The organism is Caballeronia glathei, from assembly GCF_000698595.1.
Lineage (GTDB): Bacteria > Pseudomonadota > Gammaproteobacteria > Burkholderiales > Burkholderiaceae > Caballeronia > Caballeronia glathei.
The window spans coordinates 1-111,082 of sequence record NZ_JFHC01000018.1; the positions used below are offsets into that span (position 1 = coordinate 1).

The following is a 111,082-nucleotide window of genomic DNA, read 5'->3' on the forward strand; positions in this document are numbered from 1 at the left end:
TGGCCCGACCGTGGGAGTGTCGCCCTCATGACGTCACCGCGCTTGGTACGCGGACCCACTGCGTAGTCGCGCCGTTAAAACAAGTGGTAAGGCAGTCATACCTCCATCCTCGCTACGCTCGGACGCAAGGTTTGCTGCAACCGATCGCTTCGCTTCCTGTTTGCTACGCGTACCCGAGACACTTCGCCTCGCGATGAACTTACCGTACCACCTGATTCACCCTTCGTCGGGCACGCAGTGCCCAGACGGATGAATGACTGCCTTACCACTTCGTTGAGCGGCGCGACGACGCAGTGGGTCCGCGTACCTATCCGCTCAACATACAGAGATGGACACTCCTACGGTCGGGCCACTCTGCAACACTCAAACGTGGTCACGTCCTAACACCGCTGACCTAATAGCTGCTTTCTTTGGTCACTTTCTTTGCAGCAGCAAAGAAAGTGACTGCCGCCCCGCACAGGGGCCAAGCTAATAAACCAATAACAATGCAAGTTTCATAGGAGCGCAGGCGCATCAGACGGTTCAACAAACACCAGCCCCAAGCGCGAGCGGCAATGCAATACACCACTAAACAAGCTCGGCAACGGTGCAATATCGCGCGCCCCACCCAATAGCCAGCGCTGCACAGCGCCCCACCTTGACGCGAGCGTCATCAAAATCCACCACGACGATATGATCCGCGTCGAACGGCCGCGATGCCGCCTCCCCGCTGCGTCCGTCCGTGAGCAGCCAGAGCCAGCGCTCCTGCGCGGGCCTGCGCCGCGCCGCCCTCGCGAGCACGTTCTCCGCAGTACGCACGCCGAGCGCGAGCGGCGTGCCGCCTCCGCCGCCAATCGGTTCGACCCAGCGCGCGTTCCACCAGTGTGCTGCACCCGGCTGTCGCCGCACATGCGCCTCGCCACCGCCGAAACACACCAGCGCAACCTCCGAACGGTCACGATAGGCGCGGTCGAACAGCGCAACCAGCAACCCCTTCGCCGTGGCAAGCCGCTCGCCGGCAAGCATCGACCCCGAGCAGTCCAGCACGAAGCAATGCAGCGCAACACCCTCCCCACGCTTGCGGCGAAACCGCAAATGCGCCACGTCGAGACGCGCATGGCGCTTCGCACGCAACGTCCCCGGCCAGTCGACGGAACGGCTCTCGCTTCCCTCGCGCGCCCCCGTACGTCCGGCCGACCACTGTTCGAGCCATCGAAGGCGGCCCGCCTCGGCATTCGCCTCGGGCCTTCGATGGCTCAGGATTTTTTTGGCTGGAGCGGCCTCACGTTCTTGACCGCCGCCGTCCCGACGGGCTCCGGCGGAAGATAGCCCCAGTCGGAATCGTTGGCTTCCTGCGGCGACGGCCGCGCCCTGTCCTGCTGCGTCGCGTGCGTCGCGGGCGCCCCGCGTGACGAATACTGCGCGTCCTGCTCGCGCCGCCGATGCTTCAGCACCGCGTCGGCGACGCGCTCCACATGCGCCACGTCCACCGCCCTCGCCGCATCGAATGCCGCAAGCGCACGCGCCGCGCGCAGCATCACGAGATCCGCGCGCAATCCGTCCACGTGCGCCGCGATGCACAGTTCGCTCACGCGCGCATGCACGGCGTCGTCGAATTCGAGGTGCGCCAGCGCGCCGCGCGCTTCGTGGATGCGCCGCGCGAGCGCCGCCTGCGCGCCCGCATGCCGTTCGCGAAACGCCTGCGGATCAGCGTCGAAGGCAAGGCGTGCCTTCACGATCTTCTGGCGCGCGCCCGCATCGAAGCAATTGTCGAGCTCGACCGCGAGCCCGAAGCGGTCGAGCAGTTGCGGACGCAGTTCGCCCTCTTCGGGATTCATCGTGCCGATCAGCACGAAGCGCGCCTCGTGCCGGTGCGAAATGCCGTCGCGCTCGACGATGTTCACGCCGCTCGCGGCAACGTCGAGCAACTGATCGACGAGCGGATTGGGCAGGAGATTCACCTCGTCCACGTAGAGCACGCCGCGATGCGCCTTTGCGATCAGGCCCGGAGAAAACTTCACGCCGCCGTCGCGCAGCGCGCTTTCGATATCGAGCGTGCCGATCAGCTGCTCCTCGCTCGCGCCGAGCGGCAGCGTGACGAGGTGCCCTTCGGGCAGCAGCTCGGCCAGCGCGCGCGCGGCGGTCGATTTGGCCGTGCCGCGCGGACCCGACACGAGCACGCCGCCAAGCGCGGGATCGACTGCCGCGAGCAGCAGCGCCTGCTGCAGCGGCGCCTGGCCGATGAGCGCGGTGAACGGAAACGTGGGGAATACAGGAGACATGGCGGATAGATCAGGTTCGTTGGTCTTCGAGTTGCTGTTCGGCGGCAAGCAGATGATGTTCGACTTGCGCCCGATAGTCGCCCGGCTCCTGCCACAAGCCGCGCTGCATCGCTTCGACGAGCCGCTCGCAGATCGAATGCAGCGCATGCGGATTGTGGCGCTGCATGAAGGCGCGGGTATCGGCGTCGTTCACGTAGGCATCGGTGACGAGCGCATATTGATGATCCGACACGACGCGCGCCGTCGCATCGTAACCAAAGAGGTAATCGACCGTCGCGGCCAGCTCGGACGCTCCCTTGTAGCCGTGCCGCTTCACGCCGTCGATCCATTTCGGATTCACCACGCGCGAGCGGATCACGCGCGCGATCTCCTCGTTGAGCGTGCGAATGCGCGGCGCCGCGGGATTGCTGTGATCGGCGTTGTAGGCGCGCGGCTGCCCGCCCGACAGATGCCGCACCGCCGCGACCATGCCGCCCTGGAACTGGTGATAGTCGTTGGAATCGAGCAGGTCGTGCTCGCGGTTGTCCTGGTTCTGCACGACGACGTCGATGCCCGCAAGACGCTCGCCGAAGACCTCGCGCGCATCGATGCCGTCGCCGCCCTGCGAATAGGCGTAGCCGCCCGTGCTCTGATATGCGCGCGAGAGGTCGGCGTCGTCCTGCCATTGCTTCGCGTCGATGAGTTCCTGCAGGCCCGCGCCGTACGCGCCCGGCTTCGTGCTGAAAACACGCCAGCCCGCGCGCCGCCGCGCCTCCTTCGCATCGAGCCCGCGCACGATGTGCGCATCGCGCTCACGCAGGATGCGCGCGCGGATCGGGTTCAGGTCCTCGGGTTCGTCGTCGAGTTCGGCGACGGCCTGCACGGCGGCATCGAAGAGATGCATGAGGTTCGCGAAGGCATCGCGGAAGAAGCCCGACACGCGCAGCGTCACGTCGATGCGCGGACGGTTGAAGATCGTGACCGGCAGGATCTCGAAATCGGTCACGCGATGGCTGCCCGCCGCCCACTTCGGGCGCACGCCCATCAGCGCGAGGGCCTGCGCGATGTCGTCGCCGCCGGTGCGCATCGTGGCCGTGCCCCACACCGACAGGCCCACGGCGCGCGGATAGTCGCCATGATCCTGAAGATGGCGCTCGACCAGCAGGTTGGCCGACTTGAGGCCGATCGCCCAGGCAGCCTGCGTGGGCAGCGCGCGCGTGTCGACGGAATAGAAGTTGCGCCCGGTGGGCAGCACGTCGGGCCGCCCGCGCGACGGCGATCCGCTCGGGCCCGGCGGCACGAAGCGCCCTTCCAGGCCGCGCCGAAGCTGCGTGAGTTCTTCCGGACCGCAGGCGTCGAGACGTGCGAGCAGATCGCCGCAGAGGCGCTCGAGCACCGGCGCGGCCGCGGGCCACGCGTTCGCGTCGTGCGACTGGAGCAGTGCGGCCGCGAGCAGTTCCAGCCGCTCGCGCGTGTCGCCATGATGGCGCCACGGCGCATCCGATACATCCTGCAGCGCGGCCGGACGCGGACCGGCCCACGGTGCGGCCCAGTCCGAATCGAGCGGATCGAACGCGTCACCGAGTTGCAGATCGCGGGCGAGCGCGGTGATGAGGCTCGCGTTCGCCCCGCGCGCATCGCCGACCGGAAAGCGGCCGAGCGCAAGCAGCGTGTCGCGCCGCTGCACGCCCTGCGGCGACGTGCCGAACGTATGCAGGCCGTCGCGGATCTGCGCTTCTTTCAGCTCGCACAGATAGGCGTCGGCGCGTGTGAGGAGCGCGTCCTCGCTGCCGGCGTCCTTCGGCGCGGCGACGCCCAGTTCCTCGTGCAGCCGGTGCTCGACGATGCCCGCAAGGATTGTCTTGCGCAGGAGCTTCGCGCGGCGCGGATCGACCATCAGCGCCTCGTAGTATTCGTCGACCTGCCGCTCCAGGTCCTGCAGCGGGCCGTAGTTCTCGGCGCGCGTGAGGGGCGGCATCAGGTGGTCGATGATCACCGCCTGCGCGCGCCGCTTCGCCTGGCTGCCCTCGCCCGGATCGTTGACGATGAACGGATACAGGTGCGGCATGGGCCCGAGTGTCATGTCGGGCCAGCAGGAATCGGAGAGCGCGACGCTCTTGCCCGGCAGCCATTCGAGATTGCCGTGCTTGCCGACATGAACGATCGCATCGGCGCCAAAGCGCAGGCGCAGCCAGAAGTAGAACGCGAGATACGAATGCGGCGGCACCAGTTCCGCGTCGTGATAGCTCGCATAGTCGCCGCGCTCGCGCGAGCGCGCCGGCTGAATGCCGACGAACACCTCGCCGCTGCGCCAGCCCGCGATCATGAAGCGCCCGCGCCGAACCGTGGGATCGAGTTCGGGCGGTCCCCAGCGCGCGTCGAGTTCCTGCTGCGCGCGCGCGGGCAGCTTGCGGAAGGCGTCGAGGTAATCGTCGAGTGCGAGACTTTGCAGCGCGGGGCGCAGGTCGCGCACGACCGGGTCGTTCGTCACGCCCGCGGTCAGCGCCTGCATCAGCGCGTCGCCGTCGGCGGGCACGCTGTCGACGCGATAGCCCTCGCGCTTCATCATCGACAGAATGTTGACCACCGATGCGGGCGTATCCAGTCCCACGCCGTTGCCGATGCGCCCTTCGCTCATCGGATAGTTCGCGAGGATCAGCGCAACGCGCTTCCCCGCGTTGCCGGCGGATCGCAGGCGGCACCAGCGCCGGCTCAGTTCAGCAACGAAGCGCACGCGCTCGTCATCGGGCCGATAGCGCACGACATCGACCTGCGTGTGCTCGCAGCGATACGCGAGGCCCTTGAAGCTGACCGCGCGCGTGATGATGCGGCCGTCCACTTCGGGCAGCGCCACATGCATCGCGACGTCGCGCGAATTCAGGCCGTGGTTGTCCTTCTCCCAGTCCTCGCGGTTGCCGCCGCTCAGGATGACCTGCAGCACGGGCGCGTCGCCCGCGAGCTCGAACGGCGCGGGATCGTCGATCACGCCGGCCGCGAACGCGGTCGTGTTGAGCACAAGCGAGACCGCATGGTCCGCGCACAGCTGCTGCACGACTTCGCGGCTCACGGCGTCCTTGAGCGACGACATCGCGACCGGCAGCGGATTGAGCCCCTCTTCCTCGAGCGCATCGATGAGCGCGTCGAACACCGCGGTATTGCCCGACTGCAGGTGCGCGCGATAGAACAGGATCGCGACGACGGGCGCCCCCTCCTTCCAGCGCGAGCGCCAGTCGTCGATGGTCGCGACTTCGCGCGCCGGATGATAGAGCGCGACAGCGGGCAGCGGACTCGGCGCGCGCGCCTCGCGTCCCCAGCCGAACGCGTGATGGGCGATGCACCGCAGGAATTCCTCGGCGTTCTGCGCGCCGCCTTCACGCAGGTAGCGCCACAGTTCGTGGCAGAGCGCCGGGTCCGCCGTGCTCTTTGCGATGAGGTTCGGGTCTTCCTGCAGGTCGCCGGAAAACATCACGAGCGTCTGCTTCCCGCGCCGCGCGAGCGCCACGATCTGCTCGATGCCGTAAGGCCAGTACGACTCGCCGCCGAGATGATCGACGATCACGACGCGCGCGTGGCGCAGCACGTCATCGACATAGAAGTCCACCGACGCCGGCTGCCGCAGAAACGACTGGTTCGCGAGCCGCACCGCCGGAAAGCCTGCTTCGAGCCTCGGGTACACGCTCGCGAGCAGCGAAAGCGTCGTGTCGGCGGAACTCAGCACGACGATCGGCGCGGGCGTCTGCTCGATGCGCATGACGCCCGCCGCGTCGTCGACGAAGCCACCGGGCGTCGTGCGCAGAAGATGCATGGCGCTACGCCTGCGCGGTGGACGCGGCCACGCCCGCGAGCGCGGCCGACAGCGCCTGTTGCAGCGCGGGCTGATCGAGGTCCTCGCCGATCAGCACGAAGCGGCTCGCCGCTTCCCCCGGCTGCCAGCGGCGATCGAAGTAGCTGTCGAAACGCTGCCCGACGCCCTGCACGACGAGGCGCATCGGCGCGCCCGGCAGCGCGGCGAAACCCTTCACGCGATAGATCGTGTGGCCCCGCACGAGCACCTGAAGCGCGGCGACGATCTGCTCGCGCGACTCGACCTGCGCCTCTACGACGACCGAATCGAAGTCGTCGTGATGATGGTCGACGTGGCCTTCGTCGTCGGCGGAACCATGATGGTCGTGCCGCAAATGGATCGTCTCCTCCGAGGCCGACTGCAGGCCGAGCAGCGCATGCAGGTCGAGCTGTCCGTTCTGCGCGGGCACGATCTTCACCCCGGCCGGGACTTCGGCGCGGATCAGCGCTTCGACCGCGGCCTGCTGAGCTTCATCCACCAGATCGGTCTTGTTCAGAATGACGAGGTCCGCCGACGCCAGCTGGTCTTCGAACAGCTCGTGCAGCGGCGATTCGTGATCGAGATTCGGATCGGCGCGGCGCTGCGCGTCGACGGCCTGCGGGTTCGCCGCGAACTGGCCGCTTGCGGCGGCCGGCCCGTCGACGACCGTCACGACCGCATCGACCGTGAACGCGTTCTTGATGGACGGCCAGTTGAACGCCTGCACGAGCGGCTTGGGCAGCGCGAGCCCCGACGTTTCGATCAGCACATGGTCGATCTGCCCGCGCCGCTCGACGAGCTGCTCCATCACCGGGTAGAACTCTTCCTGCACGGTGCAGCAGAGGCACCCGTTCGCGAGTTCGTACAGGTTGCGCCCGCCGGAAGCCGCCTCGTCGTCGCAGCCGATGCCGCAGCCTTTCAGGATTTCGCCGTCGATGCCGAGCTCGCCGAACTCGTTGACGATCACCGCAATGCGCAGACCGTTCGCGTTGGACAGGATGTGCCGCATCAGCGTGGTCTTGCCGCTGCCGAGGAAGCCGGTCACGACCGTCACCGGGATTTTGCGCGTGTGCATCGTTGCTCCGTGTGGTGTTGCCTGCTTTCGCCGATGCATGTGACGGGCGTCGCGCGCAATCCGGAAAGCGTATGAAGTCATGATCGCGCGCCGCATCCCCGCGACGGCGATCCCTCGATAGTCTGGCCGGTATCCGGGCTGACGAAAACGCCGCTTCACCTTCCCGCGCGCATGATGCGGCGCAGTGGAGCAATGCCCGTGCGCGTCGCACAGACACCGAAGCCGGCTTTGCCGCTCATTCGAGCGGCCTTCGCTTACCGTTGCGGGGGCAGCGCAGGTTGGCGGCGGCCCGGTCGGACCGGCCGCTTCCTGCTTCCCGTTTAACTGCGCACGGGAGACGACCGTGCGCGGGCACCAAAACTGCGAGCAAGTCTAGGCCGCGCCCGCACGAGCGTCAAGGAACGGCGCGCCTTGCCGGGCAACTTCGGGCGCCTGTCCTGTGATATCGTTGGCGCGCGTCTGGTGCTCGCGCACGCGCTTGTCCGAGCGTGCGCAGTCAAACGGGAAACAGGGAGCACGACAGTGCCAACCTGTGCTGTCCCCGCAACGGTACGCGACCGGCGGCTTTCCACGAAAGCCGCGCATTTCGTTCAGGGCCACTGCGCGGCGGGATCGGCGGGAAGGCGGACGCGGTGGGGTCGCAAGCCCGGATACCGGCCAGCGCAAGTGGCGAGCCGCGCGTGCGCTTCATGCCGGTTTCGCCGAACGCCGCGTTCTGCGAGGGACGGTTTCGCGGCGCCGCGCATCAAGCATGCGCATCACATTCGCATCACATGAATCCAATCATCCGGCGCGCTCGCCAGGCCTCTCCCGCCCGCGGGAGCGCCGCTCGCATCCGCTCTCCCGCCCGCGCGCACGTGTGCGGACCATGCGGAGCGCCCGCATGAGCGCGCAGCCGCAGGTCCACCTGATCGGCGCGGGCCCGGGCGACGTCGAGCTGATGACGCTCAAGGCCGTGCGCATCCTGTCGGAGGCGGACGTCGTGCTCGTCGACGACCTCGTCAATCCGGACGTGCTCAAGTTCGCGCGCAGCGACGCGCTCATCACCTATGTCGGCAAGCGCGGCGGCCAGCCGTCGACACCGCAGCCCGTCATCTTCGAACTCATGCTCGCGCACGTGCAGGCGGGGCGGCGCGTCGTGCGGCTAAAGGGCGGCGATCCGTTCGTGTTCGGGCGCGGCGGCGAGGAAGTGCAGGCGCTCAACGCGGAAGGCATTGCCGTCGGCGTGGTGAGCGGCATCACGGCGGGTATCGCGGCGCCGGCGGCGGTGGGCATTCCCGTCACACACCGCGACCATGCGATGGGCGTGGTGTTCGTCACCGGCCACGGCGCGAGCTGCGACACGGGCAACCGCGAGCCGGACTGGGCAGCGCTCGTCGCCACCAACATGACGATCGTCGTGTACATGGGCATGCGGCGGCTCGCCGCGATCGTCGCGGCGCTTCTCGCCGCCGGACTCGATCCAGAGACGCCCGCCGCCGCCATCGAAGCCGCGACACGCCCCGGCGAGCGGCATCTGCGCGCGCCGCTCGCCCGCTTGCCGGACGCTGTGAAGGCCGCGTCGCTCGGCGCGCCCGCGATCGTCGTGATCGGCTCGGTCGCGGCGCTCGGCGTGGCGAGTTCTCTCGATTTCGCCTTCGGCGCGCCATGACGGCGGCGTCCTTCGAGCCGTTGACGCTCGGCATCGGCTGCCGGCGCGGCGTGAGCGTCGAGGCGATCGAGGCCGCCGTGCGCGCCGCGCTCGGCACGCGCGCGCTCGCTCACGTGCGCGCGGTCGCCAGCATCGACAGCAAGTCGGACGAAGCGGCGCTCGCCGGCTTCTGCGCGCGCCACGGCCTGCCGCTTCAGTTCTACTCCGCCGCGCGCATCGCGGATGTCGCCGCCCCGCGCGACGGGCCCGTGCAGCGGCATCTCGGCGTCGGCGCGGTGTGCGAGCCGTGCGCGCTCCTCGCGTCGCATGACGGGCGCATCGTCGTGCCGAAGACGGTCGCGGGCGACGTGACCGTCGCTATCGCCGCCGACCGCCCTCCTTATTCAACCCCGACGGACCACGCATGAAAACCGATCCCGAATCCCATCTGCGCATGACGCAGCGACGCAAGGAAGGCCACGAGAAAAAGCAGGCCGCGGCCGATCACGAAAAGGGCCTCCTGATCGTCAACACCGGCAACGGCAAGGGCAAGACGACAGCCGCCTTCGGCATGGCCGTGCGCGTGCTCGGGCACGGCATGAAGCTCGGCGTCGTGCAGTTCATCAAGGGCGCGCTGCATACGTCCGAGCGCGATTTCCTGGGCGCGGTCGCCAACTGCGACTTCATCACGATGGGCGACGGCTACACCTGGAACACGCAGAACCGCGAGGCCGATATCGCCACCGCGCGCAAGGGCTGGGACGCGGCGCGCAGGATGATCGAAAGCGGCGAGTACCAGATGGTCGTGCTCGACGAACTGAACACCGTGCTCAAGTACGAGTATCTGCCGCTCGACGAAGTGCTCGCCGTGCTGAACGCGCGGCCCGCGTCGCTGCACGTGGTCGTGACCGGGCGCCACGCGCCCGATGCGCTGATCGAAGCCGCCGACCTCGTCACCGAGATGCGGCTCGTGAAACACCCGTATCGCGAGCAGGGCGTGAAGGCGCAGCGCGGCGTCGAGTTCTGAGCCGATGCGCGCCTGCCCTGCACTCTTCATCAGCGCCCCCGCCTCGCATCAGGGAAAGACGACGGTGACCGCCGCGCTCGCGCGGCATCACGCGCGGCTCGGGCGGCGCGTGCGCGTGTTCAAGACCGGGCCCGATTTTCTCGATCCGATGATTCTCGAGCGCGCGTCCGGGTCGCCGGTGTACTCGCTGCATCTGTGGATGGTGGGCGCCGACGCATGCCGCGCCCTCCTCGCCGACGCCGCGCGCGATGCCGACCTGATCCTGATCGAAGGCGTGATGGGTCTCTTCGACGGCACGCCGAGCAGCGCCGATCTCGCCGCCGCGTTCGGCGTGCCGGTGCTCGCCGTGATCGGCGCGCACGGCATGGCGCAGACGTTCGGCGCATTGGCGTTCGGGCTCGCGCACTTTCGCCCCGGGCTGCCGTTCCATGGCGTGCTGGCAAACCGCGTGGCGTCGGCGCGTCATGCGCAGATGCTCGCCGAGGCGATTCCCGAGGGGCTGCGCTATTGCGGCCACCTGCCGAAGGCGGACGATTTCGCGCTCCCCGACCGCCATCTCGGACTCACGCAGCCGGACGAGATCGCGGACCTCGACGCACGCCTGAACCGTGCCGCCGACGCGATCGGCGAAACCGCGCTGCGCGAGCTTCCGCCCGCGGTGCCGTTCGAGGACCAGCCGGTCGCGAGCCCGCCGCGCCTGCTGGAAGGCATACACATCGCGATGGCGCGCGACGCCGCGTTTTCGTTCATCTATCCGGCGAACATCGATCTGCTCGAAGCGCTGGGCGCGACGATCAGCACGTTCTCCCCGCTCGCCGACGAACCGGCCGCGCACGACGCCGATGTGCTCTACCTGCCCGGCGGCTATCCCGAACTGCACGCGGGGACGCTCGCGAACGGGGCACGGACGAACGCGTCGATCCGCGCGCACGTCGCGCGCGGGGGCGCCGTCGTCGCGGAATGCGGCGGCATGCTGTACCTGCTCGATTCGCTGACCACGACCGACGGCACGAAACACCCGATGCTCGGGCTGCTTCCCGGCGACGCCGTGATGCAGGCGCGGCTCGCGCGGCTCGCGATGCAGCGCATCGACACGTCGCACGGCATGAGCACCGGCCACACGTTCCACTATTCGACGATCACGACCCCGATGCAGCCGATCGTCACCGCGACCCACGCGACGACGGGTGCCGCGGGCGAAGCGGTCTACCGGCACGGTCCGGTCACCGCGACCTACATGCACACTTACTGGCCGTCGAATCCGGCCGCAGCCGCCGCGCTCTTTCGCGGCGAACCGCTATGACGACAACGAATACCGAAGCAGCGCCGCTAGAACTTGCGTTCACGATCGAACGTGCGAAATCGCAGGAGCCGGTCGGCTCGCCCTGCACGAACGTATGCCGCCTCGATCAGGCGACGGGATTCTGCGAGGGGTGCTTCAGGAACCGCGAGGAGATCAGGGCCTGGAAGACCATGGACGATGCCCGCAAGATCGCGCTGTTCGATGTGCTCGCGCAGAGGATGGCAGAGCGAGGCGCCTGAGCGCGGGCGCCGGGAGAGCCCGCTCAGGCGGGCTCCAGAGGGAGCGTCGAGTGACCCTTCAGGCCGCCGCCGCCCGCCGCAGCGGCACCCGCTCCAGCTCGCGCGCCGCGAGGGCGCCGAACACGAGCCCGAGCGTCGCCCAGATCAGCGCCTGAATGCCGAGCGCCGCCACGCGAAAATCCCACAGCAGCGACGCGGAGAATTCCGCGGGCACTTCGTCGACGGCAGGCAGCGCGAACTGGACCAGCGCGATCACGACCACGTAGGCCGCGCCCGCGACGAGCGTCGCGTTCCAGTTGCCGTGCCGCGGCTGAAGCCGGCGCTGAAGGCGCACGGCGAGCACCGCCGCCACGATCGACACCGCGATCATGCCGAAGAAAAGTGCCGTGCGCGGCCCGATCGTTTCGGGATCGCCGACCGCCGGCGGATTCGGCGGATATTTGATGAACGGCACGACCGCGACGCTCACGAAGCCGACGAGCGCGAGCAGCGCCGACGTCCCCCGTGCGCGCAAGGCGCCCATCCGCCCGTAGGCGAATGCGAACACGAGCGAAAAGAGGCCGCCGAGCGCCGTGCCGAACACCGCGACGCCCGTCAGCAGGCCGAGCCCCGCCTGCGTGCCGCGGCTCACGAGTTCCTCGTCGTCACCGTGGCCGTGGCTGTGGGACTGGGTGCTCGCGGCGTCGTCGTGCGGTTGTGCGGTTGCAGCGGCATGGTCGTGCGGCGCCGCCGCTTCATGCTCGTGCTGCGACTCGAACGCAATTGCGCGCGCGACGGACGGCTCGCCGAACGTCCTCGCAAAGCCAAAACCGACGAGGCCCGCGACCAGCCCCGCGATCATGCCGCGTATCAGCAGTTGACGAATCATGGCGCGCCCTCAGTGGCAGGGAAAGCCGAGCAGATGGCGGCCGTCGTGCACGAACTCGTGGACGTACATGCCCGGGAAGACCGCTGTCGCGCCCTGCTCCGCGCTCACGAAATAAATCGCGATCAGCAGTAGCAGTCCGACGAAAACGGCCCAGGGCAGCACTTCACGCACCGGAATGGGCACCGGCGCATCGTTTGCGGGCAGACTTGAAGCAGCGGCGTGGACCGGTGCGGCGTTGGCGATCATGTGAGTCTCCAGGGAAACACGCGTCCCGTTAGATGAAGGAAGGCTGCAGCGGGGGTCTGACTCGCGGATGACGACAAGGGTCGGGACACCGCTCACAGTGGCGCGACCGTGCCGGGTTTACACCGGCTTCCTCGCACTGCAAGCTTGCCATTCTAAGATGAACGCCGACAAAGTAAAGCAATCGAGGACATTCACTTGACCCGCGCCGACGTAACCCTGCTGTGCCATGCCGCCACCCGCGCAATGAAGACCGGCCGGTTTCCGTCGGCCGACGACCCGGTCGACCCCGGCGAGGCCGCCGCACTGGCGACGCTCGCCGGGCGTTTGGGGACGGCAGAACGGCGCGTCGTAACGAGTCCGGCGCGCGCGGCGCGCGAGACGGCGGCGGCGTTCGAGGCGAATCCCGCGATCGACGCGTTGTTCGATGATCTCGATTACGGACGCTGGCAAGGCCGTGCGATCCGCGACGTCTACGACGAAGACCCGGAAGGACTGCTGGCGTGGCTGGACGGCGCGGGCGGCGCGCCGCGTAACGGAGAAAGCCTCGCGGCGCTCGTCGGGCGCGTGATGGCGGGCCTCGATCGTCAGGCTCAGGCGGGCCGGTGCGTAATCGTCACGCATGCGATCGTCGTCAAGGCGGCGCTCGCGGGCGTGCTGAACGCGCCGCTCGCGTCGGTCCATGCGATGGATTTCGAACCGCTCTCCGCCCTCGTGCTCACGCGGGAAACCGGGCAGGAGCAGGCGCGCTGGCGTCTGCGCGTGCGCGCGACAGCCTGAGCGATGCGCGCGCTTTTTACCCGGCGAGTGAAAGAATCGCCGGGGTTGCGCGCAATTCGCTACGCCTTCGCGCCGCGCGCCATGCGCTGCAAGGTCGAGGAATCGATGGCGGCGGCGCAGATGCGCACCGCCTCCTTCAGCGTGCGAGGCCGGCCCGCGCCGAAATGCGACTCGAGCATCGCGACGGCGCGCAGGCGCTCGTCGTTACCGAGCTTCTCGCCCGTGGCAAGCTCGAGCACGGAAATAAAATATGCTGCGGGCGGCGTCGCGCCCTGAGCGTTGCTGCCCGGCGCGACGTCCCACGAAGGGCCCTGTTGCTGTGCCCGCTGAATGTCTTGTCGACTATTCATGATCTGGTCCGAAAAACTCACGGGCTCGAAGGGAGCAAGGACCATTCCAGGCACGGCGGCGTCATGTTCACGCCGTTTCCTCCGACAAAACCTCCCGCGCGACGCGGCACGCCGCGAGATCCCACGCAGCGCAGCCGACCGTCTTCAGCACGACCGGCCGCGTGATGCGCGCCGTCTTGCGCAGCGCGCTCGCGAGCGGCTGCACGCTGCTCCAGTCGATCCCCGCCAGAATCAGGTCGCCTGCCTCGTGGCGCGCGCCCGCCGGATCGTCGACGAATACATCGCTCGCAAGCACGGTGGGGGCGGCGATCTCCGCCGCGTCCGGCGTGAACGCGCCCACGCCGATCACGAGCCGCCCCGTCTGCGGCGCGAGCGAATAGACCGGCGTCTTGCTGGTGGTCGTGGTGATGACGACGTCGATCGAAGCGGGGATGGCGTCGTCGGGAAGCGCCGCGAGCTTCGGCGACAGCGCGCCGTGCGCCGCGCAGAACGCCTCTGCGCGCCCGGGCTTCGAGCCGAGCACGCGGATCTGCGCGCCGGGAAAGAGGCTCGCCAGCGCCTCGACGTGGCAAATGGCCTGCTTGCCCGTGCCGATCACGAGCACCTCGGCGGGCGCGAGCCCAAGCAGGCTTCGGATGCCGAGCATCGTCACGGCCGCGGTACGGCGCCCCGTGACGCTCGGGCCGTCGAGCATGAACTGCGGGACGCCCGTCGCGGCATCGAAGGCCGTGACCTGGCCGTGGATCGTCGGCAGGCCGAGCGCGCCGTTGCGCGGGCACACGTTGACGAGCTTGTGCATGGCGAGATCGGCGGCGCTCGCGGGCATCGAGAGCATCACGGCGCCCTGCGCGAGCGGCACGACCATGCGCTCGGGGCTCACGATCTTTCCGTCCGCGTAGTCGAGCATCGTCGACTCGAGCATCGCTACGAGGCGGTCATAGGGCAGGAGGCGCGCTGTGTCGCGCTCGTCGAAACTTGGGATGGCGGTGCGCCGCGGGTCGGTCATCGTTCGATCGCCTTCGTTGGTGGAGTCGAGCGCGTCATTCTACCGGCAGCCTTGCAGCACGTAGCGCCTGCCGCTACGCCTCAGGAACCGCACGACGACACTTCCGCCACCTGCAGGACTTCGCCCGTCGCCGGATTCTCCACGAACGCGACGACGCTATAGCGCCCTTTCTCCCCGGCCTGCGGCGCATAGTCGCCCGTCACCGCCGCGCGCCCTCCGACGATGCGCACCGGCCCGATCCAGCGCCGCACGACGCGGTCGTGATGCAGCAGCGCGCCCTCGTTCTCGCCCGCCTTCACCTGACTCTCGAGCCCGCTTTCGACGACTGCCGCGTAAGCCACGGCGCCTTCGGGCAGCGTCGGGTGCGCGGTGAACGCGGCGTCGAAGGCGAATTTGCCTGCCGTACCCGGGCGCGTGTCGATGCGGATATCGGCGAGCGGCGCCTGCGCATTCATCTGCTTGATGCGCTCGTCGACGCTCGCCGCATCCGACCAGCCCCGCAGCTCGCGCCCGCCGACGAACACTTCCGGCGTGTACACGACGTGCGAGCCGCCCTGCGAACTGAGCCGCTGCTGGCGCCCGGTGAACACGGGCTGCGCGAAGCGGTCCTTCCAGCCGAGGCTGTCCCAGTAGTCGACATGCAGCGCAAGCGGCACGGCCGCGTCGCTCTTGCGCGCGCGGTCGAACTGGCTCAACCACCGGTCGGCGGGCGGACAGCTGTTGCAGCCCTCGCTCGTATAGAGTTCGACGAGCGCCACGCGGTGCGGCGGGCTCGTCGCGGTGCATGCCGCGGCGAGCGCCGGCCAGGCGGTTGCGGCGGCGAACGCGCCGGCGAGACAGCGGATCAGGGCAATGTGCATCGAAACACTCCGGCAATTAAAACAGGATATGGCTTTGTCGCGCGGGCGCCGTCGAAATTACAATGGTCACGTGAAAAGAGTGTCACGTCACACTTCTGCCACCAGCGACGGGGATAATCGGCCGACCGCGCCGTACCGCGCACCATGCGCCACATCGCCAACGGAGTGCCCTCATGATTTCCCAGGACAAGCAACGCCGCTTCGAAGCGGAACTGATCGACAGCTATGACGAAGAGCTGGAGATGGAACTCGACGACCGCATGCTCGACGGGGAAGGCACGTTTACCGACGAGGACCGCGCGCTGCGCAAGATGTATTTCCGCGAGCTGTTCCGGCTGCAGGGCGAACTCGTCAAGCTCCAGGACTGGGTGGTGACGACGGGCCACCGGCTCGTCGTGATCTTCGAGGGGCGCGACGCCGCGGGCAAGGGCGGCGCGATCAAGCGCATCACGCAGCGCCTGAATCCGCGCGTGTGCCGGGTGGCGGCGCTGCCCGCGCCGAACAATCGCGAGCGCACGCAGTGGTATTTCCAGCGCTATGTGACGCATCTGCCGGCGGGCGGGGAAATCGTGCTGTTCGATCGCAGCTGGTACAACCGCGCGGGCGTCGAGCGCGTGATGAATTTCTGCACCGACGAGGAATACGAGGAGTTTTTCCGCTCGGTGCCGGAGTTCGAGAAGATGCTGGTGCGAAGCGGCATCCAGATCATCAAATACTGGTTCTCGATCACCGACGACGAACAGGAAGTGCGGTTCCAGGCGCGCATTCAGGATCCGCTCAAGCAGTGGAAGCTGAGTCCGATGGACCTGGAGAGCCGCCGCCGCTGGGAGGCCTATACGGTGGCGAAGGAAGTCATGCTGCAGCGCTCGCATATTCCGGAGGCGCCGTGGTGGGTGGTTCAGGCGGTGGACAAGAAGCGTGCGCGGCTCAATTGCATGCATCATCTGCTGAGCCAGGTGCCGTATCACGAGATCGAGCATCCGGCGATAGACTTGCCTGCGCGGGTGTACAACAAGGATTATTCGCGGCAGCCGGTGCCCGGAAGCATCATCGTGCCTGAGGTGTATTAGTTGCCGGCGCAGCAGTGGCGGCAGGCGTGTCTTGTCAGAAGATTCGCGCCCCGCTGCCGCACAACTGCCCGGAACACGTGCTGCGAGCCTTTCACGACCATCACGAACGTGACCTGCGCGAGATTGAAATCGAGCGTCACCATCAGCCGCATGAGCAGCAGCAGCGGCAGCACGACGGCTGGCTGGTAGAGTTGTCGTTCAATTAAGGCTCTCATCGCAGGCTCCCTATCCGATAGTGAAATTCTACGGAACGGAAGTCCCCCGATAAAGACGCTGCGCGCGAAGACATATGTTCTCGAACATGAATAATCGAAGCGTTTTTCGCTGGCGCTTGGGGTGGGGTTCAACCGTTTGGTACGTGCGTGCTTTTGTGAAATTTGCGGTGTTCGTGGTACAGGGTCGGTCGCTGGCGCTTGGGGTTGGTGTTTTTTGAACCGTCTGATGCGCTTCGGCTTCTGTGAAACTTGCTTTCTTATCGGTCTATTAGCTTCGCCCCTGTGCGGGGCGGCAGTCACTTTCTTTGCTGCTGCAAAGAAAGTAACCAAAGAAAGCAGCTATTAGGTCAGCGGTCTTAGGACGTGACCACGTTTGAGTGTTGCAGAGTGGCCCGACCGCCGGAGTGTCCACCTCTGTACGTTGAGCGCATAGGTACGCGGACCCACCGCGTCCTCGCACCCTCTAACGGAGTGGTAAGGCCATCATTCATCCGTCCTCGCTTCGCTCCGACGCAAGGTCCACTACAACCAATCGCTTCGCTTTTCGGCCGTGAGTAGCAAGGCGCTCCGCGCCGATTGCGCATGAGGCGCTTCGTCACGTCCCAGTGCGTGTCTTACCGCCTTGCAAACCTTACGTCGGGCACGTAGTGCCCAGACGGATGAATGACTGCCTTACCACTTCGTTGAGCGGCGCGACGACGCAGTGGGTCCGCGTACCTATCTCCTCAACATACCGAGGTGGCCACTCCCACGGTCGAGCCACTCTGAATGAACCAAACGTGGCCACGTCCTAACACCGCTTACCCCATAGCTGCTTTCTTTGGTTACTTTCTTTGCAGCAGCAAAGAAAGTGACTGCCGCCCCGCACAGGGGCGAAGCTTATAAACCAATATCAAAGCAAGTTTCACAGGAGCGCAGGCGCATCAGACGGTGTTAGCAACCCCCGAACACCCCCGCGCCCAAAAGCTAACCTATCGCTGCGCAATAGCCGGGTCCGCCACCGGCGTGGGAATGGCCTCTCCCCACCCCCCGCCGAGCGCGCGAATCAAGTTCACCGTCGATACCGCCTGCGTGCCCGCAAGCTGCACGGCCGCGCGCTGCGACTGAAGCACGGTCCGCTCGGCATCGATGACATCAAGATAATTGACCTGCCCCTCGGTGTACTGAGTGCGCGACAACTGCGCCGCGCGGCTCGATGCACTGACCGCTTCGGCCTGCGTCGCGGTCTGGGTCTCCAGAATGCGCAGGCTGGCAAGGTTGTCCTCGACTTCCCTGAACGCGACAAGCACCTGCTGCCGGTAATTCGCGACGTCTTCCTCGTAAATCGCACGAGCGTTCGCGAGATTGCCCTTGCGGCGGCCACCGTCGAAAATCGGCATCGACAGCGCCGTGCCGAGGAACGGCCCGAGCAGGAACGTACGGCTCGACCACTGGAACAGGTCGCCGAGCGTCTCCGACTCGAAACCGCCCGAGCCCGTCAGCGTGAGCGACGGGAAGAACGCCGCCTTCGCCACGCCAATGCGCGCGTTCGCGGCAGCCATCGCGCGTTCGGCGGCGGCGATGTCCGGGCGCCGCTCGAGCAGCGACGACGGCAGCCCCGGCGGAACCCGCAGCGTCACCGGCTTGAGCGGATTCGCAGCCATCGAGAACTGCGCCGGCGCCTTGCCGAGCAGCACCGCGAGACTGTGCTCGGACGAAGCGCGCAGGCGCTGCACCGTCATCGAGTCGGAACGCGCCGTGGCGAGCTCGGACTTCGCCTGCGCCACGTCAAGCTCGCTGACTTCGCCTTCGTCGAAACGCCGCTGCACCAGCTTGAGCGCCTCTTCGCGCAGCGTTACCGTGCGGTCGAACACCTGCAACTCGCCGTCGAGCTCGCGCAGGTTGAAGTAGTTCTGCGCGACGTCCGCCTGCAGCGCGAGCTGCACCGAGCGGAAGAGCGCCTCGGACTGCTGCGTGTCGGCCTGCGCGGCGTTCACGGTGTTGGCTACGCGGCCGAACAGGTCCACTTCATACGACACGCTCGCCTGCGCGCGCCACAAGGTCTGCGACGGAATGTCGGTGCCGTCCGGCTGAAACTGCGACGCAGCAGACAGCTTCTCGCGCGTCGGGCCGAAGCCCGCATCGAGGGTCGGGAAAAGACCCGCCCGCGCCGTCTGGTTGATCGCCCGCGCTTCCTTCACGCGCGCGGCCGCGGCCTTCAGGTTCTGGTTCGCGTCGGCGGCCTGTTTTTCGAGGTCGTTGAGCGCCGCGTCGTCGAAGATCGTCCACCACTCGCCGCGCATCACTTCCTCCGAAGGCTGCGCCGTCTTCCACGTGCCCGCTTCAGCGGGCGAGATCGTGTCGGCCGCGTCCGTCGTGTGCGCCGGCGTTTCCTTGAAAGCCGCCGGCGCGCCCACGTCGGGCTTCTCGTACGTCGGCGCGAGCGAGCAGCCCGCGACCACCAGCATCGAGGCCACGAGGCCCGACAAGCCCATCCATCGTTTTAATAACGACTTGTTCATCATTTCCCTCATTGTGCTTCGTACGAAGCATTGATCCCGCGCATCTGCGGATGCGTGCCGTGCTTGTCCGTGATGTGCTCCGTGCGCGCCAGCTTGCGCAGGATCACGTAGAAGACGGGCGTCAGCATCAGGCCGAAGAGCGTCACGCCGAGCATGCCGAAGAACACCGCGATACCCATCGCGTGGCGCATCTCCGAGCCCGCACCCGAAGACAGCACGAGCGGCACCACACCCATGATGAACGCGATCGACGTCATCAGGATCGGGCGCAGACGCAGGCGGCTCGCCTCGATCGCGGCCTGCACGATCGAGCGTCCCTGCATTTCCAGCTCGCGGGCGAACTCCACGATCAGGATCGCGTTCTTCGCCGAAAGCCCCACCAGCACCATCAGCCCGATCTGCGTGAAGATGTTGTTGTCGCCGCCGGTGAGCCACACGCCCACCAGCGCGGACAAGAGGCTCATCGGCACGATCATGATGATCGCGAACGGCAGCGTCAGGCTTTCGTACATGGCAGCGAGCACGAGGAACACGAGCAGCACGCTGATCGGGAAGATCCAGAGCGCCGCGTTGCCCGCGAGGATCTGCTGATACGTGAGGTCGGTCCATTCGAACTTGATCCCGCGCGGCAGCACTTCCTCGGCGATGCGCTCGGCCGCTTCCTGCGCCTGCCCCGACGAATAGCCCGGCGCCGGCCCGCCGTTGATGTCGGCGGCGGTGTAGCCGTTGTAGCGGACCACCATCTCCGGACCGTACGTCGGCGTGACCTTCACGAGCGACGACAGCGGCACCATCTCGCCGTTGGCGTTGCGCGTCTTCAACAGGCCGATGTCTTCAGCGGTCGCGCGGAACGGCGCGTCAGCCTGCACCCGCACCTGATACACGCGGCCGAACTTGTTGAAGTCGTTCACGTACAGCGAGCCGAGGTACACCTGCATCGTGTTGAACACATCCGTCACCGAGACGCCCAGTTGCTTCGCCTTCACGCGGTCCAGATCGACGTTCAGCTGCGGCACGTTGATCTGGTAGCTCGAGAACGTCGGCCCGAGTTCGGGCGTCTGCGCCGCGCGCTTGATGAACGCCTGCGTCGCGTTGTTGAGCGCCTCATAGCCGAGCGCGCCACGATCCTCCAGCTGCATCTTGAAGCCGCCGAGCGTGCCCAGGCCGAGCACCGGCGGGGGCGGGAACACGGCGATGAACGAGCCCTTGATCGCCGCATACTTCTGGTTCAGCGCGGCGGCAATCGCGCCCGCCGACGTCTCCTTGGTCTTGCGGTCGTGGAACGGCTTGAGCGTCACGAACACGATGCCCGCGCTCGACGAATTGGTGAAGCCGTTCACCGAGAGGCCCGGAAATTCCACCGCGCTCTCCACGCCCGGCTGCTTGCGCGCAATGTCCGTCATCTCGCGGATCACCTGCTCGGTGCGATCGAGCGATGCGCCGTTGGGCAACTGCGCGAAGCTGATCAGGTACTCCTTGTCCTGCGCGGGCACGAAGCCGCCCGGCACGACCTTGCCCATCAGCACCGCGCCGGCGAGCAGCACCCCGTAGAGGACCATCATCACCGCCTTGCGGCTGATCACGCCCGTCACGCCGCGGCCATACGCCTCCGAGCCGCGGTGGAACACCTTGTTGAAGCGCTTGAAGAAGCCGCCGAACACGCGGTCCATCGCACGCGTGAGCCAGTCCTTCGGCTCGTCGTGGCCCTTGAGCAGCATCGCGGCGAGCGCGGGCGACAAGGTCAGCGAGTTGAAGGCCGAGATCACGGTCGAGATGGCGATCGTCATCGCGAACTGCTTGTAGAACTGGCCGGTCAGGCCCGACATGAACGCGAGCGGCACGAACACGGCGACGAGCGTGAGCGCGATCGCGATAATTGGTCCGCTCACCTCGCGCATCGCCTGATAGGTCGCTTCACGCGCCGACAGCCCCGCCTCGATGTTGCGCTCCACGTTCTCCACCACCACGATCGCATCGTCCACCACGATCCCGATGGCGAGCACCATCCCGAACAGCGACAGCGCATTGATCGAGAAGCCGAACGCGAGCAGAAGCGAGAACGTCCCGATGATCGACACCGGCACCGCCAGAAGCGGAATGATCGACGCGCGCCAGGTCTGCAGGAACACGATCACGACGAGCACCACCAGCGCGATCGCTTCGATCAGCGTGTGGATCACCGCCTCGATACTGGAGCGCACGAACTGCGTCGGGTCGTAGACGATCTGGTACTCGACGCCCGGCGGCATGTCGGCCTTCAGCTCCTTCATGGTCTGGCGGACCTGTTCGGAGATCTGCAGCGAATTCGCGCCCGGCTGCTGGTTGATGACGATCGCGACCGCCGACTTGTTGTCGAGGAGCGAGCGCAGGCCGTATTCCGACGCGGCCAGCTCGACGCGGCCCACGTCGTGCAGATAGGTGACCGCGCCGTCGGGCGAAGTCTTCAGCACGATGTTGCGGAATTCGGACTCGGACTGCAGCCGGCCCTGCGCGTTCACGTTCAGCTGGATCGGCACGTTCGGCAGCGATGGCGACGAGCCGATCACGCCGGCTGCGACCTGCACGTTCTGCTCGCGGATCGCGTTGATGACGTCCGTCGCGGTCATGCCGCGCTCGGCGACCTTCTGCGGATCGAGCCACACGCGCATCGCGTAGTCGCCCGAGCCCCACAGCTGCACCTCGCCCACGCCGTTGATCCGCTCGAGCCGGTCCTTCACGTTGATGAGCGCGTAGTTGCGCAGATACGTCATCTCGTAGCGGCCGTTCGGCGAGTTCAGGTGGACGACCATCGTCACCGTCGGCGACGACTTGATCGTCGTCACGCCGAGCCGCGTCACGTCCTCCGGCAGACGCGGCAGCGCCTGCGACACGCGGTTCTGCACGAGCTGCTGCGCCTTGTCCGGGTCGGTGCCGAGCTTGAACGTCACGGTCAGGTTCAGGTTGCCGTCGCTGTTTGCCTGCGACTGCATGTACAGCATGTTCTCCACGCCGTTGATCTGCTCTTCCAGGGGCGAAGCCACCGTCTCGGCGATCACCTTCGGGTTCGCACCCGGATACTGCGCGTGCACGACGACCGACGGCGGCACCACTTCCGGGTACTCGGAGATCGGCAGGTTGAACATCGCGATCACGCCCGCGAGCAGCACCACCACCGATAGCACGCCCGCGAAGATCGGGCGGTCGATGAAGAATTTGGATATGTTCATATCGGGTTCTTTTTGCTGAAGCGCCGCTTACGACGCTGATTTCGGTGCGGGCGCGCTCGTCGCCATCGCAACGGCGTTCGCCTTCACGACGTCGTTCGGACGCACGCGCTGCAAGCCGTTCACGACGATGCGCTCGCCCGGCGCAAGGCCCTTCGTGATCACGCGCAGGCCGTCATGCAACGGCCCGAGCGTGACTTCGCGATACTGGGCGCGGCTGTCGCGGTCGACGACCATCACGTACTTCTTGTCCTGATCGGTGCCGATGGCCGTGTCGTCGATCATCACGGCCGGGTGCGGCGTGCCGCCGCCCACGCGGATGCGCGCATAGAGCCCCGGCACGAGCGCGCCGTCCGGATTGTTGAAGCGCGCACGCACGCGGATCGTGCCCGAGCTGGTGTCGAGGCGGTTGTCGACGGAATCCACCACGCCTTCGCGCGAATAGCCGTCTTCGTTCGCGAGCCCGAGCGACACCGGCACGGTGCCCTTCGCATCGTGGCTGAGATAGCGCAGATAGGTCTGCTCGTCGACGTCGAACGATGCGTAGATCGGCGAGACGGACACGAGCGTCGTCAGAAGCGGCGCATTGGCGCCGTTCGCGACCACGTTGCCGAGCGTCATTTCGGCACGCGACACGCGCCCCGACACCGGCGCCACGATGTTCGTGTACGTCAGGTTCACGCGCGCGGACTCGAGCGCCGCCTGCGCGGCCTTCACGTTCGCGGCGGCCTCACGGGCGGCGTTCTGTTTCTCGTCGTAGTCGCGCTTGGCGATCGCGTTGTCCGCGAGCAGGCGTTCCGCGCGCGCCGCATCCGTCGACGTGTACACGTTGCGCGCCTGCGCCGCCGCCAGTTGCGCGGCGGCGCGATCGACCTCGGCAACGTACGGGCGCGGGTCGATCGTGAACAGCTGATCGCCCTTCTTCACGAGCGCGCCGTCCTTGAAATGCACCGCGACGATCGTCCCCGGCACGAGCGGACGGATGTCCACCCGGTCGATGGCTTCGAGGCGCCCGGAGTAGCTCTGCCAGTCGGTGATGGTCTTCGAGACGACAGCCGCGACGTCCACCTCGGTGGCCGGCGGGTGCGCCGCGGCCTGCGCGGCGTTGACGGCGGCGTCGCCATGGCCGCGCCATGCCGTGTACCCGCCCACCCCGGCGATGATCAGCGTCGCGCCGAGCGCGGCATATATCCGTTTGCGTGTGAACATGTGAAAAGCTCCGATAGAGTCGTTGAAATCTATTTTTTTGTGGCGCGCGCGCCGTTACTTCACGCGCGCGAGCCGTTTCTTGAAGAACGTGACGACGTCCGCGAGCGCGGCCGGGTGCGTCGCGAGCCCCTGGTGCGACGCCTTTCCGTGACGCGTCACCTCGGTCGGAACGCCCGCGGCGATCAGTTCGCCCGCATATTTCTCCGCCTCGATATGCAGCAGGTCGTGCTCGGCGCTCGCGATCAGCGCGGCAGGCAGCCCGACTAGGCGCCGCGATTCGAGCGGCGCGGCATATGGATGCAGCCGTTGTGAAGCATTCGGCAAATAGGCGCGATAGCACTTCGCGCACTCGCTCAAGCCCAGATCCGTGCCCTTCACTTTCCGTTCGTCCGCAACCCGCGTCATGCTCGGGTCGAGCAGCGGCGCGAGCAGCGCCTGCGCCGAAACGACAATCTCTCCGCGATCGCGCGCAATTGCCGCAAGGCAGGTCGCGAGATTGCCGCCGGCGTCATGCCCCGCCACGCCGAACCGCAGCGGGTCCGCGCGCTGCCCGCGGGCATTCGCCACCGCCCACTGCGCCGCGCGATAACCGTCTTCGGGCGCGGCCGGAAACGGAAACAGCGGCGCGAGCGAATATCCGACCGACACGACCCACGCGGGGGTGTCGCGCGCGATGGTCGCAGCCGCGAAGTCCGCGTCGTCCAGCCCGCCGCGGGTAAAGCCGCCGCCGTGAAAATAAAGGACAATTGGCAGAACGGTCCCATCCGATGCGGGCCTGTAGCTGCGCAGCACGATGGGCTGCGCGTGTCCGGTAATACGTACGTCCTCGATGCAAAGGCGCGGGGTCTGTTCCAGATCCAGCATTGATGCCATGGTTATTCGCGGCGTGTTCGCGCCATCCCAGCCTGGTTACGATGTGGCGAATTCTGGAGCCCGCAGCTTTTGAAATAAATGCCTATAATCCGGCAACACAATTCGGTCGCACCGAACAATCGCGCCCGATACTGTCCTTAACGCCTCAGCAGCCTGCTTCATTCCATGCGCTGCAAAGCCTCGACGGTGAGAGAAATGGATCGGCTACAAGCAATGCAGGTGTTTACAAGGGTCGTCGACACCAACAGTTTTTCGCGCGCAGCGGATACGCTCGACCTGCCGCGCGCATCGGTCACGACGATCATCCAGAACCTCGAAGCGCATCTGAACGTGCGGCTCCTGCAGCGCACGACGCGGCGCCTGAACCTCACGCCCGACGGCGCCGCCTATTACGAACGCTGCGTGCGCATCCTCGCGGACATCGAGGAGACGGAAAGCTCGTTCGCCCATAGCGGCAAGGGTCCGCGCGGCAAGCTGCGGGTGGACATGCCGGGGTCGATCGGGCGCATGATCGTGATGCCCGCGATGTGCGAATTCCACACGCGCTACCCCGATATCGAGCTGATGGTGGGCTTCGGCGACAAGCCCGTCGACCTGATTCAGGAAGGCGTGGACTGCGTGATCCGCGTGGGCACGCTGCAGGATTCGAGTCTCGTCGCGCGGCGCATCGGCGTGTTCCAGGGCGTGACGGCGGCCAGTCCGCAATACCTCGAACGGCACGGCGTGCCGCAGACGCTCGAGGATCTGCAGCACCACACGGCGGTAAATTATTTTTCGAGCCGCACGGGCCGCATCATCGACATGGACTTCATCGTCGACGACAGGACCATCGAAGTGAAGATGAACGGCCCGATCGCAGTGAACGACGCCGAGGCGTACCTGAACTGCGGCGTGAAGGGCGTCGGCCTGGTCCAGATCGCGCGCTTCATGGCGCTGCCGTACCTGCGATCGGGCGAACTGGTCGAGGTGCTGCCGCAGTGGAAGCCCCTGCCGATGCCGATTTCGGCGGTCTATCCGCACAATCGCCATCTGTCGCCGAAGGTGCGCGTGTTCGTCGACTGGGCGGCCGAACTGTTCGAGCGCTGCCCGCTCCTGTCGGGTCAGGAAGACGCGGAAGACCGCTGCCTGCCGACCAGCACGTCGTCCTCGAAAACCGTCAAGCACGGCACGCCGGAAGTCGCTGGCACGGCCGACGTGGTTGTATAGCTAACGTTTTTCGTTGCTGCGGGCGTTCTGCAGAACGCCCGCACTTTCTTCACTCCATGCGTTTTTCCCCGCGGCAAATCCCTATCGAACCAGGGCTTATTCGTCCCGCCAGGGCGTCCCATGCATGCGCCTGTTCTCTCCCGTTCTCCGCAAACGCCCGCCCCATAAGGCTTCGCGGGATTATTCGCGATCTTCGACTAATCAATTCGCGGTTCGTGGATTTATTCACGGCGCCGCGTTGATTACATTCGGTCCTGTCGCAGTGTCGTCGAACCGTTCGAACGGCGAACTGCTTTGAAAAGCATCGACAGGAGTTTCACCGTGAAAAGCGCACTGATCGCACGTCTTTCGTTTGCCGCCGTTGCCGCCGTTGCCGCCGTTGCCGCTGCTGCCTCGACGGTTGCGTTCGCGGACGGCGGTCAGGGCATCGGGCGCGCAGGCACCTATCAGGTGCAGTCGAGCCAGGCGACGGCAGACGGTGGCCAGGTCGTGAAGACGCGTGCACAAGTGCGCGCCGAACTGGTCGCCGCGTATTCGAACGGCACGCTGCCGGCGCTGAACCGCAATACCTATCCGGACAGAAGCATGGCGGGCGACGCCGTCGCCGCTCAACACGAGCGCCGCGCACGCGACGCGGCGCTCGCCGAACAACGCAATCGCCAGATCGTGGAATATGCGAACGGCTCGACGACGCAAAGCGGCGTCGACGTTCGCTGATTCAAGAAGTTGCAGTCATCATCAGAGGTAAATCATGTACGAGAACACACCGCTTGAGCAGTTTTCCGCACTCGATGACTGGGCGCCTGCCGCGCCCATCTGGCGTCCGTTCGTGCCGCAATCGGCGAGCACGCCGCGCGCACAGCGCACGCATGAAGCAGAAACGGCCGAGGTTGCATGGGAGCGGTAATCGCCGTTGTAGCGTTTGTGGTCGCGACAATCGCGGGTCCGCATGTCATTTCCGGTACTGCCCGAGCGGATGCGCAACCCGCGGTAGAGGGAGCCGTTTCACCGGTCGCGCCCGCCGGAGCGGATGAGTCTGACAGCGAGACGCCGCGCGCCGTCCAGCAGCGAACCTAGGGCTTGATGCGAGGCGGTGCCGCACCGCCTCTCTGCTGCCAATCTCCACCGATGTGACGACGCAGGCTGATTCCGGACATAAACTCCGGAATCAGCCGCATGCGCCTATTTCGCCGCACGCCGTGCAGAAATCGCAGCCGTCCTTGCGGATGACTGCATTTGCGCCGCACGTCGAGCACTTGCGTCCGTGCATCGGCATCAGCGAATGGGGATCGCCCGATGAAGCCTCGCCGTGCACCAGTTCGGTGAAGTCGTCGCCTGAGTCGAGCGCGGGCTGCCAGTCCGTGTGACCGTTCGAGCGTCGCTGCGAGAGCACCCGCGACGGCACCTGATTGCCCTCGCGATCGAGGAAGCCCCGTCGATACAGAATCTGCTGAATCGCATACGCGAGCGCCGCGACCTCCGAGTCGTGCCAGCGCGGACTGCGGTGTCCGTCGAGCCGTTCGACGTCGCCCAGGCGCACCTGCCCGCGGTCCCACGACACCTTGCGCATGTCCTGCAGATTGCGCGCGACGAAACCGCCTCGCGCCGCGAGCGAGAGCGAGCGCATGGTGGCCGTGATCCACTGCTGCGATTCGTCACGCTGCCCGGTCGGGATGAAGAACTCGATCGGGCGCTCGATCGTCACGTCCTCGCCGCCAAGCCGCCCCGTCACTTCGATGAACGACACGGCCACGTAGAGCGACTTCTTGCCCGCCTGCGTCAGATATTCGACCTTCTCGATGATCGCGGGCAATTCTCCGCGCGGCCGATGGTCGATGGCGATGCGCAGCGGATCGAGTTCGAGCTCCGAATCCGGCGAATCGCTCGGCGTCTGCTCGGGCGCCACCGAGAGCACCGCGCCGAGCGTCTCGTTCGGCCGATACGTGGCGAGTCCCTTGAGACCGCGCCGCCACGCCTCGAAGTAAAGATCCTGGAAGGCGTCGAACGGATAGTCGGCAGGCACATTGACCGTCTTGGAGATGGACGTGTCGACGAACGGCTGCACCGCCGCCATCATTTCGAGGTGATCGTGCGCCGACATTTCAAGCGCGTTCACGAAGTAATCGGGCAGCGCCTTCACGTCGCCGCCGAGCTCCCGATACAGCCGGTACGCGTGATCCTCCACGGCGAAGGTCTGACGCCCGCCGTCGGCCATGCGCTTCGTGCGCTGATAGGTCCACGAAAACGCGGGCTCGATGCCGTTCGACGCGTTGTCGGCGAACGCGAGGCTGACGGTGCCCGTGGGCGCGATGGACAGCAGGTGGCTGTTGCGAATGCCGGTGCCGCGGATCTCCGTCTTGATGTCCTCCGGCAGCCGCGAAGCGAACGTGCCCTCTTCCAGATACTGTGCTGCGTTGAAGAGCGGGAACGCGCCCCGCTCGCGCGCCAGTTCCACCGACGCGCGATAGGCCTCGTCGCGCATCGTGCGCGCGACGCGCCTGGCGAATTCGCGGCCCTCGGGCGAGTCGTAGCGGATGCCGAGCATCACGAGCGTATCGCCCAGGCCGGTGAAGCCCACGCCGATCCGCCGCTTCGCCTGCGCCTCGCTCGCCTGCTCCGGCAGCGGCCACAGCGTGACGTCGAGCACGTCGTCGAGAAAGCGCACCTGAATGCGCGTGGTCTTCGCGAGCGCTTCCCAGTCGAATGAAGGCGTGCCTGCGTGCCGCTGCGCAAATGCGTTGCGCACGAAGCGCGAGAGATTGAGCGGGCCGAGATTGCAGCAGCCGTAAGCGGGCAGCGGCTGTTCGCCGCACGGGTTGGTCGCGCGGATCGTTTCGACGGCGCGCAGGTTGTTGTCGTCGTTCATGCGCGACATGAACACCACGCCCGGCTCGGCCACGTCGTAGGTCGAGCGCATGATCGTGTCCCACACTTCCTTCGCCTGCACCTCGCGATAGACCCACATGCCGTCTTCGCGCTGGCGCAGGTCGCCCGATGCGCGCAACGCCGGCGACGGCTCCGCGCGGTGCACGAGTTGCCACGTGGCGTCGTCGGCGACGGCCTGCATGAACTCGTCCGACACCGCCACCGATACGTTGAAGTTGTTCCAGCGTCCCTTCGTCTGCTTCGCCACGATGAATTCGAGCAGGTCGGGATGCGTGCAGTCGAGAATGCCCATCTGCGCGCCGCGCCGCGAGCCCGCGCTCTCCACGGTGCGGCACGAGGCGTCGAACACGTCCATGTAGCTGCATGGCCCCGATGCCGACGATCCCGTGGAATGCACGCGCGCGCCCTTCGGGCGGATCGCGGAGAAGTTATAGCCGACGCCGCCGCCGCGCCGCATCGTCTCGGCCGCCTGCAGAAGCGCCACGTAGATGCCCGGCAGGCCGTTGTCATCCACGCCCTGGATCGCGTCGCCGACCGGCTGCACGAAACAGTTGATGAGCGTCGCCTCGATGCCCGTGCCCGCCGCGCTCATGATGCGGCCCGCGCCGAGCGCGCCGCGGCGGAAGTTGTCGAAGAATTCTGCCTCCACTTGTTTGCGGAGCGCCTCCGGCTCCGCGCGCGCCACGCCGCGCGCCACGCGCCGGTAGATGTCGTCGATGCGCGATTCGTCGCCCTTCGCATACTTTTCGAGCATCACGTCGGTTGAAAACTGCTGCGGTGCAACGGGTGTGTTGAGATTGTCTTCGGCCATGTCCGGTCCTCGAAACGCGCAGGTGCTGCATGTGCAGCATGCGTGACAGCAAACCCGCAAGGGCGATTCACGACGATAGCGCGATTGCCGCGCGCACGCCAAGTCCCTCCTCCCAAAGATCCCCCTTTTACACCTTTCGGACTAGCTCCGCTGAGCGAGCGACACGGTGTCGCGTCGTCCGTTTGGCGAATGTTCAGCCGATATCGCGTGCGGCAAGCTGGCCCCGGGCCTCGCCTACATATCACGCACGATCACGCACGACCTTCTGACCAGCATCAGGACCAGCAAGATGACCGCGGCACGCAACTCCCGGACCAGCCCTCCCGTTTCCGACCCTCGCGCCTGGCGCGTGCTGTGGTCGAGCACCTTTGCCTTCACCATCTGCTTCGCGATCTGGATGATGTTCGCGATTCTCGGCATTCCGCTTACGCAGCAGCTCGGCCTCACCGACACCGAATTCGGCATGATCGCGGCCACGCCCGTGCTGTCCGGGTCGCTGGCCCGCGTGCCGCTCGGCATGTGCACCGACCGGTTCGGCGGGCGCGTCGTGTTCCTCCTCACGATGCTCGCCACCGTCGTGCCGCTGTGGCTGATCTCCCATGCCACCGCGTTCTGGCAATTCATCGTGCTCGGCCTTCTCGTCGGGCTCGCGGGCGCCTGCTTCTCCATCGGCACGCCGTACGTGGCCCGCTGGTTCCCGAAGTCGCGCCAGGGCTTCGCGATGGGCATCTTCGGCGCGGGCAATTCCGGTGCCGCGCTCACCAAGTTCGTCGCGCCCGTGCTGATCGTCGCGGCGGGCACGTGGACGGTCGTGCCCAAGGTCTACTCGGTCGCCATGCTCGTCACCGCGCTCGCGTTCTGGCTCACCTCCGCGAGCGATCCACGCCATCGCATGCCGAAGGCGGCGGGCGCGGGCCGCAGCCCGGGCGTACTCACGGACCCGCGCGCGTGGCGCTACTCGCAGTACTACTCCGTCGTGTTCGGCGGCTATGTCGGGCTCGCGTTGTGGATGCCGCATTACTACGTGAACCACTACGGCTTTTCCATCGAACGGGCCGCGCTCCTTGCCGCGTGCTTCTCGCTCCCCGGCGGCGTGCTGCGCGCGCTCGGCGGATGGCTCTCGGACCGCTTCGGCGCCTACCGCACGACGTGGGCCGTGATGTGGATCGTGTTCGCGTGCTTCTTCGTGCTGAGCTACCCCGAAACCGAGCTCGCCGTCAGTTCCGCGAACGGTCCGCTGCGTTTCGGCATCGCCCTTTCGCCCGGGGTCTTCACGGTGCTGATGTTCGTCGTCGGCATCGCAATGGCGATCGGCAAGGCATCGGTCTTCAAGTTCATCTCCGACGACTACACCGACAACATCGGCGCGGTGTCGGGCGTCGTGGGACTGTCGGGCGGCCTCGCGGGCTTCGCACTGCCCATTCTGTTCGGCGCGCTCGTGGACCTGACCGGCGTGCACAGCACGTGTTTCATGCTCCTTTTCGGGGCCACCGCCATCAGTCTCGTCTGGATGCACTTCTCCTTCCGCTCGATCGGCGTTGCCCACGCGAGCAGCAAGCTCGCGTCGCGTCACGGCGCGGTCTGACACCTTCGTTATCAAAGTTAGCAACCACCATGTCCAACCAGGTCCTCACCATCTGGCGGCCGGAAGATCCATCGTTCTGGAACGCGGGCGGCTCGACGGTCGCCAATCGCAATCTCTGGATCTCGATTCCCGCGCTCATGCTAGCGTTTGCCGTGTGGTCGCTGTGGAGCGTCACGGTCGTCAACCTCGACAAGGGCGGATTCCATTTCAGCAAGAACCAGCTGTTCTGGCTCACCGCGCTACCCGCGCTGTCGGGCGCGACGCTGCGCATCTTCTACTCGTTTCTCGTGCCGATCTTCGGCGGACGGCGCTTCACCGCATTCTCCACCGCGACGCTGCTGATTCCAGCTCTCGGCATCGGCTTCGCGCTGCGCGATCCGTCGACGAGCTACCCCACCCTCCTCGTCCTCGCCCTGCTGTGCGGGCTGGGCGGAGCGAACTTCAGCTCGTCGATGGCGAACATCAGCTTCTTCTTCCCGAAGGCGAAAAAGGGGCTTGCCACCGGGCTCAACGCGGGCCTCGGCAACCTCGGGGTGTCGCTCGTGCAGTTCGTCACGCCACTCGTGATCGCGTCGGCCGTGTTCGGTTCGCTTGCGGGCGACGGCGGCACGTATCCGGCCGACGGGGCCGAGCGCGGCATCTGGCTGCAGAACGCGGGCTTCATCTGGGTGCCGTTCATCGTGGTGGCGTCGCTCGCGGCCTGGTTCGGCATGAACGATATCGCGGACGCCAAGGCGTCGTTCGCCGAGCAGGCCGTCATCTTCCGGCGCAAGCACAACTGGCTCATGTGCTGGCTCTACGTCGGCACGTTCGGATCGTTCATCGGTTTCTCCGCGGGCTTTGCGCTGCTCACGAAGTCCCAGTTCCCGGCCGTCGACCCCACCGCCTACGCGTTCCTCGGCCCGCTCGCCGGTGCGGTGACGCGGCCGGTCGGCGGATGGATCTCCGACAAGCTCGGCGGCGCGCGCGTCACGCTCTACACCTTCGTCGCGATGACCGCCGCGGTGTTCGCCGTGATCCACTTTCTGCCGGAAGGCGGCGCGGGCGGAAATTTCAACGGCTTCCTCGCGACCTTCATCGTGCTTTTCGCGCTGACCGGCATCGGCAACGGATCGACGTTCCGCATGATTCCCGTGATCTTCATGACCGAGCACCAGCGCAAGGCCCGGGCAGACGACAGCGCCGCACAGCGCCGGGCGCAGCAGGAAGCCGGCAAGGAGTCCGCGGCGGTGCTCGGGTTCGCCGGCGCCGTCGGCGCGTATGGCGGCTTCTTCATTCCGCGAACGTTCGGCACCGCGATCGACATGACCGGCTCGGCGGTTCCCGCACTGTATGCGTTTGTCGCCTTCTACGTGAGTTGCGTCGCGATGACGTGGTTCTGCTATGCGCGCCGCAACGCCGACATGCCCTGCTGATCCGCACGGAACTACACCCAAGGACGTAAGCACCTTCCACCCAACGAGGGATAGGCGAACCACACGCTCCCGCCTATTCTCAACCGGTCCGTTTCCGCACGCCGCACGGCTGAGAAACGCCGCATGGAGATTTACGATGAGTCACTTTCTGGACCGGCTGAAGTTCGTCACGCGCACTCGGTCGACATTTTCGGACGGCCACGGCGCGGTCGTCGACGAGGACCGGCAGTGGGAAAACGCCTACCGCAACCGGTGGCAGCACGACAAGATCGTGCGCTCGACACACGGCGTCAACTGCACGGGCTCGTGTTCCTGGAAGGTCTATGTCAAGAACGGCCTGATCACCTGGGAGACCCAGCAGACCGATTATCCACGTACCCGCGCCGACCTGCCGAATCACGAACCGCGTGGCTGCCCGCGCGGCGCATCGTATAGCTGGTATGTGTACTCGGCGCAGCGCGTGAAGTACCCGATGATCCGCGGCCGCCTGATGGAAATGTGGCGCGAGGCGCGCAGCACGCTCGACCCGATCGCCGCATGGGAGTCGATCAGCCAGGACCCGAAGAAGGCGGCGCGCTACAAGCGCGTACGCGGCCTGGGCGGCTTCGTGCGCGCCGACTGGGACACCGCGACCGAAATGATCGCCGCGGCCAACGCGTACACGATCAGGAAATACGGCCCTGACCGCGTGGTCGGCTTCTCGCCCATTCCGGCGATGTCGATGGTTTCCTACGCGGCCGGCGCGCGCTATCTGAGCCTGATCGGCGGCGCGTGCCTGTCGTTCTACGACTGGTACTGCGACCTTCCGCCCGCCTCACCGCAGGTCTGGGGCGAGCAGACCGACGTGCCCGAATCGGCCGACTGGTACAACTCCACTTACCTGATGGTGTGGGGCTCGAACGTTCCGCAGACCCGCACGCCCGATGCGCATTTCTACACCGAAGTGCGCTACAAGGGCACGAAGACCGTCGCGGTTTCGTCGGACTTCGGCGAGATGGTCAAGTTCGGCGACATCTGGCTCGCGCCCCGGCAAGGCACCGACGCCGCCCTCGCGATGGCGATGGGACACGTCGTCCTGAAGGAATTCCACGCCGTGGAGGCGCCGCGCAAGTCGTCGTACTTCCGCGACTACATCAAGCAATACACCGACATGCCGATGCTCGTGCTGCTGCGCGACAACGGCGGCACGCTCGTTCCCGACCACTTCCTGCGCGCGTCGCACCTCGCCGGCGACCACGGCGAGGCGAACAACCCGCAGTGGAAAACGCTCGTCATCGACGACGCCACCGGCCACATCGTCGCGCCGAACGGAACGGTCGGCTTTCGCTGGAACGAAGCCGCGTACAACGACGGCGAAAAGGTAGGCCGCTGGAACCTGGAACTGAAGGACGGCGGCAGCGGACGAGCGATCGATCCGCGGCTGTCGATGGTGCGCAGCGGCACGCACGACGAAGTGGTCGAAGTCGGCTTCCCCTATTTCGGCGGCGAACACAATGCGCTCCTGAAGCGCCGCGTTCCGGCGCGGCGCATTGCGCTTGCAGACGGCTCGCACGCGCTCGCCGCCACGGTGTTCGATCTGCAGATGGCGAACTACGGCGTCGATCAGGGGCTGGGCGGCCCGAACGTCGCGAGCTCCTTCGACGACGACGTGCCCTGCACGCCCGCGTGGCAGGAAAAGCACACCACCGTGCCGCGCAAGCTCGTGATCCAGGTGGCGCGCGAGTTCGCCGAAAACGCGGAGAAGACGCACGGCAAGAGCATGGTGATCGTCGGGGCAGCGCTGAACCACTGGTATCACAACGACATGATCTATCGCGGCATCATCAATCTGCTGATGATGTGCGGCTGTGTCGGGCAAAGCGGCGGCGGCTGGGCGCACTATGTCGGCCAGGAGAAGCTGCGGCCGCAGTTCGGCTGGGCGCCGCTCGCGTTCGGGCTCGACTGGAGCCGCCCGCCGCGCCAGATGAACGGCACGTCGTTCTTCTACAACCACACGAGCCAGTGGCGCCACGAGAAGGTGCCGCTCGACGAAATCCTCGCGCCCACCGCCGATCAGGCGAAGTACGCGAAGCTCTCCATGCTGGACCTGAACGCGAAGTCCGAGCGCATGGGATGGCTGCCGAGCGCGCCGCAACTCGGCGCGAACCCGCTCGATCTCGCCGACGCCGCCGCGCGCGCGGGAAAGAAGCCGGTGGATTACGTGGTCGAACAGCTGAAATCAGGCTCGCTCCAGTTCGCCTGCGACGATCCCGACAATCCGGCGAACTTCCCGCGCAACATGTTCGTGTGGCGCTCGAACATCCTTGGCAGTTCCGGCAAGGGACACGAATATTTCCTGAAGTATCTGCTCGGCACGCAGAACGCGCTCTTTGGCGACGAACGCGACGCCATCAAGCCCGGCGAAGTGAACGTGCGCGAAGCGGCCGAAGGCAAGCTCGATCTCCTGACCGTGCTCGATTTCCGCATGAGCACGACCTGCCTCTACGGCGACATCGTGCTGCCGACGGCAACGTGGTATGAAAAGGACGACCTCAACACGTCCGACATGCACCCGTTCATCCATCCGCTCTCGGAGGCGGTGCAGCCGCTGTGGGAAAGCAAGAGCGACTGGGAAATCTACAAGGCGATCGCGAAGAAATTCTCGGAGATCGGCGGTCCGGCGCTCGGCACGCGGCAGGACATCGTGTGCACGCCGCTCATGCACGACACGCCCGGCGAACTCGGCCAGCCGTTCGAGCCGAAGGACTGGCGCGCGGGCGAATGCGACCTGATGCCGGGCAAGACGGCGCCGTCGATGACCGTCGTCGAGCGCAACTACAACGACATTTACAAGAAATTCACCTCGGTCGGCCCCCTGCTCGACAAGCTGGGCAACGGCGGCAAGGGCATCAACTGGGACACCGGACATGAAGTGGGCGAACTCGGCGAGCTGACGCGCACCGTCGCCGAGCCGGGGGTGAGCAAGGGGCGTCCGCGACTCGACACGGCTATCGACGCCGCCGAAATGATCCTGACCTTCGCGCCGGAGACCAACGGGCACGTCGCGGTGAAGGCGTGGGAGGCGCTCTCGAAGATCACCGGCCGCGACCACACGCATCTCGCCATCGGTCGCGAGCACGACAAGATCCGCTTCCGCGACGTTCAGGCCCAGCCGCGCAAGATCATCTCCGCGCCGACCTGGTCCGGTCTCGAATCGGAGGAAGTCAGCTACAACGCCGGCTACACGAACGTGCACGAACTGATCCCCTGGCGCACGCTGACGGGCCGCCAGCAGTTCTATCAGGATCATCGATGGATGCTCGACTTCGGCGAAGGCTCGTGCGTGTACCGCCCGGCAATCAATACGAGGACCATCGCGCCGCTTCTCGGGACGAAGCCCAACGGCGAGCACGAACTGGTGCTGAACTGGATCACGCCGCATCAGAAATGGGGCATCCACTCCACCTACACCGACAACCTGCGCATGCTCACGCTCTCGCGCGGCGGCCCGCACGTGTGGGTGTCGGAAGTCGAAGCGAGCGAAGCCGGGCTCGTCGACAACGACTGGGTGGAAGTCTTCAACGTGAACGGCACGCTGACGGCGCGCGTGGTCGTAAGCCAGCGCGTGCCGCGCGGCATGTGCCTGATGTATCACGCACAGGAAAAGATCGTGAACGTGCCGGGCGCCGAAACGAGCGGCATGCGCGGCGGCATTCACAACTCCGTCACCCGCACCGTGCTCAAGCCGACGCACATGATCGGCGGCTATGCGCAGCAGGCGTACGGTTTCAACTACTACGGGACCGTCGGGTCGAATCGCGACGAATTCGTGATCGTCCGCAAGATGAAGAAGGTCGACTGGCTGGAAGGCCCGCTGAACGAAGGAGCAGCAGCATGAAGATCCGCGCGCAGGTAGCGATGGTCCTGAACCTCGACAAGTGCATCGGGTGCCACACGTGCTCGATCACCTGCAAGAACGTGTGGACCTCGCGCGACGGGGTGGAATACGCGTGGTTCAACAACGTCGAGACGAAGCCGGGCATCGGCTATCCGAAGGAGTGGGAGAACCAGGACAAGTGGCAAGGCGGCTGGAAGCGCAACGCGAGCGGCCGGATCGAGCCGCGGCAGGGCGGCAAGCTGAAGGTGCTCGCGAACCTGTTCGCGAACCCCAACCTGCCCGCCATCGACGAATACTACGAGCCGTTCACGTTCGACTACGAGCATCTCCAGAAGGCGCCGCTGTCGCAGACGCCGCCCACCGCCCGCCCCGTTTCGGTGTTGACGGGCAAGAAGATGGACAAGATCCACTGGGGCCCGAACTGGGAAGACGACCTCGGCGGTGAATTCTCTTCGCGCGGCCGCGACAAGCTCTTCGACGACGTGCAGAAGGAGATGTACTCGACGTTCGAGAACACCTTCATGATGTACCTCCCGCGTCTTTGCGAGCACTGTCTCAACCCGGCATGCGTAGCCTCCTGCCCTTCCGGCTCGGTGTACAAGCGCGAAGACGACGGCGTGGTGCTCGTCGATCAGGACAAGTGCCGCGGCTGGCGCATGTGTGTCTCGGGCTGTCCGTACAAGAAGATCTACTTCAACTGGAAGAGCGGGAAGGCCGAGAAGTGCATCTTCTGCTATCCGCGCCTCGAGGCGGGCCAGCCGACCGTCTGCTCGGAAACCTGCGTCGGACGGATCCGCTATCTCGGCGTGATGCTCTACGACGCCGACCGGATCGGCGAGGCGGCGTCGGTGCAGCACGAGCAGGATCTGTATCAGTCGCAACTCGACATATTCCTCGATCCGCACGATCCGGACGTGCAGGCCGAAGCGCTGAGGCAAGGCATATCGCAAAGCTGGCTGGACGCGGCGCGCAAGTCCCCCGTCTACAAGATGGCCGTTGAATGGAAGGTCGCGTTCCCGCTGCATCCGGAATACCGCACGCTGCCGATGGTGTGGTATATCCCGCCGCTCTCGCCCATCCAGTCGGCCGCCGACGCCGGCCATATCGGCATGGACGGCATCATCCCGGACGTGAAGAGCCTGCGCATTCCCGTGCGCTATCTCGCGAACCTGCTGACCGCGGGCGACGAGCAGCCGGTCGTGTCCGCACTCGAACGGATGCTCGCGATGCGCGCGTTCAAGCGGGCCCAGGTGGTCCATGGGCGGGCGGAGCCCGAACTGCTCGAAGGCACGGGCCTCACGGCCGCGCACATCGAAGACATGTACCGCACGATGGCGATCGCCAACTACGAGGACCGTTTCGTCGTGCCGTCTTCCCACAGGGAAATGGTCGAAGACAGTTTCAACGACAAGGCCAGTTGCGGCTTCACTTTCGGCAACGGCTGCTCCGGCGGAACCTCGGAAGGCTCGCTCTTTGGCAAGAAGCCGGAAGGCAGCGTGGTCTTCGCCGACATGCCGAAATCACGCAAGAAGGCGGCCACACCGTCATGAAGGAACGCACAACGATGCCGCTCTACCGAATTCTTGCCAGGCTGCTCGAGTACCCGGAAGCCGAATTGCTCGGCGCCATGCCGGACATCGAGGACGCGCTCCGCGCCTACCCCGAGGCCGGGCAGGAACTGCGCCCGCTCGTCGCGACGTTGAACTGTCATTCGCTGATCGAGTTGCAGGAGGCCTACGTCGCGACCTTCGACCGCAATCCGGCTCACTCGCTGCATCTCTTCGAGCATGTGCATGGCGAAAGCCGCGATCGCGGGCAGGCCATGGTCGATTTGCTCGCCGAGTACCGCAGTCACGGCCTCGACCTCGCGACCAATGAATTGCCGGACTACGTGCCGCTCCTCCTGGAAGTGCTGGGGCTGATCGATCCGGTGCACGCTCAGGCACTCCTTGGCGAGGCAATCCACGTGCTCGCCGCGCTCAGCGAGCGGCTCGCCCGCGACAAGAGCGCCTATGCGGCGGTTTTCAACGTGCTGCGCACGCTGACGGATGTCGTCCCCGAGGCGCGCGTCGAGCCGCCCGTTCGCGACATGGACGAGGCGCTCGAAATGTTCGGCCCGGGCGCGGACGGTGTCGAGCCGCTGCTCGCATCGAAGATGACGGCACCACTCACCCAGCCCGTGCATTTCCATCCGCGTGCCGCGAAGGCTGGCAACTGACAAGGAACCATGGTGAACACGCTCAATCAATTCGTTTTCGGGATCTACCCGTATATCGCGGCGGCGATCTTTCTGTTCGGAAGTCTCGCGCGCTTCGAGCGCGAGCAGTACACGTGGAAGACCGACAGCTCGCAGATGCTCCATCGGGGCGCGCTGCGGCTCGGCAACATCCTCTTTCACACCGGCATTCTCGGGCTGTTCTTCGGGCATCTCTTCGGGCTGCTCACGCCGGTGGCCGTGTGGGACTGGCTCGGCGTGCCGCATGGCGTGAAGCAGATCGCCGCAATGGTCGCGGGCGGCGTGATGGGCACCCTGTGTCTCGCCGGACTGCTGATCCTGATTCACCGTCGGCTGACGAACGCGCGCGTGTCGGCGGTGACGCGGCGCGGCGACAAGCTGCTGCTGCTCTGGCTGCTGACCACCCTCCTCCTCGGCCTGTCGACGATCGGCGTTTCCTCGCACCACACGGACGGTCACATGATGGTGGAACTGATGACCTGGGCGCAGCACATCGTGACGCTGCAGGGCGACGCCGCGAGCCATCTCGCCGGTGCGCCGCTGCTGTTCAAGGTGCATCTCTTCATGGGCATCACGCTGTTCGTCATCTTTCCGTTCACGCGGCTCGTGCATGTGTGGAGCGGCTTCGCGTCCGTGACGTATCTCGGCCGCGCCTGGCAGCTCGTGCGTCCGCGATGAATCGACCCGCAACAATCCGCCCCGGAGCAATCACATGCCAGTCACCGTGAACGGTGTCGAACTGACCGATGCCGACATCGAGCGCGAGATGCCCGCCCACGCGGGCGCCGGCAACGCGACGCAACTTGCGCTGAACGCGGCCGTGCTGCGCCGCGTTCTGCTCGACGAGGCGAAGCGGTTGAACGTGGGCGCCGGCATGGAGGACCATGCCGCCATCGAAGCGCTCCTGGCACGCGAAGCCGCGGCGCCGGAGCCGACTCAGGAGGAATGCGGGCGGCAGTACCGCGCGAATCCCGAACGATGGCGAGTCGGCGAACGCGCGCACGTCAGCCATATCCTGTTCCAGGTGACCGGGCGCGTCGATCTGGAGCGCTTGCGCGAACGGGCGCAGGAGACGCTCGACGACGTGCTGCGAGCCGACGATCCGGACGCGCACTTCGCGTCATGCGCGCGCACGCTGTCGAATTGTCCGTCGGGTGCGGCAGGTGGAAGCCTCGGCGAGATCGGGCGCGGCGACACCGGGCCGGAGTTCGAGCGCGCGGTGTTTGCGACACCGGCGAACAGCTTCTGCCCGACGCTCGTAGAAACGCGCTTCGGCTTGCACATCGTGCGCGTCTTCGCAAAGCAGCCGGGAGACATCCTCCCGTTCGAGCGGGTCGAGGCCACGGTCCGCAGCGCGATGTCGCGCGCGTCGGCTGACCGGGCGCGGCGGCAATATCTGATCGACATCGTGGCGCGCTCGCAGATCGAAGGCTGGGCGCACGGCCGGCCGGTTTGAGGGCTAAAGCGGAGGCGGCTGCCGATCGGACCGGCGAGCGCTACAATGCGCCACCGTGCCGCGCTCCCCGCCGCCACCGCCGTGCGGCGGTATGCCGCGGCAGCGCAGCGGCCTCGCCACAGCTCACGCAGGCAAACGCCATTCACGAGCCGGACGGGGCGCCGGCAAGCCAGGGAAGATCAACTCAACCGGAACACCGCATGAAGTCACGCAAGCCGCCGATCTTTGGCATCTCCGGCCGCTCGGGCCAGGGCAAGACGACGCTCATCGAAGCACTGATACCTTGGTTCGGTGCGCACGGCGTTCGCGTGAATGTCGTCAAGCACAGCCATCACTCGATCGAGCTCGAACCCGGACACAAGGACAGTGCGCGCTTTCGTCGCGCGGGCGCAGGCGAGGTGCTGATCGCGTCGCCCTATCGTTACGCGATCGTGCGCGAGCTGCACGACGAGGCCGAGCCGCCGCTCGCCGAACTCGTCGCGCGGCTGTCGCCGGCCGATCTGACCATCGTCGAGGGTTTCACGCGCGAAAGCTTGCCGCGCCTCGAAGTCGTGCGCGCCGCGCTCAGCGCCGAGCCGCTCTACAAGACGGACGTGGCGATTCTCGCGATCGCCGCGGACAATCCCGCCGCGCTCGATACGGCGCTCCCGATCCTGCCCCTCGACGATATCGGCATCATCGGCGAGTTCATCTGCAAAACAGTCGGGATTAATTTCAAGACGTCCGGCTGACCCGATAATCGGGTTTTCACTTACCCGGTCGTCCGGCTTGCCGCGCGGCCGGCAGTCCATGTCTTCTCCCGCACAGCGCCCCCCCGTATTTCAACCGCCAGTTGTCCACGCGCATCGTCGTACTCTCCGGCGTCGCGCTGGCGTTCGTGCTTACGATGATCGTCGTCACGTTGTTGCTCTCGTGGCAGCTCGAAGGCGCGGGCGCGGCGATCAACGATGCGGGCAGCCTGCGCATGCGCGCGGGCAACGTCGCCATTGCACTTGGCGAAGCGCGTGCGGGCCGCGCTTCTGCGATCGATACCCAGGTCGCGCTGCTCGACAGGACGATCGCGAACCTGAAGCGCGGCGAGCCGGCCCGGCCGCTGTTCCTTCCCGATACCGGCGCCATCCGCGAGCAATTCGACGTCGTGTCGATCACGTGGCGCGAGCTGCTGAAGCCGACCATCGAATACGACGAGAGCCGTCCCGCCGCAGAACCGCTCGCCTACCTGACTTACCTGCCCTCGTTCGTGGAACAGGCCGACGGGCTCGTCAGGCTGATCGAACAGGAGAACGCGCGCAAGACGGCCTGGCTGCGGCGCTCGCAGATGGCGCTCGCCGCGATGGCATGCGTGGGCGCGATTGCGATCGTCTATTTGCTGTATCTGTGGTTCGTCCTGCCGGTGCAGCGCCTGGAAGACGGGCTTGCGCGCATCAAGCGGCGCGAGTTCGGCGCGCGCCTGCCTGTCGATACGCGCGACGAGTTCGGCCACCTCGCGCACGGCTTCAACAGGATGGCAAAGGAACTGCAGAGCCTCTATCAGGATCTCGAGCAGCGCGTGACGTACAAGACCGCGCAGCTCGCGACGCAGAACCGCGAATTGAGCGCGCTCTACGAAATGACGGCGTTCCTGCACGAGCCGCACGACGTCGAGACGCTGTGCCGCGGCTTCCTGACGCGGATCATGCGACAGTTCGACGCGCAAGGCGGCACGGTCCGCGCGCTCGGCAACGACGACGACACGCTGCACCTCGTCGCGTCGGAAGGACTGTCGGCCGAACTGGTCGACGCCGAACGCTGCATGCCCGCCAACGACTGCGTCTGCAGCAGCGCCGCGCAAGCGGGTCTTCCTGTCATCCGCGACATGCGCCGGCACGCGCCGAAGCAGCCGGCAGAGCTCGCGACGCACTGCGGGAAGGCGGGCTATGCGGCTGTCGCGGCATTCGGCATCGTGTCGCAGGACACGACACTCGGTTCGTTCTCGCTGCACTTTCGCCACGAAACGGCGATGCCCGGCTCGGAAGTGCAACTGCTGGAAACCCTCGGCAGGCATCTGGGAACGGCGCTGCAAAACCATCGGCTCGCGGGCGCCGCACGGCAGTTCGCCGTGGCACAGGAGCGGCATCTCGTCGCGCAAGGGCTGCACGACAGCATCGCGCAGAGCCTCAATTTCCTGAAGATCCAGGTGCATATGCTCGACACGGCCGCGCAGCAAGGCGACCTCGGCGAAGTGCGCGAGATCGTGCCGCTCCTGCGCGGCGGCCTGGAAGAAAGCTACGACGACGTGCGCGAACTGCTGGTCAATTTCCGCACGAAGCTTGGGAGCGGCGATCTGAGGCGCGTCGTCGAGGACACGGTGACACGCTTCGAACGGCAGTCGGATGCCCGTGTCGCGTGGCGTTTCGACGAAGCCGGCGGGCCGCCGCTGCCGCCCGAGCAGCAATTGCAGGTGCTCTTCATCCTTCAGGAAGCGCTCTCGAATGTCCGCAAGCACGCGCAGGCGTCGGAGGTGCGCGTCGAGATCGAGAACGCGCGCGACTTCCGGATGCTGATCGAAGACGACGGCCAGGGCTACGAGAACGCCGACATCGCCGGGCGCGGTGAGGCACACGTCGGGTTTCACATCATGCGCGAGCGCGCGGCGCGGCTCGGCGCGCAACTGACGCTCGAAGGCGAGCCCGGCCGGGGCGCGCGCGTCGCACTCTGGCTTTGTGCGAGCGAGCGCCAGGCGGCCTGACCATGCAACCGGAAACCCGCGCCGTCGAACCCGCTACGGAATCGACCGGACAATCAACCAGAGAACCTCGAGCCATGACGATCCGCATCCTCCTGATCGACGATCACACGCTGTTCCGCTCGGGCGTGCGCGCGCTGCTGCAGCGGCAGCCGGATTTCGAGGTCGTCGACGACGCCGCCGACGGCATCGAAGGCATCAAGCGCGCGAAGCAGCACCGGCCGGACGTCGTCCTGCTCGATCTCCACATGCCCGGCCTGTCCGGCATCGAAACGCTGCAGCTTCTGAAGCAGGACCTGCCCGACACGGCGGTCATCATGCTGACGGTGTCCGAAAATGTCGACGAACTGACGCGCTCGCTCGGCGAAGGCGCGTGCGGTTACCTGCTGAAGAACATCGAGGCCGACACGCTGTCGTCGGCGATCCGGCGCGCGTTGCGCGGCGAGGCCGTGGTCGCGGACGACATGACCGCAAAGCTCGTCGCGAACCTGCGTGCGCCCATGCGCGGCGCGCCCGAGCATGCCCCAGACACGGCAGGCGCGCCCCGCGACACGCCCCCGCTCACGCCGCGCGAACGCGACATCGTGCGCAGCCTGTCGCGCGGCGCGAGCAACAAGGACATTGCCCGCGAACTCGACCTGGCCGAGAGCACCGTCAAGATTCACGTGCGCAACGTGCTGCGCAAGCTCGGGCTGACGAGCCGCGTCCAGATCGCGATTTACGCGCTCGAACGGGATACGCTCGAATCGCGCTAGGGAAGCGGGCTGGAAAATCCGCGAGCGCCGTCTGTCCGCGTCAGGCTCGCATCTTCACGATATCGGGAATCGACTTCGTCCTGTCCTGATCGCTGTAGAGCGTGATCGCGCCCTCCTTCATGTCGCCGCGCGCGTCGCACGCAATGTGGCGATCACGCCGTGGTAATCCGTCGCGGGCATCGCGGAATTGGCGTTCTTCATCGCATCGAGAGCACGGGCACGGCTTTTGCGCACGAGCCAGCCCGCGCGTAATCGCGCAAGGCCGCGTACTGCACACGCACAAAAAAATTATGCATTTGCGAGCCCGATGTAAACCTGATTGGGTGTCTTGTCGTTAACGAGATGGTACAAAGACGGCCGCTGAGCGGCCATCCGCGGGCATCGGAACGGCGCAACGACGTAAAGCTTTTGTCCAACCCCGGGTCGCTGATTGAATCGGCAAATTGAACGGCTATCGCCACTCTCTTCGCCCAATTCAATAAAAATGCCACTGATAGTCTTTCTACTGGCGAAAAGAAACATGTTGAAGTACCTTCGGGCGTGCGAAAGCGCATTGAAAAGCGATCGCATTTAATGGTTGCCAGTAAGCAATCGTAAGTTTTCCGGATGATGGGTAAGAACGACCGATAAATGACCGTTCGAAGCCCACCCTTTTTCAAGCCGATATGGTCGCCATTTTTGATTACCTTCTGGAACGCCGGATTTCCACGCAATGGCGCGGTGTGCTCGCCGCATTGGCGGACGAATTCGAAGCGCAGATCGGCCGCAATGAATTGCGCCAGTTGATGAATCGCGTCGGCAACCGGTTTGCAGCCGCGCATCCGCTTCCCGCATGCGAATCGACGCACGAGCTCGCCGCTGCGCTCAACGCGCTCTGGCGCGAGACCGACTGGGGTTTCGTCGAACTCGCGGACGACGCCGATTACCTGAGCATCGTCCACTATTGCGCGCCGTTGCCGGCCTTCGGCGAGCGCGCGCTCGCGTGGACGCCCGCATTTCTTGAAGGCGCCTATCAATATTGGCTCGGCGCGCTCGGCGCGGATGGGCTCGCGGTGAAACAGGCGGGCGAATTCGATCAGAACGCGACAATCGAGTTTCGACTCGCGCGCGCCGCCGCATAAGCAAAAAGAAATTTGCGAATGTTGCGCACTCCCGTGCGTTTTTATCGGGCCAGCGACGCCGTTCGCATTAAAGAATTAGCAGCAAACAGTCAAGGAAATACGAGGAAGGCGGCATCATGAATACTTCGCGCGATATCGAGAAATTATTCGAGCACTTTGGCGGCAACGCAGGCGACTATCAGGAAATCGGCCGTGAGAACGAGGCTCGCTCGGCGCGCACCCGCTGGCCGCTCCTTGCCACACTCGATTTCACTCAGCCGGCGATCCCCGCGGTCGCGCAACGCCGCGATGTCCAGTTGCCGCACGCGCGCCCGGACCCGAGCGACAGCGGCGCCGGGCACACGTTCGCGCCGACGCCGATCAACCGGGGCAAGCCGCCCCTTTTCGCCCGGGCGCACCGCAGGACGATCCCGCCGGTCGGCAAGGCCACGGTGCCCACGGCATCGCGTTTCGCGGAATTCGCGGCAAGCGAAGACGCAACGCAGGTCCAGCCGGGCGCACCGGAACCCGCCACAGCCGTATACACACCGGCTCAGGCGCTGAATCAGCCGCCCCTTCGCGCCGCCACGTCGGGCGCGTCCCTTCAGGCGACATTTCGCCCGGCAACACCGACAGAACCGGCAACCCCCGCTCCGGCGCAGGCCTCGCTGCGCGTGGCGCTGCCGCGGGTGTCCGCCGCCCCGATGAACACCGCTCCGGTCACGCAACCCAAGCCGTCCGCTCCGCCCGCGCGCGAAGCCGCCAGCGCGCCAGCCTCGATTCTCGGCAAGCTCTTCGCCTCGCCCGCGCCGCATCCCGCGTACGTGGCCGTCCCTGCTCCCGAAGCGCCTTGCGCCTCGCTCGCCTCGGTCTTCGACCGCCTGCGAACCACGCCTCAAACGGCGGACACGGCAGCCACGGCAACGCCCGCGGGCAACCGCCCGGCCGCCGCCTCCGGCGCGCCGCCCGCCGGCCGCGCGTGGGCCGCCAGCCGGGTGTCGCGCTCATGAAAGTGATCACCGTAGTGTCCGCGAAAGGCGGTGTCGGCAAAACGACGCTCGCCGCGAACCTCGCATCGGTGCTCGCGGCGCGCGGGCGTCGCGTGATCGTGCTCGACCTCGATCCGCAAAACGCGCTGCGCCTGCATTTCGGCATTCCGCTCGACAGCATCGACGGCATTTCCCGCGCGACGCTCGCGGGCGACCCGTGGCAGACCGTGATGTTCGACGGCGTCGACGGCGTGACGGTGCTGCCGTACGGAGCCGTGCTCGAGGACGACCGGCGCCGGTTCGAGGCGCTCATCGACCGGGAGCCGGCCTGGCTCGCGCATTCGCTCGCCACGCTGCCGCTCGATGCGCAGGACATCGTGATCGTCGACACGCCGCCGGGCTCGTCGGTCTACACGCGCACCGCGCTCACGGCGGCGCATTTCGCGCTGAACGTCGTGCTCGCCGACGCCGCCTCGTACGCGGCGATCCCGCTGATGGAGCGGATGATCGAGAACTACGCGGCGCCGCGCCAGGACTTCGGCGGGCAGGGCTACGTGGTGAACCAGGTGGACCAGTCGCGCCAGCTGAGCAAGGACGTGCTGAAGGTGCTGCGCAACATGCTCGGGCCGAAGGTGTTCCCGGGCGTGATCCATCAGGACGAGGGCGTAAGCGAATCGCTTGCCTGCGACACCACCCTCATCCACTACGACCCGCTCAGCCAGGCCGCCGCCGATCTGCGCGCGTGCGGCGAGTGGCTCCTGTCGGCGGCCGGTTCGATGCAGGCCTCGCCGAGGAACGTCGCATGAGCACGACCGACGCCACGCGCGGCACATCGGGCGCCGAAGCGCCTTCGCGGCTGGAGCGCATCGTCGATTCGCGCATCTGGAGCAGCACGCCGTTCACCGTGCTGATCACGCTGTTCGCCGCGGTCACGCTCTATTTCGTGATCACGGTGCCGCTCGCGTTCGGCCAGCAGCTTGCGTTCGCGACCCTCTGTTTTCTCTTCGCGCTCGGCTTTCGCCGCCTGAAGGGCCAGTACGCGACGCTCGTGATGATCATGCTGTCGGTGGTCGCGTCGGGCCGCTACATGTTCTGGCGCCTCACGGAGACCACCTACTGGGAGCGGCCTCTCGACGCCGCCTGGGGCCTCCTGCTCGTCGCCGCCGAGGTCTATTCGACGGTCGTGCTGATGCTCGGCTACTTCCAGACCGCGTGGCCGCTCAGGCGCAAGCCGATGCCGCTGCCCGCCTCGCGCGACGCGTGGCCGACCGTCGACATCTTCATCCCGACCTACAACGAGCCGCTTTCGGTCGTGAAGCCGACCATCTACGCGGCGCTCGCGCTCGACTATCCGGCCGACAAGCTGTCGATCCACGTGCTCGACGACGGCCGCCGTCCGGAATTCAAGGCGTTCTGCGAGGAAATCGGCGTCAACTGGACGATCCGCACGCACAACCGGCACGCGAAGGCGGGCAATATCAACGAGGCGCTGAAGGTCACGAAGGGCGAATATCTCGCGATCTTCGACTGCGATCACATTCCGACGCGCTCGTTCCTGCAGATCGGCCTCGGCTGGTTCCTGCGCGACAAGCTGCTCTCGATGCTGCAGACGCCGCACCACTTCTTCTCGCCCGATCCGTTCGAGCGCAACCTCGGCACGTTCCGCAAGGTGCCCAACGAGGGCGAGCTGTTCTACGGCCTCGTGCAGGACGGCAACGACCTGTGGAACGCCACGTTCTTCTGCGGCTCGTGCGCGCTCTTGCGCCGCTCGATGGTGGAGGAGATCGGCGGCATCGCCGTGGAAACCGTGACCGAGGACGCCCATACGGCGCTCAAGCTGCACCGGCTCGGCTACACCACCGCCTATCTCGCGATCCCGCAGGCGGCGGGCCTCGCGACCGAAAGCCTCTCCGGCCACATCGGCCAGCGCATCCGCTGGGCGCGCGGCATGACGCAGATCTTTCGCATCGACAACCCGCTCACGGGACGCGGCCTCAGGATCGGGCAGCGCCTGTGCTACCTGAACGCGATGCTGCACTTCTTCTACGGCATCCCGCGGCTCGTGTTCCTCACCGCGCCGCTGTCGTTCCTGTTCTTCGGCGCCCACGTGATCGAGGCGGCCGCGAGCACCATCGCGATCTTCGCGCTGCCGCACATGATGCACGCGAGCATCACCAACTCGCGGATGCAGCGCTCGTTTCGCCATTCGTTCTGGGCGGAAGTGTACGAATCCGTGCTGGCGTCCTACATCACGGCCCCGACGCTGCTCGCGGTGATCAACCCGAAGCTCGGCAAGTTCAACGTGACGGCCAAGGGGGGGCAGATCGCGAAAGACTACTTCGACTGGTCGATCTCGCGCCCGTACCTGTTCCTGCTGCTCCTGAACCTGATCGGCTTCGGCGCGGGCATCGCGCACATCTACGTCTACTCGGACGTGCGCAGCGAAGTCCAGACGACGATCCTCAACCTCTGCTGGACCGTCTACAACATGCTGATCCTCGGCGCGAGCGTCGCCGCGGCGAGCGAGCGGCGCCAGGTGCGCACCACGCACCGCGTGCACATGAAGATGCCGGTGATGCTCAAGTTCTCGACGGGCAGAACGCTCGCCTGCGAGACGATCGACTATTCGGAAGGCGGCGTCGGCGTGAAGCTGCCGAACGACATCGAAGTGCCGATGCACGAACGCGTGAGCGTTTCGCTCTTTCGCGGCGACGAGGAATACGCGTTCCCCGCGACCGTCGGCTTCACCGCGCCGGGGCGCGTGGGGCTGCGCTTTTCCACGCTCACGCGCGAGCAGGAGTTCGAGTTCGTCAAGACGACGTTCGCCCGCGCCGACGCCTGGACCGGCTGGTCGGAGGGGCGCCGCGCGGACACGCCGCTGCGCGGGCTGTCGCACGTGCTGCTCGTGGGCACGCGCGGCATCGCCGGGCTGTTCGAGCATCTCTACAGCGACCTTCGGACCTGGATGGGAAAGCGCCCAATCGATGCCAAGAAGCTGAAAACCAAAGACTGAGAACATGGGCAAAGGTATGTCGAAGTTGCGCGTTGATGGCGTATCGGGCGAGCGCACGCCACGTTTCTGCGAAAGACCCGCCGGGCGCTTCATCGCGGTCTGGATCGGACTGCAGACCGCGTTCGCGGCGCCGCTCGCGGCGGCCGCCACGGCGGCGAGCGCCCCCGCCGCTGCCAGGGACCTCCCCCAGACGGCCCCGTCCGCCACCGGCGCGGGCGCCGTGCCCGCGCCCGGACCGGCCACCTTGCTGAATCCGAACGCGATCGCCCAGCCTGCGCTCGCGATGCCCGTGCCCGCCTTCTCCGGCACGCCGGCCAAGGCGCTCGCCGCGAGAACGCCGACCACGGCCGAGCCCGGCACGCTCGTGCCGGGCGGCCGCCGCCAGACGCTCACGTTCGCGGACCTCGGCGCGCTCGATCCGCTGCAACTGCGCGGCACCGACGGCCAGAACGGCGTGCCCTTCTCCGTGCGCGGCGACGAAGTGGTCACCGCCGCCACGCTGCACCTGATCTACAGCTATTCGCCCGCGCTCCTGCCGCCAATCTCGCAATTGAAGGTGCTGATCAACGGCGAGGTCGCCGCCACGCTGCCCGTGCCGCGCGACCAGGCGGGCATGCTCGTCGCGCGCGACGTGTCGATCGATCCGCGCTTCATCACCGAATTCAACCACCTGAACGTGCAACTGATCGGGCACTACACGCAGCAATGCGAGGACCCGTCGAATTCGTCGCTGTGGGCAACCGTGAGCAACGCAAGCTCACTCGACCTCACTTACGCGTTTCTCGCGAGCAAGCCCGATCTCGCCGCGCTGCCCGCGCCGTTCTTCGACCGCCGCGACGTGCGCCGTCTCGAATTGCCGTTCGTGTTCGCGCAAAAGCCGAGCGCGCAGACGCTGGAGGCGGCGGGCGCGGTGGCGTCGTGGTTCGGCGCGCTCGCGGGCTATCGCGGCGCGCTCTTTCCGGCGCAGATCGACAACGCGCCGCTCTCGGGCAACGCGGTCGTGTTCGCGACGCCGGATTCACGCCCCGCCGGCGTGAACATTCCGGAGGTGTCCGGGCCGACGATCGCCGTCGTCGAGCGCGAGGCCCCGGCACGCGGGCGCCTCCTGCTGGTGCTCGGGCGCAACGACGCCGAACTGGAAACCGCCGCGCGGGCGCTCGGCATGGGCCAGAACGCGTTCTCGGGCGAAAGCGCGACGGTCACGCAACTGACCGACCTGCAGCCGCGCCGCCCCTACGACGCCCCCAACTGGCTCCCGACCGACCGGCCGGTGCGCTTCGGCGAACTCGCGGAAGCGCGCGACCTGACGGTGTCCGGCTACGACGCCGACTCCGTGCGCGTGAACCTGCGCGTGCCGCCCGATCTCTTCATGTGGCAGACGAAGGGCGTGCCGATCGACCTCGGCTATCGCTACACGGTGCGTCCGGCGCCGGACCGCTCGTCGCTCAATATCAGCGTGAACAACGGCTTCGTGCAGTCGCTGCGCATTCCGGCGGTGTCGTCGTCGACATTCGATCTCGGCCAGTACTTCACGCGCGTGATGCCCGACAGGACCGCCGCCGCGCGCCGCGAGATCTACGTGCCGCCGCTCCTTCTCACGCCGCGCGCCCAGTTGCGCCTGCACTTCTACTACGACATCCCGAAAACCGGCGAATGCCAGGGCCGCGTGCTCGACAACGTCGTCGGCGCGATCGATCCGAACTCGACCATCGATCTGTCCGGCTTCCCGCACTACATGGCGCTGCCCGATCTCGCCGCGTTCGCCAACGGCGGCTTCCCGTTCACGCGCATGGCGGATCTGTCGCAGACAGCCGTGATCCTGCCGAACGAGGCCGGCTCCGCCGACTACAGCCTCTATCTGCTGGAAATGGGCCGCATGGGCGCATCGACCGGATACCCGGCGACCGGCGTGACGGTAACCACGGCGGCCGACGTGGACAGGTTCGCCGACAAGGACCTGCTGATCCTCGGCTCGCCGGGGCGCCAGCCGCTCCTGCAGCGCTGGGCGAAGTCGATGCCGTTCTCCGGCGACGCCGACACGCGCAGCTTCCAGCTCACCGATGTCGGCTTCAAGCTCGTCGACTGGTGGCACGGGCCGCACGGCGTCGAGCGCTCGCCTGCGCGGGCGGACCTGTCGCTCGTCAGCTCGAACGGCGACGCGCTCATCACCGGCTTCGAGTCGCCGCTCAGAAAGGACCGCAGCGCGGTCGCGCTGGTGAGCGCGGCGGGCCAGTCGGATGCCGACCTGAGCGCCGCGCTCCTCGACAACGACCTGCTGCCCGACATTCAGGGCGCGATGGCGGTGATCCACGGGCGCAACGTCACGGTGACGTCCAACGGCGAGGCGTACTACGTCGGCCATCTGTCGCCGCTGCACTACATGCGCTGGGCGCTGTCGTCGCATCCGCTGCTGCTCGTGCTGGGCGGCCTTGCCGCCGCGCTCGTGATCGCCGCGCTGTTCTACCGCGCGCTGCGCTCGATCGCCGCACGCCGGCTGAGGGACTGACATGCAGGCCCGAATCAGTGTGATGACGCTCGCCGCCGCGTTTACCCTGGCAGGCGGCGCGGCCGATGCAGCCAATGCAGCCAATGCGGCCCAGTGCGGGGACTGGAGCGCGTACCGCACGTTCGTCGAGCGTTTCGTGCAGGCCGACGGCCGGGTGATCGACCATTCGACGGCCACGCAGCAGACCACCTCCGAGGGACAGTCCTACGCGATGTTCTTCGCACTCGTCGCGAACGACCGGGCGACGTTCGAGCGGCTCCTCGCCTGGACGCGCGCCAATCTCGCGGCGGGCCAGTTCGACGCGCAGAACGTGCGCCTGCCCGCGTGGCAATGGGGCAGAAAGCCGGACGGCTCGTTCGGTGTGCTCGATCCGAATTCGGCGTCGGACTCGGACTTGTGGATCGCCTACGATCTGCTGCAGGCGGGGCGCCTGTGGAAAGAGCCTGCCTATACGAAGCTCGGCCAGGCGCTCGCCGCGCAGATCGTGAAGCAGGAAGTCGTCGACCTGCCCGGTCTCGGCCCGATGCTGCTGCCCGGCCCGCAAGGTTTCAGGAACGGCGGCGTCACGCGGCTCAACCCGAGCTATCTTCCGCTTCCGGTACTGCGCGCGCTCGCGCGCGAGGCACACGATGGGCACGACGGACGCGACGTCTCCGGTGCCCCGTGGACGAGGCTCGCCGAGAACGCCTACAAGCTCGTGAAGACCACCTCGCCGCGGGGCTACGCGCCCGACTGGGCGGCGTTCAAGGACGGCCAGTTCGTCGTCGATCCGAAGAACGGCGACACCGGCAGCTATGACGCGATCCGTGTCTACCTGTGGGCGGGGCTCGCGTCGCCGGCCGATCCGCTCGCGAAGCCGTGGCTCGGCGCGCTGGACGGCATGCGCCAGAGCGTCGCGCAGACGGGCTTTCCGCCGGAGCGCGTCGACGCGACGACGGGCGCCGAGGCCGGCGAAGGCCCGCAGAGCTACTGGGGCGCGCTCGCGCCCTACTTCAAGGCGACGGGCGACGAGCGGGCGCTCGGCCTCGCGCGCCAGCATCTCGCCGCGCTCGATGCGCCCCCGCAGGGCGCGGGGCGCGAGCCCGTCTATTACGATCGCGTGCTGGGCTTGTTCGGCACCGGATTCATCGACGGCCGCTATCGTTTCGACGAAGCCGGCCGTCTCGTGCCAAGCTGGAGAAGCGCATGCTGAGTCGCGCAAAAAAGCGTGCGGTCGCGCTCGGCATCGCCGCGGGATTCGCCGCGAACGCTCCCGTCGCCGTGTACGCGCAGGCCGCCACCGACCCGCTCAACGTGCTGATCGACCAGGGCAAGTACTGGCAGGCGCACAAGCGCGGCGACCTCGCGGAACAGGCGTGGCAGAAAGTGCTGCGCATCGATCCGAAGCAGCCCGACGCGCTGTTCGGCATGGGCATGGTGCTCGCCGACCGCCGCGACGGCAGCGGCGCGCAGCAGTATCTCGCGCGGCTGCGGCAGGTCGCGCCGAACTATCCGAACATCGACGAACTCGGCCGCCGCCTCGGCGAAACCAGCCCGCGCGACCAGACCGTGAACGACGCGCGGCGCCTCGCGCAAAGCGGCCAGAGCGCGTCGGCGGTAGAGGAGTACAAGCGCGCGCTGGAGGGCAAGCCGGCGACGCCCGCGCTCTCGCTCGAGTACTACCAGGCGCTCGCGGCCACGCCGCAGGGCTGGGACGAGGCGCGGCGCGGGCTCGAGCAGCTCGCGCGCCAGAACCCCGACGACCCGCGCTACGCGCTCGCCTACGCCCAGCATCTCACTTACCGCGACGCCACGCGGCGCGACGGCATCGCGCGGCTCGCGCAGCTGTCGAACGACAACACGGTCGGCGCCGAGGCGAAGAAAAGCTGGCGCCAGGCGCTGCTGTGGCTCGGCGCGCGCGCGTCCGACGCCCCGCTCTATCAGGCGTACCTGCAAGGCTCACCGGACGATGCCGCGGTGAAAGCCCGCTTCGATTCGATGGTGCAGCAGGACAAGGCCGCCCGCGAGCGGGCGCAGGCCGGCGCGGCCGTCGATGCGCGCGGGCGCACCGTCGCCGAGGGCTTCGCCGCGCTCGACCGTGGCGATCTCGTGACGGCGCGGGCGAAGTTCTCGTCGGTGCTGGTATCGAGTCCGAACGACGCCGACGCGCTCGGCGGCATGGGCATCGCCGCGCTCAAGCAGGAGCGTTTTGCCGAGGCGCGCAACTATCTGGAACGCGCGTCGCGCTCGGGCAACCCCGCGCGCTGGAAGGACGCGCTCACGAGCGCCACCTACTGGACCTACACGAGCGAGGCGATCGGCGCGCGCAGCAACGGCGAGACCGCGAAGGCGAAGTCGCTGTTCGAGCGCGCGATCGCGCTGAATCCGTCCGACGTCACCGCGCAGACATTGCTCGGCGACATGCTGCTCGCAAGCGGCGACGCGCGCGGCGCGGAAGCCGCGTTCCGCATGGCGCTGCGCCGCCAGGCCGACAATCCCGACGCGATCCGCGGGCTGGTCGGCGCGCTTGCCGCGCAGGGCCGCGGCGAGGAGGCGCTCGAATTCGCGAACCGGCTGAACGCCGAGCAGCAGGCGAAGGCGGGCGGCATCAGCAAGCTGCGCGGCGAGGCGCAGGCCGCGCAGGCGCGCGCGGCGGAAGCGCGCGGCGACCTGGGGACGGCGCGGAGCCTTTTCGAGGACGCGCTCCTCAACAATCCCGACGACCCGTGGCTGCGGCTCGACCTCGCGCGCATCTACGTGCGCCAGGGCGCGGTCGCGAACGCGCGCAGCATGATGGACGGCCTGCTCGCGTCCCACCCCGAGATGACCGACGCGCTTTACGCGAGCGCGCTGCTTTCGGCGGAGACGCAGGACTGGTCGGCGGGGCTCGCGCAACTCGAGAAAATTCCGGCCGCGCAGCGCACCACCGCCATGACCGTGTTGCAGCACCGGCTGTGGGTGCACCAGCAGGCGGACATCGCCGTGCGGCTCGCGAAGAGCGGCCAGCGCCAGCAGGCGTTCGCCACGCTGCAGGCGGCCGAGCCGGTCGCGAACGGCAGTCCCGAGCTGATCGGCGCGGTGGCGTCCGCGTATCTGCAGGCGGGCGACCCGGGCCGGGCGCTCGCGCTCGTGCGCGGCGCGATGGCCGCCGCGCCCAACGACACCGGCTTGCTGCTGCAATACGCGGGCATCCTCGCCGCGACGCAGCAGGAGGCCGAGCTCGGCTCGGTGATGCGCAGGCTTTCCTCGATGCAGCTGACGCCGCAGCAGCGCATCGACTTCGGCAACCTGAATCTCGCGATCGTTATCCGGCAGGCCGACGCCGTGCGCCAGCGCGGCGATCTCGCGAGCGCCTACGACGTGATCGCGCCGTGGCTCGCCGCGATGCCCGACAATCCCGACCTGCAGGCGGCGCTCGCGCGTCTCTATGCATCGGCGGGCGACGACCGCAGCGCGCTCGCGAGCTATCGCGTGGCGCTCGGCCGCCGTCCCGACGACCTCGACCTGCAACTCGCCGCGATCCCCGCCGCGACGGGCGCGAAGGAGTACCGGTACGCCGAGTCGCTCGCGAATCAGGCGCTGCAGGCCGCGCCCGGCGACCCGCGCGTGCTCGCGACGGTCGGGCGCATGTATCGGGCCGAGGGCAAGCTGAGCCTCGCCGCCCAGTATCTGCAGCGCTCGCTCGTCGCGGCCAATACGCCGCTTGCGCCGTCGGCGGCGTCCGCGCGAGGCGCGCAGACCAATGTGCCGCGCGGCTGGGAAACGGCGATGAAGCGCATCGGCGCGACGCCGCTGCCCGGCACCAATCCGTTCGAAGGCAAAACGGCCATCGACACCGCCGCCCCGCCCTTCCAGCCGTCCACCTATCCGACACAGCCCGTGCCGAACTACCTGCCGCCCGCTCAGCCCGCGCCTTATGCTGCGCCCTACGTTGCGCCTTCCGCCGCGCCCTCCGCCGCGCCTTATGTGACGCCGTCGGTCGCTCCGTCGAACGCGCCGCGTCCGGCTGCGGCCCGCAACGGCGGATATGGCGCCGACATGTACGGTTCGGCGCAGTCGGGCGGGCCGGCCGCGGGGCCGTCGAACGCATCGGCCCCGGCAGCGGCAGACGATGGCGGCTACGGCCCGGATGCGTATGGCGCGTCGCAATCCGGCGCGCCGGCCGCCGCGCCGTTGCAGCCGTATCCCGGCCAGGCGCAGGACGCCTATGCGCCGGCGTATCAGCAGGCGCCGGTGTACCAGCAGGCGCCCGCGCCCTATCCCGCGCAGGACGTGTACGTGAGCGCGCCCTGGCCGATGTCGCCGGCCGCGCGCGAAGCGCAGGCGAATGCCGCGGGGATGCCGTCGCCCGCTTCAGCCGCGAAGCGCCCCACAAACAGGAAGCAGGCGTCGGGACGCGCTGCGCAGACGGCGAACCCTTACGGAGCGCAGCAGCAGCCGTATGCGCAAGCGCCGTACGGAGCGCAGGGCTATCCGCAGCAGCAAGCGTATGCACAGCCACAGGGTTACCCGCCGCAGCAGGCTTACCCGCCGCAGCAGGGTTACGCGCAGCGGCAGGGTTATTCGCCGCAACAGGCTTACGCGCAGCAGCAGGGCTATGCCCAGCAGCAGGCGTACGCGCAGCCACAGGGTTATCCGCAGCCACAGGCTTACTCGCAGCCGCAGGGCTATCCCCGGCAGCAGGCTTACGCGCAGCCGCAGGGTTATCCGCAGCCACAGCCCTACGCCCAGCAGCCGTACATCCCGCAACCGCCGTACGCGCCGCAGCCCGCCTACGCCCAGCAGCCCTACATTCCGCAGCCGCCCGCCGGCTACGCGCAACCGTACTACTCGCCGCAGGCGCAGCCCGCCGGGCAGCCCTACGCCTCGGCGCCGCCTTCGGCCGCGGCGGTCGCGAGCGCGCAGACGCTCGGCGTCGCGGAGGAACTGGCGCAAATCAATCGCGAGCAGTCGAGCACGATCTCGGGCGGCGTCGTGTTTCGCAGCCGCGACGGCGAGGACGGATTGTCCAACCTCACCGACATCGAAGCGCCCATCGAAGGCCGCATCAGGGCGGGCAACGGCCACGTGGTCGTGCGCGCGACGCCCGTCACGCTCGACGCCGGCACCGCAAGCAGCGAGCCGCAGACGCTCGCGCGCTTCGGCTCCGGCCTCGGCGCCGCCGCGAAGCCGCCGACCAACAACTACGGCTCGCAGACGGCGAACGGCGTCGGGTTGTCGGTGGGATACGAGAGCAACCGCGGCCTGAAGGGCGACATCGGCGTGACGCCGATCGGCTTTCGCGAGACCAACGTCGTCGGCGGGGTGCAATACCAGGGCGGCATCACCGACAAGGTCTCCTACTCGGTCGCCGTCGCGCGGCGCGCCGTCACCGACAGCCTGCTCTCGTACGCCGGCGCGCGGGATCAGGGCGCAGGCCTCCAGTGGGGCGGCGTCACGTCGACCGGCGTGCGCGGCGACCTCGGCTGGGACGACGGCACGAGCGGTGTCTACCTGAACGCGGCATTCCAGTTTCTGGACGGCGACAACGTGGCGACCAACAATGCGGTCAAGGGTGGTGGCGGCGTCTACACGCGCGTGATCAAGGACGCCGACCAGACGCTGACCATCGGCGCGAACACCACGCTGATGCACTACGACAAGAACCTGTCGTATTTCACGTTCGGCCAGGGCGGCTATTTCAGCCCGCAGCAGTACGTGATTCTGAATTTCCCTGTCGAGTATATGGGCCGCGTGGGGCTTTTCACGTATGACCTGAAGGGCTCGATCGGCGTGCAGCACTACCGGGAGGACAGCTCCGACTACTTCCCGACGAACAGCGGCTTCCAGCAGCGCGCGGCGAATTCGGGGCTCACGCCCGATGCCGGCGCCGTCTATCCGGGGCAGAGCAAGACGGGCGTCTCGTATTCGCTCAACGCGACGGGCGAATACCAGCTGGCGCCGCAGCTCGCGTTCGGCGCGACGGCGGCGTTCGGCAACGCGTACCAGTATCGCGAGTGGCTCGCGGCGGTGTACGTGCGCTACAGCTTCACGAAGCAGTCGGGCCTCGCGCCGATCCCGCCGACGCCGCTCATGTCGCCGTATCTGTCGCTGTCGAACTGACCGATGGCGCGAAGCCGGGCGATGCCCGGCTTTTTTGTACCTTGGGACGTGTCTGATGGACAGCCCGAGCAACTAGCCGATAAAAGTCCTCGCTCAAACAATCGATAACAAGAAAGGAGCGAGCCTGTGAGACGGCATTACATCTTGGTAGGTGACAAGAGGACAAGCGGCGCGCGAGTTACCGAAGGCATGGAATACATGACTCATCGCGGAACCATGTTGTCCTTCCTCGGCGCGAGGATCTATTGCCCTGCATGCGAATCCGAGGGCTGCATCGTCGGCACTGGCCCGCGCTGGCCGGACAATGTGATGGGAAAGCACGCGGCGTTAGACAACGACCTCGGCATGTGCAAATGCCAACCGGCGCCGCGCTTGATCGCGTCACAAGATGACATGTTCCAGACGCTCGAGGCGCATGAGTTGGCCGAGATGGGCTTTGCGCCAACCGGCACACGACTGCCGGAGCCGCCAATCGGAACTTTTCACGAGCGTATTCGAATTGTCGATGCGCAAGGCAAGCCTGTTTCCGGTGTGCCATATCACATCAAGGACCCGTCAGGCCGCACATACAAGGGATTGACCGATGCCAGCGGATATTGTCCGCGTGTATTTACAGAGAACCGACAAGACCTCTTGGTGAGCGTTGGCATCAAGGCGTTGGAGCAATGGAAACAATGAGCGGCTATCAGTATCAAGTTTCAACGAACGAACAGCCAAGTTCGCATACGGACGTGCTCGGGTATTTGATGCCCGCGCGTCCGTTCTTCTTTGTGATCGTGGAAGAACCGCGAAACGACGGCTTTCTCGTGCGAAAAATCTATGCTGCTCCGGATAATCTGTATTTACACAAGATGGATTTGTCACCAGCGCAGCAAATGCGCGAACTATTCCCTGAGCGGTATGGCTTGTCGCCGAAGGACTTCGAGTCCGTAACAAGCATCGCCGAACATGTTATGGGAAACAACAAGTCCGCATTCATATCCACCAGCGCGCTTTTTCCCGGAGGCTCGCCTCGCTTTGTCGGGAAAAGCATTTACATTGATATTGCAAAGGCAAAGCGATCCGGCGCGACGCTGATCGATACCGACGAGATTCTCCGCGCGCTCGAACAATATCGCGCCCAGAATCTACATCTTGATAAGCGGATAACGAAAATTTCAAGCTACGTGCGCGATATCGACAAGGAAATTCTCGTTAAAGGAAAGCGGATTCCGGCCAGCGCAGTTTTCACTGATGGTTCGCTGAAAGCATCGATGAGGTTTGCAAAGTATGCTCGCGTCGTTCAGGTCGTCGGCATTGTGTTCACCGCTTATGATTTGGGCGTCGCAGCCGACGCGTCATTTCAGACCAAACGCGTGCAGCCGATAGCCAAAGAAGTCATTCGGCAGACAGGCGGCTGGGCGGGAGGAATTGCAGGCTTCAGAATCGGCGCCGCAGCGGGGGCGCTGGTCGGCGTCGAAACGGGACCCGGTGTCCTGGTTACCGGGCTGATCGGGGGCATCGTGTTCGGTGCGATCGGATATATCGGCACTGAGGCAGTGGCCGAACAGATTCCGAACTAACGGGACACCAAAGACACCATGTTCAGCATAAGGAAGCTACTCGATATCCGCATCAACCGGGAGCGCACCCGGGCGCTCGAACGCATCTTCAACACATCGCACAAAGAATTGCGGCACACGTATTCCGTCGCCCCGGATGGTTTCCTGAACGCGAAACCGCCAATGTTTCCAGGCACGCAATACCTTGGAGACATCGATATCAAAGCTTCGGTCACAACGCTTCAGGTTGAGCAGCAGCAGAAAGCCATCGTCGAAAGCGCTATCGAAGCATGCGGTTTCGTGTCCGTGAGGCCGGGGAATTATGTCGGCAATAATGCTCGGTACGATATACGCAAGGTACGTCTGGCAGTAGCGAACTCGTTCGGCGGAGTTGTCGTCTCGCTTCTCTCGAATGACGTGGATGTGTTCTGGAAGTTGCGCGACGCACGGCTTAACCCACCTCCGCCCTGGATTGCGTTTCCTGACATCGACCCCGATAGCCTTGGCTCGTTGCAAGGCGATATCGAGTATTGGTGGGCCTCCTTCTGGACTCCGTTTTGGGATGCGCTGGATTCAGCACAAAAGGACAAGTTTTTGCACGACCATGACGCAACCTTCGCGTGGCGTGAGTGTATTTTCGCTCACTCATCGGCGAGATCCGTCGAATAGCGGTTTCCGCCGTAGTGCGTGAGCAATGCGGCGATGCGTTATCCGAGGCAAATATTTGCCCCGCCCGCCCGACCACAACCGCGCAACCGGACGCCCCAGCGTCCGCCCGACCGCTTCGCACGACCGCGCGTTCGCCGCCTCCCGACCACTATCTGGAGCGATACCAAAAACGATATCGGCATGGCGATTTAACTGATTGGACCGTCATGCGCGGCGGCGCTACTCTCCAATCCGGTACGTGCCACAACGACCGCGCCCTTTTGATCGCGGCGGTACCGGACAAACATAACGGAGACAACCATGAGACATTCACGACGCGTCGCGCTCGCCGCACTGCTGGGTTCCGCGCTCACGCTTGCGATCGGGACCGGCGCGCACGCCGAGGACAAGAAGATCACGCTCGGCTTCGCGCAGGTCGGCGCCGAGAGCGCCTGGCGCACCGCCAATACCGTGTCCGTCAAGAGCGCCGCCGCGGATGCCGGCATCAACCTGAAATTCTCCGACGCGCAGCAGAAGCAGGAAAACCAGATCAAGGCGATCCGCTCGTACATCGCGCAGAAAGTGGATGTGATCGCGTTTTCGCCGGTGGTGGAATCGGGCTGGGAGCCGGTGCTGATCGAGGCGAAGAACGCGAAGATCCCGGTCATCCTCACGGACCGCAACATCGACGTGAAGGACAAGTCGCTCTACGTGACGATGATCGGCTCGGACTTCCTGGAAGAAGGCCGCCGCGCGGGCAAGTGGCTCGAAGAGCGCTACAAGAACGAGCCGGGCCCGATCAACATCGCCGAGCTGCAGGGCACGGTCGGCTCCGCCCCCGCCAACGACCGCCGCGCGGGCCTGCTCGAAGTGATCAAGAACGATCCGAAGTTCAAGGTGATCGCGTCGCAAAGCGGCGACTTCACGCTCGCGGGCGGCAAGCAGGTGATGGAAGCGTTCGTGAAGACCTACGGCAAGAAGATCAACGTGGTCTACGCGCACAACGACGACATGGCGCTCGGCGCGATCCAGGCGATGGAGGAAGCAGGCTGGAAGCCGGGCAAGGACGTGAGCGTCGTCTCGTTCGACGCGACGAAGGGCGGCTTCCAGGCGATGGTCGCGGGCAAGATCAACGTGGACGTGGAATGCAGCCCGCTGCTCGGGCCCCAGCTCATGACGGCGGTAAAGGACATCGTCGCGGGCAAGCAGTTGCCCAAGCGGATCGTGACGGAGGAAACGGTGTTCCCGATGAGCGTCGCCGCAGAGGTCCTGCCGACACGCAAGTACTGAGCGCGCGGCACTTCCCTGTCCGGATCAGGACCGCCGCGCGACGGCGGTCCTGAAAGCACACGAGCGCATCCGAGCACCCACGAGTGCACCCGAGCGCACCCGACGCGCTGGAGGAACATGACCGCATCCCCGATCCTCGAAACCATCGGCCTCGAAAAGACCTTTCCGGGCGTGAAGGCGCTCCGCAAGGTCGACTTCCGTCTCTTTGCTGGCGAAATCCACACGCTGATGGGCCAGAACGGCGCCGGCAAGTCGACGCTCATCAACGTGCTGACCGGCGTGCACGCCCCGGACGCGGGCGAAATCCTGCTCGGCGGCAAGCCGGTGGAGTTCTCGACGCCGCTCGAAGCCGAGGCCGCCGGCATCCGCACGCTGTATCAGGAAGTGAACCTGTGCCCGAACCTGTCGGTGGCGGAGAACGTGTTCGCGGGGCGGCAGCCCAAGCGGCGCGGCGCGATCGACTGGCGCCTGATTCACGCGCGCGCGGAGGCTGCGCTCGCCGAGCTGAACGTGTCGCTCGACGTCACCAAGTCGCTCGACACCTACCCCATCGCCGTGCAGCAGATGGTCGCGATCGCGCGGGCGCTCTCGGTGGACGCGCGCGTGCTGATCCTCGACGAGCCGACCTCCAGCCTCGACGACGGCGAAGTCACGCGCCTCTTCGACGTGCTGCGCAAGCTCAAGCAATCGGGCATCGGGATCCTGTTCGTCACGCACTTTCTGGAACAGACCTACGCCGTCTCCGACCGCATCACGGTCATGCGCAACGGCGAGCGCGAAGGCGAATATCTCGCGCAGGACCTGCCGGTCGAACTGCTCGTCTCGAAAATGGTCGGCCACGAGCGGATGACCGAGCGCTTGAAGCGCGCCGCCACCGAGCCGCCCGCGCAGAAGGCCGCGGTCCCGCCGTTCGTCGAGTTGCGCGGAGTCGGGCGGCGCGGGCTGATGAATCCCGTCGACATCGACGTCCAGCCCGGCCAGATTCTCGGCCTCGCGGGCCTGCTCGGCTCGGGGCGCACGGAAACCGCGCGGCTCATGTTCGGCGCGGAGCGCGCGGACGCGGGCACGGTGACGATCGGCGGCCGGCCCGCGAAGCTGCACTCGCCGCGCGACGCGGTGCGCCACGGCGTCGGCTATTGCCCGGAGGACCGCAAGAAGGAAGGCATCGTGGCGGACCTGTCGATCCGCGAGAACATCATCCTGGCGCTGCAGGCGCGCCGCGGCTGGTGGCGCCCGCTCGGGCGCGCGCGCGAGCGCCAGATCGCCGACGACTACATCGCGCGCCTCGGCATCAAGGCGCGCGACGCCGAGCAGCCGATCGGGCTGCTCTCCGGCGGCAACCAGCAGAAGGTCCTGCTCGCGCGCTGGCTCGCGACCGAGCCGAAAATGCTGATCCTCGACGAACCGACGCGCGGCATCGACGTCGCCGCGAAGTTCGAGATCATGGACCGCGTGCTCGCGCTGTGCGCGAAGGGGCTCGGCATCCTGTTCATTTCGTCCGAAGTAAGCGAGGTCGTGCGCGTGAGCCACCGGATCGCGGTGCTGCGCGACCGCCGCAAGGTGGCCGAGGTCGCGGGCAACGCGGCTTCGGAGGATCAGGTATTCCGGCTCATCGCGGGAGGCAGCGAATGACGAGAATAAGAACCGCCCTGCAGCATTCCCTCTTGTGGCCGTGCGTGACGCTCGTCGCGCTCGTCCTGCTCGATCTCGCGCATAACCCGGCATTCCTGTCCGTCACGATGCTCGACGGCCACCTGTTCGGCGCGCCCATCGACATCCTGAACCGCGCGGCGCCGCTCGTGCTGGTGTCGCTCGGCATGACGCTCGTCATCGCGACGCGCGGCATCGACATTTCGGTGGGTGCGGTCGTCGCAATCGCGGGCGCGGCCGCCGCGACCATTCTCGCCGACGACCCGTCGCGCGTCGGCCTGGCGCTCATGGCGGCGCTCGCGGTCGGCGTGCTGGCGGGCATGTGGAACGGGCTGCTCGTCGCGTTCGTCGGCATGCAGCCGATCATCGCGACGCTGATCCTGATGGTCGCCGGGCGCGGCGTCGCGCAACTGCTGACGGGGGGCCAGATCATCCCGATCGGCGCACGCGGGTATCTGATGGTCGGCGGCGGCTATCTGGCGAGCATCCCCTGCTCGGTGTGGGTCGCGACCGGCGCGCTCGCGCTCACCGCGCTCCTGATGAACCGCACGGCGCTCGGGCTCTTCATCCGCGCGATCGGCGTGAACCCGGTGGCGACGCGGCTCGTGGGCTTGCGCTCGAACGCGCTCGTGTTCGGCGTCTACACGTTCTCGGGCCTGACGGCGGCGCTTGCGGGCGTCCTGATCAGCTCGAACGTGCGCAGCGCCGACGGCAACAACGCGGGCCTCCTGCTGGAACTCGACGCGATCCTCGCCGTGACGCTCGGCGGCACGTCGCTGCTCGGCGGGCGCTTCAGCCTCGCGGGCACGGTGGTCGGCGCGCTCATCATCCAGACGCTCACCTACACGACCTACTCCATCGGCGTGCCGCCCGAGGCGACGCTCGTCGTCAAGGCGGCGGTCGTGCTGGTGGTGAGCGTGATCCAGTCCGCGACGGCGCGCGCCTGGCTCATGCGGCAACTGCGGCGCGGCTTGCCGTTCGCCGCGAAGAAAACCGTCAGCGAGGCTGCACGATGAGAAATCTCCTTGACCGTCTCGTCGACCCGCGCACGCTGCCGATCGTCGTCACCGTCGTCCTGTTCGCGGCGCTGTTCGGCTTCGGCTCCGTGATGTACACAGGCTTCTTCTCGCTGCAGGTGCTGCTCGGGCTCATCGTCGACAACGCGTTCCTGCTGATCGTCGCGATCGGCATGACGTTCGTGATCGTGTCGGGCGGAATCGATCTGTCCGTCGGCTCGGTCGTCGCGCTGACGACGATCCTCGCCGCCGTGTTCGCCGAGCGCTTTCACTGGCCGGTCTGGGTGATCGTGCCGCTCGTGCTCGCGGCGGGCACGCTGTACGGCGCGGCGATGGGCGCCCTGATCCATTTCTTCAGGCTCCAGCCGTTCATCGTCACGCTCGCGGGCATGTTCCTCGCGCGCGGCGCGTGCTTCCTCATCACGACGCAGTCGATCACGATCAACGACCCCGCCTTCCACGCGATCTCCGGCTATCACCTCGACATCGGCAGCGGTTCGCTCACGGCAGGCGCGCTGATCGCCCTCGCGACGCTCGCGGTCGCGATCTTCATCGCGCATTTCACGCGCTTCGGGCGCAATGTCTACGCGATCGGCGGCAACGAACGCTCAGCGCTCCTGATGGGCCTGCCGGTCGCGCGCACGAAGGTCGGCGTGTATGCGCTCTCCGGCTTCTGCTCGGCGCTCGGCGGGCTGGTGTTCACGCTCTACGTGCTCTCGGGATACGGACTGCAGGGCCAGGGCATGGAACTCGACGCAATCGCCGCGACGGTGATCGGCGGCACGCTGCTGACGGGCGGCGTCGGCTATGTGATCGGCTCGGTGTTCGGCGTCGGCATTCTCGGCACGATCCAGACGCTCATCACGTTCGACGGCACGCTCAGCTCGTGGTGGACGCGCATCGTGATCGGCGCGCTGCTCTGTGCGTTCTGCCTGCTGCAGCGGGTGATCGAGCGGCACGCGGCAAGGCGCAAGTCGAACGGCACGGGCATGCAGCAGCGCGCGAGTTCGCGCGAGCGGCGCCGGCCCGCCGAGCCGGAGAGCGGCCCGCGCACGGATTCCGTCGCAATGACGCCCAGAAGCTAGCCGCCCGGCCGCTCCTTTTTCTTGTCGTTTCCTTCCCGTGTCCATGCGCTTTCGCGGCGGCCGCCTTGCGCGGCCGGCCTCGTTGCGGCTAGATTACCGTTCACTGCCGCACGAATAATCGGTCGCAATGAAAACCCTTAATGCGCTCATAGCGAATAATGACCAGTTTGTTCGCGACCTTCAGCTGTTCTGCATGGTCGCGCGCCGCTCGAGCTTCATCGCGGCCGCCACCGAAATGGGCATCTCGCCCGCCCACGTGAGCAAGCGCATCGCGATGCTGGAAACGAGCCTCGGCGTGAAGCTCTTTTTGCGGACCACGCGGCGCGTGAGCATCACGAGCGACGGCGAGGCGGCGTTTCAGTGGTCGCAGAAGATTCTCGAAGACGTGCAGGGCATGGTCGATGCATTCGCCGGCCTCACGAGCGACCCGCGCGGCCTCCTGCGCATCAGCACGAGCCTGCGTCTCGGGCGCGATCACGTGTCGCCCGCGCTGTCGCTCCTGCGCCAGCGCTACGGCGGCCTCGAAATCTGGCTGGAACTGCTCGATCGCCGCGTCGATCTGGTCGGCGAGAACTTCGACATCGACATCCGCGTCGGCGAGATCCAGGAGCCGCATCTGATCGCGCACAGGATCGTCGAAAGCTCGCGCATCCTCGCGTGCGCGCCGTCGTATCTGGACCGCAAGGGCATGCCGAAAACGCTGTCCGATCTCGCGCATCACGACTGCCTGCTGTTTCGCGGGCGCGACCAGCGCTTCGGCGTGTGGCGGCTCACCGGGCCGAACGGCGAGGAAAGCGTGAAGGTGACGGGGCCAGTGGCATCCAATCACAGCGACATCGTGCGGCAATGGGCGCACGACGGATACGGCGTCATCATGGCGTCGGTGTGGGATGTCGCCTCGAGTCTCCAGAGCGGCGAACTCGTGCGCGTGCTGCCGGGGCATCGGCAGCACGCGGATGTCTGGGCGGTGACGTCGGCGCGCTCGTCGGCGTCGGCGAAGATCCGTGTGTGCGTCGAGTTCCTGAAGGAGCAACTCACGAACGGCCCGTTCGCACTCGTGACGCGGGGCGTCGGCGGGCTTTAGGCTTTGGCCGGGCTCGCACGTTCTACGGCCCGCGCGCCGCGCGCCCGCTCAAGCCAGATAGCCGAGGTGCCCGGCAAGAATCCACGAACCGATCCCAATCAGGATCAGCCCGCCGCCGATCTCCGCCCGCTTGCCCGCAACCGCGCCCAGAAAGCGTCCGACCATCACGCCGAACGTGACCATGACCATCGTCGCGAGGCCGATCGTCGCGGCGGTCGAAAGAATGTTCACGTCGATGAACGCAAGCCCCGCGCCGACCGCCATGGCGTCGATGCTGGTGGCAAAACCCGTCACGGCGAGCAGCCACAGGGAATGGCGGCCCGGTTTGCCGGCGCCGGGCTCGTCATCCGCTGAATGCGTCAGACCCGCATGGATCATGTGCGCGCCGAGCAGCGCGAGCAGGCCGAACGCGATCCAGTGATCCCACGACTCGACATATGGCGCGGCCGCACGTCCGAGCGCCCAGCCGATGAGCGGCGTGGCCGCCTCGATGACACCGAAGATGAGACCCGTCCTGAGCGCCTCGCGGATGCGCGGGCGGTGTAGCGTCGCGCCCTTGCCGACGGCGGCGGCGAACGCGTCCGTCGACATGGCGAAGGCGATGAGCAGAGTGGAAGCGAAATTCATGAAGTAGCGTGCGAGCCGGGCGTGGACGTACGACATGCCGCGCGCCCGGCGGGCCGCGCTGACATGTCGATGGTCTTGCCAACCCGAAGGCGGTTCATGCCACGGTCTACGACCGAGCGTGTTGACATGAACGCTTCCGCTGTCGCGAAAGCCGGCTACTCCCCAAAGACAGCCGGAAGATTATCACGGACAGAAAGCTTAATGTAATTATTTACTCGATTCCAGGGCGCTGACGGAAAGCTGTCCTTTTCAGTGCTCACTTGAAAACAATTATTACTCGTGTAATGATATTGATTCGCATTAACTATCGTCAGCTTCCGTCGTTGGGCCCGGCATGCGGGGCTGGCCTTTCAATTTCCGGGCAGGTGTAGGCGAAGCAGTCCCAAAGCGCTGCAGCGCCGACACATTTGGCACGAAGACCATCTCGCCTGCCAGCCACTTTCTTTCAGTATCGGGGATACACATGTTGAGGAAGACGCCGCTTGCTGCGGCATTGATGACTATCGTCGCGGCGCCTATCGCGTCGCCACTTTATGCTCAAACCGCACCGCAAGCCGCAGAGTCCGCCGCGCCCGCCAGCGCCGCCAGTCCCGCACCGGCCGCGCCCGCCGAGGCCGCGACGCTGCCCGCCGTCCGCGTATCGGGCCAGTCAGACACGAGCGGCGACTTCCAGCCGGAAATGTCCAGCGTCGGCGCCAAGGTGCCGGCCGCACTGCGCGACATTCCGCAGGCGGTCGTCGTGGTGCCGAAAGCGGTGATGCAGTCGCAGGCCGCGACGTCCTTCTCCGACGCATTGCGCAACGTCCCCGGCATTACGATCGGCGCGGCAGAAGGGGGCCAGATCGGCAACAACATCAACCTGCGCGGCTTCACCGCCCGCACCGACATCTACCTCGACGGCTTTCGCGACCGCGGCCAGTACTATCGCGATACGTTCAATCTCGATTCGATCGACGTGCTGTACGGCCCGTCGTCGCTCTACTTCGGACGCGGCTCAACGGGCGGCGTCATCAACCAGGTCAGCAAGCAGCCGACGCTCAAGAAGCGCGCCGACGTGTCGGTGATGGCCGGCACGCACGACCGTTACCGCACGACGGTCGACCTTGACCAGCCGATCTCCGACACCGCCGCGTTCCGCATCAACGCGTTCGGCCAGGATCTCGGCTCGTCGCGCGATGTGATGAAGAGCAAGGACTACGGCGTCGCGCCGCAGGTGAAGTTCGGCATCGGCACACCGACGCAGATCACGCTCTCCGCGCTCATCCAGCACAACCGAGACCAGCCCGACTACGGCATTCCGCCGCTGAACGGCCACCCGGCGCCCGTCGACACCAAGACCTTCTACGGATTCACCAACGACCGCACGATCCAGGACGTCCAGACGCTGTCCGCGCGCATCGAGCATCGCGTCAACGACAACCTGACGCTGCGCAACCAGACGCAGTTCAGCCACTACAGCACCGAGGCCCGCGCGACCAACGCGGCCGCCGTGCTGACCGGTCCGCTCGGCAGCTCGCCGGCGCTCTCGAACGGCAACTTCACGACGCTGCCGCTCTCGCAGCTTTTCGTGCGGCTGCAGGGCAAGGACCGCAACATCAACGATCACTCGATCTACAACACCACGGACGTCGAGGCCAAGTTCGCCACCGGCTTCGTCAAGCACGACGTCATCGCGGGCGTCGACCTGAGCCACGAAACGTACAGCAACCAGAGCTTCACCTCGACGGCGCCGGGGCTGCCGAGCAACACCATCGCGATCGTGCCGCTCGTCGATCCGCCGTACACGCCGCGCCCGTCTAACATCCGCACGGTCGCGACCAACCTCGCGGAATCGAGCGCGAACGGCATCGGCATCTACGCGAACGACACGATCTCGATCGGACCGTACTGGAAGCTGGTCGGCGGCGTGCGCTGGGACCGCTACGAGGCGTCGATCCACAACTCGATCAACGCGCCCTCCTACGCGACGCAGACCAACTTCTACACGAGCGTGCGCGGCGGCATCATCTTCCAGCCGACCGAGACGCAGTCCTACTACGCGTCGTATGGCACGTCGTTCAACCCGTCGCTCGAAGCGCTGACGCTCACGAACACGCAGCAGAACATCCCGCCCGAAACGAACCGCTCGTATGAAATCGGTTCGAAGTGGGACCTGCTGAACGGCGGCCTCTCGATCACGCAGTCGCTCTTCACGATCGAGAAGACCAATGCCCGCACGCAAACCTCGACGGGCGAGTACACGCTCGACGGCGACGTGCGCGTGCGCGGCTACCAGCTCGGCGTGGCGGGCCACATCACGAACAAGTGGCAGGTGTTCGGCGGCTACACGTACATGAACGGCACGGTGCAGAAGGCGGCCGACGGCACCGCCGGCCACACGCTCGCGAACACGCCGCGCAACATGCTCACGATCTGGACGACCTACGCGTTCACGCCGAACTGGGAGATCGGCGGCGGGCCGGTGTACACGTCCTCGCGCTATGCGGCGAACAACAATTTCGTCGAGGTGGGCGGCTACACGCGCTGGGATGCGATGGCGGCGTATCACCAGAAAAAGTACGACATCCAGTTCAACGTCTTGAACGTGACGGACAAGAAGTATTACGATGCGCTGATTCCGTCCGATGGCGGTCGCGCGGTGCCTGGCCTCGGCCGGACCTTCCTCGCGACGCTGAACTACCGCTTCTTCTGATCGCGTGCCCGCGAAGGGCCCGCGAGCGTCGAAGCCCGCGCGCTCCCGCATCAGGGGAGCGCGCGGCCACGCAGGAAACACCACGCAATGATTCTTTCGATACCCGGCGTTCTCGCCCCCGAGGACGCCGCCGCGATGCGGGCCAGGCTCGAAGCCGCCGCCGACTCCTGGGTCGATGGCCGCGCCACCGCCGGCTACCAGGGCGCGCCCGTCAAGAAGAACCAGCAGATCGCGGAAGGCTCGCCGATCGCGCGGGAGATGGGCGACGTCATCATCGGCGCGCTGGAGCGCCACCCGCTCTTCATCAGCGCGGTGCTGCCGAACCGCGTCTACCCCCCGCTCTTCAACCGCTACGAGGGCGGCATGCATTTCGGCAGCCATGTCGACGGCGCGATCCGCATCATTCCCGGCCACGGCGCGCGCGTTCGCACCGACGTCTCGATCACGCTCTTTCTCTCGCGGCCCGAGGACTACGACGACGGCGAGCTCGTCATCGAGGACACGTACGGCGTGCAGGAAGTGAAGCTGCCGGCCGGGCACGCGGTCGTCTATCCGGCGACGAGCCTGCATCAGGTGCGGCCCGTCACGCGTGGGGCGCGCGTATCCAGCTTTTTCTGGGTGCAGAGCCTCGTGCGCGACGACACGCGCCGCACCCTGCTCTTCGACATGGACACCGCGATCCAGCGCCTGAACGCCGAAAACGCCGATGATGCGGCGCGCCGCAGTCTCGTCGGCTGCTATCACAACCTGCTGCGCATCTGGAGCGACACGTAGCCGTTGCGCAACGGCAACGCGGCGCTACATGCCCCAGCGCAGCCCCGGCGCATGCACGGGGCTGTCCCAGTGCGCGGTCATCTCGTCGTCGAGCACGCAGAGCGTGATGGACGCACCCGCCATTTCGAGCGACGTCGTGAGCGAGCCCACCAGCGGGCGCGCCACATGCAGGTCGCGCTGCTGAAGCCACAGGCGCGTCGAGTTGAAGAGCAGGTAGAGTTCGCCGAGCGGCGTGCCGCCCAGCCCGTTCACGAGCACGAGCAGTTGCGCGCCGGCCTGCGGCTTGAGGTCGTCGACGATCGCCGTGAGCAGTTCGCCCGCGATCGCGTCCGCCGCCGCCATGCGCGCGCGGCGCCGCCCCGGCTCGCCGTGAATGCCCACGCCCACTTCGATCTCGTCGTCGCCGATCTTGAACGTGCTGGTGCCCGCCGCAGGCACCGTGCAGCTCGTGAACGCCACGCCCATCGACGCCGTGCGCTTGTTGATGCGCTCGCCGAACGCCTTGCACGCGTCGAGATTCGCGCCGCTCTCCGCCATGCTGCCGACGAGCTTCTCCACGATCAGCGTGCCCGCCACGCCGCGCCGCCCTGTCGTGTAGCTCGAATTCTCGACGGCGACGTCGTCGTTGATCAGCACCATCGCGTTCTGCACCTCGGACATCTCCGACGCCATTTCGAAGTTCATCACGTCGCCGGAATAATTCTTCACGATGAAGAGCACGCCCTGCCCCGTATCGACGGCCTTCGCCGCCGCCATCATCTGGTCCGGCGTGGGCGACGTGAAAACCTGCCCGGGACACGCGGCATCGAGCATGCCGTAGCCGACGAAGCCGCTGTGCAGCGGCTCGTGCCCCGAGCCGCCGCCCGACACGAGCGCGACTTTGCCCGGCTTCAGGTCGCGCCGCCGCACGAACACGGGGTCGCTGTTGAGCACGACGAGATCGCCATGCGCGGCGGCGAATCCGGCGAGGCTCTCGGTGAGGAAATCGTCGACGCGGTTGATGAATTTCTTCATGGCCTCCACTCCTTTCTAACTGGATTGAGCGAGCCGCGCGCAGACGGCCGCGATCATGAGCTGGCTCGAGCGCGCCCCGGGATCGATGTGCCCGCGCGAGCGTTCGCCGAGAAACGACGCACGGCCTTTGGTCGCGATCATGTCGCGGGTCGCGAGCATCGATTCCTCGGCGAGCGGCGGCAGCGCGTCGAGCACCGCGGCCGCGGGCGCGCCCGCGGCGGCAAGTTCCTCGAAGCGCCGCGCGACCGGAATCAGCACGTCCATCATCGTCTTGCTGCCGACGCCCGTCTTGCCCCGCTGCCCGACCGCGTCGACGCCCGCCGCAAAGATCCGGGCGAACCCGGCGACGTCCATGCCGTTCGACGCCGCCGCCTTCGCCATGCCGTTCAGCAGCGAGAAGAAGAGCGGCCCCGACGAGCCGCCCACGGTCGACAGCACCTTCGAGCCCGCCAGTTCCAGTGCGGGGCCGAACGCTTCCGCTTCGATCTGCGCGCGCACCGCGAGAAGCGCCTCCATGCCGCGCAGCATGTTGAAGATGTGATCGCCGTCGCCGATCTGCTGATCGAGCAGCGCGATCTCGTCCGTGTGCGCGGTGAGCGAACCGTGCGCGGCGTCGATGCAGGCCATGATCGTCTTGCCGTTCATGTCGGTATTCTCCTTCCGTCGGCGCGGAAATATAAGAGGCTTCGCGCGGGCAGCGAGACGCCGACAGACTGCCCCGGACTGAAGTTGCGCTCGATCGACGTCGTCGCGACCACGGGGGTGCCGTCGCGATCGAGGATCAGCAGATGGCGCAGCGGCGAGTATTCGAGCACCTTCAGGCTGAGCGGACTCTTTCTGTCCGCCGCGTCGAGCACGACGTCCTCCGGGCGGATCGCGACGACGGCCGTGTCCGCGGGCACGGCGGACGCGTCGAAGAACGCCGGGGGCAGCAGGTTGATCGGCGGCGAGCCGAGACGCCGCGCCGCGGAGAGGCACGCGGGGTTGCCGTAGACCTCGCGCGGCGTGCCGATCTGCACGAGCCGGCCGTGTTCGAGAATCGCGATGCGGTCCGCGAGCGTGGTGGCCTCGACCTGGTCGTGCGTCACGTAGACGATCGTCGCACCGATCGTGCGATGCAGCCGCTTCAGTTCGACGCGCAGCTCTTCGCGCAGCTTGGCGTCGAGCGAGGAAAGCGGCTCGTCCATCAGGAACACGCGCGGCTCGCGCACGAGCGCGCGGCCGATCGCGACACGCTGCATCTCGCCGCCCGACAGGTGCGTCGCCATGTTGGCGAGCTTGGCCTCCATGTGCAGCATCGCAGCGACCGCCTCGACGCGCGCGCGCACGTGGGCCTCGCTCTGGCGGCGGCGCGGCGAACGCAGCGGAAACGCGAGATTGTCGAACACGCTCAGGTGCGGATACAGCGAATACTGCTGAAAGATGAACGCGACGTCGCGCTCGGACGGATGCACGCGCGTCGCGATCTCGCCGTCGATCAGCACGTCGCCGCTATCGGGGCCTTCGAGCCCCGCGATCAGGCGCAGCGTCGTGGTCTTGCCCGCACCGCTCGGGCCGAGCACGACCACGAACTCGCCGTCCTTCACGTCGAGCGAAAGATCGTCCACCGCGACGATCGCGCCAAAGCGCTTCGATACGTTGCGCAATTCGATTTCAGCCATGAACGGCTCCGGTGTGCGCGCCGGGCATGAGGCGCCCGGTCGCAGCGTCGTACAGCAAGGTGCGGTCCTGCCGGAACGACAGCCCGACCGGCGCACCCGCCGCGAGCCCCGCGTCCTTGCTCGCGCGGGCGCGCACGACGCCCGCGGACGTCTCGATCGTGAACACCTGATGCGAGCCGAGATATTCGTCGGCGATCACGCGGCCGCGCAGCGGGCCGTGCTCGTCGATCACGACATGCTCGGGCCGGATGCCGAGCAGCACGCGTTCGGCCGCGCTCGCGCAGCGCGCCACGGCGACCGGCGCGCCATGCAGGTGCACGCGCTCGTCGCCCGCGGCCACCGCGCCGTCCACCGGCAGAAAATTCATCGGCGGGCTGCCGATGAAGTTGCCGACGAACACCGTCGCGGGGAAGTGATAGATCTCGTGGGGCGGGCCGGACTGCAGCACGTCGCCCTGATTCATCACGACGAGATCGTCGGCCATCGCCATCGCTTCGCTCTGGTCGTGCGTCACATAAACGGTGGTCGCCGACAGCGCGTTGTGCAGCTTGCGCAATTCGAGGCACATCAGCTCGCGGAAATCCGCATCGAGCGTGCCGAGCGGCTCGTCCATCAGGAACGCCTTCGGCTGGCGCACGATCGCGCGGCCGAGCGCCACGCGCTGCCGGTCGCCGCCGGACAGGCCGCCCGTCTTGCGGTCGAGCAGCTGTTCGATGCGCAGCATGCGCGCGGCCGCATCCACGCGCGAGGCGATCTCGTGGCGCGGCACATGTTCGTTCTTCAGCGGAAACGCGATGTTGTTGCGCACCGTCATGTGCGGATAGAGCGCGAACATCTGGAACACGAAGGCGATGTCGCGCTGGCGCGCGCGCAATTCGGTGACGTCCTCGCCGTCGATCAGGATGCGCCCGGAGGTAGGCAGCTCGAGGCCCGCGATCATCCTGAGCGTCGTGGTCTTGCCGCAGCCCGAGGGGCCGAGCAGCACGACGAAGCGGCCGGCACCGACGGTCAGGTCGGTGTTGCGCACCGCGATGAAATCGCCGAAGCGCTTGTGCAGGCCGGCGAGCACGATCGTCGACATGGATCAGTCCGGAAAGTGGCTGGTGACGAGAAACGCGAACGCTCCCAGCAGAATGACGGGAAACGACCACGTGAAGAGTGCGAGCGAGAACGGCTGCACCAGCATCGCGATGCCGGCGGCGATCACGATGGTCGAGAGCGCCTCGCCCGGGCCGCGGCGCAGCAGCCGCACGCGCGGCAATGTCAGGTCGCGTTTCATTTGCGCACCGCTCCGAAAGTGATGCCGCGCAGCAGATGCTTGCGCAGCACGACGGTGAAGAAGAGGATCGGCAGCACGAAGAGCGTCGTCGCCGCCGCGACCGCCGGCCAGTCCTGCCCGCCCTCGCCGATGATGAACGGGATGAACGGCGGCATCGTCTGCGCGTCGCCGCTCGTGAGCAGCGACGCGAACGCGTACTCGTTCCACGCGAAGATCAGGCAGAAGATGGCGGTCGCGGCGATGCCGGTGATGGCCTGCGGCAGGACCACCTTCACGAACGCGTGCAGCCGCGTGTAGCCGTCGACGAGCGCCGCCTCTTCGTACTCGCGCGGTATCTCGTCCATGAAGCCCTTGAGCAGCCACACCGCGAGCGACACGTTGACCGCCGTATAGAGCACGATCATGCCGAAGTAGCTGTCGCTCATGCCGAGCGCGCGATACATCAGGTAGATCGGGATCGCCACCGCGATCGGGGGCATCATGCGGGTCGAGAGGATGAAGAACAGCAGGTCGTCGGCGAGCGGCACCTTGAAGCGCGAGAACGCATACGCCGCGAGCGTGCCGAGGAACACTGCGAGAAACGTCGAGCCGAAGCCGATGACGAGCGAGTTGACGAAGCGCGGCAGCACCTTCGACGGCCCCGCGATCACCATGCTGCGCTTGCGCACGTCGCGTTCGTACCAGGTGTCGGCGGGCGGCAGGCTCGCGATGAACTCGGGCGTCTGGCGCGAACGGATCGTGAAGAGATTGACGTACCCTTCGAGCGACGGCTTGAACACCACCACCGGCGGATACGCGATCGCATCCTCCTGCGACTTGAAGCTCGTCATGAAGATCCACGCGATCGGCAGGGTCGTCACGAGCGCGTAGGCGATCACGACGATCGCCGCAAAGCTCTTGCCGCGCGTCGACGCGGCCACGACGGAATGGGCGTTGCCAGGCTGTCTCATCGCTGTTTGATCCGGTTGAGGGCCTTGATGTAGATGTTCGCCGCGCCGAACACCGTGACGAACAGGATGATCGCGAGCGCCGACGAATAGCCCGTCTGCCACTTCTCGAACGCCGCGCGCTTGAGCGTGATCGAGACCGTCTCCGTGACCGAGCCCGGTCCGCCCGATGTCAGCAGGTTCACCATGTCGAACATCTTGAAGTTCTCGATGCCCCGAAAGAGCACGGCAAGCATCAGGAACGGCAGGGTCATCGGCAGCGTGATCGACCAGAACTGGCGCCACGGGCTCGCGCGGTCCACCTCGGCGGCCTCGTAGATATAGTCGGGAATCGAGCGCAGTCCCGCGAGGCAGATCAGCATCACGTAGGGCGTCCACATCCACATGTCGACCATCACGATGGTCCACGGCGCGAGCGGCACGTCGCCGATCATCTGGAACGAGCCGGGCGGGATGCCGGTGAGAAAGCTCACGATGTCGTTGAAGAGGCCCGTTTGCGGCTGCAGCAGGAACGTCCAGAAGTTGCCGACCACCGCGGGCGACAGCATCATCGGCAGCAGGATCAGCGTGGTCCAGAAACTGTGGCCGCGAAAGCGCTTGTTGATGAGGAGCGCGAGGCCGAAGCCGAGCAGCACCTCGAGCCCCACCGACCAGAAGACGAAGCGCGCGGTGACCTGCATCGCGTACCAGATGTCCTCGTCGGTAAGGATGTCGACGTAGTTGTCGATGCCGACGAAACGCACCGGCATGCTCGGCATGTTCGACTTGAAATTGGTGAACGAAAGGCGCAGCGCCCAGACGAGCGGAAAGATGTTGATCGCGAGAAGCAGGAGGATGGTCGGAAGAATGAAGAGCCACGCGATGGTCCGGTCCGACAGTCCGCGCAATTTCCCGGCCGCGCGCAACGCCTGCCGCGATTCCGGCGCCTGCGAAACGAAAGGCTTGTCTGCCAGCATCCCTGTCTCCTTGTCACGCAGCGACCGGATGACGGCGGCGCGCGCGCGATTGCGCGGCCGCCGCCATGCCGGCGGGCATCAGTTCTTGCCCGCTGCCTTGAACACCTTGTTCCAGTCCTTCACCAGCAGGTCGAGCGCTTCCTTCGCCGTGCCCTTGTCGGCCACGACGTAGTCATGCACGCGCTTCTGCATGTCGAGGAGGAGCTCAGCATAGGTCGGCTCGGCCCAGAAGTCCTTCACGATCTCCATCGACTTCAGGAACGCCGGCGCAAACGGCGCACTGCCCGGAAAGCTCGGGTCCTGCACGACCGATTTCGCCGCCGAATAGCCGCCCAGCTGCCACCATTTCTTCTGCACGTCGGGCTGCGCGAACCACTTGATGTATTCGAGCGCATCGGCCTTGTGGTCCGAGTACGACACGACCGAAATCCCCTGCCCGCCCAGTTGCGTGAACTGCTTCTTCTCGCGCGGATTCACGAAGAAGCCGATCTTCTCCCCGCCGACGTTCGGGTCCTTGTAGAGCCCCGGAAAGAACGCGAACCAGTTCATCTGCATCGCGACCTGGCCGGACTTGAACGCGTCGAGCCCTTCCTGCATGTAGGCATTGGTCATGCCCGGCGCCGTGCAGCACTTGTAGAGCGCCTTGTAGAACTCGAGGCCCTTCACCGAATCCGGCGAGTTGACGAAGCCTTCCAGGTGGTACGGCTTCTTCGGGTCCTGATACTCGAAGCCGAAGCTGTAGAGCGCATTGGTCACGCCCATCGTGATGCCTTCCGAGCCGCGCTCGGTGAAGATGTACACGCCGTACACCGTCTTGCCGTCGATCTTGCGTCCCTGGAAGAATTCCGCGGTCTGCTTGAGTTCGTCCCAGGTCTGAGGCGGCTCCAGCTCGCGCTTGTATTTCTGCTTGAACTCCGCGCGCAGCTCGGGCCGCGCGAACCAGTCCTTCCGGTAGGTCCAGCCCACCGCGTCCGCCATCGCGGGCAGCGCCCAGTAGTTCGGCGTGTTCTTCGGCCACTCCGCGTAGCCGACGACCGTTGCCGGCATGAAGTCGTTCATCGAGATCTTGTTCTTGGCGAAGAAGTCGTTGAGCTTCACGTAGTGTCCGTTGACCGCCGCGCCGCCGATCCACTGGCTGTCGCCGATGATGAGGTCGCACAGCTTGCCGTGCGAGTTGAGTTCATTGAGGAAGCGGTCGGCGTAGCTCGTCCATGGCACGAACTCGAATTTCATCTGTATGCCGCTCTTCGCCGTGAAGTCCTTCGATAATTCGACGAGCGCATTGGCCGGGTCCCATGCCGCCCAGCAAAGCGTCAGCTGCTTGCCCTGCGCATGCGCGCCCATCGACGCGCAGAGCCCCAGCGACAGCGCGAGCGCCGCAGCCACCCTTCGTGGTGTAAGCCGTAACATGTTGTCTTCTCCTTGTTGCTCTCGTCTGCGATCCTGATGACGGTCGGCACCCATGCGCCGGGCGCCGTGCTTCGGCTCTGGCGGACCGGCACCCGGTCCGCGTGTCGCGAGCGTTACGCGTGCGCATTCTCACGAAGGTAAATCCGGGTTTCGGGCGCGGGGATCGCGAGTGCCCCGCGTACGTCGTTCAGAAAATTGATCGCAGCGAGCCCCGCCCAGTGGACGATGCCGCGCACATCCTGATCGAGGATCACGTCGATCGCGCGCTCGGCGAGCTGCGCGCGCGTCTCCGCCGTCAGGCCGTGACCGATCAGGACGATGCGCGCGCGCTCGCCTGATTCGTGCAGCGCCGACGCGATGCCGGAGATGCCGCCGCCCGTCGCATACACGCCCACGAGGTCCTCGTGACGCGCGAGCAGCCCCTGCACGGCGAGGCCGGCGCCGTCGTCGTCTTCGGTGAAATCGGGCTCGGCGGTCCAGCGCAGGTTGCGGAAGTCTTCTTCAAGCACTTGCGAAAAACCGGTGCGCCGCTCGAGCTGGTCGTGCAGGCGCGACGAGCCCGAGAGCACCGCGACCGTGCCGATGCGCGTGCACAGGAAGCGCCCCATCAGAAGGCCCGCGGTGCGCCCCGCCATCCGGTTGTCGACCCCGACATAGGCCGCGCGGCCGCTGCCCGGCAAATCGGAGAACACGGTGACGACCGGCACGCTTGCCTCGTCGAGCACCTCGATGAAGCGCTCGACCCACGGGTAGTCGAGCGGCGCCATGACGAGCGCGTCGTAGTCGATCGCCTCTTCGGAGAACGCGGCAGTCTCGCGCTGGCTCGCGAAGTCGCAACGGTAGAACGAGGGCGTGATGCGGTGCTCGCGAAAGAAGCTCGCTGACAGCGCGATGTCGCGCTCGACGTGATCGAGAAAGCGGGAGTTGATCTGGGGAAGAACGAAGGCGACGCGAAAGACGCTTGGCTTGGCCGGCCGGCCGCGGCTCGCACGTTCGTCGCGCAGGGTGGCGAGCGCGACGTGCACGCGCTCCGCGGTCTCGGGACGCACGGCCTGATCGTCACGCAGGACGCGATCGACCGTCGCGACACTCACGCCCGCGCGCCGCGCAATCATCATACGTGTAGCCGGCATGGGTCTCCTCCGGTGCCGAGCCAGAAAGCATTTTTTGTTTATTCAAGGTAGTTTTTCCGCCGCAAAATGCAAGCTTTTTTCGCGGATAAATACTGTCATACGATGATGGCCATGCAAGCGGCGAGAGCGCCGGATGTTCGGTTATCCGTATCGAAATGGAACCCGCATATGAGGATTTAGTGGAAAATGGCGTGTGCCCGCGCCTTCGACGAGCGCAACAGGAGGAGCACATGACCACGATAACCTGGGTTCTTGCCGCAGACGGCTGCCGTGCGCGCATCTTCGAGACGCACGGCCTCAAGCTGGACCTTCAGGAGATAGAAGACCTCACCAATCCCGCGCCGCGCGCCACCGAACTCAGCGAGAAGGATCGCGAGAAGTTCGCAAGGACCGTTGCGAACTATCTCGACCACGGACGGCTGCACAACCGCTTCGACCGTCTGCGGCTCGCGGTCGAGCCCAGGTTCCTCGGCCTCTTGCGGGAGCATCTGAGCGGCGAGACCCGCAAGCTCGTCTTCGAGGAAGTGAACAACGACATCTCGAAGCTCGATTCACGCGGCATCGAGCGGCATCTCGGGCGGGCCTGATCCCGCGCGTTGGCTTGCGTTTGTTTGCGCGCTTGCTTGCGCGCTTGTCCGTGCCGTTCGTGTGCGCGCTAGTCCGCGCGTTTACCCGCTCCGGCACCTCTCTGTGGCGGCTGGCCTGCACGCGTTCCCGGCGCCGGGCATGCGTGCGCATGGTCACGCCCGCCGACTCGCACACCCGATGACGAAAGATCCGCAGATGACCGAGCATGACGCGCTGCATCCGCTGCGCCCCTTCCTCAGGAACTACGTGTGGGAGCACGGCCGCGTCGGCACGCGCTATCTCGACTGCACGGATGGCGAAGTGAAGTTCGACGAAGGCAAGAAGGCGCGTTTCGCGGCAGAGCCCTATATCTACGTGCCGCTCGACCGGGATGCCGCCGACGATCCGAAGGCCGGAGGCCCCGCGATCCAGGAAGCGGGCCTCGCGCGCTTTCTGCGCGCCGCGCAGCTCGGCAAGCCGGGCGAAGCGGGGTCGGCGGCCGAGGTGCAGCGCGCGGTGCACGACTGCGTGGAACTCGCCGTGTTCAGCGCGTATCAGCGCGACGCGCGGCAAGCCCGCGACCGCTATGCACAGGAGCCGATGTTCGACGACGAGATCCGCGCGGCGCTCGTCGACGATATCCGGCGCACGTATACGGGCATGCGCGAGCAGCTCGCGCTCTTCGACTTCACGGTGCTCTACGGCCTGCCCGCGCCGCTCTTGTTCAGCGACGCGCCGTTCATCGACTGGCGCGTGTGCGCGAAGCCCGGGCTGCCGTTCGTGTCGCTGCCGCTCGGGCCTTATTGCCTGCTGGTCGGCGCGACCTCGGGCAGGACGAGCCGCGCCGCGCCCGTCGTGTGGAAGAGCGCGGCCGCGATGGGCCCGCTCAAGGACCACAACCGCTACATCGTGGAGCGCGCGCGCCTGTGGATCGTCGCCGCGACGGACGACCAGCTCGTCGCCATGCAGGGCCGCTTCGCCCCGGCGAAGCAGGAAACGGCCCCGTCGGAAGACGGCGCGAGACCATCGGAACAATGAAGGGCGTACCGGCCTCGCGGCCGATACGCCACCTGGAGCATCACGCCGACGGCGCGATGTTCTGGTTGCTGCGGAACAGGTTCTGCGGATCGTAGCGGCTCTTCACGGCGGCGAGCCGCGCGTAGTTGGGGCCATAGGCCGCTTTCACGCGATCGCCTTCGTCGCCGGTGAGAAAGTTCACGTAGACGCTTCCGAGCGCAAAGGGTGTCATCGCATTGAAGAGCTCGCGCGCCCACGCGACGCACTTATCGTCGTCGGATGCTTCGGTCCAGCGGCCGTGAACGTTCATCGTGTAGACCGAATCGCGGTTCGCATACGCCGTCGCATCCACCGCCACGCGGTTGGTCTGCCCCGCCATCGCGCCGATGAATATCTCGCAGTGCGGCGAAGGCAGCGTACTGGTGTAGCGGGTCAGCACCGCCAGCGCGTCGTCGCTCAGCTCGGCGAAGTTGTGCGATTTCCAGTAGTTGCGCGCCCCCGGCGTGAGAAGCGGATCGAAGCCCTTTTGCCACGCGGTGAACGGCATCGCGCCGAGATGCTCGCCGTAAGGCGTGCCGAAGTGCCTGAGCGGCTCGACGGCCTGCGCGCCTTGCTCGACCGGGCCGACATAGCACGACGCCAGCACGATCGCGGGCTTGCCGTGCACCTCGGGCGGCAGGAACGGCAATGGCGGCGCGAAGCGCATCACGGCCCACACGGTGAGGTCATCGGACATCGACGCAACGAAATCGCGATACTTCGGCAGCACCTCGGCGCCCTGCTCCAGCGGATAGATGACGAGCCCGCCGTAGATCTCCGGACCCACCGGATGCAGCTGGAATTCGAACAGCGTGACGACGCCGAAGTTGCCGCCGCCGCCGCGGATCGCCCAGAAGAGGTCCGGGTGTTCCTCCGCGCTCACGCGGTTCCACGTGCCGTCGGCGGTGACGATCTCCGCTGCCACGAGGTTGTCGCTCGACGTGCCGAACTTGCGGCTGATCCAGCCGAAGCCGCCACCGAGCGTGAGTCCGCCGACACCCGTCGTCGAGTTGATGCCGAGCGGCGTCGCGAGGCCGAATACCTGCGCTTCGTGATCGAAGTCCGCGAGCGTCGCGCCCGGCTCGACATAGGCACGCTTCGCCTGCGGATCGACACGCACGGATCTCATCGCCGACAGATCGATCATCAGGCCGTCGTCGCATACCGCGCTGCCCGCGATGTTGTGCGCGCCGCCGCGTATCGAGAGCAGGATGCCGTTGTCGCGCGCGAAGCCCACTGCCGCGATGACGTCGGCGGTGCCGGCGCAGCGCACGATCATCGCGGGGCGACGGTCGATCGTCGCATTCCAGACCGTGCGCGCTTCGTCATAGCCGGCATCGCCGGGCGTGAGCACCGTGCCTCTCAACTTCGACTTCAGATTCCCGATCACTTCGCTTGTCAGGCTAACCATGGCATACCTCGCTGTTGATTGCGCCGTCGCTGCGCGGGCCCGCACGCCATGCGTGCCGGTGCGCGTGACCTGTCCCGCGTCATGTCTGATTCGAGAAGAAAGAGCGGGAATCGAAGAGACTCGGGCGAAGGGGGAAGGCGCGGAGTCGCTCGCCCTGATTCATTCAAGGCTCGCTTGGCCCGAATGTAAACCATTCGTTGATCGTTTCGGCACGCGACATCTAGCATGATTCGGACATAACGCCGCCATCGTTATGGATAGCGAATGGAGCGCTTCATGCAGCCATCGGCATCGCGCGGCGAGAGCGTGAGCGTCCGCCTCGCGCTGAGAATGCCGCTGACGAATGCCTATGAAGAATGCCGATGACGAAATCATCGCGGCGCGCATCGGCGCTCGTCACGCGCGCGCTCATTGCTGCGCGCTCGCCGGCGCCTGATCGCGTGCGATGATGCCCGCCTTGTCCGAGATCCGGACCAGTTCCGCGAGCGAGTGCACCTCCATCTTCTCCATCACGCGCGCGCGATGCACCTTGATGGTCTTCTCGACCGTGCCGAGCTCGCAGGCCACCTGCTTGTTGAGCAGGCCCTTCACGATGAGCGAGAGCACCTCGCGCTCGCGCGGCGTCAGGCGTCCGAGCCTGCGATGAATCGCATCGATCTCGCTGCGGCTCGCGAGCGCCTCGTCCGAGCGCCCGAGCGCGGACTCGATCGCGCCAAGCAGATCGACGTCGCTCACCGGCTTGGCGAGAAAGTCCGCGGCGCCCGCCTTCATCGCGCTGACGGTCATCGGGATATCGCCGTAGCCCGTGATGAAGATGATCGGCAGCGTCGCGCTCGCGCCGTTCAGGCGGCGCTGCAGTTCGAGGCCGTTCAGGTCGGGCAGGCGCACGTCGAGGACGAGACACGCGGCGCAATCGGTCAGCGGCTCGCAGGCGAGGAACGCGAGCGCCGAACCGAAGTCCTTCACGCGATATCCCGCCGAGCCGATGAGGCGTACCAGTGCGCGGCGCACGGAGTCGTCGTCGTCGACGACAAAAACAACGGGCGTGTTGTCGTTCATGTCGATGTTGTCGAACGGCCGGTGGCCGCCGCGTCTCCGGTTGGCAGCGTGAAATGGAACGTGGCGCCGCAGTCTGCGTTGTTCTCGGCCCAGATGCGCCCCCCGTGCATCTCCACGATGGAGCGGCTGATCGACAGGCCGAGTCCGAGTCCGTCGCGCTTCGAGGTGTAGAACGGCTTGAATATCTGTTCGAGCCGGTCGCTCGTCAGGCCCGGTCCGCGATCGCGCACGGCGATGCGCACCATGCCCGCCGGCTCGAGGCTCGCCGATACCGCGACCTCGCGGTCCTGCCCCGTGCCGCCTTCCATCGCATCGAATGCGTTGAGCAGCAGATTGAGCACGACCTGCTGCAACTGCACCTTGTCGCCGCGCACGAGGGGCAGACCGGGATCGACGTCGAGCGACACGCGCACGGCCCGCACGATCGCGTCGCTGTGCACGAGCAGCGCGACGTCGCCGATCACGCTGGCGAGGCTGAGCGGCACGAGTTCGAGTTCGCCCTTTTTCACGAGCGCCCGGATGCGGCGGAGGATTTCGCTTGCGCGATTGTTGTCCTCGACGAGATCCTGGAGGATCTCCCGCACCTCGTCGAGATTGATGGGGTCGCTCATCATGAAACGCTGCGCAGCCTGCACGTTGCTCAGGATGGCGGTGAGCGGCTGGTTCAGTTCGTGCGCGAGCGAAGCCGCGAGTTCGCCGAGTGCCGAGACGCGCGTGAGATGCGCGAGCTCCTGCCGGTTGCGCTGCAGTTCGTACCGATCGGTCCGGTCGATCACGACCGCGAGCTTGAGCCGCGTATGCTCCGAGGATATGACGTTGAGCGCGACATCGGCGAGAAAGCGGCTGCCGTCCTTGCGCCGCGCGAAGAGTGGCAGCATCACCGACGGCGGCTCGGCAGCCGGCGCGGAAGGCCCTCCGTTCGTCAGCACGCCCCTGCCGGCATCGGCGCCGCTCATGCCCGGCACGAGCATGTCCGCGGCGAGGCCGATCATTTCGGCCCGCGCATAGCCGAAGAGTTTTTCGGTGACCGCGTTGACGAGCTCGATCCGGCCGTCCGCGTTCGCAATCAGGATCGCGAGCGGCAGGCGCTCCAGCGTGTCGCGGAACTGGTCGTCGAGCGGCATCGGTGAAGGCATGCCGTACAACGCCTCGCGCCCCTGCGCCGTTCGATCGCCGCGGCCGTTGCGAGCGCCGATGCGCCGCAGGCGGCCAACGGGCAGCATCGCGAACCGTCCGCCCAATGGTTTCCATCGATCGCGCAGCATGCCGCGGATGCCGTAGCGCGGCGCAGCGGATGATCCCGCAGCCGACGCAAGGTACGGCCCCCCCTCGTCTGCAGCCTGTTGCGCGCCCCTGCGCCGCAGGAGGAGCGCCGGCAGCAGCGCAATGAACACGGCCTCGACGACAGCGACGGCGTGAACGATAGTCATGGCCCCGTGCTCCTGTCAGTACTCGCTCGCTGCGAACCGATACCGCCGGATTCGAAGGACTTCCGGAAGTAGAGCAAGTCGATTTACGGGGGATCGCATCAAGACGATCGCCGTGTCCGGCGATCAGGCGCAGACCGTTACTGAAGTACGTGGTCTCGCGCCGCGCAGTCCCATGTGTTCTTTTTGTCGTTACTGAAATGCATCAAAGCACTTTCGATACCGTACCGATTGCATCCATCTTTGGGCGCTTCATAGGGCTTTTACGCATGATTGGCGGGCGATGCTCGCGAGGCCGCGCGAATCGGGCGGGCGTGGTGTCAAGGAATGGTAGGCGGAGCCCAGCGCTTTGTAAACAGCACTCGCGCAACACATGTGCCCGGTTCGGCAACGCGAACGGCCCGGTGCACGATCGCACCGGGCCCGCGCACGCATGCACGGTTTTTGCCGCGCGACGACACGCAGAGGCATGCACGCCTCAGTATTTCGTGCAGCAAGACAAACGCACCGATCGTTGCAGCGAATGACGTTGCCTGTTCTTCAACAGGTTCGGTCAATGAATCGCGCATGACCATCACGGCGCGACCGGATAGCCCAGCGCGATCGCCTTCACACGCAACTCGTTGAAGCGTCCGCCGGGGTCGCTCGTATTCATCGAGCCGTCCGACGCCGCTCGGGCCGCCGCCTGATCGAGCTGGCCGACGCCTGCCGCGGCCGCCCCCGCCGATACCGTGCATTTCGTGCCGAACGTGCCTTGCGCCACTGCGATCGGTGGCGCATCCGTGCGCGCCGCGTTCTGGAAGTCGAGCGCGTAGGCCATGTTGAAGGTCGCCGCATCGGTTGCACGCACGCCGAGCGGGTCGAGGCCGAAGCGCCACGCGACCAGTTGATGAATCGAAGACGGATCGAACGGATAGCGCGACACCGTGTTCGCGCGAACGCGCGGACCGATCAGCATGCACGGCACGCGAAAGCCGAGCCGCCCGTCGTTGCCGAGTGCCTGCTCCGCCGCCGATACCGGCCTGAGCGGCGGCGCGACGTGCTCCATGAACCCGCCCCATTCGTCATAGACGATGATCATGAGCGTGCTGCTCCACGCGGGGCCCGTGCGGAGCGCCTCGTAGATCTGCCCGAGCAGCACCTGGCCGTTGCGGATGTCCGCGTGCGGATGGTCGTCGTTCGAGGTGCCCTGCTGCTCTCCGGAAAAACGCGGGTCCACCATGCAGAACGAGGGCAGCGTGCCCGCGGCCGCATCGGACAGAAAATTCGCGAAGAATTTCGAGCGTCTCACATGCCGCGTGCCGTAGAGCGCCGTGAACGGCACGTCGTGAAAGTAGTATTTCGACGAGACGTTCTTCGCGTCGAGCCGGTCCCAGAGCGTCGGTAGCGCCGACGTATCGAGCGAGTTGCTCAGGCGGTCCGTCTCGCCGCTGTGCAGATAGATACGGTTCGGATACGTGTCGGCGAGAATGCCGCTCATGTAGTAGTCGCAGGCGGTGTACTGGCTCGCCGCGCCGCGGAAGAAGTCCATGTCCTCCTGGCGGAAGTAGCCGACGGGCAGCTGGTCGCCGCGCACGAGGCTCGTGCCCGGCGTCATCAGAAAGCCGTCCATCGCGCCGTTCGCGAATTGCACGCGGCCGCCTTCGTACGCATGGTTCGGGTCCGCGAACGCGCAAGCCTGAAAGCCGTAAGCCGGATTCGCCGCGAGCGCGAACGGGGTCTGCACCTGTCCGAACGCGTCGGTGAACTGGCGGTTCGGGGGCAGGCCCTCGGCATTCGGCAGCCAGCCGAGCAGGTGGTCGAAAGAGCGGTTCTCCATCGTCACGAGCACGATGTGATCGATACCCGATAAGGCCGGATCGGGCAATACGGGACGCGGCAGCCCCGCGCGATCCGGCGGGATCGTCCCGACGGGCAGAGGCGTCTTGCCGGTGCTGCCGCCAGGGCCACCCGAGCCGCCCGAATCCACGCCGCCGGTTCCGCCGCATGCGGCCAGCGCAACCGAGCCGGCGAGCGCGGTGACGACCTGGCGGCGCATGGAGTCGGGATGCTTCGATGGACGATCGCTCATGGCTGTCTCCTTATCTTCGTATCAATACGGGATGGGGCGGGCATGCGGCGTGCGTCGTCGGATGTGTTGAAGTGCCGGCGTCCCGGCTGCTCGTCCGAGCAGCGGTACGCCTGTCGCTCCCTACCCTTCTCACCTCTGGCGCAAGCCCCGAGCGACATCATGAAGAATCCGTGGACGAAGAAGAACCCCTTTATGAGCATGTGGCTGAGCGGCGCGAACGCCGTGGCCGGATCGGTGCGCGGCCGCGCGAGCGCCGCCGCCAAAAGACAGACGGCGGCGGCGGTGCGCAGCGGCAACAGGCAGATCGCCGATTTCTGGACGAGCGCCCTCACGCCGCCGAAACCGGCCAGAAGAAAGAAACGCCGCTGAAGCTGCATCAGCGACAGCGGCAGCGCGCGCCCGGCTTCGCTCAGGCGCGCTCCAGCACGGCCATTTCGCGCACCACGACGAGCAGCATCGAAAGACTCGCGCCGCCCGTCGCGCGCAGTTCGGTCACGAGCCGCGCGTAGCGTTCGAGCGCATCCTGGCGCTTCGCGCGCCAGCTTTCGACGATCACCTCGGGCGTGTCGATTCCACGCGACTCTTCGACCGCGCTCACCGTCAACGCACGCTTGAGCCGCGCCAGTTCCTCCAGCGCGCCGGCCCGCGCGAGCAGGTCCCAGTGGGTGGCGGCGGGCAGCGCCATCGCGCGCTCCGCGATCCAGCCGTAGTTCAGCAGCGTGCCGATCGCGAAGTACACGCTCGCGACGAGTTCGAGGCTGCGATCGCAGTTCGACGCCACTTCCGCGCTGTCGAGCACCGCCGTCGATATCTCGCCGCTCGCCACCCGCGCGGCCAGCCCGCTTTCGACGCCCGCATCCTCGAGTTCGCGCCGCCGTCCGTACCACGCTTCGAGGTCCGCGGCGGGCAGCAGCGCGGGCAGTTGCGGCGCGAGCCGCTGCGCCGCCTCGCGGCAGCGCGCAGGCAGCGTCGCCGTTTCGTTCAGGCGCTGCTTGAGATGCCGCAGGAACCAGAGCGTCGCGCCTTCCAGCAGCCGCACGACTTCGACGAACATGCGCGCCTGCACTTCGTCGGCGACAAGGTTGTCGAGCCGGTCGATGCTCTTCCACAGCTCGTTGAGGTCGAACACGTCGCGTGCCATGATCGCGGCGCGCACGATGTCGCTCGGCCGCGCATCGGTCTCCTCCATCAGCCGGTGCACGAACGTGCAGCCGACGCGGTTCACGAGCGCGTTCGTCAGATGCGTCGCGAGGATTTCGCGCCTGAGCGGATGGCGCTGCATCGGCTCGCTGTAGCGCTCCTGAAGCGGCAGCGGGAAGTAGTCGAGCAGCATGCCCGCGACGAGCGGGTCTTCCGGCACGTCGGATTCGAGCAGTGCGTCGTAGAGCCACATCTTGCTGTACGCGAGCAGAACGGCACGCTCCGGTGACGTGAGCCCCTGCTTCGCGGCCTGCCGCTCGGTGATCTCGTCGTCGGAAGGCAGGAACTCGATCCTGCGCTTCAGGCGGCCCGCGCGCTCCAGCGAGCGCATGAGGCGCGCCTCGGGATCGAGCATCTCGGTCACATAGCGCCTCGCGATCGACAGCGCCTGCGTCTGCGAGTAGTTGTCCTTCAGCACGAGCAGGCCGACCTCGTCGGTCATCTCCGCGAGCAGCTTGTTGCGCTGCTTCTCGGTCATCTCGCCATCGGCCACGACGAGGCCCAGCAGGATCTTGATGTTGACCTCGTGATCCGAGCAGTCGACGCCCGCCGAGTTGTCGATCGCATCCGTATTGATGCGCCCGCCCTGCTGCGCGAACTCGATGCGCCCCAGTTGCGTGAAGCCGAGGTTGCCGCCCTCGGCGACCACCTTGCAGCGCAGTTCCGCGCCGTTCACGCGCACGCCGTCGTTGGTGCGGTCGCCGACCTGCGCATGCGTCTCGTGCGCCGACTTCACGTAGGTGCCGACGCCGCCGTTGTAGAGCAGATCGACGTCCGCGAGCAGGATCGCGCGCATCAGCTCGTTCGGCGCCAGCGTCGCGGCGGTGATGCCGAGCGCCGCCTGCACCTGCGCCGGTATCGCGATCGTCTTCGCCGTGCGCGGGAACACGCCGCCGCCCGCCGAGATCAGCGAGGCGTCGTAGTCGGCCCAGCTCGAACGCGGCAGGGCAAAGAGACGCTCGCGCTCCCTGAAGCTCGCCTCGGTATCGGGGTTCGGGTCGAGAAAGATGTGCCGGTGATCGAAGGCGGCAATCAGGCGGATGTGGCGCGAGAGCAGCATGCCGTTGCCGAACACGTCGCCCGACATGTCGCCGACGCCGACCACGGTGAAGTCGGTCGTCTGCGTATCGACGCCCGTCTCGCGGAAATGGCGCTTGACCGATTCCCACGCGCCGCGCGCGGTGATACCCATCTTCTTGTGGTCGTAGCCGACCGAGCCGCCCGATGCGAACGCATCGTCGAGCCAGAAGCCATATTCGCGCGCGATCGCGTTCGCGTAGTCGGAGAACGTGGCCGTGCCCTTGTCCGCGGCGACGACGAGATACGGATCGTCCGGGTCGTGGCGCACCGCGTCGGGCGGAGGCTCGATGCCGCCCGCGACGCGATTGTCGGTCACGTCGAGCAGGCCGCGCAGGAACATCTGATAGCAGGCGACGCCTTCCTGCAGGAACGCTTCACGTTCGCTCGCGGGCGGCGGGTTCTTCACGACGAAGCCGCCTTTCGAGCCGACCGGCACGATCACCGTGTTCTTCACCATCTGCGCCTTCATGAGCCCGAGCACTTCCGTGCGGAAGTCCTCGCGCCTGTCCGACCATCGCAGGCCGCCGCGCGCGACGCGCCCGCCGCGCAGATGCACGCCTTCCACACGCGGCGCGTACACCCAGATCTCGAACATCGGCCTGGGCTCGGGCAGCCCCGGCACTTTCGACGGATCGAGCTTGAACGACAGGTACGGCCTCGGCCGCCCGTCGGCGTCCTTGCGGAAATGGTTGGTGCGCACCGTCGCGTTGATCACGCCGAGGAACTGGCGCAGGATGCGGTCTTCGTCGAGGTTCGGCACCTTGTCGAGCGCCGCTTCGATCTCGGAGAGCACGCGCTCCGCGAGCTTGTCGCGCACGTCGCGGTTCTCGTGCGCGACACCCGGCTCAGGGTCGATCGCGGGATCGAAGCGCACGAGGAACAGTTCCAGCAGCTTGCGCGCGATCGCCGGGTTGCCGGTCAGCGCGCGCTCGATGTACGCGTCGCTGAAGGTCGAGCCCACCTGCCGCAGATACTTCGCGTAGGCGCGCATGATGGTCACGTCGCGTGCGCCGAGCTGCGCGCGCAGCACGAGGCGGTTGAAGTCGTCGTTTTCGACTTCGCCCGTCCATACGCTTGCGAACGCGTTTTCGAACAGCGCCTTCACGCGGTCGATATCGAACTCGACGTCGTCCGCGAGTTCGAGGCCGAAATCGTGGATCCACGCGTGCGGCGCGCCGGTGGGCTCGATGCGGTACGGCCGCTCCTCGTCCACGCGCACGCCGAGATGCTCGAGCATCGGCAGGCTGTGCGACAGCGCGATCGGCTCGCCCACGCGATACACCTTGAAGCGAAACGCGCGCCGCCCCGCCTCGATCGGCCGGTAGAGGCTCATCGCGAGGCCGCTGGCCCTCGACTGCGTCTCCTCGATCAGTTCGATGTCGCGCACCGCCGTGCGGGCCGGATAGTCCTCGCGATAGCCCGCGGGGAACGAATCGGCATAGCGCTGCAGGAGGCGGTTGCCCGCTTCCTCGCCGTGACTGTCGATCAGCGCGTCGGCGAGATCGTCCTGCCAGCGGCGCGCCACCTGCACGACGCGTGCTTCGAGCTCGCGCGTATCGACTTCGGGCATCGCGCCCTTGTGCGCGCGCACGGTGATGTGAATGCGCGCGAGCGGCGACTCCGACAGGAGCGGCGTGAACTCGATGCTCTTGCCATTGAACGCCTCCATCAGCACCTTCGAGATGCGCCGGCGCAGGTCGGTGTTGAACTTGTCGCGCGGCACGAAGACGAGGCACGACACGAAGCGGTCGAAACGGTCGCGCCGCACGAAGAGCCGCGTGCGCTGATGCTCCTGCAGGCGCAGCACGCCGAGCGCGATATCGAAGAGCACGTCTTCGTCGGCCTGGAAGAGTTCGTCGCGCGGATACTGCTCGAGCACCGTGATGAGCGACTTGTGCAGGTGCCCCTTCGCGAGAAAGCCCGCGCGCCGCACGATGTTCGCGCACTTGCGGCGCACGATCGGAATGTCGGAGGTCGGCACGAGATACGCGGTGGACGTGTACAGGCCGAGAAAGCGCCGCTCGCCGTTCACCTTTCCGTCGGGGCCCACGCGCTTCACGCCGACGTAATCCAGATAGCCTGGCCGGTGCACCGTCGCACGGGAATTGGCCTTGGTGAGAAAGATCGCCGTCCCGCCTTCGATGATCGCGGCAGCGGCGGGCGGCAGCGGCGTCACGTCGTCGGCGCTCGGCAGGCGCAGGCCCTCGCGCAGGATGCCCGCGCCCGAGCCGGGAACGCCGCGCAGCGCGAAGCCGCCGTCCTGCCGGACGAGTTCGTAGTCGCGGTGGCCGAGGAACGTGAAGTGATCCGCGACCATCCACTCCAGGAAGGCGCGCGCCTCGATGCCGTCCGGGCTCGTGTCCTGCGCCTTCAGCTCGCCGATGGTGGCCCGCGCCACCTCGATGATCTTCGGCCAGTCCATAACCGACGCGCGCACGTCGCCGAGCACGCGCGCGATGTTCACGCGCAGCTCGTCGAGCTTCGACGCCTCGCTGCAGCGGTCCACTTCGAAATGTATGAATGATTCGAGCGCGGACTGCGGGTCGCCCGCGTCGGAATGCCCGAGGCCGATGCGCTCGATCGCGCCCGACTTGCCGCGCCATACGCGAAACACCGGGTGAATCGCCGAGTGCAGCGCGAGGCCGAGGCGGTTGACTTCCATCGTCACGGAATCGACGAGGAAGGGCATGTCGTCGTTGACGATCTCGACGACGGTGTGGTCCGAATGCCAGCCGTGCTGCTCCAGATTCGGGTTGTAGACGCGCAGGACCTCGCGCCCGGTGACGAACTTCTGCGCGGTTTGCCAGTGCGCCATCGCGGCGCCGTACAGGTCGGCGATATCGCGGCTCTGGATGTCCTCGACGTCCACGAGTTCGTAGTAGTGACGCAAAAACGGCTCGATGACCGCGAACGTGGGCTCCGGCAGGCGCCCGCGTGCAAATTCGACGACTTCGTTGAGCAGATGCTCAACGCGCTCCTCGTTCTTGACCAGCATCGTGTCCTCCCGGCTCGCACGACGGCAGGTGCCGCCCCCTTTCGGATTATGCGCCGGGTTGGGTGACGCTCAATGCGGCTCTGCACGAAATGCGTGCGGGACGTGCACCAATGCGCCCGCTTTGCCTCGGAACGGTCGCGCCCTCAGTCGGCGATGGTGCCGCTTGCGGGCTGCGCCGGGGACGCCGCGCCGGTACCGGTCGCGCCGCCCGTGCCCGCCGTGAGCTGGGCGTACACGTCGTGCGAGAGATCGAGCAGCATCTTGCGGTCGATGCCGCCCGAGACCGCGTAGCCGAAGTCGCCGTCGACCCAGTAGAAGACGTTCACGAGCCCGTCCTGATAGAGCTTGAACGCGGTCGTGTTGGAGTTGACCTTGCGGTGCGAAATGCACAGCGTCACGCGCTCGCCCTGCGCATCCCGGTACATGAACTGCGCGATCGGCCCGTCGCTGCCCGGCAGGATGCGCCCGCCCATCAGCTCGAAGCCGTTGCGCGTGAGCACGGGCGGGTGCACGTCGGTGCCGAGCCGGCTCGACACCCATTTGACGAGCTCATGCTCCCGGTCGACGCCCACTTCCACCGGGCGCATCACCTCGGGCGCATACACGACGTGCGCCATGGCGGACTGCCGCACGAACGCCATGTTCTCGTCGAAGCGGGCCGTACGCATGAACGAATTGCCGCCGCCCGGCATCATCGACGACAGCGCGCCGCCGTTGGTCGCCGCGGCGCCGATCGCCACGCCGAGCACGAGCGTCGCGGCCATGCCCGCCAGGCGCGGCCAGAAGCTGGCGGAATTGGCGGCCTGAGCACGGCGGCCGCCCGCGGCGTCCACGAGACGCTTCGGCACCGGCTCGGCGAGCACCCGATCGTAACGATCATGGAACATGTTGTTGATCGCGAAATAATCGCTGATCCGCGCGGCCAGATCCTCGTTGCGCTCCAGCAGGCGGTCGATTTCCTCGCGGCGATGCGCCGCCAGCGATCCGTCCACATACGCGTGGATTTCCTCTTCGCTCACCGGGGTCTGTTGTTGTTCGTTCATCGCACCACCTGTAGTTTCGTACCCGGCTGCGAGCCGGCCATCAGCGTGCGCAGCCGCTCGCGGCCGCGCGACAGACGCGACATCACCGTGCCGATGGGGATGTCGAGCGCAAGCGCCACTTCCGAATAGCTCATCTCCTCGAGACCCACGAGCAGCACCACTTCGCGCTGCTCGACGGGCAGGCGCTGCAGCGCATAGTCGAGATCGCGCACTTCCAGTGCCTTCGAGTGGTCGCCGTGCACGGCGAACTGGCGCTCGGCGAACTCGTCGTCGTCGACGGAAACGTGGACGGCGCGGCCGCTCGCCGTGCGGACCTGATTGACGTGCACGTTGTGCATGATCGTGAAGAGCCACGCTCGCATGTCCGTACCCGCTTTGAACAGCGCCGTGTTGCGCAGCGCGCGCTCGAGGGTGTCCTGCACCAGGTCGTCGGCGAGGTCGCGGTTCGTGATCAACGCACGCGCGTAGCGCCGCAGACGCGGCACATGCTCCATCAACTCGTCACGAACGCCCATCGCGCTTCCTTTCAGTCGGCTCTGTCGGGCGTCCAGGACGGACGCCGCCTTGTTGCAGGAGCAAACGCGATTGCGGCCGATTTATTCCACATTCCCGGGTGTTCGTCATGGGGTGTTCGTCAATGGGCGCTCAGCGAATCGGCAGCGCGCATCAGCCCGTGCGTGCGGGCGCGGCCCGCCAGCACGTAGCGCGTGCCGCGCCGGCACCACGTGAGGAGCCGCTCGTCGCCCGCCCGGCGCGCGAGCCACTGCGCCTCGCCGCGTGCCATCGGATCCGCGACGGAAAGCAGCACGGCAGTCTCGCCCGCATCGTTGCGATAGACGATTTCCGCCGCGTGCCGCATGAATCCGACCGGCACCGTGGTCGCGAGCACCGCGTGAAAGCCGAGGCTCGACAGATCGGGCACATCGGCCGGCATGCTGCCATGGCTTTCGACACCCGCCGACGCCGTCTTCAGCGCCATCAGCGCGGCATTGTCGAGACTCGCCTCCGGCACGCGCAGCACGAAGAGCGCGCCCGCGGCCACACACGCCGCGGCGAGCACGCCGGCCACGATGCGCCGCAACACGCGCAGGTCCCGGCGCGGCGGGCGCTCCGGGCGTTCCGGGCGCCGTGACTGCGGCGGATTCTTCGCGGAGGTAGCTTCGTCGTCGCGAAAAGTGTTCTGCATCTGCTGGTTCAGCCTTCCGTAAAAAGCGATCCGGCGGGCTTCCTCGGGCCGGCTCTCCATATAGCGGCGAACGTCGGCGGCCCGTTCGGGGCCGAGCAGGCCGTCGGCGAACGCCTGCACTTCTGCCTCCGAGAGCTGCGGGTCTGCGTGGGGGTCCGGGTTTGCCATGCTGCGTAGGGTCTGGTGTCGTCCCATGTGCAAACACGGCCTGAGCCGCCCTTATTCCGCCATCGATGAAGTTTTCGCATTGATCGTTTACCCGCACTTCGAAGCGCTCCGTCGCGGGATATCACATGTCGGGTCCTTCTATCCCGGCCTTCCGGAATATCCCGGCGCAGCCTGTGTTCACCCCAGTGCACGCCAGCACAAAACCAACCGGAGACGAGACAGCCATGAAGATTCCCGCCCTTGCAGGCGCGGGCGCGCGCCTGAGCGTCGCGCTTGCCGCCGGCGCGGTGTTCGCCCTGAGCGGCGGCGCCGCTTTCGCCGCCGGACCCGGCGGCCATCCCGCAGCAGCCGACGCCGAAGCGCCGTTCCTCGCCGAGAACGACCGCGCGATGACCCGCATGATGGACGACATGTCGATCGAGCCGACAGGCGATGTCGACCGCGACTTCGTCGGGATGATGGCGCCCCATCATCAGGGCGCGATCGACATGGCGCAGGCCGAGCTGCGCTACGGACACAACGAGCAGCTGCGGCGCCTCGCGCAGGAAATCATCGTCGAGCAGCAGCAGGAAATCGTCGCGATGCGGCTCGCACTGGGTGATGCGCTGCCGCCGGCCGCGCCCGCGCCCGATCAGGACGCGCCGACGACGCCCGTGCACGGCATGCCGACGCACATGCACATGAGCACGCCAATGAGCACGACCGCGAACACGAACAACGCGCCGATGCGCATGGACATGAGCAAGGAGACACCATGAAGCCCCTGTCGATACTGGCCGCCCTTCTCGTCGCCGGCGCACCCGCCGCGTTCGCGGGGCAGGTGCCCGCCTCGCTGTCGGCGCCGGACATCGCGGTAAGCCACCGCGACCGCGTCTATGCCGCCGAGCAGTTCTCGAACACCGTCTCCGTCACCGATCCCGCCGACAACCGGCTGGTCGGCGTGATCCGCCTCGGCGACCCGTCCCCGGGGAACTTCAGCCCGCTCTACCGCGGCCAGGTGCTCGTGCACGGCATGGGCTTCTCGCCGGATCACCGGACCATCGCGGTCGTGTCGATCGGCTCGAACTCGGTGTCGTTCATCGACACGCAGACCAACGCCGTGAAGCACGTGACCTACGTCGGGCGCGCGCCGCACGAGGCGTTCTTCACGCCCGACGGCAAGGAAGTGTGGGTGACGGTGCGCGGCGAGAACTACATCGCCGTCCTCGACGGGAAGACGTACGCCGAGAAGACCCGCATCGTCGTGCCCAACGGCCCGGGCATGCAGATCTTCTCGCCCGACGGCAAGTACGGCTACGTATGCTCGTCGTTCAATCCGGAGATCGACGTCGTCACGGTGGCCGATCACAGGATCGTCGGGCGCGTCAGGCAGGCGAGCCCGTTCTGCCCGAACATCGCCGCGACGCCCGACGGCCGCCAGGTGTGGTTCACGCTGAAGGACACCGGCAAGACGCAGGTCTTCGAGGCCCGGCCGCCATTCGCGCTGCTCAAGACGCTCGATACCGGGCCGATCACGAATCACGTGAACATCGTGCGCAACGCGAACGGCATGTTCGCGTACGTGACCGTGGGCGGGCTGAACCAGCTGAAGGTGTTCCGCACCGACGATTTCTCGCAGGTCGCGACCATCTCGCTCGGCAGCCTGCCGCACGGCATCTGGCCGTCGGGCGACGGCACGCGCGTCTACGTGGGTCTCGAAAACGCCGACGCGCTCGCCGCGATCGATACGCTCACCAACCGGGTGATCGCGACCGTCCCCATCGGGCAGGCGCCGCAGGCCGTCACCTACGTGCCCGACGCCGTGCCCGAGGGAGACGGCACGCAGAACCTCCAGCCGCTCGGCATCGCGGGGCAGACCGCGCATCTCGCAATGGTCAGCACCGCGAGCGCCGCTGCGGGACCGGCAGGCGCGGCAGGCGCGGGCGGATCGGGCAATCCGCCCACCACCGTCGCGCTCTTCGACCAGGGGCTGCTGCAAGTGCTGCAGGCCTCGGCGACCGGCCTCGAGCCGCGCCAGCCCTACGTGCTCGGCCTCGCCGACAACCCGGACGGCAGCGGCAGCATCGAGTCACTCGCGACGTTCATGACGAACCCGGCCGGCTCGGCCATCGTCAACGCGATCGGCCAGATCCGCCAGATCGTCGCGCCCGGCGAAGCGAACCCGAACGACCGGCGCCGCTATCTCATCATCGCGCCGCGCGTCGACGGCAAGCCGGGCGTGCCGGTGCAGGTTCAGGCGCTGTAGCGCGGCGCGGCGATAGGCGCGGGAGGCCCCGCGCCTATCGCGCGAAGGTGCCGAGCCGGTCGTGGTCGTAGTATTCGAGCGTCACGCGATCCGCCGTAAAGCTCGCCTTCGAGATCGTCCCCGGCTGGGCGTTCTCGTCGTGCAGCACGAACGTGAAGACGTCGCCGTCCCAGTGCGTGAGCGGCAGCCTGAGCGGGGTGGCTCCGATCACGAGCACGAGCGCCGTGCCCGCGAGCGTCACCTGCAGCGGCCCGTAGTACTCGTTGCGGTACGTGCCGGCGTAGTTCGCGAGCGGCTGCGGCGGCTGCGGGTTCACCGGCCGCGGCACGCCGACGAGCGAGCCCTCCGGCGCGAGCGACGGCGCGAACGCGTTGGCGAAGATGGTGGCCCAGTCTTGCCGGATCGCACCGAACTGGACGAGGTCGAAGAACTGCGCCGCGAGCGTCTCCGGCACGCCGAACGGGTAGCCGTTGGTCAGCACGACGATCGCGACTCCCGTCGACGGCACGATGGTGAAGACGGTCGCCGCGCCGACGCCGAACGCGCCCGAATGGTTGTACGAGACGCGCCCCGCTTCCGTCGTGCCGACATTGAAGCCGAAGCCGTAGTAGCCGTCCGGGCGGCCGTCGTGGGCGGGGCTCGAGAGATTCTGCCGCGAGAGCGCCGGCATGAGCGCCTTCTCGTCGACGATGCGCCGCCCCGCCACCGCGCCGTTGCCGAGGATCATGGCGAGCCACTTCGCCATGTCGTTCACCGACGAGCTGACGCCGCCCGCGGGCGACTGCGCGTCGGGCATCGTGCCCGGGCCGACCCGCCACTTGCCGTCCAGTTTCACGTGGCCCACCGCGCGGTTCGGACGCGCCACGAAATCGGCGTAGCGCGAACTGGTGCTCGTCATGCCGAGCGGCCGGTAGATCGCGGTCTCCGAGAGCGTCGCCCAGTCGACGCCGGACGCCACCGCAACCGATTCCGCCGCCGCGGTCAGCCCGAAATTCGTGTACAGATACGTCTTCCTGAACGGTTCGAGCTTCAGGTAGCGAAGCCGCTCCAGCACCTGCCGCTGGTCGTAGCCCATGTCTTCCAGCAGGTCGCCGGCGTGATCGGGCAGCCCCGAGCGGTGCGAGTACAGGTCCGCGACCGTGACCGCCTCGCTCACGGCCGGATCGGACAGCGTGAACCACGGCAGATGCGCGCGCACGGGCGTGTCCCACGACACGTTGCCCTTCTCGACCTGCGTCGCCACCACCGTCGCGCCGACGCCCTTCGATACCGATGCGAGCTGGAACACCGTGTCCGCGTCGACCGGGGCGGGCGCATTCAGCGAGCGCACGCCGAAGCCCTTCGCGTAGACCGTCTGGCTGCCGCGCACCACGGCCACGGCCATGCCGGGGACGCCCGTGCTCGCCATCAGGCGGGCGGAGAGCGTGTCGAGTTGCGCGATGGCGTCGTTGATCTGCTTGTCGGGCACCGGGGCGGGCCCGGGGTCGGTATTTGCATCGTCGCTCGAGCCGCACGCGGCGAGCACGCCCCCGCACAGCGCCGCGCCGAGAAACCGGCGGCGCCCCTGCAATGGTGTCATGAAGACTCTCCCGATGACGCCGAAGCCGCAGCCAGCACGGACGCCCGGCTTGTTGTTGTCAGCGCCGGCGCGGCGCCGCATCCGGCGGATTGTGCCGCATGCGAGCGATTTTGCGTGCGCTCTTTGGCCGGGCACGCGCAACCGGGCCGCGTGGCGGCTGCGTGTGCGCCGTGGCACCGCGCGGCCCGGTCACGCGTACCGGCATGCGGCGTACTATTCGATGACGCGCGGGAGCGCCTTTGCGGGACGCTCGCGGCAACGTTCCAGCACACGAGGAGATGCCATGCCGGAAAGCGGAAACGACACGCCGCCGTCGCTCGTGACGGTGCGCCCGGAGCGCGAAATCGCCACGCTTCAGCGCGTGCCCTACTTCGTGGGCATTTCGAAGGCGACCGCCGGAGCGAGCGGCCTCTCGATGCATCTCGTCGTCGTGCCGCCGGGCGGACACGGCGAGCCGCACGTGCACTGCGGCTACGAGACCGGAATCTACGTGCTGGAAGGGCGCGTCGAAACGCGCTACGGGCCGGGGCTGCGGGAGTCGGTCATCAACGAGGCCGGCGACTTTCTGTTCATCCCGCCGGGCGTGCCGCATCAGCCGTTCAATCTGAGCGACACGGCGCCGGCGAAGGCGATCGTCGCGCGCAACGATCCGGGCGAAGTGGAGCGCGTCGTGCCCTACGATCCGGCGCACGACGCCTGAGACGCGTTACGTCGATTCCGCGCGTCAGTTGCCGAAGCCGGCGGCGGTCGGAAGGTCGAGCGAGCCCTTGTCGGTGAAGCGGGTGCCGCCGAGCGCGCCGCCCGCGAGCCTGCCGCGCAGCGCGTACGGAATGCTCTCCAGCTGCGAGCCGCCCGCGAAGCCGAGCGCCTGGCGCGCCGCCGTGAACGCCGAAACCGTCACCGGCACGCTCAGCACGGCCTCGCCGAAACGCGGCACGCTGCCCTTCTGGTCACTCACGCCGCTTGCGAACGGCTTGCCGTTCAGGTCGAGGTCGAGCGAGACGCCGTCGTAGTCGATGGGGGCGTCGTTCGGGTTCTGCAAGCGCAGCTTCACGTTGAAGCGCATCTCCAGGCCCTGCCCTTCGAGCGGCTCGAGGCCCACCACGTTCACGCGCATCGGCTCGCGGCCGAACATGCCCGCACAGCCGCCCGCCGCGAAAAGCGTGCACAGCGCGCACAGCACGAGGACGAGCCGGATCGATTTCAGGACGGGATTCTGTTGCATGGATTTCGACCTCCGGTCGCGTGAGGCAAGCGATTGAATGTGAGCGATGAATGCGCCGCGTGCTGGACACGCATTGGGACACGTATTCGGACACGCATTGGGACACGCATTGGGACACGCATTGGGACACGCATTTGGCCGCGTATTGTACCGGCGGCGCGCAACCCGCCCGCTGCGGCCGACCCACCCCTTCTCCCGGTGATGCCGCGGCCCGCTTCGTATGCCTCGCGGGAATGAGTGTTATGCGCGGCGCGGATCTACTGCCGGCACGTCCGCCCGACGACGATGGCAAAGCGCAGACCCACCGGCACTCGACCCTCGGGCAATCGGAAATTCGCCTGAAGGAACCGGTCGCGCATCCCACATTCAAGGAGCCCCATCATGTCATTGCAGGACAAGCTCGACGCATTCAAGGCCGATTTCAAGGCGGGAAAAGCACCCTACTTCGCACCGCCGGAAATCCATCCGGTCATGGAGCGCGCCACCGCCGAACTGATCGCATCGGGGCAGGCCGAGCGCGCGCTGAAGGCCGGCGGCAAGGCGCCTGCGTTCACGCTGCCGGACCCGGACGGCAAGCCGGTTTCGTCGGCGGCGCTGCTGGAGAAGGGGCCGCTCGTCATCAGCTTCTATCGCGGCGTGTGGTGCCCGTACTGCAACCTGGAACTGCAGGCGCTTCAGGAGGCGTTGCCCGCGTTCGCCGCGCATGGCGCGAGCCTCGTCGCGATTTCGCCGCAGAACGCGGTGAACAGCCGCAAGTCGGTACGCACGAACAAGCTCGGCTTTCCGATTCTCAGCGACGCGCGCAACGATGTCGCCGACGCGTTCGGCCTGCGCTTCGCGCTGCCCGACTATCTGATCGAGCTCTACAAGACGCTGAAGAACGATCTGCCCGCCTTCAACGGCGATCCGGGCTGGACGCTGCCGATGCCCGCGCGCTACGTCGTCGGCACGGACGGGACGATTCTCTACTCGGAGGTCAATCCCGACTACACGCGTCGTCCGGAACCGTCGGACATGCTGGCCGCGCTGCGCGAGGCGCGAACGCAGGCGGTCTGATGCCGCTTTGCCCTCAGCCGATGCCGTCACCCGCCGCCGGACTGGCGGCCGGTGCGAGCGCCGCCTCGACGAACGCGACGAACGCGCGCGCCTTCGCGCTCGCCATGCGGCCGGTCGGATAGACGGCCCACAGGTCGACCGGCGGCAGCGCCCAGTCGGTCAGCACGGTGACGACCGCGCCGCTCGCCAGCTCAGGCGCGAACATCCATTGCGACGCCACCGCGACGCCCATGTCCGCGAGCACCGCCGCGCGCACGCCTTCGGCGGCCGTCACGCGCATGCGCCCCGAGACGGCCACCGCCACCTCCGTGCTGTCCCGGCGGAACGACCACGCGCTGCCGCCGCCGCTGCGCTCGTAGACGATCGCCTGATGCCGGGCCAGCTCGGCGGGCGTGGCGGGAATGCCGGCCTGCCGGAAATAGGCGGGCGTGCCGACCACGAACCGGTCGCTCTGCGCGATCTTGCGCGCGGTCATGCTCGAGTCGCCGAGTTCGCCCATGCGCAGCGCCACGTCGACGCCCGCTTCGAGCAGATCGATGTTGCGGTCGTCGAGCACGACGTCGATGGTGAGTTCCGGATGCGCCGCGAGGAAGTGCTTCATCAGCGGCACGACATGCAGCCGCGCGAACGTGACGGCGGCGCACACGCGCAGGCGCCCCGACAGGCTCGCGCCCGCGCCGCGCGCCGCGAGTTCGGCTTCGTCCGCTTCCTCGATCGCGCGCCTCGCCCGCTCGTAGAACTGCTGGCCGGCCTCGGTGGGCGTGAGACCGCGCGTCGAGCGCAGCAGGAGCCGCACGCCGAGCCGCTCCTCGAGCTGCGCGATCGACTTCGATACCGCCGGCTGCCCGACGTTCAGCCGCCGCGCGCCGCCCGAAAACGACCCGGCTTCGATCACGCTCACAAAGGTTTCCATTGCGGACAGGCGATCCATCGCGTATTCCCTCCCGGAATGGATCATATCGCCCGTAGCGGCGCCTTGCCATCGAGAGTGGCGGGTTCATGGCGGGTTCTTACGATTGCGCTCCATTCCTGCGGAGCATGACGGCTTCGGCCATGGCTGTGAGCAATCGAGAGCGACCGGCGCGAGGATGCCTTCGGCGAAGCGCGATCAAAAGGGCGTCCGGGAGAGAGTGTCGATTTGAGCGCAGAACGCGCGCGGCGCCTTCGCGCTCGCAACGGATGGCTCAGGCGGCGGCCGCGGTCTCGTCGACGGGTCCGGGCGCCGTGCCCGTGCCCATGCCCGCGTGGCTGCGCCGCCAGCCCGCGGGCGGCAGGCCGAATTCGCGCTTGAACGCGCGGTTGAACGCCGCTTCCGATTCGTAGCCGACCTGCTCCGCCACCGCCGCGAGGGACTTGCTGCCGTTGAGCATCTCCTGCGCCGCGATCTGCAGGCGCCACCGTGCGAGGTACTGCATCGGCGGCTGTCCGAGCAGATCCGTGAACCGTTGCGCGAGCGACGAGCGCGACAGGCCCGCCTTGCGCGCGAGTTCGTCGACGGTCCACGGATAGGCCGGCTGCTCATGCAGCATCGCGAGCGCACGCCCGACGAAGCGGTCGGAAAGACCCGCGAGCCAGCCCGTGCGGCCGGCGGGCAGCGCGTCGATGCAGCGGCGCACCGCTTCGACGAACAGCAGCTCCGACAGCCGGGCCAGCACGATCGCGCTGCCGACGCGAAACTCTGCCGCCTCCGCGGCCGCGAACTGCAGCGACGATTCGAGCCATGCCGAGCGCGGATCGTTGCGCATGTCGACCTTGAAGAGCCGCGGCAGCGAAGAGAGCAGCGGATTGCTGAGCGTGCCGTCGCAGGCGAGAAAGCCGCATACGAGCCGGGTCGATGCGCCACCGCCGCCGTAGCACAGCTTCATCACCTGGCCGGGCGTCGTTTCGAGCTGACTGGAGAGGAGCGTGTCGGTGGGCGCGGGCGCGAGATCCAGCGCGCTGCCCATCAGATGAGTTTCGCCTTGCGGCACGACGAGCAGTTCGCCGGCATTGACCTGAATGGCCGATGCGGGATCGTCCGCGAGTCCCGCCCAGCAGCATCCTTCGGTGATCAGATGATAGGAGACGACGCGTTCGGAGCGCGGCAGAAAGGCCTCGCAGACCGCCGCGTCGGCCTGGCCGTACAGGCACCAGGGCGCGGTGAACTCGCCGCGAAGATAGACCGCACCGCCCAGTCGCACGGAGCGAAGGACATCGGATAGGGCATCCATGAACAGAGTCCGTCAATCCCGGCGTTCCGCGCAAGAAATACGGACGCCTGGTCATTCACCAATACGACTTGTCGCGCAAATACTAGCACCCACGCAAAACCGCAACAACACGCAACGAGCGGACCATAAGCGGCATGCGCCAGCGCGGGACAATTGCGCATCAATGGAGACGCATAATGAACGATGCAAGTGCTTACAAGGGTCATTGCTTTTGCGGTACCGTCGAGTTCACCGTGCATGGCGAGCCGGCCGGCATGGGATATTGCCATTGCGAGTCGTGCCGGAAGTGGTCGGCGGGTCCCGTCAATGCATTCACGCTGTGGAAACCCGACGCGCTCGACATCACGCAGGGCGCGGACAATATCGGCACTTACAACAAGACGCCGCACAGCTATCGCAAGTGGTGCAGGACGTGCGGCGGGCATCTCTTCACGGAGCATCCCGGCCTGGGACTCATCGACGTCTATGCCGCCGTGATTCCCGATTTTCCCTACGAGGCCGGCATCCACGTGCACTATCCTGAATCAGCGCTGCCGATGAAAGACGGACTGCCCAAGATGAAGGACCTGCCGATGGAAATGGGCGGCTCGGGCATCCACGTGGCGGAATAGGCCACGCGGCGATTCACGCTCGCCCGCCACGGGCACCCTTCACGAGGCCACGGCGCCGCGCGCAGGCGGCGCATTCAGGAACCCGAAGTCAGCATCACGGATGACGCGCGCCCGTGTCGTGCCGCATCGCGCTCATGCATCGCATTCCCGTCCGCTTTGGATCATCAGGAGCATCACCATGTCCGCAGTCCCAACGAACACCCCCGCCGTCGATCTCGCCGCCGTCAAGACGCGGCAGCAGGCGGCCTGGTCCGCCGGCAACTATGCCGTCGTGGGCACCACGCTGCAGATCGTCGGCGAGAACCTCTGCGAGGCGCTCGACCTGCGCGCGGGCAGCCGCGTGCTCGATGTCGCCGCCGGCAACGGCAACGCGACGCTCGCGGCGGCGCGCCGCTGGTGCGAGGTCGTCTCCACCGACTACGTGCCGTCGCTGCTCGAATCCGGGCGCGTTCGGGCGCAGGCGGAAGGCCACACGATCGAGTTCCGCCAGGCCGACGCCGAGGACCTGCCCTTCCCCGACGCCTCCTTCCACGCCGTGATGTCCACCTTCGGCGTGATGTTCACGCCGAACCAGGAGAAGGCGGCGGGCGAAATGGCGCGCGTGTGCAGGCCGGGCGGCCGGATCGGCCTCGCGAACTGGACGCCCGCGAGCTTCATCGGGCAGCTGTTCAAGATGATCGGCACGTACGTGCCGCCCGCGCCGGGCGTGAAGTCGCCGGCGCTGTGGGGCACGAAGGAGCGGCTCGACGAACTGTTCGGCGGCGCGGCGCGGGAGATCCGCGCGACGAGCCGCGAGTTCGTGTTCCGCTACCGCTCGCCCGAGCACTGGATCGAGGTGTTCCGCACCTACTACGGCCCGATGAACAAGACCTTCGGCGCGCTCGACGCCGACAGGCAGGCCGCCTTCACCAGCGAACTGCTCGCCCTGATCGCGAGCCGCAACCGTTCGGGCGACGGCACGCTCGTGCTGCCGAGCGAATATCTGGAAGTGGTGATCGAGCGCAACGGGTGAGGTCTCGCTGCAAGACATCGTCCGCCGCGCGTTCGCCGCCTGGCGACCGCGCGGACGATGCGCGTCAGGACTCGCGCGTGAACTTGTCGAGATTGATGCCGAGCTCGCCCGCCATGTATTCCACGAGCGCCTGAAGCCGCGCCACTTCGTCGGCGAGGTGTTTGTGCTCCGCCTTGAGCAGATCGAGATCGGCCGATGCGGCCGACGCGCCGGATGCGCCGGAGTCGTCGAAAGCGGCGCCCCGCGGCGCCTCCGTCAGCGCGACTTCGCCGCACAACAGATGCATCCAGCGGCTTTCCCGCTCGCCCGGCGTGCGCGACAGCCTGACGACACGCGGCGGATCGTGCGCGGCGAGTTCGTCGAGAAACGCCTCGACCGACGACGTGTCGGCGAACCCATGCAGCCGCGCGCTGTTGAGCCGCAGTTCGGCGGCCGTCTGCGGGCCGCGCAGGAACAGCATGGTCAGAAGCGCGACGGCCTGGCTCGGAATGCGCAGCACGCGGTCCATGTTGTGCTCGAAGCGCGGCACGCGGCTGCTGCTCGCCTCGAGCACGAGACTCAGACGCTTCAGGCTGTCGATGGCGGTGAGCACATCGGCGTCCGTGACGCTCATCACCGGGGAACGGGCGGTCTTCTGGTTGCAGCCCGCGGTCAGCGCGTTGAGCGAGAGCGGATAGGTATCGGGGACGGTGCGCTCCTTTTCGACCAGTACGCCCAGCACGCGCGCCTCGAGCGGCGTGAGGGAGCGCATCGGCTGGCGTGCGGCGGCGTCGGATTCGGTGTTCATGTGTGGCCTGCAAGGAAGGTCTCGTTGTGGGCCATATGATAGCCGGACGGCTCGCGCGTCGAGCGGGCGCGTTCTGCCTGTCTGGACGGAAGTGCCGCGATGCAGGCGTTGCAGCGATGCGTATTGCGCCGACGGTAGCTTCCCGCCTTCATGCGCTGACTTGCCGCGCGGCGCGGCTCGAACTCAGCGCGTGGCGTCCCCCGAGGCATCCGCGTAATCGGCGCACGGCGCGTCGTGCGTGGCGTTGTCGCGGGCCGCGAGGCAGTCGGCGCAATGCTTCGCGGCGTCGCGGACCATGAAATGCACAAGCGTCTGCGAGACATTCAGCGCGCGCGCCGCGTCCTGCAACGTTCGCTCGCGCAGGCGCACCATCTCGAACGCGGTACGCGTGCGCGCGGGCAACTGCGCGAGGGCGTCAAACGCGTGGCGCAGCGCGTCGCGCGTCGCCAGCGCCGACTCCGGCGTCGGCGCCGGCGACGGAACGTCGAGGCCGTCGTCTTCCGCCGCGTGATAAAGGCTTTCGAGATTCTGGCGCCGGAAGTGATCGATCGACGCATTGCGCACCATCCGCGTCACATAGGCGAGCGGCTGGCGGATGCCTTCGTGATCCGGCAGCTCGGTCAGCTTGAGAAACACGTCGTGGACCACGTCCTCCGCGCGGCTTGCGCAGCCGACAACCGAACGCGCCACGCCGATCAGCATCGGCCGATGTTCGATGATCACGTCGAGCAGGCATCCCTCGCACGTTTTGCCCGACTGCAACGCAGCACGGGCCGGCGACGCCTTCAGATAGCGCATCGGCGCCGTGGCGGAACTGCTGCGTCCCGCTGCGGGCGTCGCCGGTTGTACGGATCCTCCAGCCATTCATTCGTCTCCGTTGAAGAACTCATAGTCGGATGAATGTAGCGTAAACGCGAATCATTCTCAAATCATATTTACATTAATGTAAGGATTTGTTCTGAATAAGCCTACTTTTCGGCGTTCCTCAGACGAGCGGTTCGTCCGACCACGCGACGCAAGCCGCGTAGCCCGGGGGCACGTCGAGCGCAGAAATCCGGAAATCCCCCGCGGGCAGGCTCGCGAACCGGCTGCCGGTGCGCGGCAGCACGGAAAAGCCGTTCATGCCGTAGGCCACGCCGACGCCGCGCGCCTTCAGCAACGCTTCCTTGGCGGTCCAGCAGTCGAAGAACGCTGCGGCCCGAGACGCCGCCGGCAACGCCTCGATCGCCCGAAGGTCGGCGGCGCCGAGCACGGAATCCGCGAGCGGGCGCCAGTCGAAGCCATCGGCGCACTGTTCGATGTCGACGCCCACGCGCCGCCGCCGCGAGATCGCGATGAGCCCGTGCGCGCCCGAATGCGAGACGTTGAAATCCGGCGCGCCGGGCGCGGCGAGCGCGGGCCGCCCGTGGCCGTCGCGCACGAGCGCGAGGCGCGCGGCATCGGCGCCGGTTTCGTTTGCCAGCAGCATTCGCAACGCGGCGCGCACGCTGGCGAAACGCGCGGTGTCCTCGTGACGGTGAAAGCGCCGCGCGTGCTCCAGCTCGTCGGCGGCGAGGACGGCGAGGGTCGCCTCGCGAAGCGGCGCGTCGAGCGCGACGTCGACGCGCCATACGCACACGTCCGGCGGGACGTCGCGGGGCAACGTCAAGGGCTCGATCCCGTCGACCGGATCATTCACGCGTGCCGCTCCCGGCCCCGGGCGACAGGCGCGCCGGCCATCAGGCACTCGCCGCCACGAAGAGGGCCGCCCAGCTCACGGCGGCGGGCGCGGCCATCGCGCAGGCCCGCGGCGACGCCCATCAACAGCGCAATCGGATAGACGGCCACCCACGGCTCCTCTCAGGTTCGCAAAAGTATCGCCAGGCTGCCGGCGGGCCGCTCACGGGAGCGGGCGCGCCGTGCCGCTCGCGGCGCGCCGCTCGCTCACGCTCGCGAGCAGTTCGTCGAGCAGCGCGATGTCGACGGGCTTCACGAGGTGCACGTCGAAGCCCGCCGACAGCGAGCGCTCGCGGTCCTGCTCCTGTCCGAAGCCGGTCATCGCGGCGGTCGTCGCGGAATGAAACGCGGGCTGCGCCCGCAGCTCGCGCAGCACGAAGAAGCCGTCGAAATCCGGCATCGCCAGATCGACCAATACCAGATCCGGCAGAAATTCGCGCGCGATCGCGAGCCCGTGCGCGCCGTCGTACGCGACGCGCGCCTCGTGCCCCTTCAGCCCGATCAGCATGGCGAGGCTGTCCGCCGAATCGCGGTTGTCGTCGATGACGAGCACGCGCAGCGCGCCGCCCGGCGCCGGCTGTTCGCCCGGCAGCCGGTCCGTGTCGCGCCGGCAGGCGTGCTGCCGCGCGAGCGGCAGGCGCACGGTGAACGTGCTGCCCTTGCCGCGCCCCTCGCTCGCCGCGAGGATCGCGCCGCCGTGCAGTTCGACGAGCGAGCGGCACAGCGTCAGGCCAATGCCGAGGCCGTTGTGGGTCGGATCGAGCAGCCTGTCCTCCTGCGCGAACAGCGTGAAGACGCGTTCGAGCGCATCGGCTGCGATGCCGCGGCCCTGATCGGTGACGCGCAAGAGGACCGCGCGCGCCTCGCCCTCGACCTCGATGACGATGCGGCTGCCCGCCGGCGAGAACTTCGATGCGTTGTTCAGGAGGTTCTGCAGCACCTGCACGAGCCGCGCGAGATCGCCTTCGACGACGAGCCGCTCCTGCGGCGAGCGCACCTCGATCACCTGCCCGCGCTGGTCCGCGAGCGGCCGCACCGCCTCGATGCTGTGCATCACGACGTCTTTCATGTCGACGGGCGCCACGCGCAGTTCGATCTTGCCGGTCGTGATGCGGCCCATGTCGAGCAGGTCGTCGACGAGGCGCGCGAGCTGCGCCGTCTGCCGGTCGATCATGTCGCGGCAGGACGCGAGCGTAGGCGTGAGCGCGGGTTCGAGCTGCATCACGCCCACGGCGTTGCGCAGCGGCGCGAGCGGATTGCGCAGTTCGTGCGCGAGCGTGGCGAGGAACTCGCTCACGTGCTGGCTGGAGCGCTCGAGCTCATCGATGCGCCTGCGCGCGCTCATGTCGCGCGTCACCTTCGCAAAACCGCGCAGGCGCCCGCTCGAATCGTGCATCGCCGAGATCACGACGTTCGCCCAGAAGAGCGACCCGTCCTTGCGCACGCGCCAGCCTTCGTCCTCGACGCGGCCAAATCGCACGGCAAGCTCCAGCTCGCGCCGGGGCTTGCCGGCCGCGACGTCCTCCGGGCCATAGAAGACCGAGAAATGCCGGCCGATGATCTCCTCGGGCCGGTAGCCCTTGATTTCCACGGCGCCGCTGTTCCAGCTCGCCACGTTGCCGTCCGGGTCGAGCATGAAGATCGCGTAGTCCTTGACGGCCTCGATCAGCAGGCGAAAGCGCTCCTCGCTCTGGCGCAGCCGCTCTTCTTCCTGGCGGCGCACCGTGAGGTCACGGGTGAGTTTCGCGAACCCCATGGGCTTGCCCGACGGGTCGCGCAGCAGATTGATCACGACGTTCGCCCAGAAGAGCGTCCCGTCCTTGCGCACACGCCAGCCTTCGTCCTCGAAGCGCCCGGTGGCGAGCGCCTGTTCGAGCTCGTAATCGGGCCAGCCGCGCGCGAGGGCATCCGGCGTGTAAAAACGCGAAAAGTGTTCGCCGATGATATCGTCGGCCGTGTAGCCCTTGATCTTCTGCGCACCGGCGTTCCAGGTGCGGATGCGTCCGTCGAGTCCCAGCATGAAAATCGCGCAGTCCTCGATCTCCTGGACGAGGGTGCGGTACAGCAGTTCGTCGGACGCGTCGCCGGGGCGCATGGGCACGTGGCCGTGGCCGGCAGTCGAGCCGGTCTCTGGTTTTGGCATGGTGTCGATTTCTTGTTGGCGCGTTGCCTGATCGAGCATACACCGTTCGAGGCCCGCTGTTCGGGGCTTCGCGGTATCCCGCCGATGCGCAACCGCATCGGACAACGATTCGACACCGGTTCGACCGCGATTCGCGCCCGATTCCCGTCCGAGGCCAAGACCGCTCGCGCCCCTGCCCGCGGCCAACTCGCGCCCCGCTCGCGCCCCGCTTGCCGCCAACCCGCGTGAACAGCCGGCCCCATGCGGCCAGCCGTTTCTGTCAGACCGTCGGGCTCGGGCCGCGCTCGAGATAGGTGGACAGCGCGATATAGCTCCGCGTGCCCTCGAACCCCTCGATCCCGTGAATGCGGCCGAGCAGGTCCTCGAGTGCCTGCGTGTCGCGCGTGCGGACCTTCAGGAGCATCGCGCTCTCGCCCGTCACGGTATGAATTTCCTCGACATCGGGAAGTTCGGCCAGTTGCAGCAACTGGCGCGTCACCGCCCAGCTTTTCGTGTCGACGTGGACGAACGCGAGCAACGGCCGGCCGATCTTGCTGCCGTCGATATCGGCAACCGTCGCCTTGATCACGCCGTCCTGCTTCAGCCGCTTCGCGCGCTCGTGAACGGCGGGCGCCGACAAATGCAGCATCCTGCCGAGCTCCGCATAGCTGCGCGTCGCATCCTCGGCGAGGAGGCCCAGGAGTTTCCTGTCGGTCTCGTCGAGTTTGGCGGGGCGCAGCGGCCGGCGCTGTACCGTGTTCGAATTTTCTGACATTCAGATGCCCTCCGTTATTCCGCCTAATGGCATAAGCCATAGTACCGATAACATCCGAACGCCATTGATATTCCCTTATGCATGGTCCCGCGCGTGCGGCGGCGCACGCGCGCCCCGCCGCCGGACGTCGGCGGATCATGAAGCTCAAAAGCGCCGCCGCGAGGCGGTCTTCGCGCGCCGCACCGCGGATCGCCGCGTGCACGAAGAGCGCGCCTTGTCGCCGACAGAATCGGTTCGCAGGCGCTCGGGCAGCGCCGCGCGTCGGCTCGATGCCGTCGATAATGCCGAGCCGTTCTTCAGCACCGGGCGCATGCCGCCCACGTGCACGATGCTGGTCTGCGGCGGCTCCGCCCCGATGCGCTCCACATCATTGACAGCAGTGCCAAGAACTCGCTCGAACAGTGACGAGATGCGCACGGCCATCGGGTCGGGCAGAGGCCCCGCGCAGTCCCAAAAGACGCCGATCCCCGGAACGAGTATCGGTCGGCCGCGCACCGCAAGCGGCCCGCTGATCTGAATCAGCAACGCGAGAACAACGAACGTACAAGGGCGTCTCAGGCCGACCCGAACAAGCGCCCGCATGGCGCTCCCGTGAAGAAAAAGACCCGCGGGACGGACGGCCGCCCCGAACGCCTGGCGCATGCCGCCCGCTCATCTGCGGGGCGGACACATTGAAGCGTCCGTTTATTCCACTCCATCGAGCGCGATGTGTTCGCCATCCCACCATGCCTGACCTTCCCGGATGGAATACGGACAGGCGTCGAGCGTTTTGAAATATAACGGCGTCACAACCAGGAACGCCCTTTCCGCCACCGAGTTGCCATGCCGAAACCAACAAGAATCCTGCTGTACTACGACGGCTCGCCGGAAGCCCGGTCGGCACTGCATCGCGCGGCGGATCTCGCGCTCGCCCTCGGTGCGCACGCGGACGTGCTGGCTGTCGTCGATACGGGTTCGACGATGTCGGTCGGCGAGTGGTATCTGTCCGATATCGCGTTCGGCAACGTGCGCCACGCGATGATGGGCGCGCTGAAGGAAGCGCTCGATCACATGACGGGCTTCGGTATCGCGGCGCAGGGCCACATGGCGTTCGGCACCGTGGTCGACAGCATCTCGCGGCATGCCGGCATGCTCGACGCCGACATGCTCGTCATCGGCCACCGCACGCGCGGGCGGCTCGCGCGCTGGCTGGGCGGCTCTACCCACGCGGAACTCGTCGAGCGCTGCAAGGGGCGCACCGTCGTGACCATCGCGTGCGACTGACCTTTTGCATGCTTTCGGCCGGTTGGAATAAAGAGGCGGTGCGGGTGTTCTGAAAGTGTGGACGCCAGTCGTCCCTCGCGGCTTTCGTTTCTTTCATTTTCGAACGGTGGGCGACGCGCAACGCGTGTCACGCGGCAATCGACGGAGGAATTTCATGACCGGTTCGAACTCAGGCGACCAACACGCAGGGGCGAGCGCGCCGACATGCCGCGTGGTGCGTCCCGGCGACGCCTTCGAGGGCAAGCAGGCCCTGATCTACGCGGCGGGCATCTCGGCCGCCACCGTCGGAGCCAGGGGCATTCACATGCAGCTCGCGACGATACCTCCGCTCGCGCGCGCCCGGCCGCACAAGCACGAGGCGCACGAAACCGCCATCTACGTGCTTTCCGGCGCATCGGGCGTGTGGTTCGGCGAGGACCTGAAGGAGCATCTGTTCGTCAACGCGGGAGAGTTCTTCTACATCCCGGCGAACATGCCGCACCTTCCCTACAATCCGAGCGCGACGCAGGACTGCGTCGTCGTCGTGGCCCGCACCGATCCCAACGAACAGGAAAGCGTGGTGCTGCTCGACGAACCGGACGCAGTGCATGCGTCCGAGGCAGGCTGAGCGCCACACGCGAGCCTGGCGCAAGAAGTTGCGTGCCCGGCTTTCGCCGGGCTTTCCACGAACATCGAGACGGCGCCGGGAACGCCGGTAATCACCAAGGACTTTGCATGGACCTGTACGTCAACCCTGCTTTTTTCAAGCTGCTTTCCACCAGCTACACCCGCCTTCTCGGCAAAGCGCTCACCCCCGAGGGCATGTCCGTCGAAGCCGCCGCGCGCTGGCTTTACGAAGACGCGCCGTTCGGCCTCCTCGCTCACAACACCGACGCCGACCCGCTTTTCGTCTACGGCAACAAGGCCGTGCAGCGGCGTTTCGAATACACGTGGCAGGAACTCACTGCGCTGCCCTCGCGGCTGTCGGCTGAAGCGCCGAACCGGGAAGAGCGGCAGGCGTTTCTCGACCGCGTGCAAAAGGACGGCTATGTCACCGGCTACCGGGGGCTGCGCATTGCGAAGAGCGGCAAGCGGTTCTGGATCGAAGACGCCACCGTCTGGCAACTGACCGACGAATTCGGCACCTACCGCGGCCAGGCCGCGATGCTTCCCCGCACGCTCGACGTCTGAACACCACGGCGGGCGCGCGCCCGCCGCTTCCCTTACCCGACATGTTCCAAAGGAGCCCCATGAAAGTTTTCTACGACAAGGACGC

93 protein-coding genes, 1 pseudogene and 4 riboswitches are annotated in these 111,082 nt (G+C 66.8%); of the genes and pseudogenes, 48 read left to right on the forward strand and 46 right to left on the reverse strand.

Annotation, left to right across the window (positions count from 1 at the left end):
- Positions 1–567: 567 nt before the first annotated feature.
- From BG61_RS13535 to cobW, 4 genes are all read right to left on the reverse strand, one after another.
- Positions 568–1,083 (reverse strand): vWA domain-containing protein, encoded by a 516-nt coding sequence (locus BG61_RS13535; protein WP_338152272.1) that lies wholly within the window; start codon positions 1,081–1,083, stop codon positions 568–570.
- Between the two features lie 152 nt (positions 1,084–1,235).
- A complete protein-coding gene (locus BG61_RS13540; RefSeq protein WP_035932580.1) occupies positions 1,236–2,261 on the reverse strand; it encodes a magnesium chelatase ATPase subunit I in 1,026 nt (341 codons plus the stop codon).
- Positions 2,262–2,271: 10 nt separating this feature from the next.
- Positions 2,272–6,045, reverse strand: a complete 3,774-nt coding sequence (cobN, locus tag BG61_RS13545; RefSeq protein WP_035932587.1) for a cobaltochelatase subunit CobN — start codon at positions 6,043–6,045, stop codon at positions 2,272–2,274.
- Between the two features lie 4 nt (positions 6,046–6,049).
- Positions 6,050–7,138, reverse strand: a complete 1,089-nt coding sequence (gene cobW / locus BG61_RS13550; protein WP_035932594.1) for a cobalamin biosynthesis protein CobW — start codon at positions 7,136–7,138, stop codon at positions 6,050–6,052.
- Positions 7,139–7,245: 107 nt separating this feature from the next.
- Positions 7,246–7,512: riboswitch (cobalamin riboswitch) on the reverse strand.
- Positions 7,513–7,599: 87 nt separating this feature from the next.
- A riboswitch (cobalamin riboswitch) is annotated at positions 7,600–7,814 on the forward strand.
- A gap of 207 nt (positions 7,815–8,021) precedes the next feature.
- Here cobW and cobA point away from each other — a divergent pair.
- Genes cobA through BG61_RS13575 form a run of 5 tightly spaced genes read left to right on the forward strand, consistent with a single transcriptional unit; the run spans position 8,022 to position 11,337 of the window.
- Positions 8,022–8,789: a uroporphyrinogen-III C-methyltransferase gene (gene cobA, locus BG61_RS13555; protein WP_035932598.1), complete on the forward strand. Its 768-nt coding sequence runs from the start codon at positions 8,022–8,024 to the stop codon at positions 8,787–8,789.
- Positions 8,786–9,196: a cobalamin biosynthesis protein gene (locus BG61_RS13560; protein ID WP_035932604.1), complete on the forward strand. Its 411-nt coding sequence runs from the start codon at positions 8,786–8,788 to the stop codon at positions 9,194–9,196. Before cobA ends, BG61_RS13560 begins: the two co-directional genes overlap by 4 nt.
- Positions 9,193–9,795: a cob(I)yrinic acid a,c-diamide adenosyltransferase gene (gene cobO, locus BG61_RS13565; protein WP_035932612.1), complete on the forward strand. Its 603-nt coding sequence runs from the start codon at positions 9,193–9,195 to the stop codon at positions 9,793–9,795. The genes BG61_RS13560 and cobO overlap by 4 nt, the downstream gene beginning before the upstream one ends.
- A gap of 4 nt (positions 9,796–9,799) precedes the next feature.
- Entirely contained in the window at positions 9,800–11,098 is a 1,299-nt protein-coding gene (locus tag BG61_RS13570) for a cobyrinic acid a,c-diamide synthase CobB (RefSeq protein ID WP_035932621.1), read from the forward strand.
- Positions 11,095–11,337 carry a DUF1289 domain-containing protein gene (locus BG61_RS13575; protein ID WP_075584160.1) on the forward strand — a complete coding sequence of 81 codons (243 nt, stop codon included), beginning with the start codon at positions 11,095–11,097 and terminating at the stop codon, positions 11,335–11,337. The genes BG61_RS13570 and BG61_RS13575 overlap by 4 nt, the downstream gene beginning before the upstream one ends.
- A 58-nt stretch (positions 11,338–11,395) precedes the next feature.
- Here BG61_RS13575 and BG61_RS13580 read toward each other — a convergent pair whose 3' ends face one another.
- Complete coding sequence (locus BG61_RS13580) at positions 11,396–12,205, reverse strand: CbtA family protein (RefSeq protein WP_035932632.1); 810 nt, start codon at positions 12,203–12,205, stop codon at positions 11,396–11,398.
- 9 nt (positions 12,206–12,214) lie between these two features.
- The gene (locus BG61_RS13585) at positions 12,215–12,451 is read right to left on the reverse strand and encodes a CbtB domain-containing protein (RefSeq protein ID WP_035932640.1); all 237 of its coding nucleotides are present in this window, start codon (positions 12,449–12,451) and stop codon (positions 12,215–12,217) included.
- Between the two features lie 30 nt (positions 12,452–12,481).
- Positions 12,482–12,607: riboswitch (cobalamin riboswitch) on the reverse strand.
- Between the two features lie 39 nt (positions 12,608–12,646).
- On the opposite strand from BG61_RS13585, the gene BG61_RS13590 reads away from it, so the two are divergent.
- A complete protein-coding gene (locus tag BG61_RS13590; protein ID WP_035932645.1) occupies positions 12,647–13,228 on the forward strand; it encodes a histidine phosphatase family protein in 582 nt (193 codons plus the stop codon).
- 59 nt (positions 13,229–13,287) lie between these two features.
- Here the strand turns inward: BG61_RS13590 and BG61_RS13595 are convergent, their stop codons facing one another.
- The 3 genes from BG61_RS13595 to BG61_RS13605 form a co-directional block, all read right to left on the reverse strand.
- On the reverse strand, positions 13,288–13,578 hold the full coding sequence (locus tag BG61_RS13595) for a hypothetical protein (protein ID WP_232256173.1): 291 nt from the start codon (positions 13,576–13,578) through the stop codon (positions 13,288–13,290).
- Between the two features lie 67 nt (positions 13,579–13,645).
- Positions 13,646–14,584, reverse strand: coding sequence for a bifunctional Delta(1)-pyrroline-2-carboxylate/Delta(1)-piperideine-2-carboxylate reductase (gene lhpI / locus BG61_RS13600; protein WP_035932653.1), 939 nt, complete (start codon positions 14,582–14,584; stop codon positions 13,646–13,648).
- A gap of 80 nt (positions 14,585–14,664) precedes the next feature.
- Positions 14,665–15,444: a DUF1223 domain-containing protein gene (locus BG61_RS13605; RefSeq protein ID WP_035932659.1), complete on the reverse strand. Its 780-nt coding sequence runs from the start codon at positions 15,442–15,444 to the stop codon at positions 14,665–14,667.
- 173 nt (positions 15,445–15,617) lie between these two features.
- On the opposite strand from BG61_RS13605, the gene ppk2 reads away from it, so the two are divergent.
- Entirely contained in the window at positions 15,618–16,514 is an 897-nt protein-coding gene (ppk2, locus tag BG61_RS13610; RefSeq protein WP_035932669.1) for a polyphosphate kinase 2, read from the forward strand.
- Here ppk2 and BG61_RS13615 read toward each other — a convergent pair.
- The 5 genes from BG61_RS13615 to BG61_RS13635 form a co-directional block, all read right to left on the reverse strand.
- Positions 16,511–16,729, reverse strand: coding sequence for a hypothetical protein (locus BG61_RS13615; protein WP_035932677.1), 219 nt, complete (start codon positions 16,727–16,729; stop codon positions 16,511–16,513). The two genes, ppk2 and BG61_RS13615, sit on opposite strands and share 4 nt — an antisense overlap.
- A 971-nt stretch (positions 16,730–17,700) precedes the next feature.
- The gene (locus BG61_RS13620; RefSeq protein WP_035932971.1) at positions 17,701–19,230 is read right to left on the reverse strand and encodes an efflux transporter outer membrane subunit; all 1,530 of its coding nucleotides are present in this window, start codon (positions 19,228–19,230) and stop codon (positions 17,701–17,703) included.
- Positions 19,231–19,238: 8 nt separating this feature from the next.
- Positions 19,239–22,436 carry an efflux RND transporter permease subunit gene (locus BG61_RS13625; RefSeq protein ID WP_035932686.1) on the reverse strand — a complete coding sequence of 1,066 codons (3,198 nt, stop codon included), beginning with the start codon at positions 22,434–22,436 and terminating at the stop codon, positions 19,239–19,241.
- A gap of 27 nt (positions 22,437–22,463) precedes the next feature.
- The gene (locus BG61_RS13630; RefSeq protein WP_035932696.1) at positions 22,464–23,642 is read right to left on the reverse strand and encodes an efflux RND transporter periplasmic adaptor subunit; all 1,179 of its coding nucleotides are present in this window, start codon (positions 23,640–23,642) and stop codon (positions 22,464–22,466) included.
- Between the two features lie 54 nt (positions 23,643–23,696).
- Positions 23,697–24,515 carry an alpha/beta hydrolase gene (locus BG61_RS13635; protein ID WP_035932704.1) on the reverse strand — a complete coding sequence of 273 codons (819 nt, stop codon included), beginning with the start codon at positions 24,513–24,515 and terminating at the stop codon, positions 23,697–23,699.
- Between the two features lie 195 nt (positions 24,516–24,710).
- On the opposite strand from BG61_RS13635, the gene BG61_RS13640 reads away from it, so the two are divergent.
- From BG61_RS13640 to BG61_RS42795, 3 genes are all read left to right on the forward strand, one after another.
- Positions 24,711–25,721, forward strand: coding sequence for a LysR family transcriptional regulator (locus BG61_RS13640; protein ID WP_035932713.1), 1,011 nt, complete (start codon positions 24,711–24,713; stop codon positions 25,719–25,721).
- A gap of 321 nt (positions 25,722–26,042) precedes the next feature.
- Positions 26,043–26,438 (forward strand): DUF4148 domain-containing protein, encoded by a 396-nt coding sequence (locus tag BG61_RS13645; protein WP_370818071.1) that lies wholly within the window; start codon positions 26,043–26,045, stop codon positions 26,436–26,438.
- Positions 26,439–26,472: 34 nt separating this feature from the next.
- The gene (locus tag BG61_RS42795; RefSeq protein WP_158447165.1) at positions 26,473–26,628 is read left to right on the forward strand and encodes a hypothetical protein; all 156 of its coding nucleotides are present in this window, start codon (positions 26,473–26,475) and stop codon (positions 26,626–26,628) included.
- Between the two features lie 261 nt (positions 26,629–26,889).
- Here BG61_RS42795 and BG61_RS13650 read toward each other — a convergent pair whose 3' ends face one another.
- The gene (locus BG61_RS13650; RefSeq protein WP_035932719.1) at positions 26,890–29,418 is read right to left on the reverse strand and encodes an adenosylcobalamin-dependent ribonucleoside-diphosphate reductase; all 2,529 of its coding nucleotides are present in this window, start codon (positions 29,416–29,418) and stop codon (positions 26,890–26,892) included.
- Positions 29,419–29,707: 289 nt separating this feature from the next.
- On the opposite strand from BG61_RS13650, the gene BG61_RS13655 reads away from it, so the two are divergent.
- From BG61_RS13655 to BG61_RS13700, 10 genes are all read left to right on the forward strand, one after another.
- Entirely contained in the window at positions 29,708–31,003 is a 1,296-nt protein-coding gene (locus BG61_RS13655) for an MFS transporter (protein WP_035932975.1), read from the forward strand.
- 29 nt (positions 31,004–31,032) lie between these two features.
- Positions 31,033–32,418 carry a NarK family nitrate/nitrite MFS transporter gene (locus BG61_RS13660; protein WP_035932726.1) on the forward strand — a complete coding sequence of 462 codons (1,386 nt, stop codon included), beginning with the start codon at positions 31,033–31,035 and terminating at the stop codon, positions 32,416–32,418.
- Positions 32,419–32,554: 136 nt separating this feature from the next.
- The gene (locus tag BG61_RS13665; protein WP_035932733.1) at positions 32,555–36,295 is read left to right on the forward strand and encodes a nitrate reductase subunit alpha; all 3,741 of its coding nucleotides are present in this window, start codon (positions 32,555–32,557) and stop codon (positions 36,293–36,295) included.
- Positions 36,292–37,845 carry a nitrate reductase subunit beta gene (gene narH, locus BG61_RS13670; RefSeq protein WP_035932741.1) on the forward strand — a complete coding sequence of 518 codons (1,554 nt, stop codon included), beginning with the start codon at positions 36,292–36,294 and terminating at the stop codon, positions 37,843–37,845. Before BG61_RS13665 ends, narH begins: the two co-directional genes overlap by 4 nt.
- Positions 37,842–38,513: a nitrate reductase molybdenum cofactor assembly chaperone gene (gene narJ / locus BG61_RS13675; RefSeq protein ID WP_370818072.1), complete on the forward strand. Its 672-nt coding sequence runs from the start codon at positions 37,842–37,844 to the stop codon at positions 38,511–38,513. The genes narH and narJ overlap by 4 nt, the downstream gene beginning before the upstream one ends.
- Positions 38,514–38,525: 12 nt before the next feature.
- Positions 38,526–39,209: a respiratory nitrate reductase subunit gamma gene (narI, locus tag BG61_RS13680; RefSeq protein ID WP_035932979.1), complete on the forward strand. Its 684-nt coding sequence runs from the start codon at positions 38,526–38,528 to the stop codon at positions 39,207–39,209.
- A 34-nt stretch (positions 39,210–39,243) separates the two neighbouring features.
- Positions 39,244–39,987, forward strand: coding sequence for a peptidylprolyl isomerase (locus tag BG61_RS13685; RefSeq protein WP_035932752.1), 744 nt, complete (start codon positions 39,244–39,246; stop codon positions 39,985–39,987).
- 200 nt (positions 39,988–40,187) lie between these two features.
- Complete coding sequence (mobB, locus tag BG61_RS13690) at positions 40,188–40,718, forward strand: molybdopterin-guanine dinucleotide biosynthesis protein B (RefSeq protein WP_035932761.1); 531 nt, start codon at positions 40,188–40,190, stop codon at positions 40,716–40,718.
- A gap of 155 nt (positions 40,719–40,873) precedes the next feature.
- A complete protein-coding gene (locus BG61_RS13695) occupies positions 40,874–42,715 on the forward strand; it encodes a type IV pili methyl-accepting chemotaxis transducer N-terminal domain-containing protein (protein ID WP_081868061.1) in 1,842 nt (613 codons plus the stop codon).
- A gap of 74 nt (positions 42,716–42,789) precedes the next feature.
- Entirely contained in the window at positions 42,790–43,467 is a 678-nt protein-coding gene (locus BG61_RS13700) for a response regulator (RefSeq protein ID WP_035932778.1), read from the forward strand.
- Positions 43,468–43,507: 40 nt separating this feature from the next.
- On the opposite strand, the pseudogene BG61_RS43965 reads toward BG61_RS13700, so the two are convergent.
- Positions 43,508–43,677 (reverse strand): annotated as a pseudogene (locus tag BG61_RS43965) (branched-chain amino acid ABC transporter substrate-binding protein); the annotation flags it as partial.
- A 455-nt stretch (positions 43,678–44,132) separates the two neighbouring features.
- Between BG61_RS43965 and bcsD the strand changes: the two are divergent.
- From bcsD to BG61_RS13775, 15 genes are all read left to right on the forward strand, one after another.
- Complete coding sequence (gene bcsD / locus BG61_RS13705; RefSeq protein WP_035932789.1) at positions 44,133–44,588, forward strand: cellulose biosynthesis protein BcsD; 456 nt, start codon at positions 44,133–44,135, stop codon at positions 44,586–44,588.
- 116 nt (positions 44,589–44,704) lie between these two features.
- Positions 44,705–45,577, forward strand: coding sequence for a cellulose biosynthesis protein BcsP (gene bcsP, locus BG61_RS39755; protein ID WP_063740986.1), 873 nt, complete (start codon positions 44,705–44,707; stop codon positions 45,575–45,577).
- Positions 45,574–46,362, forward strand: a complete 789-nt coding sequence (gene bcsQ / locus BG61_RS13715) for a cellulose biosynthesis protein BcsQ (RefSeq protein ID WP_035932984.1) — start codon at positions 45,574–45,576, stop codon at positions 46,360–46,362. Before bcsP ends, bcsQ begins: the two co-directional genes overlap by 4 nt.
- Entirely contained in the window at positions 46,359–48,569 is a 2,211-nt protein-coding gene (gene bcsA / locus BG61_RS13720; protein WP_035932797.1) for a UDP-forming cellulose synthase catalytic subunit, read from the forward strand. Before bcsQ ends, bcsA begins: the two co-directional genes overlap by 4 nt.
- 4 nt (positions 48,570–48,573) lie before the next feature.
- Entirely contained in the window at positions 48,574–51,075 is a 2,502-nt protein-coding gene (gene bcsB / locus BG61_RS13725; protein WP_035932808.1) for a cellulose biosynthesis cyclic di-GMP-binding regulatory protein BcsB, read from the forward strand.
- 1 nt (position 51,076) lies between these two features.
- On the forward strand, positions 51,077–52,267 hold the full coding sequence (bcsZ, locus tag BG61_RS13730; RefSeq protein WP_035932814.1) for a cellulose synthase complex periplasmic endoglucanase BcsZ: 1,191 nt from the start codon (positions 51,077–51,079) through the stop codon (positions 52,265–52,267).
- Positions 52,261–57,156 carry a cellulose synthase subunit BcsC-related outer membrane protein gene (locus tag BG61_RS13735; RefSeq protein ID WP_035932821.1) on the forward strand — a complete coding sequence of 1,632 codons (4,896 nt, stop codon included), beginning with the start codon at positions 52,261–52,263 and terminating at the stop codon, positions 57,154–57,156. The genes bcsZ and BG61_RS13735 overlap by 7 nt, the downstream gene beginning before the upstream one ends.
- 189 nt (positions 57,157–57,345) lie before the next feature.
- Positions 57,346–57,834 carry a PAAR domain-containing protein gene (locus BG61_RS13740; protein ID WP_232256174.1) on the forward strand — a complete coding sequence of 163 codons (489 nt, stop codon included), beginning with the start codon at positions 57,346–57,348 and terminating at the stop codon, positions 57,832–57,834.
- Positions 57,831–58,718, forward strand: a complete 888-nt coding sequence (locus tag BG61_RS13745; protein ID WP_035932835.1) for a hypothetical protein — start codon at positions 57,831–57,833, stop codon at positions 58,716–58,718. The genes BG61_RS13740 and BG61_RS13745 overlap by 4 nt, the downstream gene beginning before the upstream one ends.
- Positions 58,719–58,736: 18 nt before the next feature.
- Positions 58,737–59,366 carry a hypothetical protein gene (locus BG61_RS39245; protein ID WP_051672496.1) on the forward strand — a complete coding sequence of 210 codons (630 nt, stop codon included), beginning with the start codon at positions 58,737–58,739 and terminating at the stop codon, positions 59,364–59,366.
- A 300-nt stretch (positions 59,367–59,666) separates the two neighbouring features.
- Positions 59,667–60,635 (forward strand): ABC transporter substrate-binding protein, encoded by a 969-nt coding sequence (locus tag BG61_RS13755; RefSeq protein ID WP_035932839.1) that lies wholly within the window; start codon positions 59,667–59,669, stop codon positions 60,633–60,635.
- A 117-nt stretch (positions 60,636–60,752) separates the two neighbouring features.
- Positions 60,753–62,267: a sugar ABC transporter ATP-binding protein gene (locus tag BG61_RS13760; protein ID WP_035932845.1), complete on the forward strand. Its 1,515-nt coding sequence runs from the start codon at positions 60,753–60,755 to the stop codon at positions 62,265–62,267.
- Complete coding sequence (locus tag BG61_RS13765) at positions 62,264–63,301, forward strand: ABC transporter permease (RefSeq protein ID WP_035932850.1); 1,038 nt, start codon at positions 62,264–62,266, stop codon at positions 63,299–63,301. Before BG61_RS13760 ends, BG61_RS13765 begins: the two co-directional genes overlap by 4 nt.
- The gene (gene yjfF / locus BG61_RS13770; RefSeq protein WP_035932854.1) at positions 63,298–64,386 is read left to right on the forward strand and encodes a galactofuranose ABC transporter, permease protein YjfF; all 1,089 of its coding nucleotides are present in this window, start codon (positions 63,298–63,300) and stop codon (positions 64,384–64,386) included. Before BG61_RS13765 ends, yjfF begins: the two co-directional genes overlap by 4 nt.
- A gap of 127 nt (positions 64,387–64,513) precedes the next feature.
- Positions 64,514–65,470: a LysR family transcriptional regulator gene (locus BG61_RS13775; RefSeq protein ID WP_035932856.1), complete on the forward strand. Its 957-nt coding sequence runs from the start codon at positions 64,514–64,516 to the stop codon at positions 65,468–65,470.
- 48 nt (positions 65,471–65,518) lie between these two features.
- Here the strand turns inward: BG61_RS13775 and mntP are convergent, their stop codons facing one another.
- On the reverse strand, positions 65,519–66,097 hold the full coding sequence (mntP, locus tag BG61_RS13780) for a manganese efflux pump MntP (protein WP_035932988.1): 579 nt from the start codon (positions 66,095–66,097) through the stop codon (positions 65,519–65,521).
- Between the two features lie 5 nt (positions 66,098–66,102).
- A riboswitch (yybP-ykoY riboswitch) is annotated at positions 66,103–66,273 on the reverse strand.
- 287 nt (positions 66,274–66,560) lie between these two features.
- On the opposite strand from mntP, the gene BG61_RS13785 reads away from it, so the two are divergent.
- Positions 66,561–68,789, forward strand: a complete 2,229-nt coding sequence (locus BG61_RS13785) for a TonB-dependent receptor (protein WP_035932859.1) — start codon at positions 66,561–66,563, stop codon at positions 68,787–68,789.
- 87 nt (positions 68,790–68,876) lie between these two features.
- Positions 68,877–69,563 (forward strand): Fe2+-dependent dioxygenase, encoded by a 687-nt coding sequence (locus tag BG61_RS13790; protein ID WP_035932863.1) that lies wholly within the window; start codon positions 68,877–68,879, stop codon positions 69,561–69,563.
- A gap of 24 nt (positions 69,564–69,587) precedes the next feature.
- On the opposite strand, the gene dhaK is transcribed toward BG61_RS13790, so the two are convergent.
- The 9 genes from dhaK to BG61_RS13835 all read right to left on the reverse strand — a co-directional run bounded on the left by dhaK (position 69,588) and on the right by BG61_RS13835 (position 77,963).
- On the reverse strand, positions 69,588–70,577 hold the full coding sequence (dhaK, locus tag BG61_RS13795) for a dihydroxyacetone kinase subunit DhaK (protein WP_035932872.1): 990 nt from the start codon (positions 70,575–70,577) through the stop codon (positions 69,588–69,590).
- A gap of 15 nt (positions 70,578–70,592) precedes the next feature.
- Positions 70,593–71,222 (reverse strand): dihydroxyacetone kinase subunit DhaL, encoded by a 630-nt coding sequence (gene dhaL / locus BG61_RS13800; protein ID WP_035932883.1) that lies wholly within the window; start codon positions 71,220–71,222, stop codon positions 70,593–70,595.
- The gene (locus tag BG61_RS13805) at positions 71,219–72,238 is read right to left on the reverse strand and encodes an ABC transporter ATP-binding protein (RefSeq protein WP_035932887.1); all 1,020 of its coding nucleotides are present in this window, start codon (positions 72,236–72,238) and stop codon (positions 71,219–71,221) included. The genes dhaL and BG61_RS13805 overlap by 4 nt, the downstream gene beginning before the upstream one ends.
- Positions 72,231–73,319, reverse strand: a complete 1,089-nt coding sequence (locus tag BG61_RS13810) for an ABC transporter ATP-binding protein (protein ID WP_035932890.1) — start codon at positions 73,317–73,319, stop codon at positions 72,231–72,233. The genes BG61_RS13805 and BG61_RS13810 overlap by 8 nt, the downstream gene beginning before the upstream one ends.
- Positions 73,320–73,322: 3 nt before the next feature.
- Entirely contained in the window at positions 73,323–73,517 is a 195-nt protein-coding gene (locus BG61_RS13815; protein WP_035932892.1) for a hypothetical protein, read from the reverse strand.
- Entirely contained in the window at positions 73,514–74,467 is a 954-nt protein-coding gene (locus BG61_RS13820) for a carbohydrate ABC transporter permease (protein WP_035932894.1), read from the reverse strand. Before BG61_RS13820 ends, BG61_RS13815 begins: the two co-directional genes overlap by 4 nt.
- The gene (locus BG61_RS13825) at positions 74,464–75,420 is read right to left on the reverse strand and encodes a carbohydrate ABC transporter permease (protein WP_035932897.1); all 957 of its coding nucleotides are present in this window, start codon (positions 75,418–75,420) and stop codon (positions 74,464–74,466) included. Before BG61_RS13825 ends, BG61_RS13820 begins: the two co-directional genes overlap by 4 nt.
- A gap of 78 nt (positions 75,421–75,498) precedes the next feature.
- Positions 75,499–76,830 carry an ABC transporter substrate-binding protein gene (locus BG61_RS13830; protein WP_035932900.1) on the reverse strand — a complete coding sequence of 444 codons (1,332 nt, stop codon included), beginning with the start codon at positions 76,828–76,830 and terminating at the stop codon, positions 75,499–75,501.
- 113 nt (positions 76,831–76,943) lie between these two features.
- Positions 76,944–77,963 carry a LacI family DNA-binding transcriptional regulator gene (locus BG61_RS13835; RefSeq protein WP_174479723.1) on the reverse strand — a complete coding sequence of 340 codons (1,020 nt, stop codon included), beginning with the start codon at positions 77,961–77,963 and terminating at the stop codon, positions 76,944–76,946.
- Between the two features lie 230 nt (positions 77,964–78,193).
- On the opposite strand from BG61_RS13835, the gene BG61_RS13840 reads away from it, so the two are divergent.
- Complete coding sequence (locus BG61_RS13840; protein ID WP_035932906.1) at positions 78,194–78,550, forward strand: host attachment protein; 357 nt, start codon at positions 78,194–78,196, stop codon at positions 78,548–78,550.
- Positions 78,551–78,746: 196 nt separating this feature from the next.
- Complete coding sequence (locus BG61_RS13845) at positions 78,747–79,568, forward strand: hypothetical protein (protein ID WP_035932991.1); 822 nt, start codon at positions 78,747–78,749, stop codon at positions 79,566–79,568.
- Positions 79,569–79,608: 40 nt separating this feature from the next.
- On the opposite strand, the gene BG61_RS13850 is transcribed toward BG61_RS13845, so the two are convergent.
- The 9 genes from BG61_RS13850 to BG61_RS13890 form a co-directional block, all read right to left on the reverse strand.
- Complete coding sequence (locus BG61_RS13850) at positions 79,609–80,997, reverse strand: FAD-binding oxidoreductase (RefSeq protein ID WP_035932908.1); 1,389 nt, start codon at positions 80,995–80,997, stop codon at positions 79,609–79,611.
- A gap of 408 nt (positions 80,998–81,405) precedes the next feature.
- Positions 81,406–82,056 carry a response regulator transcription factor gene (locus tag BG61_RS13855; RefSeq protein WP_035932909.1) on the reverse strand — a complete coding sequence of 217 codons (651 nt, stop codon included), beginning with the start codon at positions 82,054–82,056 and terminating at the stop codon, positions 81,406–81,408.
- Positions 82,053–83,486 carry a sensor histidine kinase gene (locus BG61_RS13860; RefSeq protein ID WP_051672497.1) on the reverse strand — a complete coding sequence of 478 codons (1,434 nt, stop codon included), beginning with the start codon at positions 83,484–83,486 and terminating at the stop codon, positions 82,053–82,055. The genes BG61_RS13855 and BG61_RS13860 overlap by 4 nt, the downstream gene beginning before the upstream one ends.
- Before the next feature lie 571 nt (positions 83,487–84,057).
- A complete protein-coding gene (locus tag BG61_RS13865; protein ID WP_035932911.1) occupies positions 84,058–85,554 on the reverse strand; it encodes an alkaline phosphatase family protein in 1,497 nt (498 codons plus the stop codon).
- The gene (locus BG61_RS44815; protein ID WP_158447164.1) at positions 85,551–85,931 is read right to left on the reverse strand and encodes a hypothetical protein; all 381 of its coding nucleotides are present in this window, start codon (positions 85,929–85,931) and stop codon (positions 85,551–85,553) included. The genes BG61_RS13865 and BG61_RS44815 overlap by 4 nt, the downstream gene beginning before the upstream one ends.
- A gap of 32 nt (positions 85,932–85,963) precedes the next feature.
- On the reverse strand, positions 85,964–90,829 hold the full coding sequence (locus tag BG61_RS13875) for an NAD-glutamate dehydrogenase (RefSeq protein ID WP_035932915.1): 4,866 nt from the start codon (positions 90,827–90,829) through the stop codon (positions 85,964–85,966).
- A 143-nt stretch (positions 90,830–90,972) separates the two neighbouring features.
- Positions 90,973–91,872 carry an anti-sigma factor family protein gene (locus BG61_RS13880; RefSeq protein WP_035932917.1) on the reverse strand — a complete coding sequence of 300 codons (900 nt, stop codon included), beginning with the start codon at positions 91,870–91,872 and terminating at the stop codon, positions 90,973–90,975.
- A complete protein-coding gene (locus BG61_RS13885; RefSeq protein WP_035932919.1) occupies positions 91,869–92,387 on the reverse strand; it encodes an RNA polymerase sigma factor in 519 nt (172 codons plus the stop codon). Before BG61_RS13885 ends, BG61_RS13880 begins: the two co-directional genes overlap by 4 nt.
- 119 nt (positions 92,388–92,506) lie before the next feature.
- On the reverse strand, positions 92,507–93,226 hold the full coding sequence (locus BG61_RS13890; protein ID WP_035932922.1) for an anti-sigma factor: 720 nt from the start codon (positions 93,224–93,226) through the stop codon (positions 92,507–92,509).
- Between the two features lie 224 nt (positions 93,227–93,450).
- Between BG61_RS13890 and BG61_RS13895 the strand changes: the two genes are divergently transcribed.
- Positions 93,451–93,984, forward strand: a complete 534-nt coding sequence (locus BG61_RS13895) for a DUF305 domain-containing protein (RefSeq protein ID WP_051672499.1) — start codon at positions 93,451–93,453, stop codon at positions 93,982–93,984.
- Positions 93,981–95,471, forward strand: coding sequence for a YncE family protein (locus BG61_RS13900; protein ID WP_035932925.1), 1,491 nt, complete (start codon positions 93,981–93,983; stop codon positions 95,469–95,471). The genes BG61_RS13895 and BG61_RS13900 overlap by 4 nt, the downstream gene beginning before the upstream one ends.
- A gap of 34 nt (positions 95,472–95,505) precedes the next feature.
- On the opposite strand, the gene BG61_RS13905 is transcribed toward BG61_RS13900, so the two are convergent.
- On the reverse strand, positions 95,506–97,050 hold the full coding sequence (locus BG61_RS13905; protein ID WP_035932999.1) for a serine hydrolase: 1,545 nt from the start codon (positions 97,048–97,050) through the stop codon (positions 95,506–95,508).
- Between the two features lie 283 nt (positions 97,051–97,333).
- Here BG61_RS13905 and BG61_RS13910 point away from each other — a divergent pair, with 283 nt between their 5' ends.
- The gene (locus BG61_RS13910; protein ID WP_035933001.1) at positions 97,334–97,750 is read left to right on the forward strand and encodes a cupin domain-containing protein; all 417 of its coding nucleotides are present in this window, start codon (positions 97,334–97,336) and stop codon (positions 97,748–97,750) included.
- 24 nt (positions 97,751–97,774) lie between these two features.
- Here the strand turns inward: BG61_RS13910 and BG61_RS13915 are convergent, their stop codons facing one another.
- Positions 97,775–98,275 carry an LEA/WHy family protein gene (locus tag BG61_RS13915; RefSeq protein WP_051672500.1) on the reverse strand — a complete coding sequence of 167 codons (501 nt, stop codon included), beginning with the start codon at positions 98,273–98,275 and terminating at the stop codon, positions 97,775–97,777.
- A 381-nt stretch (positions 98,276–98,656) separates the two neighbouring features.
- On the opposite strand from BG61_RS13915, the gene BG61_RS13920 reads away from it, so the two are divergent.
- The gene (locus BG61_RS13920) at positions 98,657–99,331 is read left to right on the forward strand and encodes a peroxiredoxin-like family protein (RefSeq protein ID WP_035932928.1); all 675 of its coding nucleotides are present in this window, start codon (positions 98,657–98,659) and stop codon (positions 99,329–99,331) included.
- A gap of 13 nt (positions 99,332–99,344) precedes the next feature.
- Here BG61_RS13920 and BG61_RS13925 read toward each other — a convergent pair whose 3' ends face one another.
- Positions 99,345–100,262, reverse strand: coding sequence for a LysR family transcriptional regulator (locus BG61_RS13925; protein ID WP_035932931.1), 918 nt, complete (start codon positions 100,260–100,262; stop codon positions 99,345–99,347).
- A gap of 253 nt (positions 100,263–100,515) precedes the next feature.
- Entirely contained in the window at positions 100,516–101,541 is a 1,026-nt protein-coding gene (locus BG61_RS13930) for an AraC family transcriptional regulator (protein ID WP_035932934.1), read from the reverse strand.
- A gap of 176 nt (positions 101,542–101,717) precedes the next feature.
- Between BG61_RS13930 and BG61_RS13935 the strand changes: the two genes are divergently transcribed.
- Complete coding sequence (locus BG61_RS13935) at positions 101,718–102,152, forward strand: GFA family protein (protein ID WP_035932936.1); 435 nt, start codon at positions 101,718–101,720, stop codon at positions 102,150–102,152.
- Positions 102,153–102,330: 178 nt separating this feature from the next.
- Complete coding sequence (locus BG61_RS13940; RefSeq protein ID WP_035933007.1) at positions 102,331–103,164, forward strand: class I SAM-dependent methyltransferase; 834 nt, start codon at positions 102,331–102,333, stop codon at positions 103,162–103,164.
- Between the two features lie 64 nt (positions 103,165–103,228).
- Here the strand turns inward: BG61_RS13940 and BG61_RS13945 are convergent, their stop codons facing one another.
- From BG61_RS13945 to BG61_RS13970, 7 genes are all read right to left on the reverse strand, one after another.
- Positions 103,229–103,951, reverse strand: a complete 723-nt coding sequence (locus BG61_RS13945; protein ID WP_035932938.1) for a YceH family protein — start codon at positions 103,949–103,951, stop codon at positions 103,229–103,231.
- Positions 103,952–104,134: 183 nt separating this feature from the next.
- Entirely contained in the window at positions 104,135–104,749 is a 615-nt protein-coding gene (locus tag BG61_RS13950; RefSeq protein ID WP_370818073.1) for an RNA polymerase factor sigma-70, read from the reverse strand.
- Positions 104,750–104,936: 187 nt separating this feature from the next.
- Positions 104,937–105,629, reverse strand: coding sequence for a 4'-phosphopantetheinyl transferase family protein (locus BG61_RS13955; RefSeq protein WP_035932941.1), 693 nt, complete (start codon positions 105,627–105,629; stop codon positions 104,937–104,939).
- Positions 105,626–105,778 (reverse strand): hypothetical protein, encoded by a 153-nt coding sequence (locus BG61_RS42805; protein ID WP_158447163.1) that lies wholly within the window; start codon positions 105,776–105,778, stop codon positions 105,626–105,628. Before BG61_RS42805 ends, BG61_RS13955 begins: the two co-directional genes overlap by 4 nt.
- A 52-nt stretch (positions 105,779–105,830) precedes the next feature.
- Entirely contained in the window at positions 105,831–107,810 is a 1,980-nt protein-coding gene (locus tag BG61_RS13960; RefSeq protein WP_081868063.1) for a PAS domain-containing hybrid sensor histidine kinase/response regulator, read from the reverse strand.
- Positions 107,811–108,069: 259 nt separating this feature from the next.
- Complete coding sequence (locus BG61_RS13965; protein WP_051672501.1) at positions 108,070–108,564, reverse strand: Lrp/AsnC family transcriptional regulator; 495 nt, start codon at positions 108,562–108,564, stop codon at positions 108,070–108,072.
- Between the two features lie 144 nt (positions 108,565–108,708).
- Positions 108,709–109,206, reverse strand: coding sequence for a hypothetical protein (locus BG61_RS13970; RefSeq protein ID WP_129572157.1), 498 nt, complete (start codon positions 109,204–109,206; stop codon positions 108,709–108,711).
- 180 nt (positions 109,207–109,386) lie between these two features.
- Here BG61_RS13970 and BG61_RS13975 point away from each other — a divergent pair, with 180 nt between their 5' ends.
- The 3 genes from BG61_RS13975 (at position 109,387) to BG61_RS13985 (ending at position 110,997) form a co-directional block, all read left to right on the forward strand.
- Positions 109,387–109,827, forward strand: a complete 441-nt coding sequence (locus tag BG61_RS13975) for a universal stress protein (RefSeq protein ID WP_051672502.1) — start codon at positions 109,387–109,389, stop codon at positions 109,825–109,827.
- Between the two features lie 154 nt (positions 109,828–109,981).
- Positions 109,982–110,434 carry a cupin domain-containing protein gene (locus tag BG61_RS13980; protein WP_051672503.1) on the forward strand — a complete coding sequence of 151 codons (453 nt, stop codon included), beginning with the start codon at positions 109,982–109,984 and terminating at the stop codon, positions 110,432–110,434.
- 107 nt (positions 110,435–110,541) lie between these two features.
- Positions 110,542–110,997: an MEKHLA domain-containing protein gene (locus BG61_RS13985; protein ID WP_035932946.1), complete on the forward strand. Its 456-nt coding sequence runs from the start codon at positions 110,542–110,544 to the stop codon at positions 110,995–110,997.
- Positions 110,998–111,082: the final 85 nt, after the last annotated feature.

Coding starts and splice junctions, on each gene's coding strand:
- BG61_RS13985 (WP_035932946.1), top strand. CDS start 110,542: ATGGACCTGTACGTCAACCCTGCTTTTTTCAAGCTGCTTTCCACCAGC.
- mntP (WP_035932988.1), bottom strand. CDS start 66,097: ATGAATTTCGCTTCCACTCTGCTCATCGCCTTCGCCATGTCGACGGAC.
- BG61_RS13910 (WP_035933001.1), top strand. CDS start 97,334: ATGCCGGAAAGCGGAAACGACACGCCGCCGTCGCTCGTGACGGTGCGC.
- BG61_RS13740 (WP_232256174.1), top strand. CDS start 57,346: ATGGAATACATGACTCATCGCGGAACCATGTTGTCCTTCCTCGGCGCG.
- BG61_RS13630 (WP_035932696.1), bottom strand. CDS start 23,642: ATGTTCACACGCAAACGGATATATGCCGCGCTCGGCGCGACGCTGATC.
- BG61_RS13805 (WP_035932887.1), bottom strand. CDS start 72,238: ATGGCTGAAATCGAATTGCGCAACGTATCGAAGCGCTTTGGCGCGATC.
- BG61_RS13660 (WP_035932726.1), top strand. CDS start 31,033: ATGTCCAACCAGGTCCTCACCATCTGGCGGCCGGAAGATCCATCGTTC.
- BG61_RS13580 (WP_035932632.1), bottom strand. CDS start 12,205: ATGATTCGTCAACTGCTGATACGCGGCATGATCGCGGGGCTGGTCGCG.
- BG61_RS13880 (WP_035932917.1), bottom strand. CDS start 91,872: ATGAACGAACAACAACAGACCCCGGTGAGCGAAGAGGAAATCCACGCG.
- BG61_RS13885 (WP_035932919.1), bottom strand. CDS start 92,387: ATGGGCGTTCGTGACGAGTTGATGGAGCATGTGCCGCGTCTGCGGCGC.
- BG61_RS13830 (WP_035932900.1), bottom strand. CDS start 76,830: ATGTTACGGCTTACACCACGAAGGGTGGCTGCGGCGCTCGCGCTGTCG.
- BG61_RS13735 (WP_035932821.1), top strand. CDS start 52,261: ATGCTGAGTCGCGCAAAAAAGCGTGCGGTCGCGCTCGGCATCGCCGCG.
- BG61_RS13900 (WP_035932925.1), top strand. CDS start 93,981: ATGAAGCCCCTGTCGATACTGGCCGCCCTTCTCGTCGCCGGCGCACCC.
- BG61_RS13905 (WP_035932999.1), bottom strand. CDS start 97,050: ATGACACCATTGCAGGGGCGCCGCCGGTTTCTCGGCGCGGCGCTGTGC.
- BG61_RS13815 (WP_035932892.1), bottom strand. CDS start 73,517: ATGAAACGCGACCTGACATTGCCGCGCGTGCGGCTGCTGCGCCGCGGC.
- BG61_RS13745 (WP_035932835.1), top strand. CDS start 57,831: ATGAGCGGCTATCAGTATCAAGTTTCAACGAACGAACAGCCAAGTTCG.
- cobA (WP_035932598.1), top strand. CDS start 8,022: ATGAGCGCGCAGCCGCAGGTCCACCTGATCGGCGCGGGCCCGGGCGAC.
- BG61_RS13865 (WP_035932911.1), bottom strand. CDS start 85,554: ATGAGCGATCGTCCATCGAAGCATCCCGACTCCATGCGCCGCCAGGTC.
- bcsZ (WP_035932814.1), top strand. CDS start 51,077: ATGCAGGCCCGAATCAGTGTGATGACGCTCGCCGCCGCGTTTACCCTG.
- BG61_RS13970 (WP_129572157.1), bottom strand. CDS start 109,206: ATGCGCCAGGCGTTCGGGGCGGCCGTCCGTCCCGCGGGTCTTTTTCTT.
- BG61_RS13810 (WP_035932890.1), bottom strand. CDS start 73,319: ATGTCGACGATCGTGCTCGCCGGCCTGCACAAGCGCTTCGGCGATTTC.
- BG61_RS13915 (WP_051672500.1), bottom strand. CDS start 98,275: ATGCAACAGAATCCCGTCCTGAAATCGATCCGGCTCGTCCTCGTGCTG.
- lhpI (WP_035932653.1), bottom strand. CDS start 14,584: ATGACCGACCCGCGGCGCACCGCCATCCCAAGTTTCGACGAGCGCGAC.
- BG61_RS13575 (WP_075584160.1), top strand. CDS start 11,095: ATGACGACAACGAATACCGAAGCAGCGCCGCTAGAACTTGCGTTCACG.
- BG61_RS13825 (WP_035932897.1), bottom strand. CDS start 75,420: ATGCTGGCAGACAAGCCTTTCGTTTCGCAGGCGCCGGAATCGCGGCAG.
- BG61_RS39245 (WP_051672496.1), top strand. CDS start 58,737: ATGTTCAGCATAAGGAAGCTACTCGATATCCGCATCAACCGGGAGCGC.
- BG61_RS13635 (WP_035932704.1), bottom strand. CDS start 24,515: ATGGCATCAATGCTGGATCTGGAACAGACCCCGCGCCTTTGCATCGAG.
- BG61_RS13940 (WP_035933007.1), top strand. CDS start 102,331: ATGTCCGCAGTCCCAACGAACACCCCCGCCGTCGATCTCGCCGCCGTC.
- BG61_RS13540 (WP_035932580.1), bottom strand. CDS start 2,261: ATGTCTCCTGTATTCCCCACGTTTCCGTTCACCGCGCTCATCGGCCAG.
- narJ (WP_370818072.1), top strand. CDS start 37,842: ATGAAGGAACGCACAACGATGCCGCTCTACCGAATTCTTGCCAGGCTG.
- BG61_RS13920 (WP_035932928.1), top strand. CDS start 98,657: ATGTCATTGCAGGACAAGCTCGACGCATTCAAGGCCGATTTCAAGGCG.
- ppk2 (WP_035932669.1), top strand. CDS start 15,618: ATGATTTCCCAGGACAAGCAACGCCGCTTCGAAGCGGAACTGATCGAC.
- BG61_RS13860 (WP_051672497.1), bottom strand. CDS start 83,486: ATGACTATCGTTCACGCCGTCGCTGTCGTCGAGGCCGTGTTCATTGCG.
- bcsQ (WP_035932984.1), top strand. CDS start 45,574: ATGAAAGTGATCACCGTAGTGTCCGCGAAAGGCGGTGTCGGCAAAACG.
- cobW (WP_035932594.1), bottom strand. CDS start 7,138: ATGCACACGCGCAAAATCCCGGTGACGGTCGTGACCGGCTTCCTCGGC.
- BG61_RS13665 (WP_035932733.1), top strand. CDS start 32,555: ATGAGTCACTTTCTGGACCGGCTGAAGTTCGTCACGCGCACTCGGTCG.
- BG61_RS13850 (WP_035932908.1), bottom strand. CDS start 80,997: ATGGTTAGCCTGACAAGCGAAGTGATCGGGAATCTGAAGTCGAAGTTG.
- BG61_RS13585 (WP_035932640.1), bottom strand. CDS start 12,451: ATGATCGCCAACGCCGCACCGGTCCACGCCGCTGCTTCAAGTCTGCCC.
- BG61_RS13760 (WP_035932845.1), top strand. CDS start 60,753: ATGACCGCATCCCCGATCCTCGAAACCATCGGCCTCGAAAAGACCTTT.
- BG61_RS13685 (WP_035932752.1), top strand. CDS start 39,244: ATGCCAGTCACCGTGAACGGTGTCGAACTGACCGATGCCGACATCGAG.
- BG61_RS13700 (WP_035932778.1), top strand. CDS start 42,790: ATGACGATCCGCATCCTCCTGATCGACGATCACACGCTGTTCCGCTCG.
- BG61_RS13755 (WP_035932839.1), top strand. CDS start 59,667: ATGAGACATTCACGACGCGTCGCGCTCGCCGCACTGCTGGGTTCCGCG.
- BG61_RS13560 (WP_035932604.1), top strand. CDS start 8,786: ATGACGGCGGCGTCCTTCGAGCCGTTGACGCTCGGCATCGGCTGCCGG.
- BG61_RS13775 (WP_035932856.1), top strand. CDS start 64,514: ATGAAAACCCTTAATGCGCTCATAGCGAATAATGACCAGTTTGTTCGC.
- BG61_RS13695 (WP_081868061.1), top strand. CDS start 40,874: ATGATCGTCGTCACGTTGTTGCTCTCGTGGCAGCTCGAAGGCGCGGGC.
- BG61_RS13605 (WP_035932659.1), bottom strand. CDS start 15,444: ATGCACATTGCCCTGATCCGCTGTCTCGCCGGCGCGTTCGCCGCCGCA.
- dhaL (WP_035932883.1), bottom strand. CDS start 71,222: ATGAACGGCAAGACGATCATGGCCTGCATCGACGCCGCGCACGGTTCG.
- BG61_RS13960 (WP_081868063.1), bottom strand. CDS start 107,810: ATGCCAAAACCAGAGACCGGCTCGACTGCCGGCCACGGCCACGTGCCC.
- BG61_RS13945 (WP_035932938.1), bottom strand. CDS start 103,951: ATGAACACCGAATCCGACGCCGCCGCACGCCAGCCGATGCGCTCCCTC.
- cobN (WP_035932587.1), bottom strand. CDS start 6,045: ATGCATCTTCTGCGCACGACGCCCGGTGGCTTCGTCGACGACGCGGCG.
- BG61_RS13570 (WP_035932621.1), top strand. CDS start 9,800: ATGCGCGCCTGCCCTGCACTCTTCATCAGCGCCCCCGCCTCGCATCAG.
- BG61_RS13835 (WP_174479723.1), bottom strand. CDS start 77,963: ATGCCGGCTACACGTATGATGATTGCGCGGCGCGCGGGCGTGAGTGTC.
- BG61_RS13765 (WP_035932850.1), top strand. CDS start 62,264: ATGACGAGAATAAGAACCGCCCTGCAGCATTCCCTCTTGTGGCCGTGC.
- BG61_RS13840 (WP_035932906.1), top strand. CDS start 78,194: ATGACCACGATAACCTGGGTTCTTGCCGCAGACGGCTGCCGTGCGCGC.
- bcsD (WP_035932789.1), top strand. CDS start 44,133: ATGGTCGCCATTTTTGATTACCTTCTGGAACGCCGGATTTCCACGCAA.
- BG61_RS13925 (WP_035932931.1), bottom strand. CDS start 100,262: ATGGATCGCCTGTCCGCAATGGAAACCTTTGTGAGCGTGATCGAAGCC.
- BG61_RS13620 (WP_035932971.1), bottom strand. CDS start 19,230: ATGAACAAGTCGTTATTAAAACGATGGATGGGCTTGTCGGGCCTCGTG.
- BG61_RS13980 (WP_051672503.1), top strand. CDS start 109,982: ATGACCGGTTCGAACTCAGGCGACCAACACGCAGGGGCGAGCGCGCCG.
- BG61_RS13820 (WP_035932894.1), bottom strand. CDS start 74,467: ATGAGACAGCCTGGCAACGCCCATTCCGTCGTGGCCGCGTCGACGCGC.
- dhaK (WP_035932872.1), bottom strand. CDS start 70,577: ATGAAGAAATTCATCAACCGCGTCGACGATTTCCTCACCGAGAGCCTC.
- cobO (WP_035932612.1), top strand. CDS start 9,193: ATGAAAACCGATCCCGAATCCCATCTGCGCATGACGCAGCGACGCAAG.
- bcsB (WP_035932808.1), top strand. CDS start 48,574: ATGGGCAAAGGTATGTCGAAGTTGCGCGTTGATGGCGTATCGGGCGAG.
- BG61_RS13975 (WP_051672502.1), top strand. CDS start 109,387: ATGCCGAAACCAACAAGAATCCTGCTGTACTACGACGGCTCGCCGGAA.
- BG61_RS13875 (WP_035932915.1), bottom strand. CDS start 90,829: ATGCTGGTCAAGAACGAGGAGCGCGTTGAGCATCTGCTCAACGAAGTC.
- BG61_RS13890 (WP_035932922.1), bottom strand. CDS start 93,226: ATGGCAAACCCGGACCCCCACGCAGACCCGCAGCTCTCGGAGGCAGAA.
- BG61_RS44815 (WP_158447164.1), bottom strand. CDS start 85,931: ATGCAGCTTCAGCGGCGTTTCTTTCTTCTGGCCGGTTTCGGCGGCGTG.
- BG61_RS13790 (WP_035932863.1), top strand. CDS start 68,877: ATGATTCTTTCGATACCCGGCGTTCTCGCCCCCGAGGACGCCGCCGCG.
- BG61_RS13930 (WP_035932934.1), bottom strand. CDS start 101,541: ATGGATGCCCTATCCGATGTCCTTCGCTCCGTGCGACTGGGCGGTGCG.
- mobB (WP_035932761.1), top strand. CDS start 40,188: ATGAAGTCACGCAAGCCGCCGATCTTTGGCATCTCCGGCCGCTCGGGC.
- bcsA (WP_035932797.1), top strand. CDS start 46,359: ATGAGCACGACCGACGCCACGCGCGGCACATCGGGCGCCGAAGCGCCT.
- BG61_RS13845 (WP_035932991.1), top strand. CDS start 78,747: ATGACCGAGCATGACGCGCTGCATCCGCTGCGCCCCTTCCTCAGGAAC.
- BG61_RS13650 (WP_035932719.1), bottom strand. CDS start 29,418: ATGGCCGAAGACAATCTCAACACACCCGTTGCACCGCAGCAGTTTTCA.
- BG61_RS13935 (WP_035932936.1), top strand. CDS start 101,718: ATGAACGATGCAAGTGCTTACAAGGGTCATTGCTTTTGCGGTACCGTC.
- yjfF (WP_035932854.1), top strand. CDS start 63,298: ATGAGAAATCTCCTTGACCGTCTCGTCGACCCGCGCACGCTGCCGATC.
- BG61_RS13655 (WP_035932975.1), top strand. CDS start 29,708: ATGACCGCGGCACGCAACTCCCGGACCAGCCCTCCCGTTTCCGACCCT.
- bcsP (WP_063740986.1), top strand. CDS start 44,705: ATGAATACTTCGCGCGATATCGAGAAATTATTCGAGCACTTTGGCGGC.
- BG61_RS13785 (WP_035932859.1), top strand. CDS start 66,561: ATGTTGAGGAAGACGCCGCTTGCTGCGGCATTGATGACTATCGTCGCG.
- BG61_RS13855 (WP_035932909.1), bottom strand. CDS start 82,056: ATGAACGACAACACGCCCGTTGTTTTTGTCGTCGACGACGACGACTCC.
- BG61_RS13895 (WP_051672499.1), top strand. CDS start 93,451: ATGAAGATTCCCGCCCTTGCAGGCGCGGGCGCGCGCCTGAGCGTCGCG.
- BG61_RS13625 (WP_035932686.1), bottom strand. CDS start 22,436: ATGAACATATCCAAATTCTTCATCGACCGCCCGATCTTCGCGGGCGTG.
- BG61_RS13640 (WP_035932713.1), top strand. CDS start 24,711: ATGGATCGGCTACAAGCAATGCAGGTGTTTACAAGGGTCGTCGACACC.
- BG61_RS13950 (WP_370818073.1), bottom strand. CDS start 104,749: ATGCGCTATCTGAAGGCGTCGCCGGCCCGTGCTGCGTTGCAGTCGGGC.
- BG61_RS13595 (WP_232256173.1), bottom strand. CDS start 13,578: ATGAATAGTCGACAAGACATTCAGCGGGCACAGCAACAGGGCCCTTCG.
- narH (WP_035932741.1), top strand. CDS start 36,292: ATGAAGATCCGCGCGCAGGTAGCGATGGTCCTGAACCTCGACAAGTGC.
- BG61_RS13615 (WP_035932677.1), bottom strand. CDS start 16,729: ATGAGAGCCTTAATTGAACGACAACTCTACCAGCCAGCCGTCGTGCTG.
- BG61_RS42795 (WP_158447165.1), top strand. CDS start 26,473: ATGTACGAGAACACACCGCTTGAGCAGTTTTCCGCACTCGATGACTGG.
- BG61_RS13965 (WP_051672501.1), bottom strand. CDS start 108,564: ATGTCAGAAAATTCGAACACGGTACAGCGCCGGCCGCTGCGCCCCGCC.